We start from the raw sequence: 115,343 nt of genomic DNA, 5'->3' as shown, positions 1-115,343 counted from the left end.
GGTGATCTCCTTCACAGCCGTGGATCCCGGGGCCGAGGCGGTGGTCTTCACCGTCGCCGGCTCGCGCGGCAGCCTGGACGACTCGGTCCAGACCACGGCCAAGGTCACGCCGCTCGATCAGTACCCGCGCAAGGGGCGGGCCACCGGCGGGGTGCGCTGCCAGCGGTTCCTGAAGGGCGAGGACTGTCTGTCGTTCGCCTGGGCGGGCGCGGTGCCGGTGCGGGCCGCACAGAAGAACGGCGCACCGGCCGAGCTGCCTGAGCTGGACCCGCGTCGCGACGGTTCAGGCGTGTCGCTGTCCAAGACGGTGTCGGTGGCCGCGGGACCGCTGGTGTAGTCAGTCCTCTTCGACGGGGTCGTCGGGGCTCGCGAAAGCCTCGACGGCCTCGTCGTCCGGGGCGCCTCCGTTCTGGGCCTCCCGGTTCTGGGCCTCCCGGTTCTGGGCCTCCCGGTTCTGGGCCTCCCGGTTCTGGACATAGCGCAGAACGCCCCACATGGCGTGTTCATCGGCGTGGGGCGCACCGTCCGGACACGCCTCCAGCTCCTTGCGCAGGGCGGCGGTGTCGATGCCGGACCCGATGAGGACGAGCTGGGTGAGCCGCTCCTCGCCGTCCTGCCACGCCTCCGGCTGGAACCGCAGAAACCTCCCCACGGCGTGCACGGAGTACCGGTTGCGGGGGTCGGCGGCGCCGAAGTCGACGTACCCCTTGATCCGGTAGAGGCCCTCCGGCCTGCTGTCGAGGAAGTCCAGCAGCCGCCTGGGGTGCAGGGGCACCTCGGAACAGTAGGAGAGGCTCTCGTATCCGGTGTGCAGATGGGTGTGCCCGGCGCCCTCGTTTCCGTGCTCGTGCCCGTGCCCGTCGGGGTGATCGTGCCGGTGGAGGTCGTCGAAGGAGAGCTGTCCGATCCGCTCCTCGGCCGGACGGCAGTCGAAGAGGAACTCGGGGTCGATGCGTCCGTGGACGGCCGGGACCACGGCGGCACCCTCGCTGAGCGACCGGACGAGTTCCAGGACCCGCTCGGTGTCGTCGGCCCGGTCCGTCTTGTTGACCACCACGAGGTCGGCGAGGGCGAGATGGCGGTCGAGTTCGGGGTGCTTCCGGCGGGTGGCGTCGAACTCCACCGCGTCGACGACCTCGACCAGTCCTCCGTAGACCACGCGCGGCTGCTCGCTGGCGAGCAGCATCCGGACGAGTTCCTGGGGTTCGGCGAGCCCGCTGGCCTCGATGACGATGACGTCGACACCCGTGGCGGGCTGGGCAAGTCGGTCGAGGTAGAGGTCGAGTTCGCTCGCGTCGACGGCGCAGCACAGACATCCGTTGCCCAGGGAGACGGTGGAGTCCCCGAGCGCCCCGGCGACGGCCATGGCGTCGATCTCGATGTCCCCGAAGTCATTGACGACGGCACCGATACGGCTGCCTCCGCTGTGGTGGAGGAGGTGGTTGAGCAAGGTGGTCTTTCCCGAGCCCAGGAATCCGGCCAGTACCACGACCGGGATCTGCTGCGGACTCGACGACCGGCTCACTGTGCGCCCCTTCTCACCATGATGCGTGCGCCGGATCGCGTTCCGGCGGCATACGGGAACGTTCACGATCCGGCTCGCACACGGACGGACCCGCTCTCGCACGGGATGGAATCCCGGCCCAGGATACGAGTGCCGCACAGTTGGAGTTCACCGCTGGGCGCCCGGCGCGCTGTGCGGGCGGGGACGCCCTCGACGCACCCCGAACCGGCCCCGGTCCGCGCGGCCGGAAGTCGGCGTCGGCGAAGTCAGGTTAGGCTCACCTCTGTGGGTACATGCACGACCGAGTCCCGGGACCTCGACGAGCCTCTCGCGGGGACCGCGGCGACCGCGAGGACATGGCTGCTCCTGGAACAGCCCGGCCCCTGGGGTGCCAAGGCGCTCACCTCGAGCCATCTGGATCCGGAACTGGGCCGCGCCCTCGAGGCGGCCGCCGAGGGCACCGGCGTACGGATCGCGTTGATCCGCCGCCCCGGCCGGCACGCCGACTGCGGCAGCTCCGCCGTACGTCAGGTGTATGCGGCGCACACCGTTCCCGGGCGGACCTGGCTGCGCTCCGCCACGACCTGCGCGCCGGAGCGGCTGCTCGACCTGGACCTCGCCGCGCTCGGCGAGGGCGATCCGCGCACCTTCGACACGGCTCTGGGCGGCCGGCCCCACCTCGGCGACCCGCTCGCGCTGGTCTGCACCAACGGCAAGCGGGACCGTTGCTGTGCCCTCCTCGGCCGTCCCCTGGCGGCCGAGCTGGCCGCCTCCGGGGTCCATGGCGTCTGGGAGGTCACCCACCTGGGCGGCCACCGCTTCTCGCCCACCGTGCTGGTCCTGCCGTTCGGTTACGCCTATGGGCGGATTCAGGCGCCGCAGGTCAAGGAGGTCCTCCAGGGGGTGCGCGAGGGACGGGTCGTCGTCGAGGGCTGCCGGGGCAACTCCGCCTGGGAGCGGCCCGCCCAGGCGGCGGAGCTCGCGGTGCGCACGGCGGCCCGGGTGGACGAGGCGGACGCGCTGACCGTGGTCCGCACGGACGGGACCGCGCCGCGCTGGGAGATCACCGTCGCCCACACCGACGGCCGGCTGTGGCGCGTCCTGGTGGCCCGGGGCGCCTCCCTGCCGCCGCGCCCGGAGAGCTGCGGCTCACCGCTGGGTTCACCGGCGCGGATGGATGTCGTGTCGGTACGGGAGCTGCTCGGCGCGGTCGTCGCCGACCCCGCGCACTGCTGAGGCGTGCCCTGGGGGTGTGCGGACACCGCGTGCCGATCCCCCGTGCCGTACCGCGGTTACCGGGCTCGTCCCTTGCGGCGGGACGCGTCCGGCCCCGTACCGTCTACCCATGAGCCGCCTCTCTCCTCCCGCACGACGACTGCGTCTCGGTCTGCCGCGGCGGATGTTCTCGCAGGTCCTGCTGATGCAGCTGACGATCGCCGCGGGTGTCGCGGTGCTCGCCACCGGTCTGTTCCTGGCGCCGCTCGGCCATCTGCTGGACGAGCAGGCCATGCGCCGGGCCCTCGCGATCGCACAGAGCACGGCGGCTCAGCCGCAGATCGCCGAGGACCTGCAGACGACGGCGCCCTCGCCCGACGGACCGGTGCAGGTGGAGGCGGAACGCATCCGCAAGGCCAGCCACGCCGAGTATGTGGTCGTGATGAACATGCGGCATGTGCGCTGGTCGCACCGGGATCCCTCGCAGATCGGCAAGGTCGTCTCGACCGACCCGAGCGAGGCCCTGGCCGGCAAGGAGGTCATGGAGATCGACAGTGGCACCCTGGGCCGCTCGGCCCGCGGCAAGGTGCCGCTGCGGGACCGGCACGGCCGGATCATCGGCGCCGTCTCCGTGGGCATCGAGTACGACAATGTGCGGGCCCGGCTGATCCATGCGATACCCGGACTGTTCGCCTACGCGGGCACGGCCCTGGCGATCGGCGCGCTGGCCGCGTATCTGATCTCGCGCAGGGTCCAGCGGCAGACCCGTGATCTGGCCTTCTCGGACATCGCGGCGCTGCTCGCGGAGCGGGAGGCGATGCTGCACGGCATCAGGGAGGGGGTGGTCGCCCTGGACCGCGCAGGCCGGGTACGGCTCCTCAACGACGAGGCGCAGCGGCTGCTGGGCCTCGGCGAGGAGGCCGTGGGCCGGTCCCTGGACGAGGCGCTCGGCGAGGGCCGTACGACCGATGTGCTGGCCGGACGGGTCACCGGCACCGATCTGCTCACCGTGCGCGGTCACCGCGTCCTGGTCGCCAACCGGATGCCCACCGACGACGGGGGCGCCGTCGCCACCCTGCGGGATCGCACCGAACTGGAGCGGCTGGGCCGGGAACTGGACTCCACCCACGGTCTGATCGACGCCCTGCGCGCCCAGGACCACGAGCACGCCAACCGTATGCACACCCTGCTGGGACTGCTCGAACTGGAGATGTACGACGACGCCCTGGAGTTCATCGGCGAGGTGGTGGGCGACCACCGGGCCACCGCCGAACAGGTCACCGAGAAGATCCACGACCCGCTGCTCGCGGCCCTGTTGGTGGGCAAAGCCACGGTCGCCGCCGAGCGCGGTGTGGCCCTGTGGATCTCGGACCGTACGCTGCTGCCGGACCGGTTGATCGATCCGAGGGGGCTGGTCACGATCGTGGGCAATCTGGTCGACAACGCGCTGGACGCCGTCGCGGGCACCCCGCACGCCCTGGTCGAGCTGGACATGCGCGCCGAGGGCCGTACGGCGGTCCTCAGGGTGCGGGACACCGGGCCCGGGATACCCGCCGAGCGGCGGGAGCTGATCTTCACGGACGGATGGTCCACCAAACAGCCCCCGGCCCACGGCAAACGGGGCATCGGGCTCTCCCTGGTGCGCCGTCTCGCCGAACGGCAGGGGGGCGTGGCCCGGGTGGGCGAGGCGGAGGGCGGGGGCGCGGAGTTCGTCGTCGTCCTGCCGGAGGCACTGGAGGAGCCGGACGGGGCATCGGCCGTGGAATCACCCGTCCGCGCCCTGGGGGAGGAACTGCGTTGACCCCGCCCTTCGAGGTGCTGGTCGTGGACGACGACACCCGGGTCGCGCGGGTCAACTCCGCGTATGTGGCGAAGGTTCCCGGATTTCATGTGGCCGGCCAGGCGCACACCGCGGCCGAGGCGCTGCACCGGATGGAGACCCTGCCCCGTCTGGACCTGGTCCTGATGGACCAGCATCTGCCCGATGCCTCAGGACTCTCGGTGGTCCAGGAGATGCGAGGACGCGGTCACGCCATCGACGTGATCATGGTGACGGCGGCCCGTGACGTCGGGACGGTGCAGGCGGCGCTGCGACAGGGCGCGCTCCAGTATCTGGTCAAGCCGTTCGCCTTCGCGGGCCTGCGCGCCAAGCTGGAGGCGTACGCCGCGCTGCGCCGCACCCTCGACGGCGGTGGCGAGGCCGAACAGGCCGAGGTGGACCGGATCTTCGGCGCGCTGGCGGCGGGTCCGGAACCGGGGCTGCCGAAGGGTCACTCCCCCGTCACCGCGGATCTCGTGCGCCGTGTCCTGATGCGGGCCCGGGGACCGATGTCCGCCCAGGACATCGCCGAGCGGACCGGGCTGAGCCGCCAGACCGCCCAGCGCTATCTGAAGGTCCTGGAGCGTTCGGGACAGGCCACCCTGACCCTCAAGTACGGCGACGCGGGCCGCCCGGAGCATCGCTATGTCTGGGCGGCCCGCGTCTGAGGCACGGCCGGGGCTCAGCCCGCGGCCTTCTCCACGAACTCCGTGGTGAAGGTCTTGCCGAGGTCGATGGTGGCGTTCTTGATATTCGGGTTGAACGCCTTGAGAACCTTCTCGACCGTCTCCGGACCGTTCTCGGGCATCACGCCGTCCTCGGTGAACATCGGAAGCGTGCTCTCGATGGCACTCGCATAGAGCTTCTTGTCGCCCTGGGAGTAGTCGGCCGGCATCTTGGCGGCGATCTCGTCCGCGGAGTGCGTGGACATCCACTTGAGGGTCTTCACAAAGGCGTTGGCGAGCTTCTGGACCGTGTCCTTGTGGCCGTTCACCCAGTCCGTCTGCATGTACAGGCTGGACGACGGGTACGGACCGCCGAGCGCCTCCTGCGACCCCTCGGGGGTGCGCATGTCGACGAGCACCTTGCCGATCTTCTTCTCCAGCGCCATGGCGACGGTCGGGTCCGTCGTCATACCGGCGTCGATGGAGCCCTTCTCCAGGGCGGAGAGGAACGTCGGACCGGCGCCGACGGCGACCGGGCTGAACTCGCTGACCTGCACGCCGTTCTTGACCGCGAGGTACTTGGTGAGGAAGTCGGTCGAGGAGCCGAGGCCGGTGACGCCGAGCTTCCTGCCCTTGAAGTCCTTGGGCGAGGTGATGTCCTTCGCGACCTTGTTCGAGACGATCTCGACCTCGCCGGGCGCATGCGAGAACTGCACCACGGACTCGACGTGCTTGCCCTTGGTCTGGAGGTCCAGGGTGTGGTCGTAGAAGCCGACGGTGCCCTGCACCTGGCCGGCTACCAGCGCGGTCTCGGCCTGTACTCCGGCGGGCTCGCTCAGCAGTTCCACATCGAGGCCCTCGGCGTCGAAGTAGCCGAGCTGCTGGGTGAGCATCGCGGGCAGATAGATGACCTTGTCCAGACCACCGACCATGATCTTGACCTTCTCGCCCTTTCCACCGCCCTTGCCGGAGGTGGAGGCGGCCTCATCGGCACAGGCGGTGAGCGAGCCGGCGGCGAGCAGGCCGACGGTGGCGAGGGCGGCGATTCTGGCGGACTTGCGCATGATGGTTCACGTCCTTGTGAGAGGGCGGTGCGAAGGAGGAGGCGGGGACATCCCGCGGGGGCTCCGCGCGGAGCCGTCCGGTGCGTGGACGCCCCGATCTGGTCGTGAAGGAGCCTCAGTGCTCCGAGTCCGACGGCTTCCAGCGGAAGATGCGGCGTTCCGCGAAGGTGAGCAGCCCCTCGGCCACCAGCGCGACGACCGCGAGAATGACCATCGCGGCATACACACCGGCCGCGTTGAAGGTGCCCTGGGACTGGGCGACGAGCAGGCCGATGCCCTTGGTGGCGCCGATGTACTCACCGACGATGGCACCGATCAGGGCGAAGCCGAAGCTCACATGGAGGCTGGTGAAGATCCAGGAGGTGGCCGACGGGATCACCACCTGGAAGGTCACCCGGCGATCGCTCGCCCCCAGGATCCGGGCGTTGGCGACCAGGTTGCGGTCGACCTCACGGGCGCCCTGGAAGGCGTTGAAGAACACCGGGAAGAAGACCAGGACGACGGCGGAGGCGATCTTGGAGGACGGGCCGAGCCCGAACCAGATCACAAAGATCGGGGCGAGGACGATCCTGGGGATGGAGTTGAGCACCTTGATGTAGGGCCCGAGGACATCGGCGAGCAGGGCCACCCGCCCCAGCGCGATACCGAGGACCACACCGGCCACCACACCGATGATCCAGCCGACCAGCGCCTCCTGGAGCGTCACCCAGATCTGCTCGCCGAGGGACCCGAGCGCGGTGCCGTGCGCGACCCAGGTGGAGATCTGGTCCCAGATCTCCGACGGCATCGAAAAGTTGAACGGATCGATGACGTCGGCCCGTGACAGCGTCTCCCACAGACCGAGCACGGCGACCAGGAGTACCAGCCGGGCCAGGATGACCAGGGTCCTGCGTCTGCGGACGGCACGCGCGCGCGACCGGGTGCGGTCGGGCTGCTTGGACATGTCGACGGGCGCCGACGCGGAGACGACCTCAGGCGACATCGGCGACACCCCTCTCACGCGTGATGCGGACCTCTTCGCCGAGGGACTCCCAGATCTCCCGGTAGATCTCGATGAACCGGGGCTCCAGGCGCACCGATTCGACCTTGCGCGGCCGCGGCAGGTCGATGTCGAAGACCTGCTTCACGGTCGCCGGCCCCGCGGTCATCACCACGACCCTGTCGGCCAGCGCGATCGACTCCTCCAGGTCGTGCGTGACGAACACGACCGAGGCGCCCGTGCCCTCCCACAGCTCCAGGAGTTCGTCCGACATCAGCGCCCTGGTCTGTACGTCGAGCGCCGAGAACGGCTCGTCCATGAGCAGGATCTCGGGGTCGTTGACGAAGGTGGCCGCAAGGGCCACACGCTTGCGCTGACCGCCGGAGAGCTGGTGCGGGTAGCGGTCCTCGAAGGCCGCGAGCCCGACCCTGGCCAGCCAGGCACGGGCCTTCTCCTTGGCCTCGGCCTTGGAGACACCGCGAAAGCGCGGGCCGGCCATGACATTGGACAGGACCGTGCGCCAGGGGAACGTGGCGTCCTGCTGGAAGACGAAACCGACCTTGTCCCCGACGCCCGCGACCGGCTCGCCGGCCACCAGGACCTCGCCCTCGGTGGGCTCCTCCAGACCGCTGACCAGGGTCAGGGTCGTCGACTTGCCGCAGCCGGTGGGTCCGACGACGGCCACGAACTCGCCACGGCCGACGGTCAGGTCCAGGTCCTTGACCGCCGTGTGCAGACCCCCTGACGGGGTCCGGAAGGTCTTGCTCGCGCCCCGCAACTCGATGGCGGAGCCGGTGTCTGTGCTCATGGCCCGGGACCGTAGAGGTGAGGCGGGCCTGCGCAGCAGTCTTCCGGGCGCAAGCTCCCCTTCTGCTTGCAAGAGACTGTTGTGCTCTTTTTGCTCGCGCTACAACTGCGGAGCCGAAACACGGGCGTAACGCTCGTCCGGTCCTGAGGGAAGGAGGCCCGATGATTGACGTCCTGGTCGTGGACGACGACTTCCGCGTCGCCGAGATCAACGCCATGTATGTGGGGAAGGTTCCCGGCTTCCGGGTCACCGCCCGCGCCCACAGCGCTGCTCAGGCGCTGGCCGCGGTGGAACGCACGCCGGTCGACCTGGTTCTGCTCGACCACTATCTGCCCGACCGGACGGGTCTCGAACTGGTCCACCACATGCGCGAACGGGGCCACGGCACCGATGTCATCATGATCACGGCGACCGGCGATGTGGCGACGGTCCAGGCCGCGATGCGTCTGGGCGCCCTGCACTATCTGGTCAAACCCTTCACCTTCACCGCCCTGCGCACACGCCTCGATTCCTATGCCGCGCTGCGCCGCACCGTCGAGCGTGTCGGGGGCCGGGGGGTGGCGGGCCAGGAACAGGTCGACCGCATCTTCGGCGCCCTGCGCACCGCGCCGGCGGCCTCCTCGCCCGGTCTGCCCACCGGTCACTCGGAGCCGACCACTGACCTCATCTGCGGGGTACTGCACCGGGCCGGCCAACCGCTCTCCGCCCATGAGGTGGCCCTCAGAACGGGCCTCAGCCGCTCCACCGCCCAGCGCTATCTACGCCGTCTGGAACAGGTCGGCCGACTCCGCCTCTCCCTGAAGTACGGCGACACAGGGCGCCCCGAACACCGGTACGCCTGGGTGGCACCGTGACGCCACGACGCGAGCGACGGCACTCCCGTCACGGCGTCCGGGGGCTCCGGTAGGCACCCGGTCCGGCGGCTCGGTGGCCGAAGGTGCCGGACCGGGTGCCCGGTGGATGCCCGGTGGAGTCAGACCGCGCCAGCCCCGGTCAGGGAGCGGACCTCGGTCTCCGCGTGCTTGGCCTCGTCGGCGGGCTCCGGCGAGGTGACCGTGCCGAGCCAGCCGGCCAGGAAGCCGAGCGGGACGGAGACGATGCCCGGGTTCTGCAACGGGAAGTACTGGAAGTCCACGGCCGGGAACAGCGATTCCGGGCTGCCCGAGACCACCGGGGACAGCAGGACGAGGCCCAGCGCGGGCACCAGTCCGCCGTAGACCGCCCACTGGGCACCTCGGGTGGTGAAGCCGCGCCAGAAGAGCGTGTACATCAGCACCGGCAGATTCGCGGACGCGGAGACCGCGAAGGCGAGCCCCACCAGAAAGGCCGCATTGAGGTCCCGGGCCAGCAGCCCGAGCGCGATGGCCGCCACACCGATGCCTACGGCGGCGACCCTGGCGACGGTCACCTCGCTGCGCGGCTCGGCGCGACGCCGCCGCAGCGAGGCGTACAGATCGTGCGCGACGGAGGCGGACGAGGCCAGGGTGATCCCGGCGACCACCGCGAGAATCGTGGCGAAGGCGATCGCGGCGACCATGGCGAAGAGAACCGTGCCACCGGTCGACCCCGCCCCGCCGCCCAGGGTCAGCGCCAGCAGCGGCACCGCCGTGTTCCCGGCCGTGTTCGACTCCCGTACCGCGTCCGGTCCGACGAGCGCGGCCGCGCCGAAGCCCAGCACGACGGTCATCAGATAGAAGCCGCCGATGAGCCCGATCGACCAGACCACCGACCGCCGGGCGGCACGCGCCGTCGGCACCGTGTAGAAGCGGGACAGGATGTGCGGCAGTCCCGCCGTGCCCAGCACCAGCGCCAGGCCCAGGCTGATGAAGTCGATCCGCGCGGTCCAGCTCCCGCCGTACTTCAGCCCCGGGGCGAGAAACGCCTCGCCGTGGCCGCTGCGCTGCGCCGCGGTGCGCAGCATGCCGTCGACATCCCCGTGGAAACGCACCAGGACGAGGACGGTCAGCGCCACCGTGCCGCCGAGCAGCAGTACCGCCTTGACGATCTGGATCCAGGTGGTCGCCCTCATCCCGCCCAGCGACACATAGATCACCATCAGCGCGCCGACGACGATCACCGTCCAGGCACGCGCCGCCTCGCTGGTGCTCCCGAACAGCAACGCGACCAGACTGCCCGCCCCGACCATCTGCGCCACCAGATACAGCACGGACACGGTCACCGAGGACGCCCCCGCCGCGATCCGCACCGGTCGCTCGCTCATCCGCGCCGCGACCACGTCCGCGAGCGTGAACCGCCCGCAGTTGCGGACCAGCTCCGCGACGAAGAACAGCACCACCAGCCAGGCGACGAAGAAGCCCACCACATACAGCAGCCCGTCGTACCCGAAGAGCGCGATCAGTCCGGTGACCCCCAGGAAGGAGGCCGCCGACATATAGTCACCCGCGATGGCAAAACCATTCTCCATCGGCGAGAACAGCCGCCCGCCGGCATAGAACTCCTCCGCCGAACCACGACGGTTGCGGCTCACCCACGTCGTGATCGCCAGCGTGACAGCGACAAACACACCGAAAAGCAGCAGCGCCGGCGTCCGATGATCCCCGCTCACCGCTCGCCACCCTCGAGTCCCCTGGTCAACTCCTGTGTGTCCCAGCGCAGTTCGAGCGCGATCCGGTCCCTGCGCAACCGTGCGTGCCGTGCATAGGCCCAGGTGAGGAGAAACGTCGTCAGAAACTGCCCGAGCCCCGCCAGCATCGCCACATTCACGGCTCCGGCCACCGGTCGGGCCATGAGCCCGGGTGCCGTCTGTGCGGTCACCACATAGGCCACGTACCAGCCGAAGAAGATCACCAGCCCGGGAACCACGAACCTCCGGTACCGGCTGCGCACCTCCTGGAAAGCCGCGCCGCGCCGCACCTCCAGATACACATCGGCCGCCTGGGCGGTGGCGTCGGTCGCCCGCGGGGGCGGCACCGCGGCGGGTGCACCCGTCCCGTCCAGTTCGCCCCAGCCGGAGGCGAGCGCGTCGTACCAGGGGTCTTCGTACCTCAGTCGTCCGGCCGCCCCCACGTCCGCGGGGGCCGCGTCATGCTCCTGGCGCTGCTCGGCCGGACTCTCGGGACCGCCCCCGCCTCCGCGTGGGCGGCCATTGCTCGACTTCATGCTCAAGGATGGGCAGAGCGGGAAGATCCCCGACTCTTGTTCGCCCCGCTCTTCACTCCATCAGGTGACTCACTGCGAGGGCGGCCGCACCAGCCCCTTGGCATACGCGTAACGGACCGCCTGAGCACGGTCCTTGAGCCCGGTCTTGGCGAAGAGGTTGTTGATGTGGGTCTTCACGGTGGCCGTGGAGACATGCAGCCGGCGGGCGATCTCCTGGTTGGTCAGCCCCTCGGCGATCAGCACGAGCACCTCCGTCTCCCGTGCCGTCAGCCCGTCCGGGGCCTCCACTGCCGGACGGGCCCCGCGCTCCGGCTCCGACAGCCGCTCCAGCAGACGCCGTTGGATGCTCGGCGAGAGTCCCGCGTCGCCGCACAGCACGCTCCGTACGGCACGCACGATCTCCTCGCCGCCCGCGTCCTTGGTGAGATAGCCGCGTGCCCCCGCTCTGAGCGCCGGGAACAGCGAGTCGTCATCGGCGAAGGTGGTGAGCACCACGACCTGGGTACCGGGATACTCGCTGCGGATGCGCCGGGTCGCCTCCACGCCGTCGCAGCGTGGCATGCGCAGGTCCATCAGCACCACGTCCGGGGCGAGTTCCGCGACGAGTTTCACCGCCTCCTCCCCGTCTCCGGCGGCGCCCACGACCTCGACGCCGGGAAGCAGCCCGAGCAGCATCACGATGCCCTCGCGCACCACCGTCTGGTCGTCCGCCACCACGACCCGGGCCGGGGTGCCGCTCTCCTCCGTCATGCCGGCACCTTCAGTGTCACCACGAATCCCTCCTCGCCCGGTCCCGCCTCCAGCGAGCCGCCCAGCAGTGCGGCGCGTTCCCGCATGCCCAGGAGACCGTACCCGGCTCCGGACCCGCTCAGTTCGCCCGGCGATCCGCCCGAGTCCCGTACGTCCAGCGTCACCTGGTGCTCGGCGTACTCCAGCCGTATATGCACCTTGGCGCCCGGGACATGCTTGCGGACGTTCGTCAGCGCCTCCTGGGCGACCCTGCGGACCGCCTGTGCGGCCTCGGCGGGCAGCGCCCGGCGCTCACCCGTGACGGTGACGTCCGCGCCGTCCGCCGCGGCGACGAGCTCTCCCAGGAACTCTTCCAGCGGTGACATCTCGCCGCGCAACGCGGAGAGCGCCTGCCGGGTCTCGGCGAGCCCCTCCCGGGCCATTCCCCGGGCCGCCACGACCCGTTCGAGGATCGTGGTCCGCTCGGCTCCTCCCTCGATCAGCAGCCGTGCCGCCTCCAGATGCACCAGCTGCGCCGAGAGACTGTGCGCCAGCACATCATGGATCTCCCGGGCGATCCTGGCCCGCTCCGCCAGGGCCGCCGACTCGGCCTCGGCCTCCCGTGCGGCACGCTCCTGGGCGAGCAGCCGCAGGGCGCTGCCGCGCGCCTCCGCGTCGAGGCGCAGCACATACCCGACCAGGGCGACCGAACCGGCGGTGACCGACGTGGTCAGCCAGGCACCGTTATCGATCACGGCGTAGGCCCCCAGTCCGACGCCGGCGACGGGCACCGCGGCAGCGAGGGGAAGCCGCTCCATGGCCACGAGGGCGCATGCGCACCACAGCACCATCGCCGGGACGCGCAGGCCCGCGACGCCCGCCACCCCGGCCAGCCCGAGGAGCCCCACGAGCAGGGCGATCGAGGGCAGCAGCCGGTTGTGCAGCGTGGTCCGGAAGAACGCCCAGGCACCGGCTCCGCAGAGCAGCACCCCGCCCGCCGTCGCGACCTTGCCCCACGCCGGCAGGCCGTCGTGCGTGAAGATCGTCCACAGGACCATGCCGAGGCCGAGGATCCGCCCGGCCTGGCTGAGCATGCGACGGGCCCCGGAGACTCCCGCACGGGAGAGTGCCTCGCGCGAGGGCCAGCGCAGCCACATGTTCTCCGTCACACACGCTCCTTCCCTGCGGGCGCGGGCATGCCGTCACCGTACGCCGTGGCCGGGCGGCCCACGGAGGTGAAGGACCGCGCCCGCAGGACCAGGATCCAGGAGCGCAGCGCCAGGGTGCCGGCGAGGGAGAGCAGCAGGGCGGAGCTTTCCTGGTGGACGCCCAGCCACGTCCCGAGCGCGAAGAGTCCGACGCGCACGGCGATGCCGGCGATCCAGACGCCCACACTGGCTGTGGTGCTCCTGCTCCACACGGTGCCGTCCGCCGCCGTCCATATCCGGGTGGTCCAGGCCCAGCCCGCTCCGGTGACCAGCCCGATGAGCAGTTCGACGGCGAGCAACAGGGCGGACTCGGTGGGGTGACGGGAATCGAGCAGGCCGGGCCCGCGCAGCGCCAGGACCGCGAGGATCAGGGGGACGAGCCACCAGCGCCGGTCGGCGTCGATCCGGCGCGCACGGAACTGCCGCACGATCACCAGCGCGGCCACGGCCACGATCACCAACGCGTTGACGAGCCCGGACATCACAGCGCCTCCGTGGGCAGAAGGGGAAGGCGCCGACAGCGAGTGCTGTCGGCGCCTTCGACGCTACGGAAGTCCGCAGATCGGCAGATCGGAGCCGGGGTGGACCCTGGGTGGAACCCCGAGTTCCCTCGGGCTCCACCCCCAGGTGGAGATCCGGAGCCACCCGACCCCACCGGCAGCCGGCACGGCGAGTGAGGGCCGCCCCGAGCGCCCTCTCTCCTGCCGAGCCGGCCGCGGCGGCTACGCGTCGATGCGCGACCGGTCCAGCGTCGCCGCCGAGCTGGAGATGAACTCCTTCCGCGGCGCCACATCGTTGCCCATCAGCAGATCGAACACCTGCTCGGCCGCTTCCAGGTCGGAGAGGTTGATCCGGCGCAGGGTGCGGTGGCGCGGGTCCATCGTCGTCTCGGCCAGCTGGTCGGCATCCATCTCGCCGAGGCCCTTGTACCGCTGGATGGAGTCCTTGTAGCGCACCCCCTTGCGCTGGAGCTGCTGGAGCTTGTCGCGCAGTTCGCGGTCCGAGTAGGTGTAGACGTACTTGTCCTGGCCCCGCTTCGGCTGGACGATCTCGATCCGGTGCAGCGGCGGCACCGCGGCGAACACCCGTCCGGACTCGACCATCGGCCGCATATAGCGGTGGAACAGCGTCAGCAGCAGGGTGCGGATGTGAGAGCCGTCCACATCGGCATCGGTCATCATGATGATCTTGCCGTAGCGGGCCGCGTCGATGTCGAAGGTCCGCCCCGACCCGGCCCCTATGACCTGGATGATCGCCCCGCACTCGGCGTTCTTCAGCATGTCCGTGACGGACGACTTCTGGACGTTCAGAATCTTGCCGCGGATCGGCAGCAATGCTTGGAACTCGGAGTTGCGCGCGAGCTTCGCAGTACCGAGCGCGGAGTCTCCCTCGACGATGAACAGCTCGCTGCGCTCGACGTCGTCGCTGCGGCAGTCGGCGAGCTTGGCGGGCAGCGAGGAGGACTCCAGGGCCGTCTTCCGGCGCTGGGCGTCCTTGTGCTGACGTGCGGCGATGCGCGTCCTGGCCGCGGCGACGGCCTTCTCCAGGACGACCCGGGCCTGCTGGGCGTCGTCCCGCTTCGTGGAGGTCAGAAACGCCTTGAGTTCCTTGGAGACCACATTGGTGACGATGCGGCGCGCCGCGGAGGTGCCGAGGACCTCCTTGGTCTGGCCCTCGAACTGGGGCTCGGCCAGGCGCACGGTGACCACCGTGGTAAGCCCCTCCAGGGCGTCGTCCTTGACGATGTCGTCCTCGGCGACGCGCAGCATCTTCTTGGTGCGCAGCACCTCGTTGATCGTCTTGGTGACGGCCTGCTCGAAGCCGGCGACATGGGTGCCGCCCTTGGGGGTGGCGATGATGTTGACGAACGACCTCAGGGTCGTCTCGTAACCGGTCCCCCAGCGCAGCGCGACATCGACTCCCAGCTCCCGGGTGACCTCGGTGGGCGTCATCTGACCGTGGTCGTCCAGGACGGGGACGGTCTCCTTGAAGGTGCCCTGACCGGAGAAGCGGAGGACGTCGCACACCGGCTTGTCGCTCGCCAGGAACTCACAGAACTCGCTGATGCCGCCGTCGAAGCGGAAGGACTCCTCACCCTTGCTGCCGCCGTCGCCGAGCCCGTACTCGTCACGGACGACGATGGTCAGGCCGGGCACCAGGAACGCGGTCTGGCGGGCGCGCTGGTGCAGCGTGTCCAGGGTGAGCTTGGCGTCCTTGAGGAAGATCTGCCGGTCGGCCCAGTAGCGCACGCGCGTGCCGGTGCGGGTCTTGGGGATCTTCTTGGTCTTGTCCAGGCCACCCCTGGCCTCGAACTTCGCGTTCGGGCCGTCGGCGGCGAAGGCACCCGGCACACCGCGCCGGAAGCTGATCGCATGGGTGTGGCCGCCGCGGTCCACCTCGACGTCCAGACGCGCGGACAGCGCGTTCACCACGGACGCGCCGACACCGTGCAGACCGCCGGACGCCGCATAGGAGCCGCCTCCGAACTTTCCGCCCGCGTGCAGCTTGGTCATCACCACCTCGACGCCGGACAGCCCGGTCTTGGGCTCCACGTCGACCGGGATGCCACGGCCGTTGTCGCGCACCTCCACCGAGCCGTCGTCGTGCAGAAGCACCTCGATGCGGTCGCAGTAGCCGCCCAGGGCCTCGTCGACGGAGTTGTCGATGATCTCCCAGAGGCAGTGCATCAGGCCCCGGCTGTCGGTCGAGCCGATATACATGCCAGGACGCTTGCGCACGGCCTCCAGACCTTCGAGGACGAGGAGGTGCCGCGCGGTGTAGTTGGAACCGTCCCGGTCTGATCCTGTCAGCAGCGCTGTGGACGGCACGGACGTATCGGCGGTCACGCGGTTCGCTCCTCGCTGAATTTCAAGTGAGCCCCCTTGGGGCAAGGGGGACGGCTTCGGTCGCCGGTCCGAGGGTACCGAGGCCTGGTAGAGCCGATGTAACGCCACCCTCGTCGTGAACTCAGACTAGTCCAGAGTCGCACGAGCGTTCGAACTCAGATCGCGGTGAAGTACATATCACGTTCCCTTCCGAGGCATGAACCATTTAGCCTCGGGGCACGTCCTCATCCACAGCCGGCAACCCCGCCGGGAGGGCGCGACCACCGACAGACAGCGCGAACCCGTACGACACAAGAGACGTAATACGGCACATTCGCCGCCAACCGGCAACAGACAGCCGGCTCGGAAAGTGACTTTCGAGAAGAAGCCGCGAGCGGGAACGTTTTCGGCCTGGTTGGATGTTGACCCTGGTACGACAGCTCGTCGAGCTAGAGAAGAGGCGACGTGACTACTGTTCTGACCCCCGCGAGCCCGCTGACGGCCGCTGACCGCTGCGACCGCTGCGGCGCCCAGGCGTACCTGCGTGTCGTCCTGCTGAGCGGCGGAGAACTGCTTTTCTGCGCCCACCACGGCCGCAAGTTCGAGCCGGAACTCAAGAAGATCGCCGCTGAGATACAGGACGAGACCGAGCGGCTCACGTCCGCTCCCGCCACCGCCTCCACCGAGGAACGCTGACGCCTCAGCGTCCACGACGAGCCCCCACCGGCACCGAGGCCGGTGAACGGGCGGCCACCCCGATCACGGGAGTGGCCGCCCGTACTCGTAGGGCGGAGGCGGTCCTGAAGCCGCACACCGGCGCCGACGGGTCGCCCGCGGCGGAACGCCTGTCCGGCCGGGCCGGCGCTCCGGCCGTGTGAGCCCCTCAGCGGCCGCCTGCGAGCGTTCTGACGACCTCCGAGACCCGGGCATAGACCCCTGGGTTCCCGGGCTCCCCGCAGCCGCTCCCCCAGGACACCAGGCCGATCAGCCGACCTTGGGCGACCAGCGGTCCCCCGCTGTCGCCCTGACAGGCGTCACGACCACCCTGGGGCACGCCGGCACACAGCATGGAAGCCGCCGCATACTTCCCGTTCTCGTCACCGGGATACGCCCGCTCGCACTCCGCGTCCGGCAGGACCTGAAGCCGTGCGGCCCGGAGACTGTGTGCGTAATCGGCGTCCCCGGTGGCGTCGCCCCAGCCGTAGACCGTCGCCGCGGTGCCCGGCGCATACGCCGCGTCTCCGGCCGCCGCCATCCTGATGACCGAACTCGCCGGAAGCGGGGAGGCCAGCGTGAGCACGGCGAAGTCACCGGCGTTGGTTTGAGTGTTGTACCCCGGATTGACCCAGGTGGCAGTCACCGGGATCTCCTGGCCCTGAGCGGACAACAGATCCGTACGCCCCGTGATGACCTTGAGGTCGCCCGGCTGCCCCGGTGGCGCTCCCAGCACGGCCGCGCTCACACAGTGAGCCGCGGTCAGGACCGTGGTGCGGTCCACCGCCACTCCGCCGCAGAACTGCCCCGCACGGGTGCCTCCGAACCGGTCACGGCTCGAGAGAGCGACGGTCCAGGGGCTCTGCGAGATGTCGACCGGGAAACCCCCGACGACGACGCTGCCCGCCGTGGCGTGCGCCGGGGATGACAGCGGTATCAGAGCGGCCGCGGCTCCGACGGCCAACGCGCGGGCGAGGTGACGACGCATGAGCACTCCTCACTGTCGGTGGGGCGTAGAACACCCACAGTGATCCAGCTCGCCGCGTCGCGCATACGCTGAGGGGCCGGTTCCCACAGGAACCGGCCCCTCAGAGGCGTACTGCCGAGGTCTAGTCCAGGTAGTCTCGCAGCACCTGGGAGCGCGACGGGTGACGCAGCTTCGACATCGTCTTGGACTCGATCTGGCGGATGCGCTCGCGGGTGACCCCGTACACCTTGCCGATCTCGTCGAGGGTCTTCGGCTGACCGTCGGTGAGGCCGAAGCGCATGGAGACGACGCCCGCCTCGCGCTCCGACAGGGTGTCGAGCACCGAGTGCAGCTGCTCCTGGAGGAGCGTGAAGCTGACGGCGTCCGCGGGGACGACGGCCTCGGAGTCCTCGATGAGGTCACCGAACTCGCTGTCGCCGTCCTCACCCAGCGGGGTGTGCAGCGAGATGGGCTCGCGGCCGTACTTCTGGACCTCGATGACCTTCTCCGGGGTCATGTCGAGCTCCTTGGCCAGCTCCTCCGGGGTGGGCTCGCGGCCCAGGTCCTGGAGCATCTGGCGCTGCACACGCGCGAGCTTGTTGATGACCTCGACCATGTGCACCGGGATACGGATGGTGCGGGCCTGGTCGGCCATGGCGCGGGTGATCGCCTGACGGATCCACCAGGTGGCGTACGTGGAGAACTTGTAGCCCTTGGTGTAGTCGAACTTCTCGACCGCGCGGATCAGACCGAGGTTGCCCTCCTGGATCAGGTCCAGGAAGAGCATGCCGCGGCCGGTGTACCGCTTGGCCAGGGAGACCACCAGACGGAGGTTGGCCTCCAGGAGGTGATTCTTGGCGCGGCGGCCGTCCTCGGCGATGATCTCCAGCTCGCGCTTGAGCTTGGGGGCGAGCTTGTCGGCGTTGGCCAGCTTGTCCTCGGCGAAGAGACCGGCCTCGATGCGCTTGGCGAGTTCGACCTCCTGCTCGGCGTTCAGCAGGGGGACCTTGCCGATCTGCTTCAGGTAGTCCTTGACCGGGTCGGCGGTGGCACCGGCCGCGGCGACCTGCTGCGCGGGCGCGTCGTCCTCGTCCTCGTCGGAGAGGACGAAGCCCGCACTCTCGGCGCCCTCGGGCTCGTCGCCGCCCTTGCCGGGGGTCTCCTCGAGGACCTCTTCGTCGAGGAGCTCGGCGTCGTCCTTCTTGGCGGTGGTCTTCTTGGCCGCCGTCTTCTTCGCGACCGTCTTCTTCGCGGTCGCCTTCTTGGCGGTCGTCTTCTTCGCGGCGGCCTTCTTGGCGGGCGAACCCTCGGCCGGGTCACCGGCGGCCGACGCTGCCGAAGCGGTGGGAGCGGCCGCCTTCTTCGTCGTCACCGCCTTCGTCGCGACGGTCTTGGTGGCGGTGCGCTTGGCCGGACTCTTCGCTGCGACGCTCTTTCGGGTGCGCTTGGGTTCTGCGGCACTGACCATCAGCGTCACACCCTCTTCCTCGAGGATCTGGTTGAGGCTGCGCAGTACGTTCTTCCACTGAGTGGCCGGAATCTGGTCAGCTTCGAAGGCCCGACGCACATCGTCGCCGGCGATCTGCCCCTCAGCCTTTCCCCGCTCAATGAGAGCCATGACAGAGACGGACTCGGCGATCTCCGGCGGGAGCGTACGGGATGTGCTGGCCGACACGAACAACCTCTCGGAACGTTGGAAAACGGCTTTCGGCCCCGTCCATGACGGACAGGAGCCGACCGCCGGCTTGGGGATGGGCCGACGGCGCGGGCGGGGGTCGGGAGGATGCACAGCGCCATGAACGGCGTCCGTATTCCCTCCGCGACTGTCACCTCTTAGGTCATCGCACAGTCCCGTAGAGCGTTACGCCCAATCTGCGTGGCCCGGGTCACACCCCGTAACCGCTCAAAAACGTCCAGACACGGGCAGAGGAGGTCAGGTGGCACTCTTTACCGGCATCGGACTGCCGAGGGGCCGCCCTGGCGCGCCCGGAAATCCATGACGGAGACCGGGGATCCCCGTCCGCTCCGGCATGGATCGCCGACGCCCACGGTGGCGGCCGCCCGCACCGGGGTGCCTCCGGTCTCCGTCGGGCTCCGCCGGGTCCCGGGAGGATCCGACGGAGTCCGACGGCAGATGCCGGGGCCGCCCACCGCACCGCCGTGCCGTGCGACGGGACGCCCGCTGCCGGCCCGGCCGCCCGCGGGGTGCGGTCAGTGCTCGCGCGGGGCGGGGACCACGCGCTCCACCTCGGGGTGGACGGTGAGCAGTTGGCGCATGGCCCCTTCGGCGGCCGCACCGTCGCCCGACGCGAGCGCGTCGACGATGCGGGCGTGCTGTGCCACGGCCGTGTCGTTCGGGCGGTCGCAACCGGTGACCGGGCCACCGGAGACCTGGAGGGCGGCCGAGACGATCCCCGAAAGGTGCTCCAGCATGCGGTTGCCCGCGACCTGGATCAGCAGCGAGTGGAACTCCGCGTCGGCACGCGAGAAGGTCAGGGAGTCGCCCTGCCCCAGGGCATGGCTCATGATCTCGACCATGTCGCCGAGCCGCTGCTGCACCTCCTCCCGCCCGTGACCTGCGGCGAGGCGGGCGGCGAGAGGCTCGATGGTCCACCTCAGCTCGCTGAGTTCGCGACGCTGGTCGTCGCGCTGCGGCCCGAAGGCCCGCCATTCGATGATGTCGGGGTCGAGTAGATTCCAGTCACTCACCGGCCGGACCCGTGTGCCGACATTGGGGCGGGCACTGACCAGGCCCTTGGCCTCCAGGACACGCAGCGACTCACGGACGACGGTACGGGACACCTCGAAGCGTTGGCCGATCTCCTCGGGCACCAGCGGACGGTCGGCGCCCAGGTCACCGGAGACGATCATCTGGCCCAGTTGCTGGACGAGTTGGCCGTGCAGTCCGCGTCCGCGGCTGCCCGCGGCACGCCGGCCGACACGGCCCAGTTCCGGGTCGGCACCCTCCCAGGGGGATGTGCCGACGCGGTCGGCGGCGGACGCCCCGGCATAGGGGTAGCGGTCGAGTTCGCCCGGTCCGGCCAGGCCGGAGTCTGTGGAGCGGGCGGCGGTCATCATGGTGTGCGCAAGGGTACTCACGGAACCTTTGTCGGCCGCCTTTCCAACTCCCTTGAGGTCTTTGGTGAAAAGCACACGAAAGGGTGATCGCTCACCCCGTCGCAATTGACGCCTTATCGGAAAGAAATGGGCGCTTTTTGGGGAGTTGCGCACACTCTGGGAACCCATCGACACGGACCGTGTTCATCGGACCCTGCCCCGCAGGGTGGTCAGCAGATAGGCACAGAGCAAGGTGAGCAGGGACAAGGCCAGCGCGCCGCCCACGGGTTGGGCGACCAGGCGCGCCACACCGGCCAGATATCGCTCCCCTCCGAAGGGCCACTGCCACACCGCGAGCCCCCGCATCCGTGCGCTGAAGTCGGCGGCGGAGCGCACGGACGGTCCTTCCAGGAGCTTCTGCACCAGAGGTACGACGACGACGGGGACCGCGAGCACCGCGGCGAGCCCTGCCGTGGTGGACCGGAAGACACCGGCGGCGAGCACACCGGCCCAGGCGCACCCCACCACGAGGGCACACCAACTCGCCCCGATGGAAAGCCAGTCGGGCGGAACCTGGGCGATCTCCCGTCCGTAGACGACGGAGAGAACCCCGTAGTCGCACCCGGCGCTGAGGGCGGCCAGCGCCAGCGCCGTGGCTCCTGCCACGAGGAGTTTCGCGAGGAGCAGCCCCAGCCGCCGGGGGACGGTCCCGCGGTACACGGCGAGCGCGGGGTGGCGGAACTCGTCGCCGAAGGCGAGGGCGCCGAGCAGCCCCGCACCGAGCGCCGCGGGCGGCAGCGGGAGCTCCTGGGGCCAGGCGGCCAGCAGGCGCGGCAGCGGGGTGTGACCGATGCGGGCGAGGAGGACGGAGACGAGGACGGAGAGGACGAGTACCGCGGCCACGGTGCGACAGCCGGTGCCGGTCCCAGCGGCCCGGCGCAGCTCGTAGCGCAGCGGGCGCAGAGGGCTCGGGGCGGCCCGGACGCCGGCCGGCGGCGGCAGCGGGGACAGGTCGCCGGGCTCCCGCGCCTCGGGCGACGAGGACGGCGACGGAACCGGATCGGCCTCCGCGCCCGGCCCCATGTCGGGGACCTCGTCGGCGAGTTGGTGCACGAGGACGCCGTGTCTGAAGGCCGTCTCACCGATGTCGGCGCAGGTACTGCCGTACACCGACAGCCGGTTGCCCTCCTCTTGGACGATCTCCACGGAACGCCGCGCCGTTCTGGCCTCCTTGGCGAGCAGGGATCCGAGCCGGGCCGCGTGCGGGCTGCGGACGGCCACGCGGGGCCGCAGCCGGGTCCGGGCGAATTCCACGGCCCTCTGATCCGCGACGAGCCTGCCCTCGTCGAGAGTGACGACATGGTCAGCGACGCGCGCGGCCTCCTTGGGGTCGGCGGTGGCGAACAGGACGGTGCCGCCCTCCGCGGCGTAGTCGCGGAGGACGCCGTGCAACCAGCGGCCCTCGCGGGCGGAGAGCCCGGCGACGGGGTCGTCGAGCACCAGGGTGTGCGGGTCGGCGACCAGGGCGCCTGCCAGTCCGAGACGGCGGTCCATGCCGCGCGAGAGGGTGCCCAGGCGTTCATGGCGCAGATCGTGGAGTCCGACGCCTTCGAGGATGTCGTCGGCGCGGCGGACCGGTACGCCCGCCGCGCAGCACAGCATGCGCAGATGCCCGCGGACCGTCCGTCCGGGATGGCCGGGGACATCGCCCAGGAGGACGCCCACTTCGCGGGCCGGGTGGGCGATGCGGCGCAGTGGCCGGCCCTGGAAGTAGGTGATGCCACGACCGGGTTGAAGTTCGAGCATGAGCCTGAGCGCCGTCGTCTTGCCCGCGCCGGGGGCTCCGAGGAGCGCGGTGACGTGGCCCGTGTGCGCCTCGAAGGACACGTCGTCGACGGCGGGCGGAAGGTCCTTGCGGGGGGTGCTGGTCAGTCCGAACGCCTGGATCACTCGAAGCAAGATAGCGCGATATATCCGTTTTTTCGGTCACCTTGGTGGTGGCCGAGCGTCCATGCCCCTTCGGTTCGGACATGTGTCCGTAGCCGCCGCCGTTCCGTGGACGGTCGTTCGGCACCCGGCGGGGAGTGGCCGGCCGACCCGGGGCCCGGCCCGGGAAGCCGTTTCGGCCGGTGCCGGAGCGGTCAGACCTCGGGGCGCAGCATCGGCGGGTTGAGCAGGGTGGCGCCGCCCGCGCGGAAGAGTTGTGCGGGCCGGCCTCCCTGCCGGGTCGTCGTGCCGCCGGTGGGGACGAGGAACCCAGGCGTACCGGTCACCTTGCGATGGAAGTTGCGCGGGTCGAGTGCGACGCCCCAGACGGCCTCATAGACCCGGCGCAGCTCACCGACGGTGAACTCCGGCGGACAGAAGGCGGTGGCCAGCGAGGAGTACTCGATCTTGGAACGGGCGCGCTCCACACCGTCCGCCAGGATCTGCGCATGGTCGAAGGCGAGCGGCGCCGCCTGCTCCCCGTCCCTGCCGTAACCGCCCTGCTGCAGCAGTTCCTCCACCGGCGCCCAGCGCGCGCTGTGGGCGTCGCCGCCCGCTCGTGGCGCGGGCAGGTCGGGGGCGAGCGCGAGGTGGGCAACGCTGACGACCCTCATCCGCGGGTCACGCTTCGGGGCCCCGTAGGTGGCCAGTTGCTCCAGGTGGGCACCGTTGTCCTGGACCGGCGCGGACGGTTCGTGCGCGTGCAGACCCGTTTCCTCGATCAGCTCGCGCGCCGCGGCCTGCGCCAGATCTTCGTCCGCCCGTACGAAGCCGCCCGGGAGCGCCCATCGGCCCTGGAACGGCGGCTCGCCCCTGCGGACCGCCAGCGCGCAGAGGGCATGGCGGCGCACGGTCAGCACGACCAGGTCCACGGTCACGGCGAAAGGCGGAAAGGCTGACGGGTCGTAGGGCATGTCGCGATCATAGTCGTCTGCCTGACGATAAACACTCCCTTCCACGGCCGCTTCGACGGCTGATCCACTTCTGTCCTGAACTGGTCTCACCAGGGGCCGTCCACCACGCTCCGGTGCCACGTCGTCCGAGGTCACACCCTCAGCTGCAGTCCTTCCGGGGCCTGCTCCACCATGGCGAGGCCGAGTCGGCCGACGCGCACGGAGAAGGGGGCGCCGGCGAGTCTGAGTCCCGTCAGGACGATCTCGCCGAGCGGGGCGCTGCGCACCGGCCGCAGGGTCACCGTGCCGACGGGCGCGTCGGGACGGATCCCGGCGAGTGCGGTGAGCGCCTGCACTCCGGCGGCCGCCGCCGTGGCGGCGGGGCGGCAGGCTGCCGGATGGGGCGCCGGGGTGCTTCCGTCCGTGCGCGGCTCACCCGCGAACATCTCGGGCAGCCGGTGGTCGAAGGCCTCCGCCGCCGCCAGCATCCCGCCGAGCAGTCCGCTCGCCTCCTTCTCATGGCCGGCGGCGGCCAGTCCCGCGACGGCGACCGCGGTCTCCTGGACGCGCACGGCTCCCCCGCGGTGTCCGAACGGGTTGTACGCCGCTTCCCCGGCGCCGAGTCCGCGCAGTCCCCAGCCCGAGTCCATGGCCGGGCCGCCGAGCAGCCGGGCGAGCTGCTCGGTACGCGCCTTGTCGAGCAGACCGGGTGCCAAGGTGCCGGAGCCGAGCAGCCCGGTGTCCAGGAGATGGGCCGCACCCGCCCCGAGATGGGGCAACGGGCGTCCGTCCCGGGTGAGGGCAGCGGCCGGTCTGCCGCCCGACGGGTCCTCGATCCAGAAGTCCTTGCCGAAGGCCCGGCGCAGTTCCTCGGCCCATTCGCGCAGCTCGGGTCCGCCGGACCGTCCCCATGTGTCGAGCAGGTCGGCCCCGAGCAGGGCGGCCCGGTGGGCGTGCGCCTGGGTCTCACAGCGCAGCGGCCCGTCCGGTTGCGGGTCTGGGAGGTAGACCCCGTCACCGACCGTGGTGCGCAGCCACCGCAGGCAGTTCTCAGCCGCGGGCAGCAGCTCCCGCGTCTCCCGCTCCGGGAGTCCCCAGCGCCAGGCCTCCGCGAGGAGCACGGGGAAGAGCAGGGTGGCCTCAGTGCCCGTGCAGCCCGGCGGGAGGTGTGCGCCCGCGTCCCGCCGGGGACCCGGAATCATGCCTGAGCGCAGGCCCGGGCCGGTGAGTTGGGTACGGGCCAGGATCCGCAGGGTGCCCCCGGCGAGCCGGGTGCCGAGCGGCAGCGTCATCCGGGCCGCCGCCAAGGAGTCTGCGGGTGCCGGTCCGCAGCGCCAGGGTGCCCCCGCCGCCAGCTGGAGGTCGGCAGGATGTACGGGATCCCGCAGGAGCAGGGCCTGAAGGTCCTCGACACAGGTGCGCAGCAGCGGCTGGACTCTCGGGTCGTCCCCGGTGGCCAGGGCCGGTGCGAACGGGCTCGTCGCACCGCGTCCCAGCGCTCTGACCGGTCCCGCACGGTCCGGCCGCAGCCGCAGTTCGACACTGCGCGTCCCGCCGGGCAGCAGCTCCAGCTCCCAGCGCAGGAGTCCGGCGGAGGCGAGGGCGTCGGTGGGCGGTGGGGCGGCCGTGACCGCGCTGTCCCCCTTGGGACCGGACCAGCGCAGCCCCGAGTCGTGGACGGTGGCGGAGAGTTCGCCTCCGGCGGCGCCGGAGGCGATCGTGCCCAGTTCCTCCAGATCCGTGCCGAGGGAGACCTCCACCGGCAGGCGCAGCAGTCGCGGCGCCGCGCTGTGCAGGGTGATCCGCTCGATGCCGTCCGCGGACCGGATGCGCTCGACGACGACATCCGGGTCCGGGCCGGCGTCCGGGGCCACGCGCAGGGTGCCGACGAAACGCACCCGGTCGGCCGCGACCATACGGGCCTGGACGGCCACCGGCTCCCTGCCCGCCACCCGCACCTGACAGCGGGAGAGCACGCGCCGGCCCGCTCGGTAGAACCCCTCGAGGCCGCTCCCGGTCAGCTGCCCCTGATCGGTGGAGATCACCAGTCCGGGCAGGGCGACGCAGATCAGCGCGGTATGAGCGGACGGCAGATCGCCGACGTGGCGCGACGGGGGCCGGCCGGTAACCCCCGGCCGGCCGTGCCGTGGAGGCCGGTCGCCGTCAGAGGCGAAGGGCGTGGTGGACAGGGGCATGGGGTGACTTCCTCTGCGCTCGGTACGCCTGAGGCGGCCGACGCCGGGTGAAGGCTCGGGAGGACGGTGAGCGATGCGGCGGGGCGGCCCGGGCACGGGTTCCGCCACACAGGTGAACGGAACGGGCGCGCCCGGGGTCACGCATCCGAGCAGGAAGCCGACCGAACGGCGGCAGCCGGGAGGACGGGACGGGCTCATGTGTCTCCTTCTCCCTTCCGCCGGCCGGAACCGAGGTGGGTTCCGCACCGGCTGGTCGCACCCCGGGCGGCACGCCGATGCGGCCTGCCGGGCGGAGCGTCGAACGGATCCCGGTGGCGGCCCCCTGCCGCACCGGACGGGCGACGGACCGGCCGCCCGGTGTCGCTCATCGGGCGTGCCCGGCGCTGCGGGCGGACAGCGGCGGCGGAACGGGCCGGCCGGGCCGGGGGCGTGGCCTGCGCCGAGCCGGAGGACGCGGTGAAGGGGCCGGAACCGGCCTCGGGCGGACACCTGCCCTCGGGAGAGGCGTCCGCGCACGCGCCGGACCCCGGCTCGTCGACGGCGGGTGCCGGCCGCCGCTCGGGCCCGTCGCCGTCGGCCCCGGCCCGGGCAGGACGGTCGTCCTCATCGATGCGCCTCCGGTCCCCGGCGACTGCCTCCGCGTGAGGTGACGCGGTGGTCCCGGTCGGCGTCGCGGCCGTCTTCCGCGCCCCGCCCGTGCGGCCCGACCGCTCCCTGCGCAGACAGCGGCGGACGGTCTCGGGGTCCAGCCCCTCGTTGCATGCCTGGTGCAGAAGGCGGGCGAAGAGGTAGTCCGGGTCTGCGGCCATGGCCATGGCGAGGGCCTCGCGGGCTTCGAGTTCGTCGCCGGACGACCAGGCGACCCATCCGGCGAGCGTCAGCGGCGCGGCGGCGTGCTCCCCGTAGGAGCCGACACAGCGGCGGGCCAGGGCGCGCCACAGCCGCAGCGCGACGGTGGCCTCGGCGCCCTCCATCCACTCCGCGGCGCGGTCGCGGGTGGCGCGGTCCTGCAGTCCGAGGATCAGGGCCGCCGCCTCGTCGTGCCCGAGCAGTTCGTCGTCGCGGAGGTCCGCCGCCAGGGCTGCCCGGTCAGGGGGCTCCCCGGCGAGCCGGGCCATGACCCGTTCGGCGAGGGCCAGCGTCTCCTCGGCCACCTCCTCGCGGGTGTCGCCGCCCAGGATCCTGGGGACCAGGGCCAGGCTCGCCGTGTCCAGCACGGCCTCCTGCTGGATCGCGGCCGCCGTCTCCCAGGGCCTGAGCCTGGCCCGGAACTCCTCGAGGCTGCCACGCACCCGAAGGCCGGCATAGGCCGCCGCGGCGGCCATGACGGAGGTCCCCGGCAGGCCCATCGGCCGGCCCTCCGGCGGGCAGCAGCCCGGACTCGGGCAGCAGTACGACCAGAAGCGGCCCCCGGAGAGGCACAGGGCCTCCACCACGGGGATGTCGAGGCTGCCGCAGGCGGTGCGCAGCAACTGGGCGAGCGGCCGGAGCCGCTCCACCACCTCGCGTCCCGTCTCGCCGCTCGCCGGTTCCTGGACGAGATAGGCGATCATGCTCTCCGGCCGGGCTCCTCTGCGCTCGCTCCCCCTCACCAGTCCGTGTGCCAGCTGCCGGGCCGCGACGGCCCAGTCGTCGGAGTGGACGGGGATGCCGAGCCGGGCGCGCCCGCCGAACCTCCCCCACCGCTCCCGGTCGTGCAGTGCGACCAGCACGATGCTGTCCTCGGGGCGGTGCCCGAGCAGATAGGGCAGGGCGTCGGCCAGCTCGGCCGGGGTACGCAGGGTGACCTGGGTCTCGCCACCGGGTCCCGTCGTGGGGCCGGGTCCGCTGTATGCGGGGTGCTCGCCACCACGGTGCGGGAATCCGCCCATGTCGCCGATGCCGGAGCGGCCGGCCGCTTCGTCGTGATTCGTCATGGCGTGACCTTCTCGCGCATCACGGCTTTCCGTCTGCCCCTGTGGATAACCATGAGCATGAGCACGCTAGAAGTTGTCCACAGGTCCCGGCCCTCGTTCGCGCGATGTCCGACCGATCGGGTTGCATGGACGCCATGACCGACGCACATCCGCACCACACGACAGGCTCCGCCGCGCCCACCGCGGCGGACGACCCGCGAGCCACAGCCCAGGACCCGAGCGCCCCCGCCCTGGTCGAGGGCGGTCTGCGGGCCGCAGCCGACGCCGTGCTCGCGCGGCTCGTGGGCGCGCCGGACGGCGAGGCGCGGCTGCGCGAGGACCAGTGGCGTGCCATCGAGGCCCTGGTGGCGCACGGGCGCAGAGCGCTGGTGGTGCAGCGCACCGGCTGGGGCAAGTCCGCGGTGTACTTCGTCGCGACCGCGCTGCTGCGTGAGCGCGGCTCGGGCCCCACGGTCATCGTCTCGCCCCTCCTCGCCCTGATGCGCAACCAGGTCGACGCCGCCGCGCGGGCCGGCATCCGGGCGCGGACCATCAACTCCTCCAACCCGGAGGAGTGGGACACCATCCAGGGCGAGGTGAGCGCGGGCGAGGTGGACGTCCTGCTCGTGAGCCCGGAGCGGCTCAACAACCCCGACTTCCGCGACCGGGTGCTACCCGCGCTGGCGGCGGCGACCGGGCTGCTGGTGGTCGACGAGGCACACTGCATCTCCGACTGGGGCCATGACTTCCGCCCCGACTACCGCCGGCTGCGCACGATGCTCGCGGACCTTCCGCCGGGTGTACCGGTGCTGGCTACGACCGCGACGGCCAACGCGCGTGTGACGGCCGATGTGGCGGAGCAGCTCGGCACCGGGGCCGGTACGGACGCACTGGTTCTGCGCGGCCCTCTGGACCGGGAGAGCCTGAGCCTCGGGGTGCTCCGGCTGCCGGACGCCGCCCATCGGATGGCCTGGCTCGCCGACCACCTCGGGGAACTTCCGGGCTCCGGGATCGTCTACACGCTCACGGTGGCGGCGGCCGAGGAGGTCACGGCGTTCCTGCGGCAGTGCGGGCACACCGTCGCCTCGTACACCGGGAAGACGGAGAACGCCGAGCGCCGGCAGGCCGAGGAGGACCTGCTGGCCAACCGGGTCAAGGCGCTGGTCGCCACCTCGGCCCTCGGGATGGGCTTCGACAAGCCGGACCTGGGTTTTGTGGTGCACCTCGGCTCGCCTTCCTCACCGATCGCCTACTACCAGCAGGTGGGACGCGCGGGCCGCGGGGTGCGCCATGCCGAGGTGTTGTTGCTCCCGGGCAAGGAGGACCAGGCGATCTGGGAGTACTTCGCCTCGATCGCCTTCCCTCCGGAGGAGCAGGTGCGGCGCACCCTGGACGCCCTCGCACGGGCGGACCGGCCCCTGTCGCTGCCCGCGCTCGAGCCACTGGTCGAGCTGCGCCGGTCCCGGCTGGAGACGATGCTCAAGGTCCTGGACGTGGACGGTGCGGTGCGGCGTGTGCAGGGCGGATGGATCGCGACGGGCCTCCCCTGGACGTACGACTCGGAACGCTATGCCTGGGTGGCCAAGCAACGGGAGACCGAGCAGCAGTCGATGCGCGACTACGCCACGACGACGGACTGCCGGATGCGGTTCTTGCGGGAGCAGTTGGACGACGAGGCCGCCGCTCCCTGCGGGCGGTGCGACAACTGCGCCGGTGCGCGGTTCACTGACGCCGTGTCGCCGGCCGCGCTGGACGCGGCACGCGGTGAACTCGGCCGCGCGGGAGTCGAGGTGGAGCCGCGCAAGATGTGGCCGACGGGTCTGCCCGCGGTCGGCGTGGATCTCAGGGGACGCATCCCGGCCGGCGAACAGGCGGCGCCGGGGCGGGCCCTGGGCCGGCTCTCCGACATCGGCTGGGGCAACCGGCTGCGGCCGATGCTGGGCTCCCAGGCTGTCGACGGGCCCGTGCCCGACGACGTGGCGCAGGCCGTGGTCGGCGTGCTGGCCGACTGGGCCAAGGGGCCCGGAGGCTGGGCCACGGGGACGCCCGACGCGCCGTCACGTCCGGTCGGTGTCGTGACCATGGCCTCGCGTACCCACCCGCAGCTGATCAGCACCCTGGGGGCGCGGATCGCCGAGGTCGGGCGGCTGCCGCTGCTGGGTTCCGTGGAATACACCGGCAATGTGCCGCGGATACCCCGGAGCAACAGCGCGCAGCGGCTGAGGGCGCTCGACGGGGCGCTGACCGTGCCGCCCCCGCTGGCCGCGGCGCTGAGGGAGGCGGGCGGTCCCGTGCTGCTTCTGGACGACATGACGGAGACCGGCTGGACGCTGGCGGTGGCCGCGCGCATGCTGCGGCGGGCCGGTGCGGAGGGGGTGTTGCCGCTGGTCCTCGCCGTGCAGGCGTGACCTGTCCCTTCCCCGGGGACACACCGGGCAGAGCGGCACCAGGGGATATAGGCCGCACATCACCAGATACCGGCCGTCGGTCTCAATTGCTCATTGCCGCTTTCCAGTTCGACGGGAAGAATTGGAAATCCGCTCCCCGCACGGCGCGTCCGTGATCCGGTAGGGCTCTGCTGCGGTGCGCGCTCCCCCACGTCCGACCCCGCCCGCAGTGTGGGCACGTAGCCGAAGGGAGGGTCGTGACCTTCGGATTCCCTCCGTCATCGGCAGCGTCCATGTCCCCCGCCGCCGGACCGTCCGCCGCCTCCACCAATCCTCTGGCCCGGGTGCTCGAACCGGAGGAATGGGCAGCCGCGGGGATCCCGCTGCTGCGCAACCCTCGCGAAGTCGTCACCGGACTGCACGCCCGGCACCGGCCACGGCTCTCCACGGCCGTGGTGGCGGTCCTGGATCCGGATGAACGACTGCGGGCGAGCGCCTCGTTCACCCGGCATCCCGCCCCGGCGGACGGATGGATGTTCCGCAACGCGCTGCTGGCCCAGTTGCGCCGGATCATCCCTCACGACCTGCGGCGCCGCACGCCCGTGCGGACGGCGGTGCTGCTCTACTGCCGTGAGGGGGACGGGCATTGGACGGAGGAGGACGGGGCGTGGATGTGGGGGCTGCGTGACGCGTGCACGCTGCACGGGCTGCGCTGCGGTGCCTACATCACGCTCACGCGCGATGGCTGGCAGGTTCTCGGCGAGGGCCGTGGGGGACGCCATCCCAACGCCCGGTCGGCACCGAGCGCCCTGGACCTGACGGGAGCGCTGCCCGCACTGACGCGCACCGGGGGCGTCACCTCGGAGGTGCTGCGCCGGGCCGCCGCCCGCTGAACACGGTCCGCCGCGACGCCCACCGAGTGACCGGTGGTCGCGAGCACCGGGTCGTGCCGGAGGCATGGCAGCGGCGTATCGGGGGCGGTCGGTCACGGCGGAAGCGTGGGCCGCCGCGGCGCAGCACCCGAAGAGGCGGCACCCGGACCCGAACACCAGGGTGTGACGGAGGTCGTCACCCCGCCCCGCCTGCCGGGACGCCGCCTCGGCGGGCTCTCGGCCCGACGGGCGACGACGGCGCGTGCCGCCGTTTCGCCCTCGCACGGGCGGGGAGGGCGCGCACGCCGGAACGACCGCCGTGCGGGTGCCGCCGATGCGGCACCCTCCCCGACCGCTCACCCACGGTCCGGCCGCAGCCCGGCTCCGGTTCTCCGGCGCGGAGGGACCGCGACACGGGTGACGGACGACCGGGTGCGGACCGCTCAGACGCCCGCGCCCAGGACCGAATCGATCTGTGCGGCGTCGCCGCAGACGATCAGCAGGGCACCGGCCCGGCCGAGCGCCGACGGAAGCGTGGTGGCGACGGAGGCGTCGGTGCCGCCGTTGACGGCGACCACGACCACCGGACGGGCTGCGGCACGGGACACGGCGGAGGCTTCGGCGTAGAACACGTCGTCACCGGCGTCGTGCTGCGCCCAGTAGGCGGCCTCGCCGAAGGACAGCTCGTGCGCGGCCCACGGATGCGGCTCACCGGTGGTGATCACCAGTACGTCGCCGGGAGCGCGGCCGGACTCCAGCAGGAGGTCGACAGCTTCCTCGGCGGCGTCCAGCGCACCCTCGACCGAGGCCGGGATCAGCTGGACCTGCGGGGTCGCGGAGGGAATGGACGGTCCGGGCTTGGCCGACTCACGCGGGGTGCGCTGGGTCGGCACGGGCCGGACGGGGCCCGGACGACCGGGACGCGAAGGGGCCGCGGGGCGGGGCCCGGGAACAGGACGGGGGGTCGACGCGGTGCGGCCGGCGGCCGGAGTGGCGCGGGGACCCTGGGCACTCTCGTGAATCTGAGGCTCCTCGGGAATGAGAGGCATGAGCTGATATTTATCAAACGCCGGTGCGACCCACGTCGGCGGGTGGCACATGAGTGCGATCGGAACCGGTCAGAAGTCGAAGCCGAGCTGGCCTTCGATCTCCGGCGCGTTTCCGTCCGCCCCGTTGCGGACCTTCTTGAGGTGCCGCCACTGGGGCAGCGCATCAAGATACGCCCACGACAAGCGGTGGTGCGGGGTGGGGCCCCGATCCTCCAGTGCGGCCCTGTGCACAGGTGACGGATACCCGGCGTTGGCCGCAAAACCGAAGTCTGCATGGTCGACACCCAGTTCGGCCATCATTTTGTCGCGGCGAACCTTGGCGATCACCGAGGCCGCCGCGACCACCACGCACGACTGGTCGCCCTTGATGACCGTACGGACCTTCCAGGGCGCGCCGAGATAGTCGTGCTTCCCGTCGAGGATGACCGCATCGGGGCGGACGGGCAACGCCTCCAGGGCGCGTTCCGCCGCGAGCCGGAGCGCGGCCGTCATCCCGATCTTGTCGATCTCCTCGGGGGAGGCATGACCGAGGGCGTACGCGGTCACCCACTGCTCCAACCGCGCGGCGAGTTCGGTGCGTCGCTTGACGGTCAAAAGCTTGGAGTCGGTGAGGCCCTCGGGCGGTCGACGCAGACCCGTGACCGCCGCGCAGACGGTGACGGGGCCGGCCCAGGCACCGCGCCCCACCTCGTCGACACCGGCGACGATCTTCGCTCCGGTCGTTGCACGCAGGGAGCGCTCGACGGTGTGAGTAGGTGGTTCGTACGGCATGGCGCCCTTAGCGTACGCCGAGGGAATCCCCGCGCGACACCCCGGTTCCCCGGACGGCGACATCCGCGGCGGAGGGGCACGACGGTCGGCCGGTCGCCTTCTCGATACACCACCGACTCACTTCGCATCCGCACATGTTCGAGTGGCACGGCACCGTCATCGACGCGACGTTCGAGGATCTGGGCGTCCGGGGCGTCGCGGCGCATCTCACCGTGCCCGATTTCCATGACGGACCGGCGAACGGCCCGCTTCCGGCAATGACGTGGCCCTCACCGCCGCGGCATCGCACAGGCCACCGGGGGGAGCCATTCACCGGGCCGTGCATCGCGTTTGTGAATCATCGAACGGGGCACCGGCCGGAGCGCGAGACCCTCGCCTCATCACAGGGCGAACAGCACCTGTCAGACCTGGGCCGACGGCGGAGCCCAGTGGGGCAGCCGCTCCGTGCGGTGGAGCCACTCACCGGGTGGTGTCCCGGCCTTCCCGGCGGCGAGCACCCCTCCGACGATGGCGCAGGTCGTGTCCACATCCCCGCCCACCTGCGCAGTCGTCCAGAAGCCCCGCTCATAGTCGCCGAGGGCCCGTGCAGCCGACCAGAGCGCGAAGGGCACCGTGTCATGGGCGCTCGTACGCCGCCCGCAGCCCAGCACGGCGGCGACGGTCGTGGCGTCGTCGTAGTCCAGCATGTCCCGCGCCCGGCGCAGCCCCCGCCGTGACGGCGCTTCTCGGGAGCAGCGCGATCACGTCGTCGAGCAGGTCCTCGGCGGACGGCGGGCCGGCGGGACCGGCGGCCAGGGCGGCCGCCGCGGCCACGGCCATCGCCCCGACCACGGCCTCACGGTGCTGATGGGTGGGGTACGCGGAGATCTCCGCCTGATGGGTGGCCTGCTCGGGGTCGTCGGCGTACCAGGCGCCGAGGGGTGCGATCCGCATCGCGGCGCCGTTGCCCCACGAGCCCTGCCCGTCGAACAGCGCGGAGGCCAGCTCACGCCAGTCGCCGCCCTCCCGTATCAGCCTGAGGAGGCGATTGACCGCGGGGCCGTAGCCACGGTCGAAGTCATGGTGGTGGGCGAAAGACCGGGCCAGTTCGTCCTGGTCGATGCGCTGGTGCGCGGCCAGGACGGACACGATGGAACAGGCCATCTCCGTGTCGTCCGTCCATTGCCAGAGCCCCGGGGGCAACTCTCGGCGCTTGAGCAGCGGATGGTTCACGGGAACGAAGAACTGTGAGCCCAGCGCGTCGCCCACCGCCAGCCCGCGCAGGCTGGCCAGGGCACGTTCCAGGCGCCCGTGCGGGGAGGAATCGGCGTCAGCGGTCATTGCCCTGTCACTCTATCCGGTGGGGCGGAAGGGCCCCGGATGACGTTTTCCGGTGACCCAGAAGGGCTCCGGCTCACGCCAGCGCTCAAAGGGATGGTCGAGTCGATATTTGCCGTCCTCCCCGAGGAGGAGCATCCGCGTCTCGCCGTTCCCCGGGTTGGAGAGGGACTCGAATTCCGCGACCGTCCAGTGGAACCAGCGCATGCAGAACAGCCGCATGGCCAGGCCATGGGTCACCAGGAGCACGTTCGGCGGGTGGTCGGGCGCCTCGAAACTGCGGAACAGGCTCTCCAGGAAGTTGCCGACCCGGTCGTACACATCCGCCCCGGACTCGCCCTGGGCGAAGCGGTAGAAGAAGTGCCCGTAGGCGTCCCGGTATGTCTTCTGGAGCCGTACGTCGTCGCCGTCCTGCCAGTTACCCCAGTCCTGCTCACGCAGTCGGGGCTCCTCGCGGACCCGGACGAGGTCGGGGTCCAGGCGGAAGGCGCGCAGCGTCTCATGGGTGCGGCGGTAGGGGGAGACATACACGCTGACCCGCTCCTCGCCGAAGAGCTCCCGCAACCGCCCGCCCGTCTCCTCCGCCTGCTGCCAGCCCCGCTCGGTGAGCGGCAGCGCATGGTCGGGCTCGCGTTCGTACACGGAGACGTCGGCGTTGCCCACCGACTCGCCGTGCCGGACCAGAACGATGCGCCGCGGTCGTGCCATGCCGAAACCCTAGATCGAGGGGCGACCGAAAGGGCACCCGAGGCGCCTCCATACGACGCAGCTCACATTCCGGCCACACTCGTCCGATCTGCCTGCGTACCCCTGCCCCCGGCGTGTCTCCCGGCCCGGCGCGTACGTCCGCGCCCGCGGGATCACACCGTCCAGGACGGCTCCAGCTCCACGATGTCCCCGGTGAGAGCCGCGACATCCGCCTCCGTCTGCGCCCTCAGCGCCAGGCGTTCCACCCGCTCCTCGCGATATTTGCCGTGCTCCGCGGCCGACTGCCACATCGAGAGGATCAGAAACTCATGGCCAGGCGCCTCGCCGAAGAGTCCCCGGATCATGCCCGGCGAACCCGCCATGGCCGGATTCCACACCTTCTCCTGCATCAGCGCGAAGTGGTCGGCGCGCTCCTCACGCACCCGGCAGTGCGCGACCCGCACCAGGTCGGTGTCGGCGAAACGGGGCTCGAAGCCGGTCTTCACATCGAAACGATGGTCGAACAGCCTGACCTGCTGGTCCGTAAAGGTGCCGGACTGGGACGCGGCCAGCCGGTCGTGCGAACGCGCCATGAACGAGTCGTAGAAGGCGCGGCTCTCCCAGAACGCGAAGACATGCGCCACACCGGGCCGCACCCGGCTCCAGCCCCCGCCCTGCCCCCGGAAGCCCGGCTCCCCCAGAAGCCCCGCCCATTTTCGCTGCCCCCGTTCGAAACCGCGGCGGTCCACCACGGTGCAGCGAGTCCACTTGACCAGCACCGCGCCATCGTAAGGCCCCGGTGAGGACATCGGTCACGGTCTGGCGCAGTACACCCGGGCGAGCGCCGTCTCGCACGAGGCACAATGGACAACTGACCCACAATGCACGGAAGTTCGGGCGGAGTGACACGCACGGGGAGGGGATGTGTGATGAGTGGTCTCAACAAGGGCATCCACAAGGTCGAACTGGCGGTGAAGTGGGACCCCAGTCCGGCCGGGCAGCCGCCCACCGATCTCGACCTAGTCGCCGCGGCCTATCCGGCCACGGATCCGTACGGGGATCCCGACTATGTGGTGCATTTCGACAGCCGTTCCCCGGACGGCACGATCTCCCTCAATCGCGACAGCCTCGACGGCAGGGGATTCGGCTGGGACGAGGTCATGACGCTGGAGCTCCATCGGCTCGACCGCCGGTACGCCCGCGTGGTGGCCGGTGTCGTCATCCAGCAGCGCCCCGCCCGCAGGACGTTCGCCGGCGTCCTGAATCCGGCGGTGCGGTTGCGCGAGGGCTACACCGTTCTCGCCGAGGACGACTTCGGCAGGGTCCTGGGCGCGACCGCGGCGACGGTGGCCGAGTTCGTCCGCGACGCCGACGGCGAGTGGACGTTCCGCCCGGGCATCCGCGGCTATGACACGGACCCGGCGGGCTTCGCCCGCGTCATGGGCGCCCCGCACGGCTCCTGAGGACCGCGCCGCGAGGGGCCGGAGACGCCGAAGGGCGGCACGACTGTGGTCGTACCGCCCCTCGGGACCGGGTCAGCTGCAGCCGCTGGTCGAGCCGCAGCCCTCGCAGATGTAGCAGGAGCCGGCCCGCTGCATCTTGGTGCCGCAGGAGAAGCACAGCGGGGCGTCGGCCTGGATGCCCAGCTGCATCTCCACCAGCTCGGCGCTGGTGTGCGCCTGCTTCGGGGCCGGTCCGGCCGCCGGGGCCTCCGCCTTCGGGGTGGCGACCGCCTTCAGCTCCTGGGCGCGCGGCGCCGACTGGGCCAGGCCCTCGACGTCGACCTCGTCGTCGGCGGGCTCGTAGGACCCCGTCTCCAGGTGGCGCTGACGCTCCTCGGCGGAGTGGATGCCGAGTGCGGAGCGCGTCTCGAAGGGCAGGAAGTCCAGCGCCAGACGGCGGAAGATGTAGTCGACGATCGACTGGGCCATCCGCACGTCCGGGTCGTCCGTCATACCGGCCGGCTCGAAGCGCATATTGGTGAACTTGGAGACATAGGTCTCCAGCGGGACGCCGTACTGCAGGCCCACCGAGACGGCGATGGAGAAGGCGTCCATCATGCCCGCGAGGGTCGAACCCTGCTTGGACATCTTCAGGAAGACCTCGCCCAGACCGTCGTCCGGGTAGGAATTGGCGGTCATATAGCCCTCGGCACCGCCGACGGTGAAGGAGGTGGTGATGCCGGGACGACCCTTCGGGAGGCGCTTGCGGACCGGGCGGTACTCGACGACCTTCTCGACCCTGGACTCCGCGGCGGGCGCCTCGGTCTTCGCGTCCGCGGACTCCTTCTTCTTGGCGGAGAGCGGCTGGCCGACCTTGCAGTTGTCGCGGTAGATCGCGAGCGCCTTGATGCCCATCTTCCAGGCCTCGAAGTAGATCTCCTCGACCTCCTCGACGGTCGCCGACTCCGGCATGTTGACCGTCTTGGAGATGGCACCGGAGATCCACGGCTGGATCGCGCCCATCATGCGGACGTGGCCCATCGGGGAGATGGCGCGCTCGCCCATGGCGCAGTCGAAGACCTCGTAGTGCTCCTGCTTGAGGCCCGGCGCGTCGATCACATTGCCGTGCTCGGCGATATGGGCGACGATCGCCTCGATCTGCTCCTCCTGGTAGCCGAGGCGGCGCAGCGCCTGCGGCACGGTGCCGTTCACGATCTGCATCGAGCCGCCGCCGACCAGCTTCTTGAACTTGACCAGCGCCAGGTCCGGCTCGACACCGGTGGTGTCGCAGGACATCGCCAGGCCGATGGTGCCGGTCGGCGCCAGGACGGAGGCCTGGGAGTTGCGGAAGCCGTTCTTCTCGCCGAGGCGGAGCACGTCCTGCCAGGCCTCGGTGGCGGCGGCCCACACCGGGTTGTCCAGGTCGTCCATGCGGACGGCCCGGGCATTGGCGTCGGCGTGCTGCTTCATGACGCGCAGATGCGGCTCGGCGTTGCGGGCGTAGCCGTCGTACGGGCCGACGACCGCGGCCAGCTCGGCGGAGCGCCGGTACGCCGTGCCGGTCATCAGGGAGGTGATGGAACCGGCCAGGGCGCGGCCGCCGTCGGAGTCGTACGCGTGGCCGGTCGCCATGAGGAGGGCGCCGAGGTTGGCGTAGCCGATGCCGAGCTGGCGGTAGGCGCGGGTGTTCTCGCCGATCTTCTGGGTCGGGAAGTCCGCGAAGCAGATCGAGATGTCCATCGCGGTGATGACCAGCTCGACGACCTTGGCGAAGCGCTCGACCTCGAAGGACTGCCGGCCCTTGCCGTCGTCCTTCAGGAACTTCATGAGGTTCAGCGAGGCGAGGTTGCAGGACGTGTTGTCCAGGTGCATGTACTCGCTGCACGGGTTCGAGCCGTTGATACGGCCGGACTCGGGACAGGTGTGCCAGTGGTTGATCGTGTCGTCGTACTGGATGCCGGGGTCGGCGCAGGCCCAGGCGGCCTCGGCCATCTTGCGGAAGAGCGCCTTGGCGTCGACCTCCTCGATGACCTCACCGGTCATACGGGCGCGCAGGCCGAACTTCCCGGCGCTCTCGACGGCCGACATGAAGGTGTCGTTGACACGGACCGAGTTGTTGGCGTTCTGGTACTGGACGGAGGTGATGTCATCGCCGCCGAGGTCCATGTCGAAGCCCGCGTCGCGCAGGGCGCGGATCTTCTCCTCTTCGCTGACCTTGGTCTGGATGAAGTCCTCGACGTCCGGGTGGTCGACGTCCAGGATCACCATCTTGGCGGCCCGGCGGGTGGCACCGCCCGACTTGATCGTCCCGGCGGAGGCGTCGGCGCCGCGCATGAAGGAGACCGGTCCTGAGGCGTTGCCGCCGGAGGACAGCAGTTCCTTGGACGAACGGATGCGGGACAGGTTCAGGCCGGCCCCGGAGCCGCCCTTGAAGATCATGCCCTCTTCCTTGTACCAGTCGAGGATCGACTCCATGGAGTCGTCGACGGACAGGATGAAGCAGGCGGAGACCTGCTGGGGCTGCGGGGTGCCGACGTTGAACCAGACGGGGCTGTTGAAGCTGAAGATCTGGTGCAGCAGGGCGTACGTCAGTTCGTGCTCGAAGATCTCGGCGTCCGCGGGCGAGACGAAGTACTTGTACTCCTCACCGGCCTTCCGGTACGTCTGCACGATGCGGTCGATCAGCTGCTTGAGGCTGGTCTCGCGCTGGGGGGTGCCGACGGCACCGCGGAAGTACTTGCTGGTGACGATGTTGACCGCGTTCACCGACCAGGACTCGGGGAACTCGACGCCACGCTGCTCGAAGTTGACCGAGCCGTCGCGCCAGTTGGTCATGACGACGTCGCGGCTCGCCCACTCGACCTCGTCGTACGGGTGTACGCCGGGAGTGGTGTGGATACGCTCGATCCGCAGTCCCTTGCCGGCCTTGGCACCCTTCGCCCGGGAACCTCGTGCCGGACCGCTCGCCGTCTCTGTCATGCCGTCTCCCTATTTCGGGCGAAAACGCCCCGAAGTGCCCTTTTCTTCCCATGGCACGGTGTTCTGTCTACTGCCACGCGTACCGTTCGAGAGCACGCGTGACGGGTCTGTGTGCCGTCGGCGGGGCCGGTTCCGGCCGGCCCTTCCCGTCAGTCGGCGGCGATGGCGGGCACGGGGGCGTCGGCCGCCCCTCCGCACCCGCAGCCGGTTCCCCGGCGCTCCAGGGCGGTGTCCGCGGAGCCGCCGTCCACGGCGGACTGCTCGCCCTGCTGCTCCCTGAGCTCCGCGATGGCGGCCTCGAAGTCCTCCAGCGAGTCGAACGCCCGGTAGACGGACGCGAAGCGCAGATAGGCGACGAGATCGAGCTCCTGCAGGGGGCCGAGTATGGCCAGACCCACGTCGTGGGTGGTCAGCTCCGCGCTTCCGGTGGCCCGCACCGCCTCCTCGACACGCTGACCGAGCTGGGCCAGCGCATCCTCGGTGACGGGCCGCCCCTGGCACGCCTTGCGCACCCCGTTGATGATCTTGATGCGGCTGAAGGGCTCGGTGACCCCGGACCGCTTGACCACCATGAGCGAGCACGTCTCCACCGTCGTGAAACGACGGGAGCAGTCGGGGCACTGGCGGCGCCTGCGGATGGATGTGCCGTCATCGGTCGTACGGCTGTCGACGACACGACTGTCGGGGTGCCTGCAGAAGGGGCAGTGCATGGCTCCAACCCTCCTTTTCAAGCGCGACTCAGGGACCCCTCGGGACCTCACCGGCCCCTCGAAGCAGCCCCAAGCATAGGCGATCGTCCGAGCCACGAAGACCGGGGGGACCACAACTACTGGGCCGCCGGTGAAATCCAACCACTACATCTAGCGATTGACTCGTACATTCGGCGACGACACGCCCGCGACGGGGGGATTGGCGCGTGCGGTACGCCCGCACCGAATCGGAGCATGCACGGATACCCTGGACACCACGCGGGGAAGAGGGTCAGGGGCGGGCCGCAGCCTCCGGATGGCAGACTGGGCGCCGGTCACGGCGGCCCGCGAGGCCATCACCCCGGCGGTGAAGAGTATCGCAATGAGCACTTTCGTCCGCCGCCGGCGACGGAATAGGCCATACACCCGGACACCCACTCACGTCAGCTAATTCGCGTTTTTTCACTCGAACGTGTGTTTGGCGCAACCTTTCGAAAGCAACTACCGTTGTCCTGCACGGGAGACCATCGAGAGGGGCCGACGTGACCACGACCGCAGACAGTGCCACCATCACTGCCCAGGACCGCTCCCAGGGCCGACTCGACCCGGTGCACACCACGAGCGACGCCACGAATCAGGAGGGGCCCAAGCGCTCCCTGCCGGGCCGACCTCCAGGCATCCGGGCGGACAGCTCCGGGCTGACCGACCGGCAGCGCCGAGTGATCGAGGTCATCCGGGACTCTGTGCAGCGGCGTGGCTACCCGCCGTCGATGCGGGAGATCGGTCAGGCCGTGGGTCTCTCCAGCACCTCCTCGGTGGCCCACCAGCTCATGGCGCTGGAGCGCAAGGGCTTTCTGCGCCGTGACCCCCACCGCCCGCGCGCCTATGAGGTGCGCGGCTCCGACCAGTCGGCCTCCGTGCAGCCCACCGACACCGCGGGCAAGCCCGCCGCGTCCTATGTCCCGCTCGTCGGGCGCATCGCGGCCGGCGGCCCCATCCTCGCCGAGGAGTCGGTCGAGGACGTCTTCCCGCTCCCCCGGCAGCTCGTCGGTGACGGTGAGCTCTTTGTGCTGAAGGTCGTCGGCGACTCCATGATCGAGGCCGCGATCTGCGACGGGGACTGGGTCACGGTCCGCCGTCAGCCGGTCGCCGAGAACGGGGACATCGTCGCCGCGATGCTCGACGGCGAGGCCACCGTCAAACGCTTCAAGCGCGAGGACGGCCATGTCTGGCTGCTTCCCCACAACTCCGCCTACCAGCCGATCCCGGGTGACGAGGCCACGATCCTCGGCAAGGTGGTGGCGGTGCTGCGGCGGGTGTGACGCCGCCGACGCGACGGGCGGCCCCCGCCCACGCTCACCCCTGATCCGGGCCCCGGGACCCCTGCGCCGGTTCCGGGGCCCCATGCTGTCCGGGGCCCCAGGGTCTTCAGATCGGCGCCCCGGGCTTGCGGTCCCTATGCCGATGCGTTGTCCCTCGGTCCGGGCCGCGGGACAACGCATCGGTGGTTCCGGGCGGTCAGCCGCCCTGGGCCTTCGCCGCCTCGTCGATGGCGGACAGCGACCTGCGCACCTGATTGCGGTCGGTGGTGTACCAGAAGTCGGGCAGTGACGCCTTCAGATAGCTGCCGTAGCGGGCCGTCGCCAGCCGCTGGTCCAGCACGGCGACCACCCCGCGGTCCCCCGACGCCCGTACCAGGCGGCCCGCGCCCTGCGCCATCAGCAGAGCGGCATGGGTGGCGGCGACCGCCATGAAGCCGTTGCCCCCGGCGTCCTCGACGGCCTTCTGCCGGGCACTCATCAGCGGATCGTCGGGGCGGGGGAAGGGGATCTTGTCCATGACCACCAGCTGACAGCTGGGACCCGGGACGTCGACGCCCTGCCAGAGCGAGAGCGTGCCGAACAGACAGGTTCCGGGGTCCGCGGCGAAGTTCTTGATCAGCTCGCCGAGGGTCTCCTCCCCCTGGAGGAGGATCGGGAACTCGGGGATACGGGTGCGCAGTTCCTCCGCGGCCAGCTGGGCCGCCCGCATCGACGAGAAGAGCCCCAGGGTGCGGCCGCCCGCCGCCTGGATCAGCTCCGTCAGCTCGTCCAGCATGTCGGCGCGATCGCCGTCGCGCGCCGGCCGGGACAGATGCCGGGCGACATAGAGGATGCCCTGCTTCGGATAGTCGAAGGGGGAACCCACATCGGCGCCCTTCCACTGCGGGACGTCGTCTCCCTCGGTGCCTTCGGGGGACAGCCCCAGGGACGCCGCGACGCCGTTGAAGTCGCCGCCCAGCTTCAGCGTGGCGGACGCCAGGACGACCGAGCGGTCGGTGAAGAGCTTCTCTCTCAGCAACCCGGACACGGACATCGGGGCGACCCGCAGGGAGGCGCCGAAGCGGTCGTGCCGCTCGTACCAGACGACATCCCATTCGGAGCCGGCAGTGATCCGCTCGGCCACATCGTGCACCGACTCCACCGAGGCCAGCGCCTGCTTGCGCACCACGTCCTCGTCCTGGACCGACTTGTCGCGGGTGTTACCGAGGGCGGAGATCACCGTGCGGGCGGCGTCGCGCAGCGCCATCAGCGCATAGCCGAGATCCTCGGGGACCTCCTCGAGGCGGCCCGGCAGGGCCAGCTCCATCAGCCGCTCGAAGCCCTCGGCGGCCGTCTGGAGCTGGTCGGCGGCCTTCTCGTCGACCAGCTTGGCGGCGCGGCGCACCGCGCGGTTGACCTGGCCCGGGGTGAGCTCGCCGGTGGCGACGCCCGTCACCCGGGAGACCAGCTCATGGGCCTCGTCGACGATCAGCACCTCGTGCTGCGGGAGGACCGGCGCGCCCTCGATGGCGTCGATCGCGAGCAGTGCGTGGTTGGTGACGACGACCTCGGCGAGCTTGGCCCGCTCGCGGGCCGTCTCGGCGAAGCACTCGGCACCGTAGGCGCACTTGGAGGCGCCCAGGCACTCCCGGGACGACACCGACACCTGCGCCCAGGCACGGTCCGAGACACCCGGGGTGAGGTCGTCGCGGTCGCCGCTCTCCGTGTCCTGGGACCAGTCGCGCAGCCGCAGCAGGTCCTGGCCCAGTTTGCTGGTGGGCGCGGCGGCCTCGAACTGGTCGAAGAGGCCGTCCTCCTCGTCCTGCGGCACGCCCTCGTGCAGACGGTGCAGACACAGATAGTTCGACCGGCCCTTGAGCATCGCGAACTCCGGGCGGCGGCGCAGCAACGGGTGCAGCGCCTCGACCGTGCGCGGCAGATCACGCTCCACGAGCTGGCGCTGCAGCGCCAGGGTGGCGGTCGCCACCACGACGGTCTCCCCGTGTGCGAGCGCGGGCACCAGATAGCCCAGCGACTTTCCGGTGCCGGTGCCGGCCTGGACCAGCAGATGGGAGCCGTCGTCGATCGCCTCGGCGACGGATTGGGCCATGGTCACCTGGCCGGGGCGCTCCGTGCCGCCGACGGCTGCGACGGCTGCATGCAGGAGTTCGGGAAGTGAGGGCTTCGTCATAGCGCGACCACCCTACGGCCCCCCGCCGACAATCGGGCGCGCATGCCCGCGGTCCACCCGGGACTCATTCGGGGCTCGGGGCTCATTCGGGGCTCGGAGGGTGCGGCAGGTCGTCCGGGGTGGTGGGCCCGTTGTCCGGGGTGGTGGGCTGACGATCCTGGAGCAGCGCGCGCAGGGATCGGTCTCGGATCATCAGGGCGGCGCGTTTGCCGGGCAGGTCGAGCTCGGCGGAGAACCGGAAGCCGGCGCTCAGGAAGGCCGCGACGGAGGGGGTGTTGCGCAGGTCTGGTTCGGCGACGACACGGGCGCAGGAGGGACGCCGGTCCAGGACGAGATCGGCGACGGCGCGCAGCAGGGCGGAGCCGAGGCCGCGCCCGCGGTCGCCGACACCGCCGATGAGGAGGTGGACACCGGTGTCATGAGGACGGGCCGGGAAGTGGCGGGCCAGAGGGTCGAGGTCCGCACGGTAGATCTCCCAGTAGCTCATCGGGGTGCCGTCGAGCACGCCGAGGCAGGGAACGCTGCGTCCGTCACCGGTGAGCTGGGCGTACAGGTGCCGCTCGGTCACCGAGGTGTCCCCCGCCAGATCCCAGAAGACGGCCACGGCGGGGTCGTTCATCCAGCGGGCGATCAGCTGGAGATCGCGGCCGGGGTCGACGGGGACGAGCTGGAAGGTACCCACGGAGGTGGAGGTGCCGCCCCAGTCGGCCACCTGGTCGAGGAGGTCGTCGTCCTGCGGCAGGCCACCGCCCGGCCCGGACGGTCCGGGGGGCGTCATGAAGGGGCCGGGCAGGCGCAGCTCGAGGGTTTCCTCGCAGTCCGAGCGGAAGTCCGGGCCGGTGCGGGGACCGGCGCCGGGTCCGGGCCCCCTGGCGTCGGCGGGCTCCGGGGCGGAGGCGGTGTCGGCATCGGTGTCGGTACGCGCGTCGGGGGGCGGCACGACGACTGCTCCTCTCAGAGGACGGGACGGGTCATGTTCCTCAGAAGTGAAGGGGGTTGGCGATGGTGACATAGACGGACTGGGTGTCCACCGGGCCCACGAGTTCATCGAGTCCGTGCAGCCGGGTGAGCAGATTGGCCTTGCAGCGCAGCACGGGCGCATCGAGCAGACGGGCGGGCAGCGGCGTACGCAGCCGGTCGGGTCCGGTGGCGGCACCGGACAGGAAGCGCCGGAAGGCGGCGAGCAACAGTCGCTCGTCGGCCAGGCGCTGGGAGCCGAACGCGCCGATCAGGCCGAACACATTGTTGATGCCGAGGTAGTAGGCGAAGCGCTCGTCGGTCACCTCGTCGGAGACGAAGGTGTCGCTGTGCTCTCCGATGCCGGGCAGCCGCGCGTCGAGCTCGGCGCGGCGGGAGTGGCGGAAGTAGTAGCCCTGGTTGTCGCGGTAGCGCCCGCCGGTGGGCCAGCCCTCGGGGTCGAGCAGCAGCACGGTGTTCTGCTGGTGCGCCTCCAGGGCGACACCGGCCTCGCCGTCCAGCCAGAGGATCGGGCGCACCACCTGCTCGAGGTAGCGCAGGAACCACTCGGTGGCCACGGCCTCGCGCGGACGGCCGGTGCGCGCGGCGAGTCGGCTGACGATCTCCGCGAGCCGTGAGCGCAGGACGGGCCGCGGGGACCCGTCGGGCACGGGGCGGGGCCGGGGCGAGACGAGCCCGGCGACACAGCAGGCGTCGACCGTCGGACCGAACGGGTTGTGCCGGATCACCACGTCCAGCCCTGCCACGGGGCTGCCGTCCATGTCGTCGACGGCGAGCCAGGCCGGGTCGCGGACGATGTCGAACCCGGGGTGCGCGAACCGCCACTGTCTGCCGAGCCCGCCGCGCAGCAGCCGGTGCACCTCGACGCCCCGGCGGAGTTCCTTGCGCAGGTTCTCTCGGCGGGAGTTGGTGATGAGCAGTCCCAGCGACAGTTTCAACATCGCGGGGGCGCCCGAGCGATGGACGGTGCGGACGGAGGAGGTGGGGTGCCAGGGCTCGCCGTGCGGGCCGAGGTCCCGGAGCAGCCCGGTCTCCAGCAGGGCCGCGGTCCGCGGTCGGCGCCGGACCTCCCGCGCCTGCCAGGGGTGCAGCGGCAGCGCGGTGAAGCCGTCGGGCAGGGGGAGCCCCGGTCCGGCGAGCCGTTCGGTCAGCCGTCCGGGGGGTACGGGCCGGCCGCGTTCCGTCCATGCCGAGTCGGCGGCGAGTACCGAGGGGGCGACCGCCATCCAGTGGAGCGGGAAGGAGCCGCGCAGTTCGGGCGAGTAGAGCCCGGTTTCGCTCTCGGAGAGGCCCTCGCGGCTCTTGGCCGTCGGATGCATCGGGTGGCCCAGGACCAGCGCCTGTTCCCCGGAGAGAAAGAGGTCGCCCTCGTCGGCGGGCTGCTCCCGGCGCCGGGCGATGAAGACCGTGGTGCAGCGGACGGAGTCGGCGACTCGGGCCACCAGATCGGTGGAGGTGCCGGGCGCTCCCGTCTCTCGGGCCAGCAGGGCTGCGAGCGTGACCGCGTCCACGGGTGGGGCCGCGTCCTGGGTGTGGGCGAGGCGGGGCGGTCCGAAGCGGTGCCAGCCGGTCCGGGACCAGTAGAGGACGGGGACCAGCAGGGCCGTACCGCTGGTCGGCAGCGGGATGCGCAGGATGCCGTCGGCGGGGGCGGCGCGGGCGTGCTCACGTACCCAGCAGCGCAGCAGGTTCTCCACGGTCGCGGTCTGGGCCGCGGTGTGCGGATCGGGGTGTTCCAGCGGATCGACGAGCGGAGCGGTGACGGGGCCGTGCCCCGCCACGGTCTCCGGTGAGGCCGTTTCCTGCCGGGGGATGACGGGGGGCCCTGGCGGGATCGTGGCGGTCGGGGTGCCGCCGGTCTCCCGTTCGATCGTCCGGGGGCCGCCTTCGGGGGTGGGGGTGGCGTTCAAGGGCGTTCCTTGTGAGGTCTCCGGCCCGTGCGGCGACGGGCCGTGCGGGTGCGTGGTACGGAATACGGGGGTGCGGCCGGCCCGACACGATGGCCCGCGACGGGCGGTCGGTGCGATGCCGGTTCGGGCGGATCGGTGCGAAGCCGGTCCCCGGAGCGCGGCGTGCGGCCCGGCTCAGGGGTGGAAGGGCTCGGTGGTCGAAGGGCTCAGGGGTGGAAAGGGCCCCGGGCCACGGCGGCGACGGCGTCCGCGAACCGGTCCAGGACCGCGCTCGTCTGCTCGTCGCTGATCGTCAGCGGCGGCAGCAGCCGGACGACGCCGGCGTGCCGCCCGCCGAGTTCCACGATCAGGCCGCGCCGCAGGCACTCCTGCTGGACGGCGGCGGCCAGTGCGGGCGCGGCGGGGCGGGGCCCGGTGCCCCCGGGACCAGGGGCCGGGCAGTCCAGGGGCGCCGCTCTCGGGGCGGCCTCGGGGTCCACCAGCTCGACGCCGATCATCAGTCCCCGGCCCCTGACGTCCCCGATGCACGGGAACTCGGCTGCCAGCGAGCGGAGTTGCGTCAGCATGCGGGTGCCGACCGAGTGGGCGCGCTCGGCCAGGCCGTTCTCCCGGACATGAGCGAGGGTGGCCGCGCCGGCGGCCATGGCGAGCTGGTTGCCGCGGAATGTGCCGGCGTGGGCTCCGGGTTGCCAGAGGTCCAGGTCGTCCCGGTAGACCACGACGGCGAGCGGCAGGCTGCCGCCGATCGCCTTGGAGAGCACCATCACATCGGGCACCACCCCGCTGTGTTCGACCGCCCAGAAGCGTCCGGTGCGGCCCACTCCGGTCTGCACCTCGTCCGCGATCAGGGGGATCGACCGGTCCTCGGTGATCTGCCGCATCCGGCGCATCCAGGCGTCCGGCGCGGGATGCACCCCGCCCTCGCCCTGCACCGGTTCCAGGATCATCCCGGCGGGCAGCGGCACCCCCGACTTGGTGTCGTCGAGGACGGACTCGGTCCAGCGGGCGCCGAGTTCGGCCCCGTACTCGCCGCCGACGCCGAACGGACAGCGGTAGTCCTGCGGATAGGGCAGCCGGGTGACCCGTACCTCGGTGGCGCCTCCGGACACCTCGAGCGCCCCGGCGGTCATCCCGTGGTACGCGCCGGTGAAGGCGAGCACGCCGGTCCGGCCCGTCGCCAGACGCACCAGCTTGAGCGCGGCCTCGACGGCGTCCGTCCCCGCCGGCCCGCAGAACTGCACACGGGCCCGCTCGGCGAGGCCGGGCGGCAGGGTGCGGAACAGTTCCGTGGTGAAGGCGTCCTTGACGGGGGTGGCCAGATCCAGGACGTGCAGCGGCGCACCGGAGTCGAGGACCTTGCGGATCGCCTCCAGAACGACCGGATGGTTGTGGCCGAGGGCCAGGGTGCCCGCACCGGAGAGGCAGTCCAGGTAACGGCGTCCGTCGGCCCCCTCGATGGTGAGGCCGCGCGCTCGCACGGGCACGATCGGCAGGGCGCGCGCATAGGTGCGCGCGGCGGACTCGCGCGCCGACTGCCGTCGCAGAATGTCCTCCTGCGCCGCGCGCGCTTCCCCCGTCCGGTGTGTCACCGCGCGCGCCGGGCGCTCCCCCGCCGCTGCCGCGCTCCCCTCCGGCTCGCCCTTCACCGGTACCACCGCAGTCTCCGTCACGGTCACGACGTCAGTTCCTCCCGCAGCTCAGAGGGGTTGGGCAAGGGTTGGACCAGGGACGGCAGTTCACCCCGTGGGTACCAACGACGCAAACGCCCCGGGGAAGCGGGCACTCGGAAAGTCCTTGTCTTCCTGATCGATTTCCTGACGCGTTTTCGACTGCTTCTCGCACACCGCCGCTCGGCGCCGCACGGCCCGCCCCGGCGAGGTGTCTTGTGATCGCCGCCGTGACGGAACCGTTGCCCTTCCGTCGGAAGTCCCCCACAGCGAGTGCATAGGGTGTGGGGGCGTTCAGTGGAGGCAGTGATCGACGACGAGGTCCCGCCTTCCACGGCGGTAGACCGTTTCCTTCACTCAGGTTCATTCCAGGGGGAGTTCAGACCATGCGATCCATACGCCCGCTCTTCGCGGCCCGCCGGGGCCGGAGCGCACGCCGCCGAATCTCCCCGGTGCCGGCGGCGGCCGGCCTCGCCCTGGCGCTGGCGCTGACCGCGACCGCCTGCGGCTCCGGCGGGGACACCGAGGCGAGCGATCAGGCGAGCGCGTCCGTCTCGGCCGGCGACGACGGCAAGATCCAGATCCCGGACGACATCAGGCGCAAGCTCAAGGACCACGGGATCGACATCGACAAGTGGAAGAACGGCGCCTGGAAGAAGTGGGACAAGGACGACTGGCTGCGCGAGGCCGACGAATACATCAACCCGATCATCAAGGGTCTCTGGGACCCGGAGCGGATGCGCAAGGCCGAGGACCCCGACAGGGGCGTCGACGACAACGACCTCTCGGGTGACCAGGGTGTCACGGACCCGACTCCGGCGCCGGTGCAGGCACAGGCGGTGCCGGCGGGGTACCACGACAGCGCGCCGACGGCCGGCAAGGTCTTCTTCGACGCCCCCGACGGCACCATGGTCTGCTCGGCGACCGTGGTCGAGGACCCGGCGCACCCGGGCAAGTCCAACCTGGTGTGGACCGCGGGCCACTGTGTGCACGCCGGCAAGGCGGGCGGCTGGTACCGCAACATCGCCTTCGTGCCGTCGTACAACAACGCCGCGAAGTCGGAGGCCGAGTTGACGGACGCGGGGCGCGAGGAGGTCGCTCCGTACGGGGTCTGGTGGGGCGACTGGGCGCAGACCTCGGACCAGTGGATCGAGCAGGGCGGCGCGACGGGCGGTGCGGGCGCGGCCTATGACTTCGCCGTCATCCATGTCACTCCGGAGCAGGGCAGCGGAGGCAAGTCTCTTGAAGAGACGGTCGGTTCGGCGCTCCCGGTGAACTTCGACGCGCCGGCCGTGTCGAAGGTCGACAGCATCAGGGCGACGGGCTACCCCGCCGCGGCCCCGTACGACGGGCAGAAGCTGTACCAGTGCCAGGACAAGCCGGGCCGGCTGTCCATCGTGCGGACGGATCCGACGATGTACCGCATCGGCTGCACCATGACGGGCGGTTCCTCCGGCGGCGGATGGGTGGAGACGGGCACGGACGGCAAGCCGGTACTGGTCTCCAACACCTCGATCGGCCCGGTGAGCGCGGGCTGGCTGGCCGGGCCCCGACTGGGCGATGTGGCGAAGGGTCTCTATCAGTCGGTCAGCAAGAAGTTCGCGGACCAGTGACCTGCGACGTCTGACAGGGACGTCTGATACGGACGTCTGATAGGGACGTCTGATAGGGACGTCCGACAGGCGGGACCCGGCGGCGGCAGGGCATCCCCCGCCGCCGCCCGGGCGTGCCGCTCCCGTGAACGGCGAAGGGCCCGCTCCCCCGATACGGGGTGAGCGGGCCCTTCTTCCGCATGTGGGTCAGAGCGCGGAGGCCGGGATGTACGGTGCCAGCTCCGCGGCCAGTTCCGGGTGCACCCGGGCCTTGAGGAGGGTGCCCTCCGGGGTGTGCTCCTCGGAGTTCACCTCGCCCTCGGTGTGGGCGAGCGCGACCAGCCGGCCGTGGGTGTAGGGCACCAGCGCCTCGATCTCGACCGACGGCTTGGGCAGCTCGTCGTCGATGAGGGCCAGCAGCTCCTCGATGCCCGCACCGGTGCGCGCGGAGACCGCGAGGGAACGCTTCTCGACCCGGAGCAGCCGTTGGAGCACCAGCGGGTCGGCCGCGTCCGCCTTGTTGATCACGACGATCTCGGGCACATCGGTGGCGCCGACATCCCTGATCACCTCGCGCACGGCGGCCAGCTGCTCCTCCGGCACGGGGTGCGAACCGTCGACCACGTGCAGGATCAGATCGGCGTCGCCGACCTCTTCCATCGTGGAACGGAACGCCTCGACCAGGTGGTGCGGCAGGTGCCGGACGAAGCCGACGGTGTCCGCCAGCGTGTAGAGCCGCCCGCTCGGGGTCTCGGCCCGGCGCACGGTCGGGTCGAGGGTCGCGAACAGCGCGTTCTCGACCAGGACGCCCGCGCCCGTGAGCCGGTTGAGCAGGGAGGACTTTCCGGCGTTGGTGTAGCCGGCGATGGCCACCGAGGGGACCTTGTGACGCCTGCGCTCCTGGCGCTTGATCTCGCGGCCGGTCTTCATCTCCGCGATCTCCCGGCGCATCTTCGCCATCTTCTCGCGGATCCGCCGCCGGTCCGTCTCGATCTTGGTCTCACCGGGACCACGGGTCGCCAGGCCGCCACTGCCGCCGCCCATCTGCCGGGACAGCGACTGACCCCAGCCACGGAGCCTCGGCAGCATGTACTGCATCTGCGCGAGCGCGACCTGTGCCTTGCCCTCGCGGGACTTGGCGTGCTGGGCGAAGATGTCCAGGATCAGGGCGGTGCGGTCGATGACCTTGACCTTGACGATGTCCTCGAGGTGGATCAGCTGGGCCGGGCTCAGCTCTCCGTCGCAGACCACGGTGTCGGCGCCCGTCTCCAGGACGATGTCCCGCAGCTCGGTGGCCTTGCCGGAGCCGATGTAGGTGGACGCGTCGGGGGTGTCGCGGCGCTGCATCACACCGTCCAGCACCAGCGCGCCGGCGGTCTCCGCGAGGGCGGCGAGCTCCGCGAGGGAGTTCTCCGCGTCCTGTGCGGTCCCCGAGGTCCACACCCCGACGAGCACCACGCGCTCCAGGCGCAGCTGCCGGTACTCGACCTCGGTGACGTCCTCGAGCTCGGTGGACAGTCCCGCGACACGGCGCAGGGCCGCGCGCTCGGAACGGTCGAACTGGTCGCCGTCCCGCTCTCCGTCGATCCCGTGGCTCCAGGCGACGTCCTCTTCCATCAGGGCATCGGCCCGAAGACCCTCGGGGTAGGCGTGTGCGAAGCGCGTGCTGTCCTGGGGAAGGGAAGAAGAGGAGGTCATTGGGTCCTTACGTCGTTGGGGGATTCCGTTCGCGGCGACGGGGTGCGGACCGTGAGGGCCGCACGGCTCGTCATGAATCACAACGTTCGAGCAGCTCAAGACATTCCCGGCCGCCCGCTCGTGGGCGGTGCCGCCGACCTGACGATGGTCGCACGGCCCGCCCCGTCCCGTCATCCGACTTACCGTGCGGTCTCGGAGGCCTGCGGAGGGTCGCTCTTCCAGTCCGGGTGCCCGGGCATCGGCGGCGTCTTCTCGCCGTAGAGCCAGGCCCGGAAGAACCCGCTCAGATCGCGTCCCGCGATGCCGGAGGCCAGGCGCCGGAAGTCCGCCGTGGTGGCCGTGCCGTCCCGGTGCACCGCCACCCAGGCCCGCTCCAGGCGCTCGAAGGCGGGGGCCCCGATCTCCTGGCGCAGCGCGTACAGCACCAGCGCGGCACCGTCGTAGACGCTGGGCCTGAAGAGGCTGATCTTCCGGCCGGGCTTCGGCGGCCTGGGCGCGGCCGGCGGTCCGCCGGTGGCGCGCCAGCGGTCGGAGAGGCCGTACGCGGCCTTCATCCGGGTCTCCATGGGCCGCTGCGCGGTCTCCTCCGCGTACAGGGATTCGTACCAGGTGGCGTGTCCCTCGTTCAGCCACAGGTCGGACCAGGTGCGCGGGCTGACGCTGTCGCCGAACCACTGGTGGGACAGCTCGTGCACCATCAGTGACTCGACGTACCACGCGGGGTACGCGGGCTGGGTGAACACGCCTTTCTCGAAGAGGGAGAGCGTCTGTGTCTCCAGTTCGAAGCCGGTCTGTGCCCGGGCGATCAGCAGCCCGTAGGCCTCGAAGGGGAACGGGCCGACCTTCTTCTCCAGCCAGGCGATCTGCTGGGGGGTCTTGGCCAGCCACGGTTCGAGGAGCGCGCGGTCCTCGGCGGGTACCACGTCACGGACGGGCAGGCCGTGGGGTCCTCGGCGGTGCAGCACCGCGCTGCGGCCGATGGAGACCTGGGCGAGCTCGGTCGCCATGGGGTGCTTGGTGCGATACGTCCAGGTGGTGCCCCGGCCGGTGTGCTCGGTGCCCGCCGGCACCCCGTTGGCCACGACCGTGTAGCCGTCCGGGGCGGTCACACGGAAGGTGAACATCGCCTTGTCGGAGGGGTGGTCGTTGCACGGGAAGACAAGATGGGCGGCGTCGGCCTGGTTGGCCATGGCGAGCCCGTCCTCGGTCCGCACCCAGCCGCCCTCCGTGCCCGTGGCGGGCCTCGGGTCGCTGGTGTGCCGCACGGTGATCCGCAGCGCGCCGCCCCGGGGGAGCGGGACCTCCGGAGTGATCACCAGGTCCTCCCCCGCTCCGGTGAAGGCCGCGGGTGTGCCGTTGACGTCGACGGACTGCACCGTGCCGTGCGTGAAGTCGAGGTTGATGCGCTCCAGGCGTTCGGTGGCGCGCGCCCGGATGGTGGTGACGGCGGACAGGGGCTTGTCGTTGCTGCCGGAGTAGGTGAAGGCCAGGTCGTACGACCGGACGTCGTATCCCGGGTTGCCCAGCGTCGGGAAGAGCGGGTCGCCGAGGCCCAGGGGCACGGCGGGCGCGGGTGCGCTCGCGGCGATCAGACAGCCGGAGACGGCGGAGGCCAGCAGGGCCGCTTTGGCGCGGCGGGCACGGGGGATCACGGAGCGGAGGCTGTGCGGCATGGGTCACACCGCTATCAGCGCGCACCGGTCACATGGCGCAGACGCGCGCCGGGCCCACCCGAACGGATCCGGTCCCGGCCGCCCGGCTCCGTCCGTCCGCCCTCATCGGGACGGCCGGGGCGGCTTCTCGGCGGTCAGTACGCCGCCGCGGGGTGCTGGGCGCGGTTGACGTCGTACACGCCGGGCACATTGCGCATGGCGCGCATCAGAGCCGGCAGCCGGGCCGCGTCCGGGAGTTGGAGCGTGTAGGTGTGGCGGACCCGCTGCTGGCTGGGCGGTTCGACGGTGGCGGAGACGATGGCGACGCCCTGCAGCGCGATGGCCTCGGTGAGGTCCGCGAGCAGATGGGGGCGTCCGAAGGACTCGGCGACGAGGGTGACCCGGCATTCGGTGGTGTCGCCCCAGCGCACGCCGACCTCCGTGCGCCCGGCGCTCTTCATGCGCGCCGCTCCGGAGCATTGGACGCGATGGATGGTCACCGCGCCTCCGCGCACGGCGAATCCGGTGATCTCGTCGGGGGGTACGGGGGTGCAGCAGCCCGCCAGGCGTACGGAGGCCCCGGGCAGGTCGACGACGGCGTCGGCGGTGCGCGCGCCGGGCGCGTCCGGGGTGGGGCGCGCGGGCGGGCGGGCGGTGGAGCCGAGCGCGCCGGTGTCCGGGGACGCCTGGGCGCCCGGCCGTGCGGTGCCCGGTTCCGGCGTGCCGTCGGAGGGCTCCCCCGGCGCGGGAGGGGTCGCCAGCCGGCGCTGGATGGCGATCCGGGCGGCGGGGGTGTGGGCGTGCTCCAGCCATTCCCGGGAGGGCTCGGAGGCCGGGTCCTGGCCCATCAGGAGCTGCACGGTGTCGCCGTCCCTGAGGACCGTGCTCAGCGTCGCGAGCCGGCCGTTGACGCGGGCGCCGATGCAGGCATGGGCGTCCTCCCCGTACTGGGCGTACGCGGCGTCCACGCAACTCGCGCCCTCGGGGAGCCCCAGTGCGCCCCCGTCGGGGCGGAACACGGTGATCTCCCGGTCCTGGGCGAGGTCTTCACGCAGCGTCGACCAGAAGATGTCGGCGTCCGGGGCGGCCTCCTGCCACTCCAGCAGCCGGGAGAGCCAGCCCGGGCGGGTGGGGTCGGCACGCTCGCCCTCGGCCGGGTCGTCGGACCCGGGGGCGTAGGGGTTGCCGAGCGCGATCACCCCCGCCTCGGCGACCTTGTGCATCTGGTGGGTGCGGATGAGGACTTCGGCGATCTCCCCGTCCTCGCGTGCGACCGCGGTGTGCAGCGACTGGTACAGGTTGAACTTGGGAACGGCGATGAAGTCCTTGAACTCCGAGATCACCGGGGTCATACAGGTGTGCAGTTCGCCGAGGACCCCGTAGCAGTCGGCGTCCTCGTTCACCAGCACCAGGAGCCGGCCGAAGTCGGCGCCGCGCAGCCGGCCGCGTTTGCGGGAGATGCGGTGGACGGAGACGAAGTGGCGTGGCCTTATGAGGACTTCGGACGGGATACCGGCCTCGCGCAGCACCGCCCGCGTCTGTTCGGCCATCTCGGCGAGGGGATCGTCGCGCTGCGCCGCGTTCTCGGCGATCAGTTCCCGGGTGTGCTTGTACTCCTCGGGGTGCAGGATCGCGAAGACCAGGTCCTCGAGTTCCGTCTTGAGGGCCTGGACGCCGAGGCGCTCGGCGAGCGGGATCAGCACGTCCCGGGTGACCTTGGCGATGCGTTCCTGCTTCTCCCGGCGCATCACGCTCAGGGTGCGCATGTTGTGCAGCCGGTCGGCGAGTTTGATGGACATCACCCGGACGTCGCTGCCGGTGGCGACGAGCATCTTGCGGAAGGTCTCGGGCTCGGCCGCCGCGCCGTAGTCGACCTTCTCCAGCTTGGTGACGCCGTCGACGAGATAGCGCACCTCCTCGCCGAACTGCTCCCTCACCTGATCGAGCGTCACATCGGTGTCCTCGACGGTGTCGTGCAGCAGGGACGCGGTCAAGGTGGTGGTCTCGGCGCCGAGTTCGGCGAGGATCAGGGTCACGGCCAGCGGGTGGGTGATGTACGGCTCACCGCTCTTGCGCATCTGCCCGCGGTGCGAGGACTCGGCCAACAGATAGGCGCGGCGCAGGGGTTCGAGGTCGGCGTCGGGGTGGTGGGCGCGGTGCGCCTCGGCGACATGGCCGATGGCGTCGGGCAGCCGGTCACGGGCGGCGGTACCGAGCAGTGCCGCCCGGCCCAGGCGGAGCAGGTCGATCCGGGGGCGGCTCTTTCTGCGGTGCGTCCCCGGTGTCGAGGGGACGGGCGTGGCAGGGTTCGTGGCCTCCGCACTCATTGGGCACCTCCGGCTCCATGGACCGGCGGACGAGGGGTGCCCCATGGCGTACACGGCGCAGATGAGGGCGCCGGTCCCCCGTCCGGGCCGGTGCTTGATGCTACCGACCCCATCACGCGCACCAGACCGGCTCTCGTCGAGCGTGAAACGGATCACCCATTCGAGCGACGGTCCACGGGTTTACGCTTTTGCGCCACGGGAAGAGGCAGCCGCCGTTGATTGATGCCTCCCCCTCCGCCTCTGAGCTGCGAATCACAGCGTCCGGCCCGCTCCGATCAGTGATACGGAGCCGGTCCTCCGCGCGGCCGATGACGCTTTCCGGCCAGGTGGCGCCACCTGGCCCTGACGAGTGTCAGGGTCCACGTGCCCCCATGTGCATCGGCGCGCCGCCCGTTCGCCCCCAAGGAGGGGCCGGGCGGCGGGAGTTCACCGGCCGTCGTGGATCAGCGGAGCGCGGTCGCGAGCCACTCGGGGTCGATCTCGCCCTCGGCCACGATCACCGCGGGTCCGGTCATCTCGATCTCGCCGTCCGGGTGCTCGGTGATCACCAGGGTGCCGCCGGGCACGTCCACCGTGTAGGTCGCCGGAACGCCCGTCAGGGCCGGGTCGGCGCCGTCCCGGCGGGCGGTGGCGACGGCCACCGCGCAGGCGCCCGTGCCGCAGGAGCGGGTCTCGCCGGAGCCGCGCTCATGGACCCGCATCGCCACATGCCGGGGGGACCGCTCGACCACGAACTCGACGTTCACGCCGTCCGGGTAGACCGAGGCGGGGCTGAACGGGGGCGGGGTGAACAGGTTGCCCGCGTGGGCGAGGTCGTCGACGAAGGCGACCGCGTGCGGGTTTCCCATGTTCACATTGCGGGCGGGCCAGCTGCGTTCGCCGACGCTCACCGTGACCTCCGCCTCGGGGAGCAGAGCCTTGCCCATGCCGACGGTGATGTCTCCGTTCCCGGCGATGTACACGGTCTTCACTCCCCCGCGGGTGGCGACCGCGAGATCTCCCGCCGTCGTATGACCGGCGCGCTGGAGGTAGTGCGCGAAGACCCGCACGCCGTTCCCGCACATCTCCGCGATCGAGCCGTCCGCGTTGCGGTAGTCCATGAACCATTCGGCCCGGCCGGCCATCGCCCGGGCCTCGGGGTGCGCGGCGGACCGCACCACATGCAGCAGTCCGTCCCCGCCGATGCCCGCACGGCGGTCGCACAGGGCGGCGACGGCGGCCGGGGGCAGGTCGATGACGTTCTCGGGGTCCGGGACGATCACAAAGTCGTTCTCGGTGCCATGACCCTTGAGGAAGGCGATCCGCTGGCTCATTCCTCGATCGTACGGGGTCGGCCCGGCCCCGGGAGCGCCGGTCCGGCGCCTCTCCGGGCAACAGTCCGGCATCCGGGAGCGGGTCCTGCCGACGGACCCCAGGCCTCAGCGCAGCCGGGCCACGCGCCACACGGCCAGCACCACCACCGCGGCCACCACCACGGCGTAGCCGAGCACCACACGCCAGTCCGCGCGCCGTCCGGAGCCCCGCTGCGGCAGCCCCGGCCAGGTGTGGCCGACCCGGCGCGCGGCCATCATGCCCCAGCCGGCCGCGCAGGAGCAGATCAGCAGACCGAGCATCGCGACGACCGCGCCGCCGTCACCGAACTCGAAGGCCAGCGGGAAAGCGAACATCAGGGAGCCGACGGCCGCCAGCGCCACGATGGGGGCGAGCTGCCAGATCCTCAGCCGGCGCTGCGGGCGCAGCTCGACCTCGACCTCGGGCCCGGCGGTCAGCTCGTCCGGATCGGGCCCGTCGGCGGTCACGCCGCCAGGGGACTCCTCGTCAGGACCGTCGGAACTGAGTCCCTGGTCCCCGCCCTCAGCGGTGTCGTACTCCGCGCCTGGTGCGGTGTCACGAGGGCCGGCCTCCATCGCCACGCGCCCTCCCCACTCGGACTCCACTTGGTCGATCGCAGCTCGATGATGGCATGCCGCCGAAGGCGTCGATGACGGGCGGAGCGTCCCGATGCCATCACGTGATCAGGCTGTGACCGGTCGTTCGACCAACGCCAGTGCGAGGCCCGGAAGTTCCCCGCGGTCGGCCTCGGCGCCGCTGAGCCAGTGCACCCGCGGGTCCCGGCGGAACCAGGAGTCCTGACGCCGTGCGAAGCGTTTGGTGGCGCGCACCGTCTCGGTGCGCGCCTCCTCCAGCGTGCACTCGCCCGCCAGTGCCGCGAGCACCTGCTGGTACCCGAGCGCACGCGATGCCGTGCGCCCCTCGCGCAGTCCGCGCGCCTCCAGCGCGCGCACCTCGTCCACCAGCCCCGCCTCCCACATCCGGTCCACCCGGCGCGCGATGCGGTCGTCGAGCTCGGGGCGCGCCACGTCGACCCCGATCTGCACGGTGTCGTAGACGGAGTCATGACCCGGGAGATTGGCGGTGAAAGGCCGGCCGGTGATCTCGATGACCTCCAGGGCCCGGACGATACGGCGGCCGTTGCCGGGCAGGATCGCCTGCGCCGCCTCGGGATCGGCCGCCGCCAGGCGTGCGTGCAGCGCGCCCGAGCCGTGTGCCGCCAGCTCCTCCTCGAGCCGGGCGCGCACCTCGGGGTCGGTCCCGGGGAACTCCAGATGGTCGACCGCGCCGCGCACATAGAGGCCGGAGCCGCCCACGAGGACGGGCCAGCGGCCCTCGGCGAGCAGCGCGTCGATCCGGGCGCGGGCGAGGCGCTGGTACTCGGCGACGGAGGCGGTCACCGTCACCTCCCAGACGTCCAGCAGATGGTGCGGGACATCACCGCGCTCCTCGAGTGTCAACTTGGCGGTACCGATGTCCATCCCGCGGTAGAGCTGCATGGAATCGGCGTTGACCACCTCGCCACCAAGGCGCTGGGCCAGGAAGACCCCCAGATCGGACTTTCCGGCCGCGGTGGGCCCGACGACGGCGATGACCCGCGGAGCGGGAGCTGCACTACTCACGGCGACAGTCTCCCAAACCGCCGGACGACACCTCGAAGGGCCATGGAACACCCGGGGCACACACGACGCGGCGGGCAGACGCTCCCGAGCCACGCGACATTTCGTCCGTACGGGTAATGTAAGGAGGTGATATGGGCGTTTATGCACGGTTTTTTCCGGAGGTCGAGGACGACGGAGGAGGCGTTGTCCGCGGAGGCGGTAGCCACGCGGACGACGGCACCGGCCGAGCCGGAGGCGGCGGACGGGGCGAAGGACACGCCCGAGGCCGGGCCGGGGGCCGCGAAGGCGGAACCCCCACGGCCCGTCGGAGGCATCGGGATCCCCGAGCAGCCGTCCGCCGACCGGACCGCCGACAGCGAGGCCGATGCGGGCGCCCGCACATAACTCCCCCGGCGAGGGAAGGTGGATCATGGGTCTCGTGGACAACCTGAAAGCCAAGGTCACGGAGTTCGCACAGCAGCACGAGGGGACGGTCGACCGTGGCCTCGAAAAGGCCGCCAAGATGATCGACGACAGAACCAAGGGCAAGTACAGCGACAAGATCCACACCGGTACGGACAAGGCGAAGGTCGCGGTGGAGCGCATCGCGCACCGGGACGACGGCCCGGGGGGCGGCGGAGGGACCACACCGCAGCCGCCCATGGCCTCCTGATCACGAGGCCCGATACCGGAGGACACCTCGGCGCACGGCCGTGGGGCACGGGCTTCACGGCCGTCCGCACGACGTCGGCGTCGGCCCGGGCGCCCCGTTCACGGGGGCGCCGGCATCGGCGGCGCGACGGCCCGTTCGGGCGGCCCCCGGCGTGCTACGACCAGGTGGCCACCAGGTACCCCACCCCGTAGGGCGCGTCCTCGTACAGGAGGGCGCCCGACAGTCCGGCACCCTCGGCCGCGCCCGCGAGGATCTGCCACGGGGCCCGGCCGCGGGCCTGGAGTTCACGCGCGAGTACGGCGTCCAGCGAGGCGAGGGCCGGCAGGTCCACCGCCCCGAGCGCACGCGCGACCTCCGCGTCGAATCCGGCTGCGCGCTCGTCCAGATACCCCGGCGCCTTGAGCGTGCGGCACGCACTGGCGTCCCCCATGACCAGCAGGGCCGTGCGGGCCTCCCGCCCGGCAAGCTCCGCGCCCAGTTCGGCGCACCTCTCCGGTGCGAGGGACTCCGTCACGCCGAGCCCCTCGACGGGCGCGTCCGCCCAGCCCCTGCTCTCCAGCAGCCAGGCGGCCACGGCGAGCGAGGGCGGCAGCTCGGGCCCGGCCGCGTCCGGTTGCGTCCCGACGGTGCCCAGTCGTACGTCGAGAGCCACACCGAAGCGGCGGAAGGACCCGCGCGCGCCTTCGGGATACGAGCCGTGCCCGTTCTCCTCGGCGGGACCGACGATCACCAGCCGGTCCGGACGGGCGGCGGCGAGGGCGCCCAGCGCATCCGCACAGGCGGCGCGGGCGTCGTCCAGCTCGGGTGCGGCACCCGCGGCGACCTCGGGCACCAGCAGCGGCGGACAGGGGCAGACGGCGGCGGCGACAAGCATGATCCGCAGAGTAGCCCCGCCCGGAATCCCGCTACGCCGCCCCCTCCGTACGCGCAGCGCGAAGCGCGGGGCGCCGGGACCCGAAGGCACCCGGCGCCCCGCGCGACGTATGCCGGTGGCGGGGACGTCAGTCGCAGCCGCAGGCGCCGGCGGTGGCCGCGGGCAGGGGTTCGGGGACGCCGATCTTCGGCAGGCCCAGCATCACACCGGCCGGCTGTGCGGCCCGGGCGGCGGTCCGCTTCTCCCAGGCGTCGCCCGCGCGGGTGCGGCGCACGCCCAGCACGGCGCCCTCGGCGAGCAGGTGGTGCGGGGCGGCATAGGTGACCTCGACCGTCACCACATCGCCCGGGCGGACCTCCTCGTCGGGCTTGGTGAAGTGGACGAGACGGTTGTCGGGGGCGCGCCCGGAGAGACGGTGGGTGGCGCCGTCCTTGCGGCCCTCGCCCTCGGCGACCATCAGCTCCAGGGTGCGGCCGACCTGCTTCTTGTTCTCCTCCCAGGAGATCTCCTCCTGGAGGGCGACCAGGCGCTCGTAGCGCGCCTGCACGACCTCCTTGGGGATCTGGTCGTCCATGGTGGCGGCGGGGGTGCCGGGCCGCTTGGAGTACTGGAAGGTGAAGGCCTGGGTGAACCGGGCCTCGCGCACCACGTGCAGGGTCTGCTCGAAGTCCTCCTCGGTCTCGCCGGGGAAGCCCACGATGATGTCCGTGGTGATCGCCGCGTGCGGGATGGCGGCCCGCACCTTCTCGATGATCCCCAGATAGCGCTCCTGCCGGTACGAGCGGCGCATCGCCTTGAGGACCGTGTCAGAGCCGGACTGCAGCGGCATGTGCAGCTGCGGCATCACATTCGGCGTCTCGGCCATGGCCGCGATGACATCGTCGGTGAAGTCACGCGGGTGCGGCGAGGTGAAGCGGACCCGCTCCAGGCCCTCGACCTTCCCGCAGGCGCGCAGCAGCTTGCTGAAGGCCTCGCGGTCGCCGATGTCGGAGCCGTACGCGTTGACGTTCTGACCGAGCAGCGTGATCTCGGAGACGCCCTCGGCGACCAGCGCCTCCACCTCGGCCAGGATGTCGCCGGGACGGCGGTCCTTCTCCTTGCCGCGCAGGGCAGGGACGATACAGAAGGTGCAGGTGTTGTTACAGCCGACCGAGATCGACACCCAGGCCGCGTAGGCGCTCTCGCGCCGCGTCGGCAGCGTCGACGGGAAGGCCTCCAGGGACTCGGCGATCTCGACCTGCGCCTCCTCCTGCACGCGGGCGCGTTCCAGCAGGACGGGCAGCTTGCCGATGTTGTGGGTGCCGAAGACGACATCCACCCAGGGCGCCTTCTTCACGATGGTGTCGCGGTCCTTCTGCGCCAGACAGCCGCCGACCGCGATCTGCATACCGGGCCGGGTGGCCTTCCTCGGTGCGAGGCGGCCGAGGTTGCCGTAAAGCCGGTTGTCGGCGTTCTCCCGGACAGCGCAGGTGTTGAAGACGACCACATCGGCGTCGCCGTCGGACCCCTCGGGTGCGCGTACGTACCCCGCCTCCTCGAGCAGCCCGGACAATCGCTCGGAATCGTGGACGTTCATCTGGCACCCGTAGGTGCGGATCTCGTAGCTTCGAGTAACGCCCACTTCATCCACCGCTTTGGCCCGGTCACTGCTGCTGGTCATGGCTCAAGGGTAAGGGCGTGCGACAGCACCCCTTCCAGGGTGCCGAGGGTTCGTCTCCCGGTACCGGGCCGCCGGTACGTCTACGGCACGGTGCCGACGACCGCGGTGACCGCGGACAGCAGGGCCAGCCAGGCCGGGGGACCAGGGCCGGCAGGGCGTCACCGGAGCGCCGGTGCGCGCTCACCGCGCCGACGAGCAGCAGCACCAGCCCGAGGGCCGCGGCCGTGCCGAGCGGCACCCGAGCCGGCCCCGCGATAATTCCGGTATGGAGCTGCGCCAGCTGGAGTACTTCGTCGCTGTGGCGGAGGAGCTGAGCTTCACACGCGCCGCGGAACGGCTGCATGTGGTGCAGTCGGCCGTCTCCGCGGCGATCCGTTCGCTGGAGCGGGAGTTGGGCCCGGCCCTCTTCGAGCGCTCCTCGCAGCGCGTCGCCCTCACCACCGCGGGCGCCGCACTGCTGCCCGAGGCCCGCGCCACCCTGGACGCGGCCCGGACCGCGCGCGAGGCGGCGCAGCTCAGCGAGGGCCGGCTGCGGGGCACGGTGCAGATCGGCACGCTGAGTTCGGTCGTCCGGCCCGATCTCCCGGGACTCCTGGGACGGTTCCACCGGCTCCACCCGGCGGTGTCGCTGCGGCTCGCGGTGTCCCCCCGCGGCTCGGCCGGCCTCGTCGAGGGACTCCTCGCGGGCAGTCTCGACCTGGCCTTCGTCTCACTGCCCGGCGGTCCCCCGGCCGGGCTGCGCGTGCGCGACCTCTACAGCACACCGATGGCGCTGCTGGTCCCGGCCGAGCATCCCCTGGCGGAGGCGGACGGTCCGCGTGAGCTGACGGAACTGGCCGCCGAGCAGTTCGTCGACACCCCCGTCGGCTACGGCAACCGGGAGGTGGTGGACCGCGCCTTCGCCCGCGCCGGGCTGCGGCGGCAGGTGGTGCTGGAGGCGACCGACGTCGGCACCGTCGCCTCGTATGTGCGCGCCGGGCTCGGCATCGCCTTCCTGCACGACATCACGGCCGATGTGGACGGGGCGGGGCTGGCCGTGCTGCCGCTGGCGGAGCCGAGCCTGCGGTGGACGCTGTCCGTCGCCGTCTCCGCGACCCGCCGCCCGAGCGCCCCGCTCCGGGCGCTGCTCGACGTCCTGGACGACGCCATGCCCTCCGAACCTGCGGGGACCTGAGGATCTGCCCGCGGGATCTCCGCCCGGTCGGCCGGTGACCGGCCCGCCCGCCTGGGCACGTGGCACAACTCACAATCACTTCAACAATTGCGCAACTATAAAGTTCTGCCATGGATCTTCAAGTCGCGACGAAGTGGGAGACGGCGGTCCTCGCAGGAGGGCCGGCCGACGGCCTGCGCATGCAGGTCGCCGACCGGCCCTCGGTACTGCAGGTGACCGTCCCTTGTCGGACCGATGGCCCGACAGGAGAGGTACGAGTGGAGGCTCTTTACATCTACCGGCGCCAACTCGGCGTGCACAGCGAGCCGCTGAGCTACGGCTACGACAGCGCCAGCCCCTGACGGACACCGGCCGTCACACCGGCCCCCGACGGCGCGCCTCAGCGGGCGCCGGCCGGGGGCTCCGCGACGGAGGCCTCCGCTGAGGTCCGGACGACCGACGGTGTCACGACGGCGGACTCGGAGGCGGCGCTCACGGACGGCGCGTTCTCGTCCTTCATCGCTTTCGCCTCGCTCTTGAGGATGCGCATCGACTTGCCGAGCGCCCGAGCGGTCTCGGGGAGTTTCTTGGAACCGAACACCAAGATGACGACGATCGCCACGATCAGCAGATGCCAGGGCTCAAGTCCGTTTCGGAGCATGACCGCGCCCACCCTTCCTCGCTCGGCCGAGGGCGCCTACCGCCGCTCGCCCTCCCATTGATGATTGCTACATTGCGCAACTGTACAACCATCGAGCGGGATCGGACCGGATGGGGCGCCGATGAGCATCACCAGCAGCCGACGCACGACATCAACGCGCCGTCGGGACGGCACGAGGGACGACGAGGGCGACGGCTCCCGGCGCCAAGGAGACACGGGGGACGGCGAGGGCGAGCGCTCCCGGCGCCGGCGGGGCGGGCAGGAGGGCGGGGCCGGCGGCTCCCGCAGGGGCGGCCGTGACCGCAGACGCAAGCGCGGCGGCCGGGGGCGGACGGTGCTGGCCCTCTGCCTCTCACTGCTGGTGCTGGTGGTGGCCGGAGCCGGCTGGCTCTATATGCGGCTGAACGGCGACATCAACACCTTCGATGCCGGGGGCCTCTCCGACAACCGGCCCGCCGCGGGATCGTCCAAGGGCGAGAACGTCCTCGTCATCGGCTCGGACGCACGCACCGGGGGCAACAGCGCGCTCGGCGGCGGCGACCAGAACGACATCGGCCGCTCCGACACCGCGTTCCTGCTGCACATATACGCCGACCATCAGCACGCGGTCGCCGTCTCCATCCCGCGCGACACCCTGGTCACCATCCCGCCGTGCAAGCTCCCCGACGGCAGCTGGACCGAGACGCAGACCGACAAGATGTTCAATGCGGCGTACTCGGTCGGGGGGACCACCGAGGGCAATCCGGCCTGCACCCAGAACACGGTCGAGAATCTGACCGGAATGCGCGTCGACCACACCGTGGTCGTCGACTTCAAGGGCTTCGCGGCCCTCACCCGGGTGGTCGGCGGAGTGGAGGTGTGTCTGCCGAACGACATCTATCAGCGGGACCTCAACCCCAACCGCACCGTCCGCGGGAAAATGCTGTTCGCCAAGGGCCCCCAGAAGGTCTCGGGGCAGCAGGCCCTGGACTATGTGCGCATCCGGCACGGCATCGGCGACGGTTCCGACATCGGCCGCATAAAGCGCCAGCAGGCGTTTGTGTCGAGCCTGCTGACGAAGGTCAAGAGCAACGGCCTGACCCCGACCAAGCTGTTCCCGCTGGCGGACGCCGCCACCAAGTCCCTGACCGTCGACCCCGGTCTCGGCTCCGCCGACAAGCTGATCTCCTTCGCGATGTCGATGAAGGACATCGATCTGCACAACACCAAGTTCATCACCATCCCGTGGCGCTACCAGGGCGAGCGCATCGCGATCGTCGAGCCCGACGCCGATGCCCTGTGGGCCGCGCTCAGGGCGGACCGCACGCTCGACGGCAAGGACGCGAGCGGCAGGAAGAACGCCGGCGCGCAGCCCTCCGCGTCCGCCGCGCCGGACCCCGCCGCCACGGTCTCCGGTGCCGGGCTGAGCGTCGCCGTCTACAACGGCACCACGGTCACCGGGCTGGCCGGGCACGCCGCGAGCGTCCTCACCGCGCACGGCTTCACGGTGACCGGCACCGACACCGCCCGCTCCCAGGACCACCCGGACACCCGCGTCGAGTACGGGCCCGGCCAGGAGGCGACGGCACGCACCGTCGCACTCCTGTTCCCCGGTGCGCAGTTGGCGTCCGTGACGGCGCCGGGGGTCAGTGTGGTGCTCGGCCAGGACTACGCCGACTCGCCGGCGGCCAAGGCCTCCGCCCCACCGGTCCCGGTCCCGAGCAGCGTCGCCGACAGCGCCCGTTCCGCCGACGACAACCCCTGCTCGGACCTCAGCTACGGCTGAACCGGACGCAACCCGTCGTGACCGTGTCTACGGCCGGGTCGGGCGAGGGCCCTCACGGTCCTCGCCCGACCGCCGTTCGAAGCGCGCCCGCAGCGCCCACAGCGCGACCGCGTACAGCGGGAGGACGGCGGCCACCAGCAGGTAGTACATCGTCGGGAGGGCGGACAGACCGACGAGGGCGCCGAGCGGGGTGAGAGGCAGAAAGAGCCCGACGGCGGCAAGGACGCCCGCGGCCCGTCCGACCGGGCCCGGGGCGCGGCCCTCGGCGACCGCGCGGCCGGACCGCAGCAGCACCATGACCAGGGCCTGGGTGAGCAGGTTCTCGGTGAACCAGGCGGAGTGGAAGACCGCCTCGTCGTCGAGCGTGTCGGGGCCGTACAGCGCGACCGCGAGAACGCCGAAGGTGGCGAGGTCGGCGATCGCGTTGACCAGGCCGAAGCCGGTGATGAAGCGCAGGAAGGCGGGCGGGCGCAGCGCGGTGGGGCGCATCAGCACCCGGCGCGCGGGGCGGTCGTGGGCGAAGGCGAGCTGGGCCATGTCGAAGCACAGGTTCTGGGTGAGGACCTGGGCCGGGAGCATCGGGAGGAAGGGCAGCAGCAGGCCCGCGGCGAGCATCGCCACGACGTTGCCGAGGTTGGAGGAGAGCGTCACCCGGAGATAGGTGGCGATGTTGCCGCTGCTGTGGCGTCCGGCGGTGACCGCGTGGTCGATCGCGGTGAGGTCCTTGTGCGCCAGGACGACGTCCGCGCTCTCCCGGGCCACCTCGACGGCCTCGCGCGGGGCGATGCCCACATCGGCGGCGCGCAGCGCGGGCACGTCGTTGAGGCCGTCACCGAGGAAGCCGACGGTGTGCCCGGCCGCACGCAGTCCGGCGACGATCCGCGCCTTGTCCTCGGGGGTGCAGCGGGCTACGACCGTCGCGGAGAGCTCGTCCGGGGCGCCCGCGGTACGCACCTCACCGGGGTCAAGGCCGAGGTCGCGGCAGGCGCGGGCCGCGGTGCCGGGGTGGTCGCCGGTGAGGATCCGTACGGCGACGCCACAGGCGGCGAGGTCGCCCAGGGCCTGTCCGGCGGTCGGGGCGAGGGCGTCGTGGAAGGCGACGAAGCCCCGGAAGGTCAGTCCGCGCTCGTCGGCGGGGGTGTAGGCGCGGGTGCGGACGTCGCGGTCGGCGGTGGCGACGGCGAGCAGCCTCAGCCCCTGGTCCGCCTGATGCGCGGCCCGTGCGCGCAGCCGTTCCCGCTCCTCGGGCTCCAGTTCGCAGCGCTCCAGCACCGCCTCGGGGGCGCCCCTGACGAGGAGGGTGTGGCTGCCGAGCCGACCGCGGACGACGGCGGTGGCGAGCCGGCGCACCGGGTCGAAGGGCAGGGCGGCCACGCCCTCGTACGCCTCCCAGGCCCCGTCGGCCGCGTCCAGCAGCGCCTCGTCGAGGGCGTCCGCGGTCGGCAGATCGGCGAGCTGGAGGGTCCACCAGGCGCCCGCGGCGGCCCAGCGCAGGACGTCGGGCGCGTCCTCGCCGTCGCCGTCCAGGGCCCGTGCCACGACGGGCCGGTCCTGGGTGAGGGTGCCCGTCTTGTCGATGCACAGCACATCGACGGCGCCGAGGTCGTGCAGGGCGGGCAGGCGTTTGACGATCACACCGTGGGTGCGGGCGAGGAAGGCGGCTCCGCGGGCCAGACAGGTGGTGACGATGACCGGCAGCATCTCGGGGGTGAGACCGACGGCTACCGCGACGGCGAAGGGGAGCGTCTCCAGACCCCGGCCGCGCAGCGCCGCGTTGGCCGTGAGGACCAGCGGCGGGGTGAGCAGCATGAACCGGATCAGCACCCAGGAGATGCCGTGCACGGACCGGTCGAAGGAGCTGGCCCCCCGCCGGACGCCGGTGCCGTGGGCCCGGGCGAACCGGGTCCGGGCTCCCGTCTCCAGGACGACCGCGGTGGCGCTGCCGGAGGCGACGCTGCTGCCCTGGAAACAGAGATGCGGCTCGGCGAAGGGCCCGGCCCCGGACTCCACGGGGGTGTCCTGCGCGTACTTCGCCACGGGCGCCGACTCACCGGTCAGGGCCGCCTGGTGCACGGTCAGACCGCTCGCGTGCAGCAGTCGTACATCGGCCGGCACCAGGTCGCCGGGAGCGAGCCGGATCACATCGCCCGGCACCAGTTCGGCGGCGGGCGTCTCCCGCTCCCGCGGCGGCCGGTCCGGGTCCGTACGGCGCACCGCGGTCGTCGTGGTGGCGACGAGTTCGCGCAGCGCGGCCATCGAGCGGTCGGCCCGGTGTTCGCCGCCGGCCCGCAGCACGCAGCTGACCACGACGAGGGAGAGGATCACCCCTGCGGTGCCCCAGGCGGAGACGGTCGCCGAGACCAGCCCGAGGCAGAGCAGCACGGTGGTGAAGGGATCACGCAGACCGCGTACGAAGAGCCGGGCCCAGGAGGGCGTACGGGCCTCGGGGAGCACATTCTCCCCGAGGTCCGCGAGGCGCGCCTCCGCCTCCGCGTCGGTGAGTCCGCGCGGACTGCTCTCCACCCGCCGCAGCTCCTGGAGGAGGGTGGGTCCGGCCACGCCTGCCTCCGGCGACCGCGGGGTCGCCGAGGGTGGGGCCGTCTCAGAGGCCACGGAGCCGGGGCGCCGGGGCCCGGTTCTGCTCGGCGCGGTCGGTGAGCTGGCCCACCATCAGACGCACCACGGTCACGATGTCCGTGTCGTCGACGAAGTACACCTGGCGGCGGCCCTCGCGGCGGGAGCGGACCAGACCGGCGAGCTTGAGCTTGGTCAGATGCTGGCTCACGGCGGGCAGTGCGCCCCCGACCCGCTCGGCGAGTCCGGTGACATCGCTCTCACCCTGCGCCAGCGCCCAGACGATGTGCAGTCGCGCGGACGAGGCCAGCAGCCCGAACGCGGCGGCGGCCTCCGCCAGCACCTCGACGGACGGGTCCTCGAAATCACCGCCGTCTGCCGCCACCGTCGTCCTCCTTGCACCCCGTGTCCGTCCTGCGAGCCGTCCCAGTCTAGGCGGCCCCGCCCACCGGCCCCGTGGGCCGTACGGACGGAGGCCGCCGCGCGCCCCAGGAGTGCCCCGTCGGCCACCGCGCGTGACCATACGGCCGACGTGCGGTAGAAGTCTCCCCAGAGGAATGATCACTCGATGCGTCCGCCGGCCCGACCGGTCGCCGGGCGCATTGTGCTGCACGGAGGGACACAGAGGAAGCATGACGGACGTGACCGCGGGGCGGGCCTCCGTCCGCGAGACGGTGGCGCGGCGGAGCCGTGCCCTCACCGAGGCACGTTGGTTCGCCATCGCCGTCTTCGGCCTGATCGTGGTGAACGCGATGCTCCTCGGCCTGGAGACCTACAGCGGTGTGGTCGAGGACTGGCACCGCTGGTTACGGCTGGCCGAACACTGCTGCGTCGCCGCGTTCACCGTGGAGATCGCGCTGCGGCTGGCGGCCCATGCCGACCGCCCGGCGGCGTTCTTCCGCGACCCGTGGAACCTGTTCGACGTGGTCGTGGTGGCGAGCGCGTTTTTGCCGGTGGTCAGCGAGAACACCACGATCCTGCGGCTGCTGCGGCTGGCCCGGGTCCTGCGTACGGCGCGGTTCCTGCCCCAGTTGCGCATCGTCCTGGTCGCGGTCGTCCGCAGTCTGCCCGGCACACTGAGCTTTCTGCTCGTCGGGACGCTGGTGCTGTATGTGTACGCGATGGCCGGCTGGGTGTTCTTCGCGCGCCAGGACCCCCAGCACTACGGGTCCATGGGCCGCGCCCTTCTGACACTCTTTCTGCTGATGACCCTGGACGGCATAGGCGAGGCGGTCCACGCGGGTCTGGAGGTCTCGCGCTGGAGCATCTTCTATTACGCCTCCTATGTGCTGCTCGCCTCCTTCGTCCTGGTCAATGTGCTGATCGGCATCGTCGTCACCTCCTTCGACGAGGCCCGCGACCTGGAGGCGGAAGAGCAGCCGCCGGAGACGCCGGGCGAGCCGCAGCCCCTGCGGGACCGGATCGCCACGGTCCGCCGCGCGCTCGACGAGCTCGAGAGCGAACTCGACCTCCATCAGCCCTCGCGATCACGCCGCGGGGGACCCGAGCCGGGGCGCGCGGCCGGCCGACGCGCGCGGGGCGGACACCCCCGGGGCGTGTGGGTGCGCCGGTGAGCGGTCGCGCTCGAGGGCGCGCCCGCGAGTTCATGACGTCGGCGAGTTCATGACGCCCGCGGGTCGGCGCGCCCGCACGGGCGGGTCCTACGGCCGTGCGGGCGTCGGGTCCTGGGAGCCCTGGGAGGAGTCCTGAGGCGTCCAGCCCTGACGGCGCAGGATCTCCGCGATGTCCGGGGCACGGTAGTGGTCGCCCTTGAGTACCTTGCCGTCGGCCCGGCGGGAGACGGTGCCGTCCGGGCCGATCTTGGTCATATTGGCGCGGTGGATCTCGGCGATCACGGCGTCCAGGTCGATGCCGTGCACCAGGGCCGTGCCGTACGCCACATACACGACATCGGCCAGTTCATGGGCCAGCCGGTCGAGGGGGCCGGTCACGGACACCTCGACGACCTCCGCGGCCTCCTCGGCGAGCAGTTCCCCGCGGTGTGCGGCCAGTTCCGGGGAGACCTCCGTCGGCTCGGTACGGGCGTCGAGGCCGAAGGCGAGATGGAACTCTCGGACGAGGGCGGCGGGGGAGGCGGGGGAGGGACGCATTCCGCGACCCTATCGGCCCGCTCCGCCGGTTTTCCGCACCGGCCCCGCGCCCCGTCCCGCCGCCCGTGTTCCACACCGGGCCGCGTGTCCCGCCCTGCCGCCCGGTCACCGGCCGGGCCCTCACCCTGGTCAGGGGCGCCCATGGCCTGGCAGGATCGCGCGCATGTCCCAGGCACTCACCCGGATCGGCGGACGCCGCGCACTGCTGGGCTCGGCCGCCGTGCTCACGGCCCTCGGGCTGCTGCTGTGGTGGCTGCTGCCGATCGGCGACGGGACGCCCCGCGGCACGGTCACCGTGAGCACGGGCACCCCGAGCGGCGTCTACCAGAAGTACGGCGTGCTGCTGCGGACGGCGCTCGCCAAGGATCTGCCGGAGCTGGACGTCCGGTTGCTGAACAGCGACGGGTCGCAGGAGAACGTGCGGCGTGTGGCCGCGGGGAAGGCGGACTTCACCATCGCGGCGGCCGACGCCGTGGAGATGTACAAGCTGGAGAACAAGCCGGGGGCCGACCGACTGCGCGCCTGCGCACGGCTGTACGACGACTATGTGCATCTGGTGGTGCCGCGCTCGTCCCCGGTGCGTTCCGTGGCGGACCTCAAGGGCCGTACGGTCGCCGTCGGGCCGAGCGGGTCCGGGGTCCGGCTGATCGCCGAGCATGTGCTGGAGGCGGCCGGCCTCGACCCGGAGAAGGACATCACACCGCTGTCCGACGGCATCGGGACCATGCCCGACCGGCTCAGGCACCACAAGATCGACGCGTTCTTCTGGTCGGGCGGACTACCCACCAGCGCGGTCACCGAGCTGTCGCGGAACTTCCCCGTCCGCCTGGTGCCGATCGGCAGCGACCTGGTGACCAAGCTGCATCAGCAGGGCGGCTCCTCGCGCTATTACCGGGCCGCCCTGATACCCGCCGACGCCTATCCGGACGCCGAGCGGGGGTCGTCCGTGCAGACCGTGGCCGTCGCGAATCTCCTGGTGACCCGGGAGGACATGGACGCGGACCTGACCGAGCGGATCACCCGCGTGGTGATCGACAGCCGGGACCGGATCGGAGCGCAGGTTCACGCGGCCCAGCTGGTGGATCTGCGCACGGCGATCTACTCGGATCCCCTGGAGCTGCACCGGGGCGCCCGGCGGTACTACCGCTCGGTGAAGCCCTGACTCCGGGCGCCGGGCGCACGGCCCGGCATCCTGGCGCGCGCGGACGACCGCTCCGCGCCCCCGGCGCAGGACCGACACCACCCCTCGCGCCCGGAGCACGACTCGTTCCGTGCACCTGGGAAAGGACGCGAGACCCCCGACGTCCCGGCGTAGGGCGCGCATCCCGGCGCACCGCATGACACCCCGGCAAGCCCTACAGCTCCGGGCCCCGGAGCGCGCGCGACAGCTGCGCACCCGGCGCACGGCCGAAACCACCCCGCGCGCCCGGAGCAGGACGCGACCGGTAGCGCCGCCCGGAGTGTCGCAGCCGGCCCGCACCTGGATCCGGGCAGCTGCCCGCGGGTGCCGCAGCCGGGTGCCGTCCGGGGCAGGCGCGGCCTCAGCGGCCGGTGCCCCGGCGTCAGGGAAGCCCGATGGGCTCCCCCGTGGGTCCGCCCGGCCGGACGTCCGACCGGGGGACCGTGACCGTCACCTTCAGCCCGTGCGGCCGGCGGTGCCGGTAGGAGATCGAGCCCCCGCCCGCCGTCAGCAGCGCCCGGGAGATCGACAGGCCGAGTCCTGAGCCCTTGATGTTCTGGTGTGCCGCGCTGCGCCAGAAGCGGTCGCCGACGCGGGCGAGTTCCTCGTCGCCGAGCCCCGGACCGCCGTCGGTGACCACGATCGTGGCCCTCTCGCCGCTCGCCGCGACCGCCACCTCGACGCGCTCCCCCGCCGGCGTGAACTTGACCGCGTTGTCGATGACCGCGTCCAGCGCGCTGGACAGCGTGACCGGGTCCACCCAGGCGGTGGTGGGCGGGCAGTCCCCGGTCAGCCGCACCCCTTGGGCCGCCGCGGCCGGTCCCCAGGCCGCGACCCGCTCGGCGGCCAGGGCGCCGATGTCGGTGAGCCGGAGCTCCACCTCGGTGTGTTCGGCGGTCGCCAGGTCGAGCAGATCGTCCAGGACCTGGGCCAGGCGCTTGCCCTCGGTGCGCACCGAGGCGATCTCCTCGTTGCCCTCGGGCAGTTCGAGGGCGAGCAGTTCGATGCGCAGCAGCAGCGCGGCGAGCGGATTGCGCAACTGGTGGGAGGCGTCGGCGACAAAGGCGCGCTGGCGTTCGAGGACCTCCTCGACGTTGTCCGCCATCTCGTTGAAGGACCGGGCCAGACGTCGCAGTTCCGGCGGCCCGCCGGCGGGTGCCACCCGGGACTTGAGCCGTCCGGTCGCGATGTCGTGGGTGGTCGCGTCCAGGACCCGTACCGGCCTGAGCACCCAGCCGGTCAGCCGCAGTGCCGCGCCGACGGCGAGCAGCATGGCGGCGCTCTCGCCGACGACGATCAGCAGCCAGCCGTGCTGGATCCTCGACCGCATGTCCCCGGTGGGCGAGTCGGTGACGACCACCGCGATGACATCGCCGTCGCGGATGACCGGAGAGGCCACCACCAGCCTGCTGCGCTGCCAGGGCCAGACCTGCTCGGGATCGTGGCTGCGGCGGCCGAGCAGGGCCTCGTTGAAGGCGTCACGGCCCTCGCCCTGCTCCGGCAGATACCAGTCGTTCGGTGCGTTGGCCATGGGTACGTCGTCGCGGTAGTAGACGCCGGCCCGAATGCCGTACACGCTGTAGTACATGGCGAGCTCCTTGCGCAGGGTCTCGCCGCGTTCATCGACGGTCCCCGCGAAGGGGCCCGAGGGACGGTCGGTGACGAACTGCGCCAGCGCCGCGAAGCGCGCCGTGTCGTCGATGCGGTCGACCACGACCCGCTGCTGCTGCGCGGCGGCGAGGCTCACCGCGAGCGGAACGCCGAGCGCGAGCAGCACGGCGGCCATCAGGACGATGAGCAGCGGAAGCAGGCGAGTGCGCACCCGTCCCCGCTAGGCGGCCGGGGCGACGAGCCGGTACCCGACGCCGCGCACGGTCTCGATCAGGGCCGGCAGGCGCAGTTTGGAGCGCAGGGACGCCACATGCACCTCCAGCGTGCGCCCGGTCCCCTCCCAACTGGTCTGCCACACCTCGCTGATGATCTGCTCGCGGCGGAACACCACGCCGGGGCGCTGGGCCAGCAGGGCGAGCAGGTCAAACTCCTTCCGGGTCAGCTGGACCGCGGAACCGCCCACGCTGACCCTGCGGGTGAGCAGTTCGATGTGGACGGCACCCAGTCGCAGCGCCGTCTCGGTGGCTCCGGTGTCGTCCAGGTGCGGGGTGCGCCGGCTGACGGCATGGATGCGGGCGAGCAGCTCACCGGTGTCGTACGGCTTGACCACATAGTCGTCGGCGCCCAGGTTGAGGCCGTGGATGCGGGAGCGTACGTCGGCGCGCGCGGTCACCATGATGACCGGGGTGTTGGTGCGCTTGCGGATCTTGCCGCAGACCTCGTAGCCGTCCTGGTCCGGCAGGCCCAGGTCGAGCAGGACGACACCGAAGCCGTCGCCCTCGGGGACCAGCGCCCGGAGCGCCTCCTCCCCGCTGCGGGCATGGGTGACGTCGAAGCCGTGCCTGGTGAGCACCGCGGACAGGGCGGCCGCGACATGGTTGTCGTCCTCGACGAGCAGCAGTCTCATTCCGGCCCCCTCCGGTTCGTCGGTCGTACGGTCCCTTCGCTCACGGTCGGTTCAGGGATGCGCGCCCACCCGGAACCGGAAGGCGTCATCGGCTGAAGTGCGTCGTCCCTGCCTCGTCCATGCGTCGTCCGCACGAACACGAGCACGCGCGCGTGTGCACCAAGGCAGTCACGCCGATGAACAAGGACCGCGTCAAGAGTCTGAAAGTCGCCGGGCGGCATCCGTTACCCAGCCGGTACGCGCCCGGGTCAGCCCGCTACCGGACGTGCCCATTGTCTACCGGATCGTGATGCTCAGATCTCCCTCAGATGTAATGACGCAGGTCGTACGCATCACTACTGTCCTCCGAAACCGAGCGAGGACGGAGCCAGTCAGCACATGACCGAAGTATCGGTGGCCAAGGACTCGGTGGCCGCAACCGACGAGCTGGTCGTCCTGAAGAGCGTCAACAAGCATTTCGGCGCGTTGCACGTGCTCCAGGACGTCGACCTGACCATCGCCCGTGGCGAGGTCGTCGTGGTCATCGGCCCGTCGGGGTCGGGCAAGTCCACTCTGTGCCGCACCATCAACCGCCTGGAGACCATAGATTCCGGCGACATCCGGATCGACGGAAAGCCGCTGCCCCACGAGGGCAAGGAGCTGGCGCGGCTGCGCGCCGACGTCGGGATGGTCTTCCAGTCCTTCAACCTCTTCGCGCACAAGACGGTGCTCGAGAACGTGATGCTGGGCCAGGTCAAGGTCCGCAAGGCGGACAAGCAGAAGGCCGAGGAAAAGGCGCGCGGGCTGCTCGACCGGGTGGGTGTCGGCACCCAGGCGGACAAGTACCCCGCGCAGCTCTCCGGCGGCCAGCAGCAGCGTGTGGCGATCGCCCGCGCGCTGGCCATGGACCCCAAGGTCATGCTCTTCGACGAGCCGACCTCGGCGCTGGACCCCGAGATGATCAACGAGGTCCTCGAGGTCATGCAGCAGCTCGCCCGTGACGGAATGACCATGGTCGTCGTCACCCATGAGATGGGCTTCGCCCGTTCGGCGGCCAACCGTGTGGTCTTCATGGCCGACGGCCGCATCGTCGAACAGGCCACGCCGGACCAGTTCTTCAGCAACCCGCGCAGCGACCGGGCCAAGGACTTCCTGTCGAAGATCCTGCATCACTGACGCCCCGGGCCGCGCCCGACGGCCTGCGCCACCAGCCACCGACGGCCCCTGTCCGGGGCCTCGGTCAGCATCTCTTCACCACGCAAAGGACGTTCACCATGAAGCTCCGCAAGGTCACCGCGGCCACGGTCGCCGTGCTCGCTCTCGCCACCGCCGCCACCGCCTGCTCGTCGAACGACAAGGGCGACGGCGGCTCCTCCGGCGGCGGCAGCAAGAAGATCAAGATCGGCATCAAGTTCGACCAGCCGGGCATCGGCCAGAAGACCCCGCAGGGCTACACCGGCTTCGACGTGGACGTCGCCACCTATGTCGCCAAGCAGCTCGGTTACGACGCCGGCCAGATCGAGTGGAAGGAGTCCAAGAGCGCCGACCGCGAGACCATGCTGCAGCGCGGCGACGTCGAGTTCATCGCGGCCTCCTACTCGATCACCCCGGAGCGTGAGCAGAAGGTCGACTTCGCCGGCCCGTATCTGCTCGCCCACCAGGACGTGCTGCTGCGCGCCGACGAGAAGAAGATCAAGGCGCCCGCCGACCTGAACTCCAAGAAGCTGTGTTCGGTGACGGGCTCCACCTCGGCCCAGAACGTCCACGACAAGCTCGCCCCGAAGGCCAACCTGCTGGAGTACCCGACGTACTCGGCCTGTCTGACGGGTCTGCAGAACGGCGCCGTCGACGCGCTGACCACCGACGACTCGATCCTCGCCGGCTACGCCTCGCAGGACGCCTTCAAGGGCAAGTTCAAGCTCGGCGGCTTCAAGATGACCAACGAGAACTACGGCATCGGCGTCAAGAAGGGCAGCGACCTCAAGGCGAAGATCAACTCTGCTCTGGAGAAGATGGTCTCGGACGGCGAGTGGCAGAAGGCCGTGGACAAGAACTTCGGCCCCGCCGACTACAAGAACGAGCCCGCGCCGAAGATCGGCAACATCGTCCAGTAAGCAGGGCCTGACGAGGTGCGCCGCCCTCGGGGCGGCGCACCCGGCCTTTCCGACACGCGGAAGCGCGGGACCTCATGTTCGACTTTCTTGATCGCTACGACCTGCTGGCGGCGTTCTGGACGACGGTGCAGCTCACCGTCCTCTCCGCGGTCGGCTCCCTGATCTGGGGCACTGTGCTGGCCGCCATGCGCGTCGGCCCGGTGCCGGTGATGCGCGGCTTCGGGACCGCCTATGTGAACATCGTGCGGAACATCCCGCTGACCGTGATCATCTTGTTCTCCTCGCTGGGGCTCAGTCAGACGCTGGGGATCAACCTCGGCGCGACCGACTTCCAGGTCATCAACTTCCGGCTGGCCGTCCTCGCCCTGATCGCCTACACCTCGGCGTTCGTCTGCGAGGCGCTGCGTGCGGGCATCAACACCGTGCCCGTCGGGCAGGCGGAGGCGGCCCGCGCGCTGGGGCTGGGCTTCACCCAGGTGCTCACGCTGGTGGTGCTGCCGCAGGCGTTCCGCTCGGTCGTGGGCCCCCTGACCAACGTACTGATCGCCTTGACGAAGAACACCACGGTGGCGGCCGCGATCGGTGTCGCGGAGGCGGCCCTCCTGATGAAACAGATGATCGAGAACGAGGCCCAACTCCTGCTGATCTCCGCGGTGATCGCCTTCGGGTTCGTGTGTCTGACGCTGCCGACCGGCCTGATCCTCGGCTGGGTGGGCAAGAAGGTGGCGGTGAAGCGATGAGTTCCGTCCTCTACGACGCCCAGGGGCCCCGGGCCAAGCGGCGCAACGTCCTCTACTCGGTGCTGTTCGTGGTCCTCGCGGCCGCAGTGCTGTGGTGGGTGATCACCGGGCTCAACGACAAGGACCAGCTCGCCTGGGACAAGTGGAAGCCGTTCCTCGCAGGTACGGAGGCCTGGTCGACCTATCTTCTGCCGGGGCTGTGGAAGACCCTCGAGGCGGCGGCCCTGTCGATGCTGATCGCACTGCCGCTCGGTGCGGTCCTGGGTATCGCCCGGCTCTCCGAGCACGCCTGGATCCGGGTCCCGGTCACCGTCGTGGTGGAGTTCTTCCGGGCCATCCCGGTGCTCGTCCTGATGATCTTCGGTCTCGCCCTGTTCTCCGGCTACACGAACGTCAACTCGGACGACAGCCCGCTGTACGCGGTGGTCACGGGTCTCGTCCTCTACAACGCCTCGGTTCTCGCGGAGATCGTCCGGGCGGGCATCCTGGCCCTGCCGAAGGGCCAGTCCGAGGCCGCGCTGGCGATCGGCCTGCGCAAGAACCAGGCGATGCGGTTCATCCTGCTGCCGCAGGCGGTCACCACCATGCTGCCGGCGATCGTCAGCCAGCTGGTGGTGATCGTGAAGGACACGGCGCTGGGCGGCGCGGTCCTCACCTTCCCCGAACTGCTGGCGGCCGTCTCGCCGATGGCTTCCTACTACGGTGCCAACACCATCGCGAGCTTCACGATCGTGGCGCTCATCTTCATCGCCATCAACTTCTCGCTGACGACCTTCGCGAGTTGGCTGGAGAAGCGGCTGCGACGGGGCAAGAAGTCGACCGGAGCGGTGCTTCCCCCGGCGTCGGTCGCGGGGAGCGAGTCGACCGGCGCGACTCTCTGACGCGCTCTTTCTCCTCATGCTCCACAGGGGGGCGGTGGCATGATCGCCACCGCCCCTCGCTCGCTTGACGTGGGCCGCGGCAGTGGGTTGCATACGCATTGTGATCGTGCACCCTGCTCCGACTTTCTCTTCACCCACGCCCCTCAGGGCACCACTGCGAGCAGGGGGCACCGCGCCGTGGACCCGGTGATCATCGTGGGGGCGGGGCCCGTCGGGCTCTCGCTGGCGCTGGCGCTGGCCCGCCAGGACGTGCCGTCCGTGCTGCTCGACGAGGGTCCGGGCCACGACGAACAGCGGGCCGCCCGCACCGTGGTGCTGCGCGAGGACACCACCGCCCTGCTGGAACGACTGACCGGGATGCCGCTCGCCGAGGCCGGACTGCGCTGGAGCGGATGGCGGTCGATGCGGCGCAGACAAGTGGTGCGGGAGGTCACGTTCCGCTCCCCGGGCGCGCGGGAGCGGCACGAGAGCGGATACGGCACCACCGACACCCTCAAGAACGCGGACGACGGCCCCGGCGCCGCCGAGGAACCCGCCCCGCTGCACCTCGCCCAGCATGTGCTCACCGGTGCGCTGCGGCACGCCATCGCCCGCGAACCGCTGGTGAAGGTCGCCGTGGAGAGCCGACTGGACCTGCTGGAGCAGGAGGCCTCGGGTGTCACGGCGCACACACGCGGTCCCCGGGGCACCTGGTGGCGCGGCAGCTTTCTGGTCGGCTGCGACGGGCCGCGCTCCACGGTACGCAAACTGCTCGACATCCGCTTCCCGGGCCGTACGGCCGTGGAGCGCCACGCCGTTGCCGCCCTGCGCACCGAACTGCCCTGGCCGGACCGGGCGTTGCTGCACCGGGCACCACCGTGGCGGACGTCCTGGCCCTCGGGCGGGGAGGTCTCCGCACGTCCCCTGCCCCAGGGGGTGTGGCGCCTGGACTGGCTGCTTCCGCCGGGCAAGGACCTGGTCACGCCCGAGGTGCTGGTGACCCTCATCCGGGAGACCCTGGCGGGCTGGCACGAGGGGACCACTCCCCCGTACGAACTGCTGGACACAGGCGTCCACACCGTCCACCACCGGCTCGCCCGCCGCTGGCGGGCCGGCCGGGTCTTCCTCGCCGGGGACGCCGCGCATCTGCTCGGCGCGCTCGGCACCCAGGGTCTCGACGAAGGCCTCAGGGACATCGACAACCTCGCCTGGAAGCTGGGGATCGCCTGGCACCACAGCCCGCGCAAGGCGCTGCTCGACAGCTACCAGGCGGAACGCCGCGCGGTGGTGGCGGACCGGCTGCGCGCCGCCGACCAGGCGCTGCCACAGTTGCGCGGCGGGGGGCTGCGTGCCCTGGTGCCCGGGTCCGCCCGCGGTCATGACGCCCTGCTCGCCCACGCCCATCTGGGGCAGGGTGCGTTGGGTGCGCCGGGGGCGTACGCCAACTCGCCGCTCGCACCCGCGTCCGCCGAGTCCGCGGTGCCCGTGGACACCGCCCCCGGGGAACGGATCGCCGATGTGCGGGTGACGGCCGAGGACGGCTCGTCCGTGCGGCTGTGGGACCGGCTGGGCCGCGGATCGCTACTGGTGGTGCTGGTCGCGCCGGGCACCGGCGTATGGGAGCGCAAGCACTGGCTGTCGGCCGGGATCATGCCCCGACTGGCCGCGGCGGTGACCGCCCTGCCCCATCCCGCGGAGCTGCTGGTCGCCGAGGGCTACCCGGGGGCGGCTCCCCATACGGTCCTGCTGGTCCGTCCGGACGGCCATCTGGTCACGGCGCTGAGCGGGGTGCGCCCGGCGGACCTGTACCAGGCGGCGGAGGCCACGGTGGGCGGCACGGCACCGGAACAGGCCACGGCGAACGCGAGCTGACGGACGCGGCGCCCGTCCGCGTCGGCCGGGTCTTTCGCGATGCCGGCCGGGGTCTTTCGCGGTCAGGTCCGCCCCGCGGCCCGGCGTCCGCACTGCGGCCCCGAGTTGACCGGCCCGCACCGCCATGGTGTACTCCGGATCGTGACCGACACCTGTGTGCGCCTGTGGCGGAGGGTCCATATGGACCTCGTCCGCTATGCGGGCTGCGTGTGTCGCCCGTCCTGCTGACATCGCCTCTTTTCCCGCTGGTGCCATCTCCCTAGCTCAGTGCGCCTCTTGCGAACCTCAGGACGGTCCCCGGTGTCTGTGTCTCCCTCTGCCTCTCCCGCCGCTTCCGCTTCCGCCCCCGTCTCACCCCCCACCCAGGTCGATCTGCTCGACTTCGCGCGCCGCACGGCCGCCGACACGGAGCTGATCGCCTCGCTCCCGCTGGACCCCGAGGGCCGTACCTGGGTACGCCTCGACGGTCCCGGCGGCAGTGAGGCCTGGCTGATCGGCTGGCCGCCGGGCACCGGCACGGGCTGGCACGATCACGCCGAGTCGGTGGGGGCCTTCGTCACCGCCTCGGGCGAGCTCACGGAGAACTCGCTGGCCGCCCGGCTGCCGTCCGACGGCTGGCGGACCCTTGAACTCACCGAGGGGATGGACCGGGAGCGGCGGCTGCCCGCCGGCACCGGCCGCGCCTTCGGACAGCATCATGTGCACGAGGTGCTCAATGAGTCGGCCGAGCTCCACGCGGTCTCGGTTCATGCCTACTACCCGCCGCTGCCGCAGATCCGCCGCTACAGCCGCACGGGGCAGGTACTGCGTCTGGAGCAGGTCGAACTGCCCGAGGACTGGCAGTGAGTTCCGCGCCCGGGGAGCCGGTGGGCATCGACGAACTGCTGGAACGGGTCCGCGAGGGACTCGACCGGGTGGCGGCGGCCGAGGCCCACGAGGCCGCGAGGGCCGGCGAGGCACTGCTGGTGGACATCCGGTACGCGGCGCTGCGTGACCGGGACGGGGTGATACCCGGCGCCCTGGTCGTCGAGCGCAACGAACTGGAGTGGCGCCTGGATCCGCGGGGCAGCCATCGTGTCCCCGAGGCCACCAGCCACGACCTGCGTGTGGTGGTCGTCTGCAACGAGGGCTACGCCTCCAGTCTGGCCGCCGAGTCCCTGCGGCGGCTGGGTCTGCACCGTGCCACCGATCTGGTGGGCGGCTTCCAGGCCTGGCGGGCGGCGGGGCTGCCGGTGACAAGAGGGACGGGGAGCCCCGAGACGGCAGGCGGCGGGGAGAGCTGAGGGCCGCGCCCGGGCGCCCTACGCACGGTCAGAACCCCTCGTCGCCCAGCCCCTCGGTGTCCTCGCCCTCTTCCTCCAGTGCCTGGCGCACCACCCGCAGGGCCATCCCCTCGGAGTAGCCCTTGCGGGCGAGCATGCCCGCGAGCCGGCGCAGCCGCTTGTCACGGTCGAGGCCCCGCGTCGCACGGAGCTTGCGGGCGACCAGCTCCCGCGCGGTGGTCTCTTCCTGCTCGGAGTCGAGCTGCCCCACCGCCTCGTCGATCAGCACGGAGTCCACACCCTTGGTCCGCAGTTCCCGTGCGAGCGCCCGGCGGGACAGCCCCCGGCCGTGGTGCCGGGACTCCACCCAGGCGTCCGCAAAGGCGCCGTCGTCGATCAGGCCGACCTCCTCGAAGCGCGACAGCACCTCGTCGGCCACCTCCTCGGGGATCTCCCGCTTACGCAGGGCGTCCGCGAGCTGCTTGCGGGTGCGCGGGGTTCCGGTGAGCAGGCGCAGACAGATCGCCCGCGCCCGCTCGGCCGGGTCCGCCGAGGGCTCCTCCTTCTCGGCCCTCGACGAGAGGGAGGAGCCCCGATCCTGTGGGTCGTCGGCCGGTTCCCCGAAACCGCTCCGCCGACCGCGTCTTCGCCGGGTGCCACGCTCCCCGCGCGGGACGTCCTCACCGTACGGATCCGCGCCCGTGTCGCCGCGCGGGTCCTCGTACCCCCCGTCGCCCTCCCCGGCGGTTCCCCCGTCGCCCCGGCTCCCCCGCTCCCGGGGGGCGGCCGGGTGGGCGTACTCGGCCCAGTCGGTTCGTCGTGTCATGGGCTAGCTCTTGGCGGCGGGGGCCTTGGACTTGGTCGCCTTGGCCGCCGAGGCGGTCGCCGGCTTGGCGGTGTCCGCGGCCTTGGGCGCGGCGGTGCTCGCGGCGTCCGCGCCGGTCTCGGCCGCGGGCTCCTCGGGGCGCACACCGACGCCCAGCTTCTCCTTGATCTTCTTCTCGATCTCGTTGGCCAGGTCGGGGTTGTCCTTGAGGAAGTTGCGCGCGTTCTCCTTGCCCTGGCCGAGCTGGTCGCCCTCGTAGGTGTACCAGGCGCCGGCCTTGCGGACGAAGCCGTGCTCGACACCCATGTCGATGAGACCGCCCTCACGGCTGATGCCCTGGCCGTAGAGAATGTCGAACTCCGCCTGCTTGAAGGGCGGGGCGACCTTGTTCTTGACGACCTTGCAGCGGGTGCGGTTGCCGACCGCCTCCGTGCCGTCCTTCAGGGTCTCGATACGGCGGATGTCGATGCGCACCGAGGCGTAGAACTTCAGGGCGCGGCCACCGGTCGTGGTCTCCGGGGAGCCGAACATCACACCGATCTTCTCGCGCAGCTGGTTGATGAAGATCGCCGTGGTCTTCGACTGGTTGAGCGCGCTGGTGATCTTCCGCAGGGCCTGGCTCATCAGGCGCGCCTGGAGACCCACGTGCGAGTCGCCCATCTCGCCCTCGATCTCCGCGCGCGGGACGAGGGCCGCGACGGAGTCGATGACGATGAGGTCGAGGGCTCCGGAGCGGACGAGCATGTCCACGATCTCCAGGGCCTGCTCGCCGTTGTCCGGCTGGGAGAGGATCAGATTGTCGATGTCGACGCCGAGCTTGCGCGCGTACTCGGGGTCGAGGGCGTGCTCCGCGTCCACGAAGGCCACCTGGCCGCCGGCCTTCTGCGCGTTCGCCACGGCGTGCAGGGTCAGGGTCGTCTTGCCGGAGGACTCCGGTCCGTAGATCTCCACGACGCGGCCGCGCGGCAGACCGCCGACGCCGAGGGCCACGTCGAGCGCGGTCGACCCGGTCGGGATGACCTCGATGGGCTCCTTCGACCGCTCGCCCATGCGCATGACCGCGCCCTTGCCGAATTGCCGTTCGATCTGCGCGAGTGCGGCGTCCAGGGCCTTCTCGCGGTCGGTTCCTGCCATGGGTTCCACCCGGTTTGCTTGAGTCGATCGCTTCACGTCAATGACGCTAGCGCCTGCCACTGACAACGCGCCCCGACGCTCGTCCGGCCTGTGGATAACTCGGGCCCCAACCCGGGAAAATCCTGCCGGATCCATGAGGAGCGCGCCGGAATTCCCCGCCGTAGGACCTGCCGGAGCCTCCATAAGAATGGATGTTCGATTTTTGTGTCAAGCGCATCGGGCGCCGCCCTGACACCTCCGGTCCCGCCCGCACCGGCCCGCAGCCACCGGACCACGACCGCACCGGCTCCCGGACCGTGCCGGGCGCTACTTCCGGGGTCGTACGGCAGAAGCCTCCGGGGATACGACGACCGCGCGGGCCGTTCCCTCGAGGCTGGTGCCATGGACCGCGACACGATCCCTCCCCCCGCCGCTCCCTCGTCCGGCCCGGCGGGTGCCGGTACCCCGGGCGGCCGGACGCGCACCCCTCGGCTCACCGCCCGCCCGACCGAACGCCTGTGCTACGCGATCGGTGCGGCCCTCGTGCTGTCCGGGCTGGCGCATCTGCTGGTGTTCGCCGTCGACGGCGGCCCCTGGGACGGACCGGTCTCCTGGCGCAAGCCCGTCACCTTCGGGCTCTCCTTCGGGCTGACGCTGATCGCGGTCGCCTGGGTGACGTCCTGTCTGCGCGTCGGCGCCCGCTCCCGTGCCGTCCTGCTGCTGGTGTTCGCCGCCGACTGCGTCGTGGAGGTCGCCGGGATCACCCTCCAGGCCTGGCGCCGTGTGCCCTCCCATCTGAACATGGAGACACCCTTCGACACCGCGGTCTCGATGACCCTCGCGGTGGGCGGGGGCGTCCTGGTCGTGGTGCTCTCGGCGTTCGCCGCCGCCGCGTTCCGGCACCGGCCGGACGGCCCCCCGGGCATGGCCCCCGCGCTGCGGTCCGGGTTCGCCCTGCTGATGGTCGGGCTGCTCTCGGGAGCCGTGATGATCGCGCGCGGGGTCGTACTGTCCCGCACCGGGCACCCCGAGGCGGCGTACCACTCCACGGCGCCGCTCAAGCCGCTGCACGGGGTGAGCCTGCACGGAGTGCTGGTGCTGCCCGTCCTGGCCCGGTCGCTGGACCGCACGGCATGGAGCGACGCCACCAGGCGGCGGATCGTGTACGCGGCGGCCGGCGCCTACACGGCCGCCGTCCTCGCCGCCGGGGTCTGGGCCGCGCTCACCTGGTGAGCCCTGTCGGCCACCGCACCCGACGGGCCGTCCGGGCGGGCCGGTGGCCCTCCCGGACCGCTCTCACCCCCCGAACAGCCCGCGTAGGCGCACGACGAGGCTGCCCGGCCCACGCGTGCGGCGCTGCCCCTGCACCCGGGGGTCGTCGGTGACGTCGTACCGCTTCACATACGCCCCCAGGAACGCCTGCAGCGTGGCGACGGCCGGGATGGAGATCAGGGCGCCGACCGCACCCAGCAGCGCGGTGCCCGCGATGACCGACCCGAAGGCGACCGCGGGGTGGATGTCAACGGACCGCGCGGTCAGCTTGGGCTGCAGCATGTAGTTCTCGAACTGCTGGTAGATCACCACGAAGGCCAGCACCCACACCGCGTACCAGGGGGCCACGGTGAAGGCGATCAGCATCGGCAGCGCACCGGCGAGATAGGTGCCGATGGTGGGTATGAACTGCGAGACCAGACCGACCCAGACGGCCAGCACCGGCGCGTACGGAATGCCCAGCGCCTGGAGCAGCGCATAGTGCGCCACGCCCGAGATCAGCGCCATCAGACCGCGCGAGTAGATGTAACCGCCGGTCTTGTCGACGGCGATCTCCCAGGCGCGCAGCACCTCGGCCTGGCGGGCCGGCGGCAGCACGGAGCACAGGGCGCGCCGGAGCCGGGGCCCGTCGGCCGCGAAGTAGAACGAGAACAGCGTGATCGTCAGCAGCTGGAACAGCCCGCCCAGCACCTGTGCCGAGACGTCCAGGACGCCGCCGGCGCTGTTCTGGACGTACTTCCTGAGCCAGTCGGAGTGCACCAGGCTCTCCTGCACGTCCACCCGTCTGAGCTCGCTGTGGAAGGTGCTGTTGATCCAGTTGATCAGGGAGTCGAGATACTCCGGGAAGCCCTCGATCATCTTGATGATCTGGCCCGCGAGCATCGAGCCGAGCAGGATCACGAACCCGGCCACGGCGACCGTCAGACCGAGGAACACCAGGAAGGTGGCCAGCCCCCGGCGCATCCCGGACGAGGCCAGCCTGCTCACCGCGGGCTCGATGGCGAGCGCCAGGAAGAACGCGATCAGCACATTGATCAGCAGACCGGTGACCTGGTGGAACGCCCAGCTGCCGAGCTGGAACGCGGCGACGAGGGCGAGGGCCAGCACCATGGCGCGCGGCAGCCAGCGCGGCATACGGGCGCCCGGCACGGCGTCGTCGCCCTCCGGGGGCGGGGCGGGCGGGGTCGTACCGGGCGGCGGCTCCTGGTGGGGGACCTGCGCGGTTTCGTCTGTCGGCGTCACGGGGCAAGTCTCGCGCACGCCGCCGACCTCCCCGGACCACCTGTGGACAACCGGTGGCCCGTCAGCGCTTCTCGTGGGGCACGCCCACGGCGGTGCACACCGCGCGCCACACGTCCTTGGCCTCCCAGCCGGCGTCCAGGGCCTGGTGCACGGTGCGCCCGCCGAGTTCCGACATCACATGATCACGCGCGAAGGTGTCGGCGTACCCCGCGCCGAAATGCTCCGCCATCCGCTGCCAGAAGACCGTCAACCGCATGAACCCAGTATCCCGCCCCTGAGAGTGGGTCCGGGCCGTGGCCCCTCGCCGAGAACGCTTTCCGTCCTACGGTCTGAGCCATGGCCGCATCCGGAGCATCCCCACTCCCCCCGACACTCCCGGCGCCCTCCCCGCTGTCCCGCGCCGAGGGGTTCGTCTGGCTCACCGCGCGCGTGCTGGAACAGCGCCGCTTCGCGTACCACTTCCTGGGCGGCGGCGCCGACCCGGTGGAAACCGCACTGACCGCCTACCGCAACGAGGACGAGGGCTACGGCCACGCCCTCGAACCCGATCTGCGCGGCCCGGTCAGCCGGCCGCTGCACGCCGCGCACGCGCTGCGCGTCCTGGACTCGATCGGGCGCTGCGGCGGGCAGCGGGTGGAACGGCTGTGCCGCTATCTGACCGCGGTCTCGACCCCGGAAGGAGCCCTTCCCGCGGTCCTTCCCGGCCGGCGCGACTGTCCGGCGGCGCCCTTCGTGCCGATCGTGGCCACCCCGCCGAGCGATCTCCTCGCCACGGGCCCCGTCGTGGGGCTGCTGCACCGCAACGAGGTGTGGCACGCCTGGCTGTTCCGGGCCACCGACTTCTGCTGGCGGGCGGTCGAGTCCCTGGACACGTCCCATCCGTACGAGGTCGAGGCGGCCGTGGCCTTCCTGGACTCGGCGCCCGACCGCTCGCGCGCGCAGGCGGTCGCCGACCGGCTGGGCCGTACGGTGCGCGCACAACGGCTCGCGGTCCTGGACCCGGACCGCCCGGAGGCCTTCCCGGTAGCCCCCGGATACGCGCCGGGCGAGCACCGTTTCCCGTACGACTTCGCGCGCACCCCGGACTCCCTGGCACGCGCATGGTTCACCGACGAGGAGATGGCACGTGCCCTGGACTTCCTCGCGGCCGAGCAGCGGGAGGACGGCGGCTGGCCGGTGAGACGGCACCCGTCGGCACCGGGCACGGACCTGGAGTGCCGCCCCATGGCGACCATCGAGGCGCTGCTGGCCCTCCGGGCCCACGGACGGTCCGTCACCGTCGCCTGAGGCACCGCCCGGTCCGGTCGTCGCCCGGTCGTCTCTCTGCCGGCCGCTCAGCCCATGACGGCCCGGACCCCCGCCGTCACCACGACGGCCGCGCCGACGACGACCAAGAAGGGGGCACGCAGCAGCAGCGCCAGAGCGGCTGCCGCCAGGCCCGCGGCCTTGGCGTCCAGCACCAGCACGCGACCGTCGGCGAAGGTCTGCTGGGCCGTCAGGGCGGCCAGCAGAGCCACGGGCATCAGGGCCGCGAGCCGCCGCACGACCGGCCGCTCCAGAACTCCCGCGGGCACCAGCAGGCCGAGCAGTTTGACGGCGTAGCAGCCGACCGCGGTCACACCGATGGCGATCCAGATGTTCAACGGCTTTCCTTCTGTCCGTCGTCGTTCCGTGCGTCCCGGGCGTCGACCGGGTCGTTCAGGTCCGCCGTCCCCCTGCGGCGGCCCTCCGCCCAGAGGACGACCGGGGCCGCCAGTGCCGCCACCAGGACCGGCACACCGGCCGGCAGCACCGGCAGCAGGCCGAGCCCCAGCACCACAGCGGCGCCCGCCACGACGCGCTCCGTGGCGCTCTTGAGCATCGGTGCGAGCAGTGCCAGGAACACCGCGGGACCGGCGGCGTCCAGCCCCCAGGCGTCGGTGTTTCCGACGGCCCGCGCGCCGACGGCTCCCAGCAGGGTGGTCAGGTTCCACAGCACATAGAGACTGAGCCCGGTGACCGTGAAGCCGATCCGGACACTGCGGCGGGTCGGCTGGGCGAGCGCCACGGCGGTGGTCTCGTCGATGACCCACTGCGCGGCGAACGGCCGCACCGCGCGCGGAAGCGCCAGCAGCTGCGACAGCCGCAAGCCGTAGAACGCGTTCCGCACCCCGAGGAAGAAGGCGCCCGCGGCCGCCGTGAACGGATTACCGCCGGCCGCCAGAGCGCCCACCAGAGCGAACTGCGAGGCCCCGGTGAACACCAGCAGGCTCAGTGCGCAGGTCTGCAGCAGGGTGAGCCCGCTGCCGGCCGAGGTCACCCCGAAGGCGAAACCGGACAGCCCTACGGCGACCCCGACCCCGAGGGCGTCCCGGACGACGGCGGCGTCCGGCTTTTCGCCGACGTCCCGGTCGTCCCTGTGCATGTCCGTGTGCGCGGTGAGTTCTGTCACGGACGGAACGGTACGAGGAGGCCCTGCCGGTCGTCTTGTACGTTCTTGCGATCACCGGGGCGCGCGCTCTCACTTCTGCGCTCGCGCTGGTACGCCCCCGGGGGCACGCCCACCATGCGGGTGAAGTGGCGGTTGAGGTGCGGCTGATCGGTGAAGCCGACCGTGACGGCCGCCTCGGCGGGTGTGACACCCGCGTCCAGAAGTCGCCGGGCCCGACGCACCCGGGCGTCGGTCAGCCAGGTGTGCGGCGGCATCCCATAGGCGTCACGGAAGGCGCGCAGCAGTGCGAAGGGGCTGGTGCCCAGTTCGGCCGCGAGCCGCTCCAGGCCCGGGGGCTCGGCCATCCGTTCCTCCAGCACGGCCCGCGCGCGTGCGGCGGCACGAGCCCCCGCGGTGCGCACCGCGCGCTGCGGCATCGGCCCGCCGTTGAGCCGCAGCAGCCGGGTCACCGCGACCCGCAGCAGAGTGTCGGCGGCCAGCGCGTTGCCCTCGTCCGTGGCCCGGAGCACCTCGTGCACCAGCCCGACGGCATACGGGTCCTCGAGCACCGGACGGGCGAAGCCCGGGGTGCCGCGCAGGGCCGTCGTCTCGGCGGCGATCTCGGACACCAGTTCCGGGGAGGGATAGACGGCCCCGTACCGCCAGCCCTCGGGGACGCCGGCCCGGCCCGTGTGCGGGGTGTCCGGGTTGACCAGGGCCAGCGCCCCCGGGCCCGCGTACTGGTCGGAGCCGCCGTGGTGGAAGACCTCGACACCGTCGGCGATGGCCGCGATCACAAAGTGCTCATGGGTGTGACGTACGAAGCTCTTACGGATGTAGCGGGCCCGCAGCAGATCGACACCGGGCAGTTCCTCGTACCGCCAGTGCCTCGCCCGCTCGCCGGAAGCCGCCACCATCCCATTCTGCGGCACGGCCCACACTCCTCCCGCCGACCGCCACCACCAGGTGTCCCCGCAGGTCAGAGGTGTTGTCAGTGGGCGGGTGCAGGATGGACCCATGGTCAGTCCCGCACACCGAGGCCTCGACGGTTTCTCGCCCGCGACCCGCGGCTGGTTCACGGGGGCGTTCTCCGCGCCCACCGCGGCCCAGGCCGGGGCGTGGCGTGCCATCGCCGAGGGCTCCGACGTGCTGGTGGTGGCCCCGACCGGCTCCGGCAAGACGCTGGCGGCCTTCCTCGCCGCCCTCGACCAGCTGGCGTCCGCCCCGCCGCCCGCCGATCCCAGGAAGCGCTGCCGGGTGCTGTATGTGTCCCCGCTGAAGGCCCTCGCGGTCGATGTGGAGCGGAATCTGCGCAGTCCGCTCACGGGCATCCGTCAGGAGTCGGTGCGGCTCGGCCTGCCCGAGCCGGAGGTGAAGGTGGGTATCCGCTCCGGCGACACCCCGCCCGCCGAGCGCCGCGCCCTGGCCACCCGGCCGCCGGACATTCTGATCACCACCCCCGAGTCGCTGTTCCTGATGCTGACGTCGGCCACCCGCGATGCGCTCACGGGGGTCGAGACGGTGATCCTGGACGAGGTGCACGCGGTGGCGGGCACCAAGCGGGGCGCGCATCTGGCGCTCTCCCTGGAGCGGCTGGACGAGTTGCTGCCCCGGCCCGCGCGGCGCATCGGGCTGTCCGCCACCGTGCGCCCGGTGGACGAGGTGGCCCGCTTCCTGTCCCCGCACCGCAAGGTGGAGATCGTCCAGCCCGGTTCCGGCAAGGAGTTCGACCTCTCGGTGGTGGTCCCCGTCGAGGACCTGGGCGAGCTGGGCGGCTCCCCGGTGGCCGACGGGAGCGAGGGCGCCGAGCGCCCGTCGATCTGGCCGCATGTCGAGGAGCGGATCGCCGATCTGGTCCAGGCCCATCGCTCCACGATCGTCTTCGCCAACTCCCGCCGCCTCGCGGAGCGGCTGTGCAACCGTCTCAATGAGATCGCCCACGAGAGGGCCACCGGCGAACCCCTCGAGGAGCACCACGCCCCCGCCCAGCTGATGGGCGGCTCGGGCGCGGCCCGGGGGGCACCGCCCGTGCTCGCCCGCGCCCACCACGGCTCGGTCTCCAAGGAGCAGCGGGCCCAGGTGGAGGAGGACCTGAAGGCGGGCCGGCTGCCCGCCGTGGTCGCCACCTCCAGCCTGGAGCTGGGCATCGACATGGGCGCCGTGGACCTCGTCGTCCAGGTCGAGTCGCCGCCGTCCGTCGCCTCCGGGCTGCAGCGCGTGGGCCGCGCGGGACACCAGGTCGGCGCGGTCTCCACGGGCGTGGTCTTCCCGAAGTACCGGGGCGACCTGGTACAGGCCGCCGTGGTCACCGAGCGGATGCGGTCCGGCGCGATCGAGTCGTTGAGAATCCCGGCGAACCCGCTGGATGTGCTCGCCCAGCAGCTCGTGGCCATGACGGCGCTGGACACCTGGCAGTTCGACGAGCTCCTGGCCACCGTGCGCCGGGCAGCCCCTTTCGCCTCGCTCCCGGAGTCGGCGTTCACGGCGGTGCTCGACATGCTCGCGGGCCGCTATCCCTCGGACGCCTTCGCGGAGCTGCGCCCGCGGGTGGTGTGGGACCGGGTCGCGGGCACGATCACCGGCCGCCCCGGCGCCCAGCGCCTCGCCGTCACCTCCGGAGGCACCATCCCGGACCGCGGGCTCTTCGGGGTGTTCCTGGCCGGCGCCGACCCGAAGAAGGGCGGCGGCCGGGTCGGTGAGCTGGACGAGGAGATGGTGTACGAGTCCCGGATCGGGGACGTGTTCACCCTGGGCACCAGCTCCTGGCGGATCGAGGACATCACCCGCGACCGCGTCCTGGTCTCCCCCGCACCGGGCGTCCCCGGACGGCTGCCGTTCTGGAAGGGCGACCAGCTGGGCCGCCCCCTGGAACTGGGCCGCGCGGTGGGCGCGTTCCTGCGCGAGGTGGGCTCGCTGCCCGAGGAGGACGCACGGCTGAGGCTACTGGCCGCCGGGCTCGACGCCTGGGCGGCCGACAATGTGCTGTCGTATCTGCGGGAGCAGCGCGAGGCCTGCGGCCATGTCCCGGACGACCGGACCATCGTCGTCGAGCGGTTCCGCGACGAGCTGGGTGACTGGCGGGTCGTGGTGCACTCCCCCTTCGGCGCCCAGGTCCACGCCCCCTGGGCGCTGGCGCTGGGCGCCCGGCTGGCCGAGCGGTACGGCATGGACGCCCAGGTCATGCACGCCGACGACGGCATCGTGCTGCGGCTGCCCGACGCCGATCTGCTGGGCCTGGACCTGCTCGACCAGGAACCGACGAGGGCGGGCACGGAATACGACACCGAGCAGGCACCGGTGGGCGCGGCGGACGTCGCCTTCGACCCGGGCGAGGTGGACCGCACCGTCACGGACCAGGTCGGCGGCTCGGCACTCTTCGCCTCCCGGTTCCGGGAGTGCGCGGCCCGGGCGCTGCTGCTGCCGCGCCGCAGCCCCGGCCGGCGCACCCCGCTGTGGCAGCAGCGTCAGCGCGCGGCCCAGCTGCTCCAGGTGGCCGGCGAGTTCGGCTCGTTCCCGATCGTCCTGGAAGCCGTCCGCGAATGCCTTCAGGACGTCTTCGACGTCCCGGGCCTGGTCGAGCTGATGGGCGACATCGGGTCCCGCAAGGTACGGCTGGTCGAGGTCACCACCCCGGAGCCGTCCCCCTTCGCCCGCTCACTGCTGTTCGGGTATGTCGCCCAGTTCCTCTACGAGGGGGACTCACCGCTCGCCGAGCGGCGCGCCGCCGCGCTGTCGCTGGACTCCCGGCTGCTGGCCGAGCTGCTGGGGCAGGCGGAGCTGCGCGAGCTGCTCGACGCCGAGGTGCTGACCGAGCTGGAGCGCGAGCTGCAGTGGCTCACCGAGGACCGGCGCATCAAGGACCTGGAGGGCGTCGCCGACGTCCTGCGGCTGCTGGGGCCGCTCACCGAGGCCGAGCTGGTGCGGCGGGGGGCCGAGCCCGAGTGGGCCGGGGAGCTGGCCGCCGCCCGCCGTGCGATCAGGGTGCGGATCGCGGGCGCCGACCACTGGGCGGCGATCGAGGACGCGGGCCGGCTGCGCGACGCCCTGGGCACGGCACTGCCGGTGGGCGTCCCCGAGGCGTTCACCGAACCGGTCAAGGATCCGCTCGGCGACCTGCTCGCGCGCCATGCACGCACCCATGGCCCGTTCACCTCGGCCACGGCGGCCGAGCGGTTCGGCCTCGGGGTGGCCGTGACCGAGGGCGCCCTGCAACGCCTCGCGGCGTCCGGCCGGATCGTCCAGGGAGAGTTCCATCCGGCGGGGATCGGCCAGGAGTGGTGCGACGCGACGGTGCTCCGCAGACTGCGGCGCCGTTCGCTCGCGGCGCTGCGGCACGAGCTGGAGCCCGTGTCCCCGGCCGCGCTGGCGCAGTTCCTGCCGCAGTGGCAGCACCTCGGCGGCGGCCACGGTCTACGGGGCGTCGACGGCCTGCTGCGCGTCGTCGAACAGTTGCAGGGCGCCGCCGTGCCCGCGTCCGCGCTGGAGAAGCTCGTCCTGCCCTCCCGCGTCTCGCACTACACGCCCTCGGCACTGGACGAACTCATGGCGGCCGGCGAGGTGGTGTGGGTGGGGGCGGGCGCGCTGCCCGGGAAGGACGGCTGGATCTCCCTCTGTCTCGCGGACGCGGCGCCCCTGCTGCTGCCCGACCCGCACCCCCTGGAGCTGACGGCGCTCCACCAGTCGGTCCTGGACGCCCTCTCGGGAGGCTACGGCCTGTTCTTCCGGCAGATCGCCGACCATGTCCGCACCACCACGCACCCCGACGTCACCGATCCACAGCTGGCCGACGCCATCTGGGACCTGGCCTGGTCGGGGCGGCTGACCAACGACACCCTCGCGCCGTTGCGGTCGCTGCTCGGTTCGGGCCGCACCGCGGGCGCCACGGCCCACCGCGCCAGACGCGCGGTGCCACGCGGACGCTACGGCTCGCTGACGGCCGCCGCCCGCCCCCAGTCGCGTACGGGCCCGCCGACCGTGGCGGGCCGCTGGTCGCGGCTGCCGTCCCGGGAGGCCGATCCCACCGTCCGCGCCCATGCCCTGGCCCGGACCCTGCTGGACCGGCACGGGGTGGTGACCCGGGGCGCGGTGGCCGCGGAAGGCGTGCAGGGCGGCTTCTCGGCCGTGTACCGCGTGCTGTCGGCCTTCGAGGAGAGCGGCCAGGCCCGGCGCGGCTATGTGGTCGAGGGCCTCGGCGCCGCCCAGTTCGCGATGGACGGCGCGGTGGACCGGCTGCGCGCGGTGGCGAACGCACACGACCGAGGCGCACCACTGCCCGGCACCGGCGGTGCGGAGCCCGGCGCCGGAAACGGCTTCCCGCCCGGTCCCGGGGGCCCGTTCGCCCCCCAGGAGGCCCCCGGCGGCGGACACGACCCGTTCGAAGGACCGGGTGCCCCGCCCGGCACCGATGACCACGGCGGCCCGCAAGACCCGTTCGGCGATCTCCTCGACCTGGGCCCGGCCGTCCCGGACCCGCTGGACTCCCCCGGCTTCGGAGGCCCTCGCTCGGGTTCCGGCTCCTACCCGGGCGCACCCGGCTCCCGCTCCCCTCACGGGCGGCCGGGCCTTCCGCCCCACCGCACCGGTTCCACCGGTCCGGACCGGACCGTGGTCCTGGCCGCCGCCGACCCGGCGAACGCCTACGGCGCGGCGCTCACCTGGCCGGAGCCGCCGACCGGTGCGGGGCACAAGCCGGGACGCAAGGCGGGTTCCCTGGTGGTCCTGGTCGACGGGGAGCTGGCGCTCTACATGGAGCGGGGCGGCAAGACCCTGCTGGCCTGGCCCTCGGACCCCGAGGCCGCGCCCACGGAGGACGCCCGGCTGCGCGCCGCCGCCGAGGCCCTGGGGGCGGCGGCACGGGCGGGCTCGCTGGGCACGGTCACGGTGGAGCGGGTCAACGGCGGTGCGGCCCTCTCCTCCCCCTTCGGCATCCTCCTGGAAGGAGCGGGCTTCATCGCGACCCCGCGAGGACTCCGGATCCGCGCATGAGCCTCCGGCCCGTCCCCGCACCTCGCCCCCCGCGTGTCACCCTTGACCCATGCCCGAAGGCGATACCGTCCACCAGGCCGCCAGGCGTCTGCACGCGGCGCTCGCGGGTAAGGTGCTGACCGTCTCCGATCTGCGGGTGCCCGCCCACGCGACCGCCGACCTCACCGGCCGCACCGTCCTGGCCGTCGCCCCGCGCGGCAAGCATCTCCTCACCCGCATCGAGGGCGGGCTCACCCTGCATTCCCATCTGCAGATGGACGGCGCGTGGAAGATCTACACACCGGGACAGCGCTGGAGCGGCGGTCCCGGCCACCAGATCCGCGCCGTCCTCGGCACCGCCGACCGCACGGCTGTCGGCTACCGGCTGCCCGTGCTGGAACTGCTGCGCACCGCCGACGAACAGCGCGCCGTGGGCCATCTCGGCCCCGACCTCCTGGGCCCCGACTGGGACCCCGACCGGGTGCTGGAGAACCTGCTGCGCGACCCCGCCCTCCCCCTCGGCGAGGCCCTTCTCGACCAGCGCAATCTGGCCGGTATCGGCAATGTCTACAAGAGCGAGGTGTGCTTCCTGCTCCGGGTGACCCCCTGGCTGCCCGTCGGCGATCTCCCCGCCGGGCATCTCACCCGTCTGCCCGCCCTCGCCAAAAGGCTCCTGGAGGCGAACCGCGACCGCCCGGCCCGCAACACCACGGGACGACGCGAACAGAACCTCTTTGTGTACGGCCGCGCGCCCCGCCCCTGTCTGCGCTGCGGCACCCCGGTCCGGGTGGCCGGCCAGGGCGACGGCTCCCGGGAGCGCCCCGCCTACTGGTGCCCCGTCTGCCAGTGGGGCCCGGCCCCGGCGGCGGACCACCACGGCGGCCGGGCCCGTACGACCGGCTGACGACGTCCGCCCGGGCGCCCCCTCACCCGGACGGCCTCCCCCGCCCCCGCGCGGAACGCCACCGCGGCCACGCCCCCGGCCACCGGCGCGGCCCGGCCGCCCCCTCGCCCCGGGCCTTCGGCACACAGTGCACCGGCAGCAGGCTGAGCCCCCATCCCCCGGTCACGACCGCCCCCTCCAGCACCCCCGCGTCGGGTGCCAGCACAAGTCGGAGCATGCCCCACCACCACAGCCCGCCCAGCGCCAGCGCCACCCCCCAGCGCGCCGCGCGCCCCGCCATGGCCGCCACCTCCAACCCGAGGAACCAGACCCTAGAGCGGCCCGTCACGGCAGGGGAGGGCGCACCAGCGGCACACAGGCGCACGGGGCGCGGAAGGGGGGCCGGCGCCTATCGCATCGCCGGTGGGAGAGGCCGTGCGTGGGGTGGTGCCCCGCATGCCGGGAACGCCGGGAGCATGCGCGGGGCCCGGAGACGACGGTGAGGTCCGAGGCGGTCCGTGGGCTCTTCACGACGTACATCGGCATCCTCGCAAGTTCGTGGGTGGCCCCGAGCCCGTCCTTCCCACCATGACCGCACCCCCCGGGCCCGGCAAACGGGACCAGGACACGTTCACGTCGGCCCGGAGTACATGGGCCCCGGACGCACCAAAGCCCCGGCCGCGCTCTCCGGTCTCCCGGACAGCCCAGGCCAGGGCTCTGGTACACACACCGCCTCACCCACCCACCTGCGGGGAAGGTCAGGCTGCGACCACGTCCACCGCCTCGGTGGGGGCCTTGATCGTGACCCGTTCCGGTGGGACACCGGCGACGGAGACGGAGTTGAGCATCGGGCGACGCACCGGTGCGCGCACCGGCTCGGTTGCCGCAGCCGACCGTGCCAGCTCGGCGAGGGCGAGCTCGTCGCTCACTTCCCGCATGAGCTCGGACATCCGTACGTCCAGCGCGTCGCAGATCGCGGAGAGCAGTTCGGAGGACGCCTCCTTCTGCCCCCGCTCCACCTCGGAGAGATAGCCGAGCGAAACTCGGGCGGACGAGGAGACTTCGCGCAGAGTACGGCCCTGGCGCTGGCGCTGCCGACGCAGCACGTCACCCAGCAGGCGACGGAGCAGAATCATCGGTGGCTCCCTCCTCGGACCGCGTAACCGCATCCTTCACGCCCCACCGTACCGCCTCGCGCGGCGGCCGTGCGGGGAGCGCTGTTGTGTTCACTCTGGGCTGTAAGCATCAAGTCCCCCCGTTCTGTTCCGTATCCTGTGCCCGCGCATTCCCGATCTGTTCGCCCGCGAGCTCTTCCAGAAGCAGCGCGAGCACACTCCGTACACTCTCCCTACGGATTTCCCCACGGTCCCCGTTCAACCGCAGAGCGGCCACTTTCCCGCCACCGGGTTCGCCGGACACCCCTTCGGACGGGCCGTGCACGGCGACGAAGACCGTGCCGACCGGCTGTCCGTCCTGGGGTTCGGGTCCGGCCACACCGGTGGTCGCCAGCCCCCAGTCCGCGCCGAGGGCTATCCGCACCCCGGCCGCCATCTGGGCCGCGACCTGCGGATCCACCGCTCCGCGCGCCTCCAGCAGGGCGCCGTCGACCCCGAGGACCTGCCGCTTGAGATCGGTGGCGTATGTGGTCACCGAGCCTCGGAAGACCCGGGAGGCCCCGGGCACCGCGGTGATCTCCGCGGCGACCAGTCCGCCGGTCAACGACTCGGCGACGGCGAGCGTCTCGCTCCTTGCCCCGAGGAGCCGCAGCACCTCGCCGGCCAGGTGATTCACCGGGCCGCCTCCTCGGCCGCCGCCTTCCGCTCGGCGATTCCGCGCCTGCGCAGCACCACGGCCTGTCGCACATAGTCGAGGCCGGTGGCGACCGTCAGGACGATCGCGGCGGCCATCACCCAGAACCTCAGGGTGGCGAGCCACCCGGTCAGTGCCAGGACGTACATACCGACGGCCACGCCCTGAGTCAGGGTCTTCAGCTTGCCCCCGCGGCTCGCGGGGATCACTCCGTAGCGGATCACCAGGAATCGCAGCAGGGTGATTCCCAGCTCACGGCCGAGGATCACTCCTGTCACCCACCACGGCAGATCGTCGAGCCAGGACAGACAGATCAGCGCCGCCCCCATGATCGCCTTGTCGGCGATCGGATCGGCGATCTTCCCGAAGTCGGTGACCAGGTTGTACGTCCGCGCCAGATGCCCGTCGAACAGGTCGGTGATCATGGCGATGGCGAAGGCCGCCCAGGCGAGCGAGCGCCACGCCGGGTCATATCCGCCGTCCGCCAGCATCAGCGCGACAAAGCCCGGGACGAGGAGCAGCCGGAGCATGGTCAGAAGATTGGCGACGTTCCAGACGCTCGCCTGGTTGACCGCGGCGGCCGTCAGTTTGCCGCCCCGCCCCGGCCGTGCGCCGTCCCGCTCGCCCGAGGTGCCCGCCCCCTCCCGGTTGCCGGGGCTCTGGACCGCCTTGGCACCGGAGGTGCCCGCCGCACCGGGGCCGCCCGGCACGGACGCGGCTCCCCGCGCACCGGACGGCCCGCCCGCCGCGGATGCCGGGATCCCGGTCATCTGCCCGCCTCCTCAGGACACCCGAGCGAACCCACCAGGGGCTCGGCCACCAGATCGACCCCCTCCGTCCCGACCACCTTCGCCTCGACCATACGGCCCACGGCCAGGCCCTCGCCCGTCGTGAACAGCACCTGGCCGTCGGTCTCGGGGGCCTGGTGCGCCCCACGGCCGTAGGCGCCGTCCTCGCCGTCCACCGACTCCACCAGGACGTGCACGGTCTCGCCGACGCGCTCCTCGGCGCGCTGGGACACCAGTTCCTCCGCCAGCCGGGAGACACGGGCCAGCCGTTCGGCGACGAGGTCCTCGTCGAGCTTGTTCTCGTAGGTCGCGGCCTCGGTGCCCTCCTCATCGGAGTAGCCGAAGACCCCGATCGCGTCCAGTCGCGCCCCGTTCAGAAAGCGCTCCAGCTCGGCCAGGTCGGCCTCGGTCTCGCCGGGGAAGCCCACGATGAAGTTGGAGCGCACTCCCGCCTGGGGTGCCTTGCTCCTGATGGTGTCCAGCAGCTCCAGGAAGCGGTCGGTGTCGCCGAAGCGCCGCATCGCGCGCAGCACATCGGGCGCGGAGTGCTGGAAGGACAGATCGAAGTACGGCACGACCTTGGGCGTGGAGGTGAGCACGTCGATGAGTCCGGGCCGCATCTCCGCCGGCTGGAGATAGCTGACGCGGACCCGCTCGATGCCGTCGACCTCGGCGAGCTCCGGCAGCAGGGACTCCAGGAGGCGGATGTCGCCCAGGTCCTTGCCGTAGGAGGTGTTGTTCTCGGAGACCAGCATGATCTCCTTCACACCCTGTTCGGCCAGCCAGCGCGTCTCGTTCAGCACATCGCTCGGGCGGCGTGAGATGAAGGAGCCGCGGAAGGAGGGGATGGCGCAGAAGGAGCAACGCCGGTCGCAGCCCGAGGCGAGCTTCACGGAGGCCACCGGAGAGCCGTCGAGGCGGCGGCGCAGGGGTGCGCGGGGGCCCGAGGCCGGAGCGAGGCCCTCCGGAAGGTCCACCGGAGCGTGGCCGGGCAGCGCCACCGACGCGGCCGAGTCCTGTCGCTCCGCCGGGCTGATCGGCAGCAGTTTGCGCCGGTCGCGCGGGGTGTGGGAGGCGTGGATGCCGCCGTTGAGGATGGTCTGGAGGCGGTCCGAGATGTCGGCGTAGTCGTCGAAGCCGAGCACGCCGTCGGCCTCCGGCAGGGCCTCGGCGAGTTCCTTGCCGTACCGCTCGGCCATGCAGCCCACCGCCACGACGGCCTGCGTTCTTCCGTGCCCCTTGAGGTCGTTGGCCTCCAACAGGGCGTCCACGGAGTCCTTCTTGGCGGCTTCGACGAAGCCGCAGGTGTTGACGACGGCGACATCGGCGTTCTCGGCGTCGTCCACGAGTTGCCAGCCGTCCGCCTCCAAGCGGCCCGCGAGCTCCTCCGAGTCCACCTCGTTACGGGCGCAGCCAAGGGTGACGAGTGCGACGGTACGGCGTTCAGGCATGGGCTCAAGACTACTTCGTCCCGGCGACGGCCCACGTCGACGGGGTTGGCCGATCTTGGCCAACCCCGTGCGCCGGTATCCCTTGGGTTCCGCTTGTGTACCGTTCGGGCGCCTCGTGGGCGCCGTCGGCGTCCCGTCAGCCCGTGACGGGGTCGCCCTTGGTGTAGGTCAGACGCTCGACCTGTCCGGGCCGGAAGTCGTCCTGGATCTTCTTGCCGTTGACGAACAGCTGGACCGCGCCCGCGTCGCCGAGGACCAGGTCGATCTTCTCCTTGTCCTGGAAGGTCTGCGAGTCGCCCCGCTCCAGCAGCCCGTCGAACATGGTCCGGCCGTTGTGGTCCTTGGCCGAGATCCAGCTGCGGCCGTCGGTGGCGCTCACCTGGACGGTCACCTTGTCCTGGGGAGCGGCCGCGATGGCGCTGTCGGACGGTTCGGGCTTGGGGTCGGCCGGCTCGCTGCTGGGTGTGGGCGAGGCGGTCCTGGAGGCGGTCGGTGTGGCGCCCTCGGCGACATGCGCCTTGGTGCCCTTGTCGTCGCCGGTCCCCTTGATCACCGTGAACCCGACGAAGCCGACGACCGCGACGATCGCCGCGACCATGGCCGCGGTCCAGTTGGGTCCGCGCCGCTCGGGGCGGATGCGTTCCGCCTCGAAGATCGGGGCCGTCGGGGTCGGGGCGGACCGTCCGCCGTACTCGTCGGTGTACTGCTGGAGCAGGGGGGCCGGATCGAGGTGCACCGCATGCGCGAGGGTGCGGATGTGGCCTCGGGCGTAGACATCGCCGCCGCAGGGGGCGAAGTCGTCCCGTTCGATCGCGTGGATGATGCCGGCGCGGACCCGGGTGGCGTCGCTGACGTCGTCGACGGTCAGCCCGGCCGCCCTGCGCGCCTGTTGCAGGGCCCGGCCGATCGAAGGACGCTCCGACGCGGGGGCGTCGTCACGATGATCTTCGAACGGACGTGCGTCCTCAGGGGAGTTGTCGTCAGGGGAGTTGCCGATGGACACGGGGGCGCCTTTCGAGGGTGTAGCCACCTGTGCTGGAAATTCAGTCTAGAGACAGTACGAAAAAGTGAGGCAATCCGGCGGTAGGACTTTGTACGCCATCAGAATGGCCGGTCATCCTGAAGCCCGGGACAAGCTCGTGTTCCCTCCCTCAACTTGACGTACACCGACGGGAGACGGTTGCTCACGGATCCCTTACGAGTGGGTCACGGTAGGGCGACCGAGCGCCACGCGGGGTACGGACGGACGCGCCGGACGACCTCCGCATTCGGCCGACCGGGAGTACCGACCGGGAGTACTAGGAAGGAGCATCCCCCCGGATCTGCGCGAGCACGCCGTCCAGTTCGTCGGGTTTCACCAGAACGTCACGCGCCTTGGACCCCTCGCTCGGGCCGACGATGTTCCGCGACTCCATGAGATCCATCAGCCGTCCCGCCTTGGCGAAGCCGACCCGCAGCTTCCGCTGGAGCATCGAGGTCGATCCGAACTGGGTGGAGACGACCAGTTCGGCCGCCTGGCACAGCAGGTCGAGGTCGTCGCCGATGTCCTCGTCGATCTCCTTCTTCTGCCGGCCGCCGACCGTGACGTCCTCCCGGAAGACGGGCGTCATCTGCTCCTTGCAGTGCCGGACGACGGCCGCGACCTCCTCCTCGGTCACGAACGCACCCTGCAGCCGGGTCGCCTTGTTCGCGCCCATCGGCAGAAAGAGCCCGTCGCCCTTGCCGATCAGCTTCTCCGCCCCGGGCTGGTCGAGGATGACGCGCGAGTCGGCCAGCGAGGAGGTGGCGAAGGCGAGCCGGGAGGGCACATTCGCCTTGATCAGACCGGTCACGACGTCCACCGAGGGCCGCTGGGTGGCCAGCACCAGATGGATGCCGGCCGCCCGTGCGAGCTGGGTGATCCGGACGATCGCGTCCTCGACGTCGCGGGGCGCGACCATCATCAGATCGGCCAGCTCGTCGACGATCACCAGCAGATAGGGGTACGGCTGGAGTTCGCGCTCGCTGCCCTCGGGCGCCTTGATCCTGCCCTTCCTGATGGCCTCGTTGAAGTCGTCGATGTGCCGGAAGCCGTACGCCGCCAGGTCGTCGTAGCGCAGATCCATCTCCCGGACGACCCACTGGAGCGCCTCGGCGGCCCGTTTCGGGTTGGTGATGATCGGTGTGATCAGATGCGGAATGCCCTCGTAGGCGGTCAGCTCGACCCGCTTGGGGTCGACCAGCACCATGCGCACATCCTCCGGTGTCGCCCGCATCATGATCGAGGTGATCAGGCAGTTGATGCAGGACGACTTGCCGGAACCGGTGGCGCCGGCGACGAGGACATGCGGCATCTTCGCGATGTTCGCCATCACATAGCCGCCCTCGACGTCCTTGCCGAGCGCGACCAGCATCGGATGATCGTCCTCGGCGGCCTCCGCCAGGCGGAGAACGTCCCCGAGATTGACCATCTCCCGGTCGGTGTTCGGGATCTCGATGCCGACCGCGGACTTGCCCGGGATCGGGCTGATGATCCGCACATCGGGGCTGGCGACGGCGTACGCGATGTTCTTGGTGAGCGCGGTGATCCGCTCCACCTTCACCGCGGGGCCCAGTTCGACCTCGTAGCGGGTGACCGTCGGGCCACGGGTGAAGCCGGTGACGGCCGCGTCGACCTTGAACTCGGTGAAGACATTGGTGAGGGAGGCGACGACCGCGTCATTGGCGGCGCTGCGCGCCTTCCCGGGACCGCCGCGCTCCAGCAGGTCCAGCGACGGCAGGGCGTAGGTGATGTCACCGGAGAGCTGGAGCTGCTCGGCGCGCGGCGGAAGGTCGCGGGGCTCCTGGGGCGCCGCCTTGGTGAGATCGGGCACGGCGGCCCCGGCCGGGAGCCGCTCCTGCTGCGGGCGGACGGGCGGCACCGGGGTGGGCGTGGTCGCCTCCTCGCGGTCGCCCACGCTGACGCCCTGGGTGAGGTCGGCGACCACCGGGGACGGCGGCATCCCGTGCAGAACGGCGCCGTCCAGGGCGGCAGCCGCGGCGGCCGCGACATCCACGGCGTCCATCTCCCGGCCCAGGGCGGGCTGTGCGGAGGGGCGCCGGGGGCGGCTGCGACGCCGGGCGAGCGCCTCCTGCTCCGCCTCGGCCGGCTGGAACGCCTCGGGGTCCGGGCCGCGCCGCCGGGAGCGGGGCAGCGCCTCGCGCCACTGCTCCTCGTAGCGCTCGTCGTCCTCGGTGCGGGCGAACTCCTCCGGGTCGTGCAGGATCCCGAGCTTCACCCCGAGCGTCCGCAGCCGCTGCGGAATGGCGGTGACCGGCGTGGCGGTGACGACGAGCAGCCCGAAGAACGTCAGCAGGACGAGCAGCGGCACGGCGAGGACATCGCCCATCGTGTACGTCAGCGGGGCGGCGGCACCCCAGCCGATGAGCCCCCCGGCGTCCCTTATCGCCTGCATGCCGTCGCTGCGGGCCGGCCCGCCGCAGGCGATGTGCACCTGCCCGAGGACGCCGATGACCAGGGCGGAGAGGCCGATGACGATACGGCCGTTGGCCTCCGGCCGCTCCGGATGCAGGATCACCCGCACGGCGATCACACCCAGCAGTATCGGCACCAGCAGATCGAGGCGGCCGAAGGCGCCGGTCACCAGCAACTTGACCAGATCGCCGACGGGGCCGCTGAGATGGGCCCAGGTGCCCGCGGCGACGATCAGAGCGAGAGCGAGCAGCAGAAGCGCCACGCCGTCCTTGCGATGCGCCGGGTCCAGCCCCTTCGCGCCCCGCCCTATGCCCCGGAACAGGGCGCCCACGGCGTGCGCGAGACCGAGCCAGAGCGCGCGCAGCAATCGGAACACGCCCGCGGTCGGACTGGGCGCCGGCGCGGGGGCGGGCTTCCACGCGGCCGTCTTCCTGACCGCGGCCGGTTTCCCCGGCGCCTTCTTCCCGGGGGCCTTCTTCGCCGGAGCCTTCCTCGGAGCGGCCGCCTTCTTGGCGGGCGACTTCTTGGCTGCGGGACGTGAGGCCATGGGTGTGAGATTACCGGTGGAGACGACGGGTGACACGCGCGCTCACTGCTTCACCCGTTCGTGTCGTCACGGGAGAGGCACCGAACTGACGCGCAGTCATACCGCAGATGACGCGCCCGCGCCGGGAGTACCGCCGAGGCGCTCGCCACGAGCGCCGGGCGGACCGAGGGGACGGGCCGTCAGCCCTGGGAGGCCAGTGGGGGCGGACCGCTGCCGGTGCCCGGCTCCAGGGCGTCCAGCGCCCTCCGCAACCCGGTGAGCTTGCGTTCGAGATGGGCGGCGGTGGCTACCGCCGCGGCGTCCACTGAGTCGTCGTCGAGCTGCTTGGACAGTGCCTCGGCCTGCTCCTCGACCGCCGCGAGCCGCGCGGAGAGCTCGGCCAGCAGTCCGATGGGCTCCTTGTTCTCCGAGGACCTGCCACCCTCCAGCTGGAGCCGCAACAGGGCCGCCTGCTCGCGCAGTTGGCAGTTCTTCATATAGAGCTCGACGAACACGGAGACCTTGGCGCGCAGCACCCACGGGTCGAACGGCTTGGAGATGTAGTCGACCGCGCCCGCCGCATATCCCCGGAAGGTGTGGTGCGGGCCGTGGTTGATGGCGGTCAGGAAGATGATCGGGATGTCCCGGGTCCGCTCCCGCCGCTTGATGTGCGCGGCGGTCTCGAAACCGTCCATGCCCGGCATCTGGACGTCCAGCAGAATGACCGCGAAATCGTCCGTCAGCAGTGCCTTGAGCGCTTCCTCCCCGGACGATGCCCTGACCAGCGTCTGATCGAGCGCGGAGAGGATGGCCTCCAGCGCCAGCAGATTCTCCGGCCGGTCATCGACCAGGAGGATCTTGGCCTTCTGCACCATGGCCCGCCCTCCTCGCCCCGGCTTGGGGCCTCCCCTGTCCTCAGGACTCGCGATGACGCCGCCCGGCGCCACCCCAGGGGACGACTCCCTTGCGCCGCCCGTCCTTGTGCCGGTCATCGTAGCCGCACCCCACCTGTCGCCACACCCTGTCACCGCGATGTCACTGTGCACGTAGCAGAAACGCGGCAGGAGATCAGAAGATTCCCCGTCCACCGCACTTCTACACGGCCCCGGGCCCGCCGGGTCGGCAACTGCGTGTGAACATTCCGCGTGCCCCTCACTCCCCACGCATCCACTGTTCCATCACCGACAGCAGATGATCGGGGTCGACGGGCTTGGTCACATAGTCGGAGGCTCCCGACTCGATGGCCTTCTCCCGGTCGCCCTTCATCGCCTTCGCCGTCAGCGCGATGATCGGCAGCCCCGCGAACTGCGGCATCCGCCGGATCGCCGTGGTCGTGGCGTACCCGTCCATCTCCGGCATCATGATGTCCATCAACACGACCGTGACATCGTCGTGCTGCTCCAGGACCTCGATGCCCTCACGGCCGTTCTCGGCGTACAGGACCGACAGTCCGTGCTGCTCCAGGACACTGGTGAGCGCGAAGACATTGCGGATGTCGTCGTCGACGATCAGCACCTTCTCGCTGTCGAACCGGATGACCCGCCGCGGCTCGGCGGCGGTCTCCCGCTCACCGGCCCACTGCTCCCGGCCGACGCCGCCCTGCTGCGGGGCCGCGGAGACCGCCCTGCGCCGGCGGCGGAAGAGCGCCGCGGGGCCGCTCTGGGCCTCCTGGTACGACTTCACCTCGGCCGGGGTCTCGACGCCCGGAGCGGCCGGGTCCGTCTCGGACGCCAGCAACTCCTCGGCCTCCAGCGCGGGCGCCTGCTGCCCATAGCCCTGCGGCGGCAGTTCGCTCGGGTGCAGCGGCAGATACAAGGTGAACGTCGAGCCGCGGCCGGGCTCGCTCTGCGCATGGATCTCACCGCCGAGCAGCCGGGCGATCTCCCTCGAGATCGACAGCCCGAGCCCCGTGCCGCCGTACTTGCGGCTGGTGGTGCCGTCCGCCTGCTTGAAGGCCTCGAAGATCACCCGCATCTTGCCGGCCGCGATACCGATGCCCGTGTCGGCCACCGAGAAGGCGATCACCTCCGCCTCCGGATCGCTCAGCGAACCGGACTCCAGCAGCTGCTCCCGGATGGCCACCGGGACATCGGCGCCCGCGGGCCGGATGACCAGCTCCACGGCCCCGGTGTCGGTGAACTTCACGGCGTTGGACAGCAGATTGCGCAGCACCTGGAGCAGGCGTTGTTCATCGGTGTGCAGCGTGGCGGGAAGCTCGGGTGACACCCGTACGGAGAAGTCGAGGCCCTTCTCCGCGGTCAGCGGCCGGAAGGTGGCCTCCACGTAGTCGACGAGCTGGACGAGCGCGATCCGTGTCGGGGACACGTCCATCTTGCCCGCCTCGACCTTCGACAGATCGAGGATGTCGTTGATCAGCTGGAGCAGGTCGGAGCCGGCGCCATGGATGGTCTCGGCGAACTCGACCTGCTTCGGGGACAGATTGCCCTCGGCGTTGTCGGCGAGCAGCTTGGCCAGGATCAGCAGGGAGTTGAGCGGCGTGCGCAGCTCGTGCGACATATTGGCGAGGAACTCGCTCTTGTAGCGCATGGAGACGGCGAGCTGCTCGGCGCGCTCCTCCAGGACCTGCCGCGCCTCCTCGATCTCGGTGTTCTTGACCTCGATGTCGCGGTTCTGCCGAGCCAGCAGCTCGGCCTTCTCCTCCAGTTCCGCGTTGGACGCCTGGAGGGCCTTCTGCCGCTGCTCCAGCTCCTCGGACCGCAGCCTCAGCTGCTCGGTCAGCTCCTGGGACTGCCTCAGCAGCACCTCGGTCTTGGTGTTGACGGAGATGGTGTTGACGCTCGTCGCGATCATCTCGGCGATCTGGTTGAGGAAGTCCTTCTGGATGTGGGTGAAGGGGGTGAAGGAGGCCAGCTCGATGACGCCGAGCACGGTGCCCTCGAAGAGCACCGGGAGCACGATGACCTGCGCGGGGGGTGCCTCCCCGAGGCCGGACGAGATCTTCAGATAGCCGCTCGGCGCCTTCTCCACCAGGATCGTGCGCTTCTCCTCGGCGGCCGTCCCGATGAGCGCCTCACCCGGCCGGAACGAGGTCGGCATGGACCCCAGCGAATAGCCGTACGACCCCAGCATCCGCAGTTCGTAGGCGTCGTCCGCCCCGGTCCCCAGGTCCTTGCCGTCGACCAGCGGCATGGCCAGGAAGAACGCGCCGTGCTGGGCGGAGACCACCGGGGTCAGCTCGCTCATGATCAGCGAGGCCACGTCCACCAGGTCACGGCGGCCCTGCATCAGGGCGGAGATCCGGGCCAGGTTGCCCTTGAGCCAGTCCTGCTCCTTGTTGGCGATCGTGGTGTCCCGCAGGTTGGCGATCATCTTGTTGATGTAGTCCTGCAGCTCCTGGATCTCGCCTGAGGCGTCCACGTCGATCTTCAGATTGAGATCGCCCCTGGTCACCGCGGTCGCCACCCGGGCGATCGCACGCACCTGCCGGGTCAGATTCCCGGCCATCTCATTCACCGACTCGGTCAGGTCACGCCAGGTGCCGTCGACGTCACGGACCCGCGCCTGCCCGCCGAGCTGGCCTTCCGTGCCCACCTCACGGGCCACCCTGGTGACCTCCTCGGCGAACGAGGAGAGCTGGTCGACCATGGTGTTGATGGTGGTCTTGAGTTCGAGGATCTCACCGCGCGCCTCGATGTCGATCTTCTTGGTGAGATCGCCCTTGGCGATGGCCGTGGTCACCATGGCGATGTTGCGCACCTGCCCGGTGAGGTTGGAGGCCATCTGGTTCACCGACTCGGTGAGGTCCTTCCAGGTGCCGGCCACGCCCGGCACATGCGCCTGACCGCCGAGGATGCCGTCCGTGCCCACCTCCCGGGCCACCTTGGTGACCTGGTCGGCGAACGAACTCAGCGTCTTCACCATGGTGTTGAAGGTGTCGGCGAGCTGTGCCACCTCGCCGCGCGCCTCGATCGTCACCGTGCGGGTCAGATCGCCGTTGGCGACGGCCGCCGCGACCTGGGAGATGTTGCGCACCTGCATGGTGAGGTTCTTGGCCATCAGGTTGACGTTGTCGCTGAGGTCCTTCCAGATGCCCGTGACGCCGGGCACATGCGCCTGGCCGCCGAGGATGCCCTCGGTGCCCACCTCACGCGCCACCCGCGTCACCTGCTCCGCGAAGGACGACAGCTGGTCGACCATCGTGTTGACGGTGGTGACCAGTTCGAGGATCTCGCCCTTGGCGTCGACGGTGATCTTCTTGGACAGGTCGCCCTTGGCGACCGCCGTCGTGACCTCGGCGATGTTGCGCACCTGGATGGTCAGGTTGTTCGCCATGAAGTTCACGGACTGGGTGAGGTCCTTCCAGGTGCCGGAGACCCCCTGGACCTCGGCCTGGCCGCCGAGGATGCCCTCCGTGCCCACCTCACGCGCTACCCGCGTCACCTGCTCCGCGAAGTTGGAGAGCTGGTCGACCATCGTGTTGATGGTGTTCTTCAGCTCCAGGATCTCGCCCCGGGCGTCCACATCGATCTTCTGCGACAGATCACCGCGGGCCACCGCGGTCGCGACCTGGGCGATGTTGCGCACCTGGGTGGTGAGGTTGCCGGCCATGCCGTTGACGGAGTCGGTCAGATCACGCCACACACCCGCCACTCCGGGCACCTGGGCCTGGCCGCCCAGCCGCCCCTCGGTGCCCACCTCGCGCGCCACTCGCGTCACCTGCTCCGCGAAGGCGGAGAGCTGGTCCACCAGGTTGTTGATGGTGTTCTTCAGCTCCAGGATCTCGCCCCGGGCATCCACATCGATCTTCTGCGACAGATCACCGCGGGCCACCGCCGTGGTGACCTGGGCGATCTGCCGTACCTGCGAGGTCAGATTGCCCGCCATGAAGTTGACGGAGTCGGTGAGCTCCTTCCAGGTGCCGCTGACGCCCGGCACCAGGGCCTGGCCACCCAGCCGCCCCTCCGTGCCGACGTCCCGGGCCATCCTGGTGACCTGGTCGGCGAACGACGACAGCTGATCCACCATGGTGTTCACGGTGTTCTTCAGCTGGAGCATCTCGCCGGAGACGTCCACCGTGACCTTCTGCGACAGATCCCCGTTGGCCACCGCCGTCGTCACCTGGGCGATGTTGCGCACCTGGCCGGTGAGGTTGCGGAACGCCGTGTTCACGGAGTCCGCGAGGTCCTTCCAGGTGCCGGCGGCGCCCGTCACCTGCGCCTGGCCGCCCAGCTCGCCCTCGACACCGATCTCCCGCGCCACCCGGGTGACCTCGGAGCCGAACGCGGACAGCTGGTCCACCATCCCGTTGACGGTGTTCTTCAGCTCCAGCATCTCGCCGGCCACATCGACGGTGACCTTCTGCGACAGATCACCGTTGGCCACCGCCGTCGTCACCGCGGCGATGTCCCTGACCTGGGTGGTCAGGTTCCGGAAGACCGTGTTCACCGAATCGGTGAGGTCCTTCCAGGTGCCCGCCGCGCCCGGCACGTTCGCCTGGCCGCCGAGCCTGCCCTCGGCGCCGACCTCGTTGGCCACCCGGGTGACCTCGTCCGCGAAGGTGCGCAGCGTCTCGGTCATCTGGTTGATCGTCTCCGCCAGCTGCGCGACCTCACCGCGCGCCGAGACGGTCACCTTCTGCGACAGGTCGCCGTTGGCGACCGCGGTCGTCACCTGCGCGATCCCTCGCACCTGGGCGGTCAGATTGCCGGCCATCAGGTTCACCGAATCGGTGAGGTCCTTCCACACACCGGCCACCCCGGGCACCTGCGCCTGCCCGCCCAGTTCGCCCTCGGTGCCGACCTCACGGGCGACGCGCGTCACCTCGGACGAGAAGGAGGACAGCTGGTCCACCATCGTGTTGACGGTGTTCTTCAGCTCCAGCATCTCCCCGGCCACATGGACCGTGACCTTCCGGGACAGGTCGCCCTTGGCCACGGCCGTGGTCACCAGCGCGATGTCCCGCACCTGAGCGGTCAGCTGGTAGGCCATGGTGTTGACGGAGTCCGTGAGGTCCTTCCACGAACCGGACATCCCCCGCACCCGGGCCTGCCCGCCCAGCTTGCCCTGGGTGCCCACCTCGATGGCCACCCGGGTCACCTCGTCGGTGAAGGTGGACAGCTGGTCGACCAGATTGTTGACGGTACGGCCGACCTTCAGGAACTCACCGCGCAGCGGATGCCCGGAGCCGTCCGGCCCCTGGGTGCGCAGATCCATCCGCGGCGACAGATCGCCCTCGGCCACCGCCGACAGCACCCGGCCGACCTCGGAGACCGGGCGCACGAGATCGTCGACCAGCGCGTTGGAGGCGTCGATCGCGGTCGCCCAGGAGCCCTCGCAGACCCCCGTCTCCAGCCGCTCCGTGAGCTTCCCCTCACGCCCCACCATGCGCCGCACCCGCGCCAGTTCACCGGTCAGATGCAGATTGCGGTCGGCGACCTCGTTGAAGACGGCGGCGATCTCCGCCATCACCCCGTCTCCGGACACCGGCAGACGCCTGCGGAAATTGCCGTCCTTCATCGACTCCAGGGCCGCCAGCAGACGGTTCAGGGCCGCCGTGTCCACCTCGGTGGTCCCCTTGCCCGCCGTGCGCTGAGCGCTCAGGGACCGTCCGCCTTGTGCGCGCGTCTTCGTGCCCCTCGTCGCTGCGCCAGACTCCACTGTGTCCCTCCCGCAGGGATCGACCATCACTGCTGTGCTCCGGGGTACCGCTCGGCGTACATCTACCGGAGCGTAGTGCCGCCCTGTGCGGCGAGGCACACACGAGTGCCCCTGCCCGGCGTGGTACACGCCACGTGGTCCGCCCGAAGTTTTTCCGGAAGCCTGCCCAGTGTTTCACCCTGCTTGAACCAGGCCATAACAGTTCGGCAGCTTTCGCACACGCTCCGCGCACCCTCCGGCGTCAACACCGGCGACCGGCATCCGCATGGACGGCGAAGGTAAGTAACCTTGCATGCGGCTGTCCAGCCTCACCGGTCCGGCCGGCCTGGGCGGCGGCACGAGCACGAGCGGGCAGGCATCGGAGGGGCGCCGCACCATGACCACCGGACTGCATCCCGGAGGACCACCCCGGGATCCCCGGCACACGGGGAGCCAGCGGCTGCCTCACCAGGAGCGGGTCGGCCCGGATGTGCCGTACGTAGACAACCGTACGAGGAGTTCTGTGATCACCGCGCGCGCGGCCGCCAGTTTCGAGCCTGTCGGGCGATCGGTCGCCAGTGCCCGCTCCTTCGTCCGTGACTCGCTCCAGGGCTGGGGCTTCGCGGACATCATCGACGACGCGGTGGTCCTGACCAGCGAACTCGTCACCAACGCCGTCGTCCACGCGGGCACCGCCGCGGAGGTGCTGTGCCTGCGCAGCGACGACGGGGTGCGCATCGAGGTCGCCGACCGGTATCCGGAGCGCGAGCTCCCATTGCAGTCGGCGGCCGTCTCCATGGGCGGACCCGACCGCGAGGGCGGCCGCGGCCTTCAGCTCTGCGCCGCCCTGGCGGGCCACTGGGGCGTCGAGTACACCCCCACCCACAAGCGGGTCTGGTTCCAGCTCGATCTTCCGGAGCGCCCGGTGGGCACCCGCGCGGCGGGCCCCTGTCTGCCCGCCGAACTGCTTCCGCTCGCCGACGGCCGGGTGCGGGTCGCCGTCGTCCAGATCGACCGGAACGGATCCATCGGTTCCTGGAACGAGGACGCGGAGGAACTCTTCGGGTACCCGGGCGACCACGTCACCGGGAAGCCGCTCACCGACCTCGCGGCCTGGCCGCACACCCCGGGCACCGGCACCGGCATCGCGGAGGCCCTTCAGCTCTCGCGCTGGGAGGGCAGCTACGGCATCCGCGGCGCCAACGGTCGCGTGGTCCCCGTCTACGCCTCCCATCTGCGCGTCCGCGACACGGGCGGCGCGCCCTCCACGGTCTGTCTGCTGGTGCGCGACCATGAGCGCGCCGTTCTGCAGACCCCGCTGCGCGGGGCGGCTCCCGACAGCACGGCCGCCCAGGACGGCCAGGCCACGGACCCCTTCGAGGTCTTCATCGGCTCCCCGGCCCCCGACGACCTCGACGGCCTGCTGCAGCGCACCGTGGAACGCGCCCGCGACATGCTCGACGGCGACGCCGCCTTCCTCCTGCTGGCCACCGACGACGAGACGGAACTGGAGGTACGTGCCTCCACCGGTCTGCCCTCCGCCCGTCAGCGCTTCGCCCGCGTCCCCGTCGAGGCGGGCCGCTACGGCTCGGCCCGGATGCCCGCCGTCCATGACGATCTGGCGGCCGTGCCCAGCGCGGTCCCGCTGCTGGGCGGCACGGGCATGCGGTCGGTGGTGACGGTCCCGCTGAAGGTGGAGGGCCGGCTCACCGGCTCCCTCGGGGTGGCGGCCGAGGTGCCCTCCCGCTACTCCAACGAGGAGGCGCTGCGCCTCCAGTTCGCGGCCGACCGTATCGCCCTGGCCGTGGAATCGGCCCGCCTGGGCGAGCTGCAACGGCTGCGCCGCGGCTCGCTGAGCTTCCTGGTCGAGGCCTCCGATCTCCTCGCGGGCACCCTGGACCGCGATCAGACGCTGGCGCTCATGGCCCAGATGACCATCCCCACGCTGGCCACCTGGTGCGCGGTCTACACGATCGCCGACCAGGCCTCGGAGCCGTATCTCTCCTATGTGCTGCACGAGGACGAGGAACGCATCGACGGCCTCAAGGCGCTGCTGTCGAAGATCCCGCCGCCGGAGCCGATCCCCACACCGGGCGCCCGGGTCTGGTCGGCCCCGTCGGAGGCGGCCCACCAGGCGGCGCTGCGCACCTCCATGCGGAGCCTGGGGCTGGGCGAGCCGTCGACCGTCAGCTCCGGCATCGGCACGACGCTGGCGACCGCGGCCACGGTCGGCGGGGAGACCGTCGTGCTTCCCCTGGTGGCCCGCAACCGCGTCATCGGCATGCTGACCCTGGGCAGGCCGACGGACGAACACTTCCGCCAGGAGATCCTGGAGCTGGCCGAGGACCTGAGCCGCCGGGCGGCCCTGGCGCTGGACAACGCCCGGCTGTACTCGGAGCGCACCGCCATCAGCCAGTCCCTCCAGCGCAGTCTGCTCCCGCCGGAGCTGCCTCAGGTCGACGGCGTGGAGGTCGAGGTCATCTACCGTGCCGCCGGTGAGGGCAACGAGGTCGGCGGCGACTTCTACGACCTGTTCCCGATCCGCGACGGCGCCTACGGCTTCGCCATCGGCGACGTCTGCGGTACGGGACCGGAGGCGGCGGCGGTCACGGGCCTGGCCCGGCACGCCCTGCGGCTGCTGGCCCGCGAGGGCTTCGGCGGCCCGGCGGTCCTGGAGCGCCTGAACTCCGCGATCCTCGACGAGGGCGCCCGCAGCCGCTTCCTGACGCTGCTGTACGGCGAGTTGTGGCCGCAGGACGACGGCAGCGCGGTCCTGAAGGTGGTCTGTGCCGGCCATCCGCTCCCGCTCCGGCTGCGCCAGGACGGCACGGTGGAGCCGGCCGCGGAACCGCAGCCGCTGCTCGGCGTCATGGACGATCTGGAGCTGTACGAGCAGACGGTGACGCTGGACCCGGGCGATGTCCTGCTGTGCGTCACGGACGGCGTCACCGAACGCCGCGAGGGCACCCGCATGCTGGGCGACGACGGCCTCGCCGACGTGCTGACGACCTGCACGGGCCTCACGGCGGGCGCGGTGGCGGCCCGCATCCTGCGTGCGGTGGAGCGCTTCGCGTCCGACGCCCCGTCCGATGACATGGCGATCCTGGCGATGCGGGTGCCGGGCCTGCTCAAGGAGTGAGGAAGGCCCGCGGGGGCCGGGCCAAGTCCCGTGCCGCGGGCCCGAGTCGAGACATGCAAAAGGCCTCGCCCTGATGGGCGAGGCCTTTTTGGTCGAGCCCCCAAACGGAATCGAACCGTTGACCTTCTCCTTACCATGGAGACGCTCTACCGACTGAGCTATAGGGGCCTGTCGCCTTTTCGGAGGTTTCCCCCCCGGCAACGGAATAGATCATACCCCGAACTGACGTGTGCTCCCAACCTCGAACATCCGGTTCAGAAGGCGGGCTGCAGCAGCCCGCCCAGGGCGTTGCACGCTCCGACGATCCTGTTCATCTCACGTCTCGTCAGCGACGCGTCCACGGGCAGCGAGAGCGTCTCGTCGGCGGCCCGCTCGGTCTCGGGCAGACATACATCGCGCCGGAATCCCGGCATGCGGTGCACCGGCGTCTTCACCGGTACCCGGCAGTCGATTCCCTTGGCCTTGAGGGCGCGTGCGAAGGCGTCACGGTCCGGCCGGCCGTTGCCGGGCACCCGTACGACGTACTGCTGGTAGGTGTGCCCTCCGCTGCTTCCGGGCGTCACCACGCCACGCAGCCGCCGGTCGAGGTAGGCGGCCCGCTCACGGCGCTGCGCGACGTCCTCGTACGGCGTCTCGGACTCCCCCTGTTCCAGCACCAGGAGGCCGTGCCGCTGCCCGATCTCATGCAGCCGCGCGATGTCGGCAGGCCGCCCGAACCGGTGCACCACGACGACCGCGACGGTCTCCGGTGTCACCGCGGCCTCGACGGCCACGGAGTCCAGGCAGTACGTCACGGGATCTATGTCGGCGAAGACGGGTGTCGCACCGGCCCGGCACACGGCCTCGGCCACCTCGATGGTGCCGAAGGCCGGCACGATGACCTCATCACCGGCGCCGACGCCCGCGGCGCTGAGCATTCCAGCAGTACCCATGGCTGGGATGCTGATGCCACCAGGTGAACACCAAGTGACGGCCAACGCAAAAAAGCTGGTCCCCGAACCGAAGTTCGGGGACCAGCTCTCAAATTTTGTTCGGCGGCGTCCTACTCTCCCACAGGGTCCCCCCTGCAGTACCATCGGCGCTCTGAGGCTTAGCTTCCGGGTTCGGAATGTAACCGGGCGTTTCCCTCACGCTATGACCACCGAAACACTATGAAACACACAACCCGACCACCCGTCAGGGTGCGATTGTTCGTGGTTTCAGAACCAACACAGTGAACGCGAGCAACTGAGGACAAGCCCTCGGCCTATTAGTACCAGTCACCTCCACACCTCACGATGCTTCCAGATCTGGCCTATCAACCCAGTCGTCTACTGGGAGCCTTACCCCATCAAGTGGGTGGGAGTCCTCATCTCGAAGCAGGCTTCCCGCTTAGATGCTTTCAGCGGTTATCCCTCCCGAACGTAGCCAACCAGCCATGCCCTTGGCAGAACAACTGGCACACCAGAGGTTCGTCCGTCCCGGTCCTCTCGTACTAGGGACAGCCCTTCTCAAGACTCCTACGCGCACAGCGGATAGGGACCGAACTGTCTCACGACGTTCTAAACCCAGCTCGCGTACCGCTTTAATGGGCGAACAGCCCAACCCTTGGGACCGACTCCAGCCCCAGGATGCGACGAGCCGACATCGAGGTGCCAAACCATCCCGTCGATATGGACTCTTGGGGAAGATCAGCCTGTTATCCCCGGGGTACCTTTTATCCGTTGAGCGACGGCGCTTCCACAAGCCACCGCCGGATCACTAGTCCCGACTTTCGTCCCTGCTCGACCCGTCGGTCTCACAGTCAAGCTCCCTTGTGCACTTACACTCAACACCTGATTGCCAACCAGGCTGAGGGAACCTTTGGGCGCCTCCGTTACCCTTTAGGAGGCAACCGCCCCAGTTAAACTACCCATCAGACACTGTCCCCGATCCGGATCACGGACCCGGGTTAGACATCCAGCACGACCAGACTGGTATTTCAACGACGACTCCACAACCACTGGCGTGGCCGCTTCAAAGTCTCCCAGCTATCCTACACAAGCCGAACCGAACACCAATATCAAACTGTAGTAAAGGTCCCGGGGTCTTTCCGTCCTGCTGCGCGAAACGAGCATCTTTACTCGTAGTGCAATTTCACCGGGCCTATGGTTGAGACAGTCGAGAAGTCGTTACGCCATTCGTGCAGGTCGGAACTTACCCGACAAGGAATTTCGCTACCTTAGGATGGTTATAGTTACCACCGCCGTTTACTGGCGCTTAAGTTCTCAGCTTCGCCCACCCGAAAGTGAGCTAACCGGTCCCCTTAACGTTCCAGCACCGGGCAGGCGTCAGTCCGTATACATCGCCTTACGGCTTCGCACGGACCTGTGTTTTTAGTAAACAGTCGCTTCTCGCTGGTCTCTGCGGCCACCCCCAGCTCACAGCGTAAAGCTGATCACCAGAAGTGGCCCCCCTTCTCCCGAAGTTACGGGGGCATTTTGCCGAATTCCTTAACCATAGTTCACCCGAACGCCTCGGTATTCTCTACCTGACCACCTGAGTCGGTTTAGGGTACGGGCCGCCATGAAACTCGCTAGAGGCTTTTCTCGACAGCATAGGATCATCCACTTCACCACAATCGGCTCGGCATCAGGTCTCACCCACAAGGTGTGCGGATTTACCTACACACCGGGCTACACCCTTACCCCGGGACAACCACCGCCCGGGATGGACTACCTTCCTGCGTCACCCCATCACTCACCTACTACCAACTTGGTTCAGCGGCTCCACCACTTTCCATTCCCCGAAGGGTCCGGAACGGCTTCACGGCCTTAGCATCACTGGATTCAATGTTTGACGCTCCACAGCGGGTACCGGAATATCAACCGGTTATCCATCGACTACGCCTGTCGGCCTCGCCTTAGGTCCCGACTTACCCTGGGCAGATCAGCTTGACCCAGGAACCCTTAGTCAATCGGCGCACACGTTTCCCACGTGTGAATCGCTACTCATGCCTGCATTCTCACTCGTCAACCGTCCACAACTACCTTCCGGTGCTGCTTCACCCGGCAGACGACGCTCCCCTACCCATCACAGCAGGCGTTGGCCCTCATGCTGCAATGACACGACTTCGGCGGTACGCTTGAGCCCCGCTACATTGTCGGCGCGGAATCACTAGACCAGTGAGCTATTACGCACTCTTTCAAGGGTGGCTGCTTCTAAGCCAACCTCCTGGTTGTCTGTGCGACTCCACATCCTTTCCCACTTAGCGTACGCTTAGGGGCCTTAGTCGATGCTCTGGGCTGTTTCCCTCTCGACCATGGAGCTTATCCCCCACAGTCTCACTGCCGCGCTCTCACTTACCGGCATTCGGAGTTTGGCTAAGGTCAGTAACCCGGTAGGGCCCATCGCCTATCCAGTGCTCTACCTCCGGCAAGAAACACACGACGCTGCACCTAAATGCATTTCGGGGAGAACCAGCTATCACGGAGTTTGATTGGCCTTTCACCCCTAACCACAGGTCATCCCCCAGGTTTTCAACCCTGGTGGGTTCGGTCCTCCACGAAGTCTTACCTCCGCTTCAACCTGCCCATGGCTAGATCACTCCGCTTCGGGTCTTGGGCATGCTACTCAAACGCCCTGTTCGGACTCGCTTTCGCTACGGCTACCCCACCCGGGTTAACCTCGCAACACACCGCAAACTCGCAGGCTCATTCTTCAAAAGGCACGCAGTCACGAGAATGTGCAAGCACATTCCGACGCTCCCACGGCTTGTAGGCACACGGTTTCAGGTACTATTTCACTCCCCTCCCGGGGTACTTTTCACC

Annotated in this window: 89 protein-coding genes, 1 tRNA gene, 2 rRNA genes and 1 pseudogene (2 of these 93 only partly in view); 31 read left to right on the top strand and 62 right to left on the bottom strand. The window is 71.1% G+C overall.

All coding sequences use genetic code 11. The features are described from left to right. Nucleotides 1–337, top strand: the 3' portion of a protein-coding gene (locus tag CP978_RS25240) for a DNA gyrase/topoisomerase IV subunit A (protein WP_043444574.1). The gene continues 2,123 nt to the left of window position 1, outside the view; only the last 337 of its 2,460 coding nucleotides appear in the window; the start codon falls outside the window, past its left edge; it ends in the stop codon at nucleotides 335–337. On the opposite strand, the gene CP978_RS25235 is transcribed toward CP978_RS25240, so the two are convergent. Further along, complete coding sequence (locus CP978_RS25235; protein ID WP_079162306.1) at nucleotides 338–1,525, bottom strand: CobW family GTP-binding protein; 1,188 nt, start codon at nucleotides 1,523–1,525, stop codon at nucleotides 338–340. Between the two features lie 264 nt (nucleotides 1,526–1,789). On the opposite strand from CP978_RS25235, the gene CP978_RS25230 reads away from it, so the two are divergent. The 3 genes from CP978_RS25230 (at nucleotide 1,790) to CP978_RS25220 (ending at nucleotide 5,206) form a co-directional block, all read left to right on the top strand. Beyond that, entirely contained in the window at nucleotides 1,790–2,740 is a 951-nt protein-coding gene (locus tag CP978_RS25230) for a ferredoxin family protein (RefSeq protein ID WP_043444572.1), read from the top strand. 109 nt (nucleotides 2,741–2,849) lie between these two features. Then, complete coding sequence (locus CP978_RS25225) at nucleotides 2,850–4,520, top strand: ATP-binding protein (RefSeq protein ID WP_079162305.1); 1,671 nt, start codon at nucleotides 2,850–2,852, stop codon at nucleotides 4,518–4,520. Next, the gene (locus tag CP978_RS25220; RefSeq protein ID WP_043444568.1) at nucleotides 4,517–5,206 is read left to right on the top strand and encodes a response regulator; all 690 of its coding nucleotides are present in this window, start codon (nucleotides 4,517–4,519) and stop codon (nucleotides 5,204–5,206) included. Before CP978_RS25225 ends, CP978_RS25220 begins: the two co-directional genes overlap by 4 nt. A 14-nt stretch (nucleotides 5,207–5,220) precedes the next feature. Here the strand turns inward: CP978_RS25220 and CP978_RS25215 are convergent, their stop codons facing one another. The 3 genes from CP978_RS25215 to CP978_RS25205 all read right to left on the bottom strand — a co-directional run bounded on the left by CP978_RS25215 (nucleotide 5,221) and on the right by CP978_RS25205 (nucleotide 8,054). Further along, nucleotides 5,221–6,267 carry an ABC transporter substrate-binding protein gene (locus CP978_RS25215; RefSeq protein ID WP_043444567.1) on the bottom strand — a complete coding sequence of 349 codons (1,047 nt, stop codon included), beginning with the start codon at nucleotides 6,265–6,267 and terminating at the stop codon, nucleotides 5,221–5,223. A gap of 115 nt (nucleotides 6,268–6,382) precedes the next feature. Beyond that, complete coding sequence (locus CP978_RS25210) at nucleotides 6,383–7,249, bottom strand: ABC transporter permease (protein WP_043444553.1); 867 nt, start codon at nucleotides 7,247–7,249, stop codon at nucleotides 6,383–6,385. After that, a complete protein-coding gene (locus CP978_RS25205; protein WP_043444551.1) occupies nucleotides 7,239–8,054 on the bottom strand; it encodes an ABC transporter ATP-binding protein in 816 nt (271 codons plus the stop codon). The genes CP978_RS25210 and CP978_RS25205 overlap by 11 nt, the downstream gene beginning before the upstream one ends. A gap of 161 nt (nucleotides 8,055–8,215) precedes the next feature. Here CP978_RS25205 and CP978_RS25200 point away from each other — a divergent pair, with 161 nt between their 5' ends. Next, entirely contained in the window at nucleotides 8,216–8,908 is a 693-nt protein-coding gene (locus tag CP978_RS25200) for a response regulator (protein ID WP_043444549.1), read from the top strand. 119 nt (nucleotides 8,909–9,027) lie between these two features. Here CP978_RS25200 and CP978_RS25195 read toward each other — a convergent pair whose 3' ends face one another. The 6 genes from CP978_RS25195 to CP978_RS25170 form a co-directional block, all read right to left on the bottom strand. After that, complete coding sequence (locus CP978_RS25195; protein ID WP_043444547.1) at nucleotides 9,028–10,620, bottom strand: solute symporter family protein; 1,593 nt, start codon at nucleotides 10,618–10,620, stop codon at nucleotides 9,028–9,030. Next, on the bottom strand, nucleotides 10,617–11,174 hold the full coding sequence (locus CP978_RS25190; protein WP_079162304.1) for a DUF485 domain-containing protein: 558 nt from the start codon (nucleotides 11,172–11,174) through the stop codon (nucleotides 10,617–10,619). The genes CP978_RS25195 and CP978_RS25190 overlap by 4 nt, the downstream gene beginning before the upstream one ends. Nucleotides 11,175–11,243: 69 nt before the next feature. Then, nucleotides 11,244–11,924, bottom strand: a complete 681-nt coding sequence (locus CP978_RS25185) for a response regulator transcription factor (RefSeq protein ID WP_043444545.1) — start codon at nucleotides 11,922–11,924, stop codon at nucleotides 11,244–11,246. Further along, nucleotides 11,921–13,072, bottom strand: a complete 1,152-nt coding sequence (locus CP978_RS25180) for a sensor histidine kinase (protein ID WP_043444542.1) — start codon at nucleotides 13,070–13,072, stop codon at nucleotides 11,921–11,923. The genes CP978_RS25185 and CP978_RS25180 overlap by 4 nt, the downstream gene beginning before the upstream one ends. Then, nucleotides 13,069–13,593 carry a DUF1453 family protein gene (locus tag CP978_RS25175; protein WP_043444541.1) on the bottom strand — a complete coding sequence of 175 codons (525 nt, stop codon included), beginning with the start codon at nucleotides 13,591–13,593 and terminating at the stop codon, nucleotides 13,069–13,071. Before CP978_RS25175 ends, CP978_RS25180 begins: the two co-directional genes overlap by 4 nt. A 240-nt stretch (nucleotides 13,594–13,833) precedes the next feature. Next, a complete protein-coding gene (locus CP978_RS25170) occupies nucleotides 13,834–15,957 on the bottom strand; it encodes a DNA gyrase/topoisomerase IV subunit B (protein ID WP_043444539.1) in 2,124 nt (707 codons plus the stop codon). Nucleotides 15,958–16,401: 444 nt separating this feature from the next. Here CP978_RS25170 and CP978_RS25165 point away from each other — a divergent pair, with 444 nt between their 5' ends. Next, nucleotides 16,402–16,632, top strand: coding sequence for a DUF7455 domain-containing protein (locus tag CP978_RS25165; RefSeq protein WP_043444537.1), 231 nt, complete (start codon nucleotides 16,402–16,404; stop codon nucleotides 16,630–16,632). 187 nt (nucleotides 16,633–16,819) lie between these two features. Here CP978_RS25165 and CP978_RS25160 read toward each other — a convergent pair whose 3' ends face one another. The 7 genes from CP978_RS25160 to CP978_RS25130 all read right to left on the bottom strand — a co-directional run bounded on the left by CP978_RS25160 (nucleotide 16,820) and on the right by CP978_RS25130 (nucleotide 27,664). Beyond that, the gene (locus CP978_RS25160; protein ID WP_043444534.1) at nucleotides 16,820–17,638 is read right to left on the bottom strand and encodes a serine protease; all 819 of its coding nucleotides are present in this window, start codon (nucleotides 17,636–17,638) and stop codon (nucleotides 16,820–16,822) included. A 121-nt stretch (nucleotides 17,639–17,759) separates the two neighbouring features. Next, entirely contained in the window at nucleotides 17,760–19,292 is a 1,533-nt protein-coding gene (locus tag CP978_RS25155; RefSeq protein WP_043449444.1) for an RNA polymerase sigma factor, read from the bottom strand. A gap of 536 nt (nucleotides 19,293–19,828) precedes the next feature. After that, nucleotides 19,829–20,716: a FadR/GntR family transcriptional regulator gene (locus tag CP978_RS25150; RefSeq protein WP_052454267.1), complete on the bottom strand. Its 888-nt coding sequence runs from the start codon at nucleotides 20,714–20,716 to the stop codon at nucleotides 19,829–19,831. 162 nt (nucleotides 20,717–20,878) lie between these two features. Continuing rightward, the gene (locus CP978_RS25145; RefSeq protein WP_043444531.1) at nucleotides 20,879–22,624 is read right to left on the bottom strand and encodes an ABC transporter ATP-binding protein; all 1,746 of its coding nucleotides are present in this window, start codon (nucleotides 22,622–22,624) and stop codon (nucleotides 20,879–20,881) included. 191 nt (nucleotides 22,625–22,815) lie between these two features. Further along, nucleotides 22,816–23,574: an NUDIX hydrolase gene (locus CP978_RS25140; protein ID WP_043444529.1), complete on the bottom strand. Its 759-nt coding sequence runs from the start codon at nucleotides 23,572–23,574 to the stop codon at nucleotides 22,816–22,818. Nucleotides 23,575–23,705: 131 nt separating this feature from the next. Continuing rightward, entirely contained in the window at nucleotides 23,706–25,574 is a 1,869-nt protein-coding gene (locus CP978_RS25135) for a glycogen debranching N-terminal domain-containing protein (RefSeq protein ID WP_043449442.1), read from the bottom strand. Between the two features lie 368 nt (nucleotides 25,575–25,942). Then, nucleotides 25,943–27,664: a DUF4192 domain-containing protein gene (locus CP978_RS25130; RefSeq protein ID WP_150478308.1), complete on the bottom strand. Its 1,722-nt coding sequence runs from the start codon at nucleotides 27,662–27,664 to the stop codon at nucleotides 25,943–25,945. A gap of 134 nt (nucleotides 27,665–27,798) precedes the next feature. On the opposite strand from CP978_RS25130, the gene CP978_RS25125 reads away from it, so the two are divergent. Further along, nucleotides 27,799–30,051 (top strand): RecQ family ATP-dependent DNA helicase, encoded by a 2,253-nt coding sequence (locus CP978_RS25125; protein WP_079162554.1) that lies wholly within the window; start codon nucleotides 27,799–27,801, stop codon nucleotides 30,049–30,051. Between the two features lie 236 nt (nucleotides 30,052–30,287). Further along, on the top strand, nucleotides 30,288–30,923 hold the full coding sequence (locus CP978_RS25120) for a hypothetical protein (RefSeq protein ID WP_043444527.1): 636 nt from the start codon (nucleotides 30,288–30,290) through the stop codon (nucleotides 30,921–30,923). A 422-nt stretch (nucleotides 30,924–31,345) separates the two neighbouring features. Here the strand turns inward: CP978_RS25120 and CP978_RS25115 are convergent, their stop codons facing one another. The 5 genes and pseudogenes from CP978_RS25115 to CP978_RS25095 form a co-directional block, all read right to left on the bottom strand. Then, nucleotides 31,346–31,951 carry a hypothetical protein gene (locus CP978_RS25115; RefSeq protein ID WP_150478307.1) on the bottom strand — a complete coding sequence of 202 codons (606 nt, stop codon included), beginning with the start codon at nucleotides 31,949–31,951 and terminating at the stop codon, nucleotides 31,346–31,348. Nucleotides 31,952–32,020: 69 nt separating this feature from the next. Further along, nucleotides 32,021–32,722, bottom strand: coding sequence for a ribonuclease HII (locus CP978_RS25110; RefSeq protein WP_150478306.1), 702 nt, complete (start codon nucleotides 32,720–32,722; stop codon nucleotides 32,021–32,023). Nucleotides 32,723–33,123: 401 nt separating this feature from the next. Further along, nucleotides 33,124–34,042 (bottom strand): annotated as a pseudogene (locus CP978_RS25105) (ADP-ribosylglycohydrolase family protein). Nucleotides 34,043–34,054: 12 nt separating this feature from the next. Further along, nucleotides 34,055–34,747: a histidine phosphatase family protein gene (locus CP978_RS25100; RefSeq protein ID WP_043444523.1), complete on the bottom strand. Its 693-nt coding sequence runs from the start codon at nucleotides 34,745–34,747 to the stop codon at nucleotides 34,055–34,057. Between the two features lie 152 nt (nucleotides 34,748–34,899). Beyond that, the gene (locus CP978_RS25095) at nucleotides 34,900–35,505 is read right to left on the bottom strand and encodes a YdbC family protein (RefSeq protein WP_043444521.1); all 606 of its coding nucleotides are present in this window, start codon (nucleotides 35,503–35,505) and stop codon (nucleotides 34,900–34,902) included. Between the two features lie 150 nt (nucleotides 35,506–35,655). Here CP978_RS25095 and CP978_RS25090 point away from each other — a divergent pair, with 150 nt between their 5' ends. Further along, a complete protein-coding gene (locus CP978_RS25090; RefSeq protein WP_043444519.1) occupies nucleotides 35,656–36,189 on the top strand; it encodes a TerD family protein in 534 nt (177 codons plus the stop codon). A gap of 72 nt (nucleotides 36,190–36,261) precedes the next feature. Here CP978_RS25090 and CP978_RS25085 read toward each other — a convergent pair whose 3' ends face one another. Continuing rightward, on the bottom strand, nucleotides 36,262–39,147 hold the full coding sequence (locus CP978_RS25085) for a vitamin B12-dependent ribonucleotide reductase (RefSeq protein ID WP_043444517.1): 2,886 nt from the start codon (nucleotides 39,145–39,147) through the stop codon (nucleotides 36,262–36,264). A 149-nt stretch (nucleotides 39,148–39,296) separates the two neighbouring features. Then, nucleotides 39,297–39,857 carry a transcriptional regulator NrdR gene (gene nrdR / locus CP978_RS25080; RefSeq protein WP_043444515.1) on the bottom strand — a complete coding sequence of 187 codons (561 nt, stop codon included), beginning with the start codon at nucleotides 39,855–39,857 and terminating at the stop codon, nucleotides 39,297–39,299. A 521-nt stretch (nucleotides 39,858–40,378) separates the two neighbouring features. Here nrdR and lexA point away from each other — a divergent pair. Then, on the top strand, nucleotides 40,379–41,158 hold the full coding sequence (gene lexA, locus CP978_RS25075; RefSeq protein WP_043444510.1) for a transcriptional repressor LexA: 780 nt from the start codon (nucleotides 40,379–40,381) through the stop codon (nucleotides 41,156–41,158). Nucleotides 41,159–41,354: 196 nt separating this feature from the next. Here the strand turns inward: lexA and CP978_RS25070 are convergent, their stop codons facing one another. The 4 genes from CP978_RS25070 to CP978_RS25055 all read right to left on the bottom strand — a co-directional run bounded on the left by CP978_RS25070 (nucleotide 41,355) and on the right by CP978_RS25055 (nucleotide 47,892). Then, nucleotides 41,355–43,328, bottom strand: coding sequence for an ATP-dependent DNA helicase (locus CP978_RS25070; RefSeq protein WP_150478305.1), 1,974 nt, complete (start codon nucleotides 43,326–43,328; stop codon nucleotides 41,355–41,357). Nucleotides 43,329–43,410: 82 nt separating this feature from the next. Beyond that, nucleotides 43,411–44,268, bottom strand: a complete 858-nt coding sequence (locus tag CP978_RS25065) for a GNAT family N-acetyltransferase (protein WP_227745439.1) — start codon at nucleotides 44,266–44,268, stop codon at nucleotides 43,411–43,413. Between the two features lie 40 nt (nucleotides 44,269–44,308). After that, nucleotides 44,309–46,216 carry an IucA/IucC family protein gene (locus CP978_RS25060; RefSeq protein WP_043444508.1) on the bottom strand — a complete coding sequence of 636 codons (1,908 nt, stop codon included), beginning with the start codon at nucleotides 46,214–46,216 and terminating at the stop codon, nucleotides 44,309–44,311. 206 nt (nucleotides 46,217–46,422) lie between these two features. Further along, entirely contained in the window at nucleotides 46,423–47,892 is a 1,470-nt protein-coding gene (locus CP978_RS25055) for a diaminobutyrate--2-oxoglutarate transaminase family protein (protein ID WP_079162302.1), read from the bottom strand. 377 nt (nucleotides 47,893–48,269) lie between these two features. Here CP978_RS25055 and CP978_RS25050 point away from each other — a divergent pair, with 377 nt between their 5' ends. Continuing rightward, a complete protein-coding gene (locus tag CP978_RS25050) occupies nucleotides 48,270–49,496 on the top strand; it encodes a trypsin-like serine peptidase (RefSeq protein WP_043444507.1) in 1,227 nt (408 codons plus the stop codon). Between the two features lie 186 nt (nucleotides 49,497–49,682). On the opposite strand, the gene hflX is transcribed toward CP978_RS25050, so the two are convergent. The 6 genes from hflX to miaA all read right to left on the bottom strand — a co-directional run bounded on the left by hflX (nucleotide 49,683) and on the right by miaA (nucleotide 58,106). Then, nucleotides 49,683–51,173 carry a GTPase HflX gene (gene hflX / locus CP978_RS25045; protein ID WP_043444505.1) on the bottom strand — a complete coding sequence of 497 codons (1,491 nt, stop codon included), beginning with the start codon at nucleotides 51,171–51,173 and terminating at the stop codon, nucleotides 49,683–49,685. 179 nt (nucleotides 51,174–51,352) lie between these two features. Beyond that, nucleotides 51,353–52,846, bottom strand: a complete 1,494-nt coding sequence (locus CP978_RS25040) for a M1 family metallopeptidase (protein WP_043444503.1) — start codon at nucleotides 52,844–52,846, stop codon at nucleotides 51,353–51,355. Nucleotides 52,847–52,980: 134 nt separating this feature from the next. Further along, a complete protein-coding gene (locus tag CP978_RS25035; protein ID WP_043444500.1) occupies nucleotides 52,981–55,152 on the bottom strand; it encodes a RelA/SpoT family protein in 2,172 nt (723 codons plus the stop codon). Between the two features lie 443 nt (nucleotides 55,153–55,595). Further along, nucleotides 55,596–56,465, bottom strand: a complete 870-nt coding sequence (dapF, locus tag CP978_RS25030) for a diaminopimelate epimerase (protein WP_043444497.1) — start codon at nucleotides 56,463–56,465, stop codon at nucleotides 55,596–55,598. Between the two features lie 105 nt (nucleotides 56,466–56,570). Next, on the bottom strand, nucleotides 56,571–57,059 hold the full coding sequence (locus tag CP978_RS25025) for a hypothetical protein (protein ID WP_043444495.1): 489 nt from the start codon (nucleotides 57,057–57,059) through the stop codon (nucleotides 56,571–56,573). A gap of 108 nt (nucleotides 57,060–57,167) precedes the next feature. After that, complete coding sequence (gene miaA, locus CP978_RS25020; RefSeq protein ID WP_043444493.1) at nucleotides 57,168–58,106, bottom strand: tRNA (adenosine(37)-N6)-dimethylallyltransferase MiaA; 939 nt, start codon at nucleotides 58,104–58,106, stop codon at nucleotides 57,168–57,170. A gap of 183 nt (nucleotides 58,107–58,289) precedes the next feature. On the opposite strand from miaA, the gene CP978_RS25015 reads away from it, so the two are divergent. Beyond that, nucleotides 58,290–58,490 carry a gliding motility protein gene (locus tag CP978_RS25015; RefSeq protein ID WP_227745438.1) on the top strand — a complete coding sequence of 67 codons (201 nt, stop codon included), beginning with the start codon at nucleotides 58,290–58,292 and terminating at the stop codon, nucleotides 58,488–58,490. A gap of 25 nt (nucleotides 58,491–58,515) precedes the next feature. Beyond that, complete coding sequence (locus tag CP978_RS25010; protein WP_043444486.1) at nucleotides 58,516–58,758, top strand: antitoxin; 243 nt, start codon at nucleotides 58,516–58,518, stop codon at nucleotides 58,756–58,758. Nucleotides 58,759–58,912: 154 nt separating this feature from the next. On the opposite strand, the gene CP978_RS25005 is transcribed toward CP978_RS25010, so the two are convergent. Both CP978_RS25005 and miaB read right to left on the bottom strand, forming a co-directional pair. Beyond that, the gene (locus tag CP978_RS25005; protein ID WP_043444484.1) at nucleotides 58,913–59,632 is read right to left on the bottom strand and encodes a class III extradiol dioxygenase subunit B-like domain-containing protein; all 720 of its coding nucleotides are present in this window, start codon (nucleotides 59,630–59,632) and stop codon (nucleotides 58,913–58,915) included. A 127-nt stretch (nucleotides 59,633–59,759) separates the two neighbouring features. Then, nucleotides 59,760–61,292 (bottom strand): tRNA (N6-isopentenyl adenosine(37)-C2)-methylthiotransferase MiaB, encoded by a 1,533-nt coding sequence (gene miaB, locus CP978_RS25000; RefSeq protein WP_079162301.1) that lies wholly within the window; start codon nucleotides 61,290–61,292, stop codon nucleotides 59,760–59,762. 172 nt (nucleotides 61,293–61,464) lie between these two features. Here miaB and CP978_RS24995 point away from each other — a divergent pair, with 172 nt between their 5' ends. Together CP978_RS24995 and CP978_RS24990 are read left to right on the top strand one after the other, a co-directional pair. After that, nucleotides 61,465–62,466 carry a LysR family transcriptional regulator gene (locus tag CP978_RS24995; protein WP_311775029.1) on the top strand — a complete coding sequence of 334 codons (1,002 nt, stop codon included), beginning with the start codon at nucleotides 61,465–61,467 and terminating at the stop codon, nucleotides 62,464–62,466. Nucleotides 62,467–62,576: 110 nt separating this feature from the next. Then, entirely contained in the window at nucleotides 62,577–62,807 is a 231-nt protein-coding gene (locus CP978_RS24990) for a hypothetical protein (protein ID WP_043444481.1), read from the top strand. A gap of 38 nt (nucleotides 62,808–62,845) precedes the next feature. Here CP978_RS24990 and tatA read toward each other — a convergent pair whose 3' ends face one another. Next, nucleotides 62,846–63,106 carry a Sec-independent protein translocase subunit TatA gene (gene tatA, locus CP978_RS24985; RefSeq protein WP_043449432.1) on the bottom strand — a complete coding sequence of 87 codons (261 nt, stop codon included), beginning with the start codon at nucleotides 63,104–63,106 and terminating at the stop codon, nucleotides 62,846–62,848. A 121-nt stretch (nucleotides 63,107–63,227) separates the two neighbouring features. Between tatA and CP978_RS24980 the strand changes: the two genes are divergently transcribed. Next, a complete protein-coding gene (locus CP978_RS24980) occupies nucleotides 63,228–64,871 on the top strand; it encodes an LCP family protein (RefSeq protein ID WP_043444478.1) in 1,644 nt (547 codons plus the stop codon). Between the two features lie 27 nt (nucleotides 64,872–64,898). On the opposite strand, the gene mgtA is transcribed toward CP978_RS24980, so the two are convergent. Beyond that, nucleotides 64,899–67,484 carry a magnesium-translocating P-type ATPase gene (gene mgtA / locus CP978_RS24975; RefSeq protein WP_052454265.1) on the bottom strand — a complete coding sequence of 862 codons (2,586 nt, stop codon included), beginning with the start codon at nucleotides 67,482–67,484 and terminating at the stop codon, nucleotides 64,899–64,901. After that, the gene (locus CP978_RS24970) at nucleotides 67,474–67,830 is read right to left on the bottom strand and encodes an ArsR/SmtB family transcription factor (protein ID WP_043444476.1); all 357 of its coding nucleotides are present in this window, start codon (nucleotides 67,828–67,830) and stop codon (nucleotides 67,474–67,476) included. The genes mgtA and CP978_RS24970 overlap by 11 nt, the downstream gene beginning before the upstream one ends. 247 nt (nucleotides 67,831–68,077) lie before the next feature. Here CP978_RS24970 and CP978_RS24965 point away from each other — a divergent pair, with 247 nt between their 5' ends. Then, nucleotides 68,078–69,019, top strand: a complete 942-nt coding sequence (locus CP978_RS24965) for an ion transporter (protein WP_079162300.1) — start codon at nucleotides 68,078–68,080, stop codon at nucleotides 69,017–69,019. Between the two features lie 87 nt (nucleotides 69,020–69,106). On the opposite strand, the gene CP978_RS24960 is transcribed toward CP978_RS24965, so the two are convergent. Then, complete coding sequence (locus CP978_RS24960; protein ID WP_052454264.1) at nucleotides 69,107–69,556, bottom strand: pyrophosphohydrolase domain-containing protein; 450 nt, start codon at nucleotides 69,554–69,556, stop codon at nucleotides 69,107–69,109. Between the two features lie 163 nt (nucleotides 69,557–69,719). On the opposite strand from CP978_RS24960, the gene CP978_RS24955 reads away from it, so the two are divergent. Continuing rightward, complete coding sequence (locus CP978_RS24955; RefSeq protein ID WP_043444474.1) at nucleotides 69,720–70,718, top strand: TAXI family TRAP transporter solute-binding subunit; 999 nt, start codon at nucleotides 69,720–69,722, stop codon at nucleotides 70,716–70,718. Nucleotides 70,719–71,118: 400 nt separating this feature from the next. On the opposite strand, the gene CP978_RS24950 is transcribed toward CP978_RS24955, so the two are convergent. Then, nucleotides 71,119–72,558 (bottom strand): sensor histidine kinase, encoded by a 1,440-nt coding sequence (locus CP978_RS24950; protein WP_043444472.1) that lies wholly within the window; start codon nucleotides 72,556–72,558, stop codon nucleotides 71,119–71,121. 9 nt (nucleotides 72,559–72,567) lie between these two features. After that, nucleotides 72,568–73,254 (bottom strand): response regulator transcription factor, encoded by a 687-nt coding sequence (locus CP978_RS24945; protein ID WP_043444471.1) that lies wholly within the window; start codon nucleotides 73,252–73,254, stop codon nucleotides 72,568–72,570. 378 nt (nucleotides 73,255–73,632) lie between these two features. Between CP978_RS24945 and CP978_RS24940 the strand changes: the two genes are divergently transcribed. The 8 genes from CP978_RS24940 (at nucleotide 73,633) to CP978_RS24905 (ending at nucleotide 80,102) form a co-directional block, all read left to right on the top strand. Continuing rightward, a complete protein-coding gene (locus tag CP978_RS24940; protein ID WP_043444470.1) occupies nucleotides 73,633–74,409 on the top strand; it encodes an amino acid ABC transporter ATP-binding protein in 777 nt (258 codons plus the stop codon). Between the two features lie 98 nt (nucleotides 74,410–74,507). Then, nucleotides 74,508–75,347: a glutamate ABC transporter substrate-binding protein gene (locus CP978_RS24935; protein WP_043444468.1), complete on the top strand. Its 840-nt coding sequence runs from the start codon at nucleotides 74,508–74,510 to the stop codon at nucleotides 75,345–75,347. A gap of 74 nt (nucleotides 75,348–75,421) precedes the next feature. Beyond that, nucleotides 75,422–76,087, top strand: coding sequence for an amino acid ABC transporter permease (locus CP978_RS24930; protein ID WP_043444465.1), 666 nt, complete (start codon nucleotides 75,422–75,424; stop codon nucleotides 76,085–76,087). Further along, on the top strand, nucleotides 76,084–76,968 hold the full coding sequence (locus CP978_RS24925) for an amino acid ABC transporter permease (RefSeq protein ID WP_043444463.1): 885 nt from the start codon (nucleotides 76,084–76,086) through the stop codon (nucleotides 76,966–76,968). The genes CP978_RS24930 and CP978_RS24925 overlap by 4 nt, the downstream gene beginning before the upstream one ends. 177 nt (nucleotides 76,969–77,145) lie before the next feature. Then, nucleotides 77,146–78,819 carry an FAD-dependent monooxygenase gene (locus CP978_RS24920; RefSeq protein WP_043444461.1) on the top strand — a complete coding sequence of 558 codons (1,674 nt, stop codon included), beginning with the start codon at nucleotides 77,146–77,148 and terminating at the stop codon, nucleotides 78,817–78,819. A 39-nt stretch (nucleotides 78,820–78,858) separates the two neighbouring features. Continuing rightward, nucleotides 78,859–79,047 carry a putative leader peptide gene (locus tag CP978_RS36430; protein ID WP_079162299.1) on the top strand — a complete coding sequence of 63 codons (189 nt, stop codon included), beginning with the start codon at nucleotides 78,859–78,861 and terminating at the stop codon, nucleotides 79,045–79,047. A gap of 72 nt (nucleotides 79,048–79,119) precedes the next feature. Continuing rightward, on the top strand, nucleotides 79,120–79,665 hold the full coding sequence (locus tag CP978_RS24910; protein ID WP_043444460.1) for a cupin domain-containing protein: 546 nt from the start codon (nucleotides 79,120–79,122) through the stop codon (nucleotides 79,663–79,665). Further along, nucleotides 79,662–80,102 carry a rhodanese-like domain-containing protein gene (locus CP978_RS24905; protein ID WP_052454263.1) on the top strand — a complete coding sequence of 147 codons (441 nt, stop codon included), beginning with the start codon at nucleotides 79,662–79,664 and terminating at the stop codon, nucleotides 80,100–80,102. Before CP978_RS24910 ends, CP978_RS24905 begins: the two co-directional genes overlap by 4 nt. Before the next feature lie 28 nt (nucleotides 80,103–80,130). Here CP978_RS24905 and recX read toward each other — a convergent pair whose 3' ends face one another. Together recX and recA are read right to left on the bottom strand one after the other, a co-directional pair. Then, a complete protein-coding gene (recX, locus tag CP978_RS24900) occupies nucleotides 80,131–80,907 on the bottom strand; it encodes a recombination regulator RecX (RefSeq protein ID WP_043444456.1) in 777 nt (258 codons plus the stop codon). Nucleotides 80,908–80,910: 3 nt separating this feature from the next. Beyond that, on the bottom strand, nucleotides 80,911–82,041 hold the full coding sequence (gene recA, locus CP978_RS24895; protein ID WP_043444454.1) for a recombinase RecA: 1,131 nt from the start codon (nucleotides 82,039–82,041) through the stop codon (nucleotides 80,911–80,913). 381 nt (nucleotides 82,042–82,422) lie between these two features. Here recA and CP978_RS24890 point away from each other — a divergent pair, with 381 nt between their 5' ends. Beyond that, nucleotides 82,423–83,253, top strand: a complete 831-nt coding sequence (locus CP978_RS24890) for a hypothetical protein (protein ID WP_227745436.1) — start codon at nucleotides 82,423–82,425, stop codon at nucleotides 83,251–83,253. A 63-nt stretch (nucleotides 83,254–83,316) separates the two neighbouring features. On the opposite strand, the gene CP978_RS24885 is transcribed toward CP978_RS24890, so the two are convergent. Both CP978_RS24885 and CP978_RS24880 read right to left on the bottom strand, forming a co-directional pair. Then, complete coding sequence (locus CP978_RS24885; RefSeq protein WP_079162298.1) at nucleotides 83,317–84,534, bottom strand: AI-2E family transporter; 1,218 nt, start codon at nucleotides 84,532–84,534, stop codon at nucleotides 83,317–83,319. Nucleotides 84,535–84,595: 61 nt separating this feature from the next. Continuing rightward, a complete protein-coding gene (locus CP978_RS24880; RefSeq protein WP_043444451.1) occupies nucleotides 84,596–84,790 on the bottom strand; it encodes a DUF3046 domain-containing protein in 195 nt (64 codons plus the stop codon). An 80-nt stretch (nucleotides 84,791–84,870) separates the two neighbouring features. Between CP978_RS24880 and CP978_RS24875 the strand changes: the two genes are divergently transcribed. Then, the gene (locus CP978_RS24875) at nucleotides 84,871–85,821 is read left to right on the top strand and encodes a hypothetical protein (protein ID WP_043444449.1); all 951 of its coding nucleotides are present in this window, start codon (nucleotides 84,871–84,873) and stop codon (nucleotides 85,819–85,821) included. A 47-nt stretch (nucleotides 85,822–85,868) separates the two neighbouring features. Here the strand turns inward: CP978_RS24875 and CP978_RS24870 are convergent, their stop codons facing one another. Genes CP978_RS24870 through CP978_RS24860 form a run of 3 tightly spaced genes read right to left on the bottom strand, consistent with a single transcriptional unit; the run spans nucleotide 85,869 to nucleotide 87,858 of the window. Continuing rightward, nucleotides 85,869–86,177 carry an AzlD domain-containing protein gene (locus tag CP978_RS24870; RefSeq protein WP_043444447.1) on the bottom strand — a complete coding sequence of 103 codons (309 nt, stop codon included), beginning with the start codon at nucleotides 86,175–86,177 and terminating at the stop codon, nucleotides 85,869–85,871. Next, nucleotides 86,174–86,965: an AzlC family ABC transporter permease gene (locus CP978_RS24865; protein ID WP_043444444.1), complete on the bottom strand. Its 792-nt coding sequence runs from the start codon at nucleotides 86,963–86,965 to the stop codon at nucleotides 86,174–86,176. The genes CP978_RS24870 and CP978_RS24865 overlap by 4 nt, the downstream gene beginning before the upstream one ends. Further along, nucleotides 86,962–87,858, bottom strand: a complete 897-nt coding sequence (locus CP978_RS24860) for an AraC family transcriptional regulator (protein WP_043449417.1) — start codon at nucleotides 87,856–87,858, stop codon at nucleotides 86,962–86,964. Before CP978_RS24860 ends, CP978_RS24865 begins: the two co-directional genes overlap by 4 nt. A gap of 103 nt (nucleotides 87,859–87,961) precedes the next feature. Between CP978_RS24860 and CP978_RS24855 the strand changes: the two genes are divergently transcribed. Beyond that, nucleotides 87,962–92,929: an ATP-dependent helicase gene (locus CP978_RS24855; protein WP_043444442.1), complete on the top strand. Its 4,968-nt coding sequence runs from the start codon at nucleotides 87,962–87,964 to the stop codon at nucleotides 92,927–92,929. A gap of 49 nt (nucleotides 92,930–92,978) precedes the next feature. Beyond that, nucleotides 92,979–93,812, top strand: a complete 834-nt coding sequence (locus tag CP978_RS24850) for a DNA-formamidopyrimidine glycosylase family protein (RefSeq protein WP_043444440.1) — start codon at nucleotides 92,979–92,981, stop codon at nucleotides 93,810–93,812. 22 nt (nucleotides 93,813–93,834) lie between these two features. Here CP978_RS24850 and CP978_RS24845 read toward each other — a convergent pair whose 3' ends face one another. The 9 genes from CP978_RS24845 to CP978_RS24805 all read right to left on the bottom strand — a co-directional run bounded on the left by CP978_RS24845 (nucleotide 93,835) and on the right by CP978_RS24805 (nucleotide 108,437). After that, nucleotides 93,835–94,092, bottom strand: coding sequence for a hypothetical protein (locus CP978_RS24845; RefSeq protein WP_150478304.1), 258 nt, complete (start codon nucleotides 94,090–94,092; stop codon nucleotides 93,835–93,837). A 457-nt stretch (nucleotides 94,093–94,549) separates the two neighbouring features. Continuing rightward, complete coding sequence (locus CP978_RS24840) at nucleotides 94,550–94,927, bottom strand: helix-turn-helix domain-containing protein (protein WP_043444435.1); 378 nt, start codon at nucleotides 94,925–94,927, stop codon at nucleotides 94,550–94,552. Between the two features lie 109 nt (nucleotides 94,928–95,036). Further along, complete coding sequence (locus CP978_RS24835) at nucleotides 95,037–95,582, bottom strand: CinA family protein (RefSeq protein WP_043444433.1); 546 nt, start codon at nucleotides 95,580–95,582, stop codon at nucleotides 95,037–95,039. Beyond that, complete coding sequence (pgsA, locus tag CP978_RS24830; protein ID WP_043444431.1) at nucleotides 95,579–96,370, bottom strand: CDP-diacylglycerol--glycerol-3-phosphate 3-phosphatidyltransferase; 792 nt, start codon at nucleotides 96,368–96,370, stop codon at nucleotides 95,579–95,581. The genes CP978_RS24835 and pgsA overlap by 4 nt, the downstream gene beginning before the upstream one ends. Further along, complete coding sequence (gene rimO, locus CP978_RS24825; protein WP_043444429.1) at nucleotides 96,367–97,839, bottom strand: 30S ribosomal protein S12 methylthiotransferase RimO; 1,473 nt, start codon at nucleotides 97,837–97,839, stop codon at nucleotides 96,367–96,369. The genes pgsA and rimO overlap by 4 nt, the downstream gene beginning before the upstream one ends. Before the next feature lie 136 nt (nucleotides 97,840–97,975). Further along, the gene (locus CP978_RS24820) at nucleotides 97,976–98,842 is read right to left on the bottom strand and encodes a helix-turn-helix domain-containing protein (protein ID WP_043444427.1); all 867 of its coding nucleotides are present in this window, start codon (nucleotides 98,840–98,842) and stop codon (nucleotides 97,976–97,978) included. Nucleotides 98,843–99,137: 295 nt separating this feature from the next. Next, nucleotides 99,138–101,876 (bottom strand): DNA translocase FtsK, encoded by a 2,739-nt coding sequence (locus CP978_RS24815; RefSeq protein ID WP_043444425.1) that lies wholly within the window; start codon nucleotides 101,874–101,876, stop codon nucleotides 99,138–99,140. 143 nt (nucleotides 101,877–102,019) lie between these two features. Then, complete coding sequence (locus CP978_RS24810; RefSeq protein WP_043444423.1) at nucleotides 102,020–102,694, bottom strand: response regulator; 675 nt, start codon at nucleotides 102,692–102,694, stop codon at nucleotides 102,020–102,022. Nucleotides 102,695–102,971: 277 nt separating this feature from the next. Further along, a complete protein-coding gene (locus CP978_RS24805) occupies nucleotides 102,972–108,437 on the bottom strand; it encodes a HAMP domain-containing protein (protein WP_107070444.1) in 5,466 nt (1,821 codons plus the stop codon). Between the two features lie 376 nt (nucleotides 108,438–108,813). Here CP978_RS24805 and CP978_RS24795 point away from each other — a divergent pair, with 376 nt between their 5' ends. Further along, on the top strand, nucleotides 108,814–111,555 hold the full coding sequence (locus CP978_RS24795) for a SpoIIE family protein phosphatase (RefSeq protein ID WP_079162297.1): 2,742 nt from the start codon (nucleotides 108,814–108,816) through the stop codon (nucleotides 111,553–111,555). Between the two features lie 95 nt (nucleotides 111,556–111,650). Here CP978_RS24795 and CP978_RS24790 read toward each other — a convergent pair. The 4 genes from CP978_RS24790 to CP978_RS24775 all read right to left on the bottom strand — a co-directional run. Further along, nucleotides 111,651–111,723, bottom strand: a tRNA-Thr gene (locus CP978_RS24790). Nucleotides 111,724–111,809: 86 nt separating this feature from the next. Then, the gene (locus CP978_RS24785; protein ID WP_043444416.1) at nucleotides 111,810–112,472 is read right to left on the bottom strand and encodes a DegT/DnrJ/EryC1/StrS family aminotransferase; all 663 of its coding nucleotides are present in this window, start codon (nucleotides 112,470–112,472) and stop codon (nucleotides 111,810–111,812) included. 112 nt (nucleotides 112,473–112,584) lie between these two features. Beyond that, nucleotides 112,585–112,701: ribosomal RNA gene (gene rrf / locus CP978_RS24780) — 5S ribosomal RNA — on the bottom strand. Between the two features lie 83 nt (nucleotides 112,702–112,784). Next, nucleotides 112,785–115,343 (bottom strand): 23S ribosomal RNA (locus CP978_RS24775) (it continues 559 nt past the right edge of the window).

Origin of the sequence: Streptomyces nodosus (assembly GCF_008704995.1) — a bacterium.
Classification (GTDB): Bacteria; Actinomycetota; Actinomycetes; order Streptomycetales; family Streptomycetaceae; genus Streptomyces; species Streptomyces nodosus.
Note: the sequence above shows the minus strand (reverse complement) of the source record. Positions and strands in the feature narration are given on the sequence as shown.

What these genes read in the sequence shown, in the direction of transcription:
- CP978_RS25225 (WP_079162305.1), top strand. Translation starts at nt 2,850, where the DNA reads ATGAGCCGCCTCTCTCCTCCCGCACGACGACTGCGTCTCGGTCTGCCG.
- CP978_RS25215 (WP_043444567.1), bottom strand. Translation starts at nt 6,267, where the DNA reads ATGCGCAAGTCCGCCAGAATCGCCGCCCTCGCCACCGTCGGCCTGCTC.
- CP978_RS25210 (WP_043444553.1), bottom strand. Translation starts at nt 7,249, where the DNA reads ATGTCGCCTGAGGTCGTCTCCGCGTCGGCGCCCGTCGACATGTCCAAG.
- CP978_RS25205 (WP_043444551.1), bottom strand. Translation starts at nt 8,054, where the DNA reads ATGAGCACAGACACCGGCTCCGCCATCGAGTTGCGGGGCGCGAGCAAG.
- CP978_RS25200 (WP_043444549.1), top strand. Translation starts at nt 8,216, where the DNA reads ATGATTGACGTCCTGGTCGTGGACGACGACTTCCGCGTCGCCGAGATC.
- CP978_RS25190 (WP_079162304.1), bottom strand. Translation starts at nt 11,174, where the DNA reads ATGAAGTCGAGCAATGGCCGCCCACGCGGAGGCGGGGGCGGTCCCGAG.
- CP978_RS25185 (WP_043444545.1), bottom strand. Translation starts at nt 11,924, where the DNA reads ATGACGGAGGAGAGCGGCACCCCGGCCCGGGTCGTGGTGGCGGACGAC.
- CP978_RS25175 (WP_043444541.1), bottom strand. Translation starts at nt 13,593, where the DNA reads ATGTCCGGGCTCGTCAACGCGTTGGTGATCGTGGCCGTGGCCGCGCTG.
- CP978_RS25160 (WP_043444534.1), bottom strand. Translation starts at nt 17,638, where the DNA reads ATGCGTCGTCACCTCGCCCGCGCGTTGGCCGTCGGAGCCGCGGCCGCT.
- CP978_RS25140 (WP_043444529.1), bottom strand. Translation starts at nt 23,574, where the DNA reads ATGCCCTACGACCCGTCAGCCTTTCCGCCTTTCGCCGTGACCGTGGAC.
- CP978_RS25130 (WP_150478308.1), bottom strand. Translation starts at nt 27,664, where the DNA reads ATGACGAATCACGACGAAGCGGCCGGCCGCTCCGGCATCGGCGACATG.
- CP978_RS25125 (WP_079162554.1), top strand. Translation starts at nt 27,799, where the DNA reads ATGACCGACGCACATCCGCACCACACGACAGGCTCCGCCGCGCCCACC.
- CP978_RS25115 (WP_150478307.1), bottom strand. Translation starts at nt 31,951, where the DNA reads ATGCCTCTCATTCCCGAGGAGCCTCAGATTCACGAGAGTGCCCAGGGT.
- CP978_RS25110 (WP_150478306.1), bottom strand. Translation starts at nt 32,722, where the DNA reads ATGCCGTACGAACCACCTACTCACACCGTCGAGCGCTCCCTGCGTGCA.
- CP978_RS25100 (WP_043444523.1), bottom strand. Translation starts at nt 34,747, where the DNA reads ATGGCACGACCGCGGCGCATCGTTCTGGTCCGGCACGGCGAGTCGGTG.
- CP978_RS25090 (WP_043444519.1), top strand. Translation starts at nt 35,656, where the DNA reads ATGAGTGGTCTCAACAAGGGCATCCACAAGGTCGAACTGGCGGTGAAG.
- CP978_RS25085 (WP_043444517.1), bottom strand. Translation starts at nt 39,147, where the DNA reads ATGACAGAGACGGCGAGCGGTCCGGCACGAGGTTCCCGGGCGAAGGGT.
- nrdR (WP_043444515.1), bottom strand. Translation starts at nt 39,857, where the DNA reads ATGCACTGCCCCTTCTGCAGGCACCCCGACAGTCGTGTCGTCGACAGC.
- CP978_RS25070 (WP_150478305.1), bottom strand. Translation starts at nt 43,328, where the DNA reads ATGACGAAGCCCTCACTTCCCGAACTCCTGCATGCAGCCGTCGCAGCC.
- CP978_RS25050 (WP_043444507.1), top strand. Translation starts at nt 48,270, where the DNA reads ATGCGATCCATACGCCCGCTCTTCGCGGCCCGCCGGGGCCGGAGCGCA.
- hflX (WP_043444505.1), bottom strand. Translation starts at nt 51,173, where the DNA reads ATGACCTCCTCTTCTTCCCTTCCCCAGGACAGCACGCGCTTCGCACAC.
- CP978_RS25040 (WP_043444503.1), bottom strand. Translation starts at nt 52,846, where the DNA reads ATGCCGCACAGCCTCCGCTCCGTGATCCCCCGTGCCCGCCGCGCCAAA.
- CP978_RS25035 (WP_043444500.1), bottom strand. Translation starts at nt 55,152, where the DNA reads ATGAGTGCGGAGGCCACGAACCCTGCCACGCCCGTCCCCTCGACACCG.
- dapF (WP_043444497.1), bottom strand. Translation starts at nt 56,465, where the DNA reads ATGAGCCAGCGGATCGCCTTCCTCAAGGGTCATGGCACCGAGAACGAC.
- CP978_RS25025 (WP_043444495.1), bottom strand. Translation starts at nt 57,059, where the DNA reads ATGGAGGCCGGCCCTCGTGACACCGCACCAGGCGCGGAGTACGACACC.
- CP978_RS25010 (WP_043444486.1), top strand. Translation starts at nt 58,516, where the DNA reads ATGGGTCTCGTGGACAACCTGAAAGCCAAGGTCACGGAGTTCGCACAG.
- CP978_RS25005 (WP_043444484.1), bottom strand. Translation starts at nt 59,632, where the DNA reads ATGCTTGTCGCCGCCGCCGTCTGCCCCTGTCCGCCGCTGCTGGTGCCC.
- miaB (WP_079162301.1), bottom strand. Translation starts at nt 61,292, where the DNA reads ATGACCAGCAGCAGTGACCGGGCCAAAGCGGTGGATGAAGTGGGCGTT.
- CP978_RS24990 (WP_043444481.1), top strand. Translation starts at nt 62,577, where the DNA reads ATGGATCTTCAAGTCGCGACGAAGTGGGAGACGGCGGTCCTCGCAGGA.
- tatA (WP_043449432.1), bottom strand. Translation starts at nt 63,106, where the DNA reads ATGCTCCGAAACGGACTTGAGCCCTGGCATCTGCTGATCGTGGCGATC.
- CP978_RS24980 (WP_043444478.1), top strand. Translation starts at nt 63,228, where the DNA reads ATGAGCATCACCAGCAGCCGACGCACGACATCAACGCGCCGTCGGGAC.
- CP978_RS24965 (WP_079162300.1), top strand. Translation starts at nt 68,078, where the DNA reads ATGACGGACGTGACCGCGGGGCGGGCCTCCGTCCGCGAGACGGTGGCG.
- CP978_RS24960 (WP_052454264.1), bottom strand. Translation starts at nt 69,556, where the DNA reads ATGCGTCCCTCCCCCGCCTCCCCCGCCGCCCTCGTCCGAGAGTTCCAT.
- CP978_RS24955 (WP_043444474.1), top strand. Translation starts at nt 69,720, where the DNA reads ATGTCCCAGGCACTCACCCGGATCGGCGGACGCCGCGCACTGCTGGGC.
- CP978_RS24945 (WP_043444471.1), bottom strand. Translation starts at nt 73,254, where the DNA reads ATGAGACTGCTGCTCGTCGAGGACGACAACCATGTCGCGGCCGCCCTG.
- CP978_RS24940 (WP_043444470.1), top strand. Translation starts at nt 73,633, where the DNA reads ATGACCGAAGTATCGGTGGCCAAGGACTCGGTGGCCGCAACCGACGAG.
- CP978_RS24935 (WP_043444468.1), top strand. Translation starts at nt 74,508, where the DNA reads ATGAAGCTCCGCAAGGTCACCGCGGCCACGGTCGCCGTGCTCGCTCTC.
- CP978_RS24930 (WP_043444465.1), top strand. Translation starts at nt 75,422, where the DNA reads ATGTTCGACTTTCTTGATCGCTACGACCTGCTGGCGGCGTTCTGGACG.
- CP978_RS24925 (WP_043444463.1), top strand. Translation starts at nt 76,084, where the DNA reads ATGAGTTCCGTCCTCTACGACGCCCAGGGGCCCCGGGCCAAGCGGCGC.
- CP978_RS36430 (WP_079162299.1), top strand. Translation starts at nt 78,859, where the DNA reads ATGCCGGCCGGGGTCTTTCGCGGTCAGGTCCGCCCCGCGGCCCGGCGT.
- recX (WP_043444456.1), bottom strand. Translation starts at nt 80,907, where the DNA reads ATGACACGACGAACCGACTGGGCCGAGTACGCCCACCCGGCCGCCCCC.
- recA (WP_043444454.1), bottom strand. Translation starts at nt 82,041, where the DNA reads ATGGCAGGAACCGACCGCGAGAAGGCCCTGGACGCCGCACTCGCGCAG.
- CP978_RS24890 (WP_227745436.1), top strand. Translation starts at nt 82,423, where the DNA reads ATGGACCGCGACACGATCCCTCCCCCCGCCGCTCCCTCGTCCGGCCCG.
- CP978_RS24880 (WP_043444451.1), bottom strand. Translation starts at nt 84,790, where the DNA reads ATGCGGTTGACGGTCTTCTGGCAGCGGATGGCGGAGCATTTCGGCGCG.
- CP978_RS24875 (WP_043444449.1), top strand. Translation starts at nt 84,871, where the DNA reads ATGGCCGCATCCGGAGCATCCCCACTCCCCCCGACACTCCCGGCGCCC.
- CP978_RS24855 (WP_043444442.1), top strand. Translation starts at nt 87,962, where the DNA reads ATGGTCAGTCCCGCACACCGAGGCCTCGACGGTTTCTCGCCCGCGACC.
- CP978_RS24850 (WP_043444440.1), top strand. Translation starts at nt 92,979, where the DNA reads ATGCCCGAAGGCGATACCGTCCACCAGGCCGCCAGGCGTCTGCACGCG.
- CP978_RS24845 (WP_150478304.1), bottom strand. Translation starts at nt 94,092, where the DNA reads ATGGCGGGGCGCGCGGCGCGCTGGGGGGTGGCGCTGGCGCTGGGCGGG.
- CP978_RS24840 (WP_043444435.1), bottom strand. Translation starts at nt 94,927, where the DNA reads ATGATTCTGCTCCGTCGCCTGCTGGGTGACGTGCTGCGTCGGCAGCGC.
- pgsA (WP_043444431.1), bottom strand. Translation starts at nt 96,370, where the DNA reads ATGACCGGGATCCCGGCATCCGCGGCGGGCGGGCCGTCCGGTGCGCGG.
- rimO (WP_043444429.1), bottom strand. Translation starts at nt 97,839, where the DNA reads ATGCCTGAACGCCGTACCGTCGCACTCGTCACCCTTGGCTGCGCCCGT.
- CP978_RS24810 (WP_043444423.1), bottom strand. Translation starts at nt 102,694, where the DNA reads ATGGTGCAGAAGGCCAAGATCCTCCTGGTCGATGACCGGCCGGAGAAT.
- CP978_RS24795 (WP_079162297.1), top strand. Translation starts at nt 108,814, where the DNA reads ATGACCACCGGACTGCATCCCGGAGGACCACCCCGGGATCCCCGGCAC.
- CP978_RS24785 (WP_043444416.1), bottom strand. Translation starts at nt 112,472, where the DNA reads ATGCTCAGCGCCGCGGGCGTCGGCGCCGGTGATGAGGTCATCGTGCCG.